This is a genomic window from Prevotella sp. AM42-24 (assembly GCF_003461825.1).
GTDB classification, from domain to species: Bacteria; Bacteroidota; Bacteroidia; order Bacteroidales; family Bacteroidaceae; genus Prevotella; species Prevotella hominis.
In genome coordinates this window covers 1-115,343 of the sequence record NZ_QTXV01000003.1, presented here as the reverse complement: position 1 = coordinate 115,343, position 115,343 = coordinate 1, and the positions used below count along the sequence as shown (strand labels likewise).

Annotated in this window: 88 protein-coding genes, 2 tRNA genes and 1 pseudogene (1 of these 91 running past the window's edge); 62 read left to right on the top strand and 29 right to left on the bottom strand. The window is 42.6% G+C overall.

What is annotated here, in order from left to right; all coding sequences use genetic code 11:
* Together DW917_RS02120 and DW917_RS02115 are read left to right on the top strand one after the other, a co-directional pair.
* Window positions 1–868: the end of a membrane dipeptidase gene (locus DW917_RS02120; RefSeq protein WP_118116037.1), read on the top strand. It extends 878 nt beyond the left edge of the window; 868 of the gene's 1,746 nt are visible here — the last part of the coding sequence; its start codon lies off the left edge, out of view; it ends in the stop codon at window positions 866–868.
* A 94-nt stretch (window positions 869–962) separates the two neighbouring features.
* Complete coding sequence (locus DW917_RS02115) at window positions 963–1,994, top strand: M28 family peptidase (protein WP_118116035.1); 1,032 nt, start codon at window positions 963–965, stop codon at window positions 1,992–1,994.
* A gap of 179 nt (window positions 1,995–2,173) precedes the next feature.
* On the opposite strand, the gene DW917_RS02110 is transcribed toward DW917_RS02115, so the two are convergent.
* A complete protein-coding gene (locus DW917_RS02110; protein ID WP_370453503.1) occupies window positions 2,174–2,779 on the bottom strand; it encodes a DUF4294 domain-containing protein in 606 nt (201 codons plus the stop codon).
* A gap of 454 nt (window positions 2,780–3,233) precedes the next feature.
* Between DW917_RS02110 and DW917_RS02105 the strand changes: the two genes are divergently transcribed.
* The 12 genes and pseudogenes from DW917_RS02105 to DW917_RS02055 all read left to right on the top strand — a co-directional run bounded on the left by DW917_RS02105 (window position 3,234) and on the right by DW917_RS02055 (window position 21,861).
* Complete coding sequence (locus DW917_RS02105) at window positions 3,234–6,170, top strand: TonB-dependent receptor (RefSeq protein WP_118116031.1); 2,937 nt, start codon at window positions 3,234–3,236, stop codon at window positions 6,168–6,170.
* A 22-nt stretch (window positions 6,171–6,192) separates the two neighbouring features.
* Window positions 6,193–7,719: a RagB/SusD family nutrient uptake outer membrane protein gene (locus DW917_RS02100; protein ID WP_118116029.1), complete on the top strand. Its 1,527-nt coding sequence runs from the start codon at window positions 6,193–6,195 to the stop codon at window positions 7,717–7,719.
* Window positions 7,720–7,743: 24 nt separating this feature from the next.
* A complete protein-coding gene (locus DW917_RS02095) occupies window positions 7,744–8,646 on the top strand; it encodes a DUF4984 domain-containing protein (RefSeq protein ID WP_118116027.1) in 903 nt (300 codons plus the stop codon).
* 59 nt (window positions 8,647–8,705) lie between these two features.
* Window positions 8,706–10,310, top strand: a complete 1,605-nt coding sequence (locus tag DW917_RS02090; RefSeq protein WP_118116025.1) for a DUF5003 domain-containing protein — start codon at window positions 8,706–8,708, stop codon at window positions 10,308–10,310.
* Complete coding sequence (locus DW917_RS02085) at window positions 10,310–12,994, top strand: DUF4458 domain-containing protein (protein ID WP_118116023.1); 2,685 nt, start codon at window positions 10,310–10,312, stop codon at window positions 12,992–12,994. Before DW917_RS02090 ends, DW917_RS02085 begins: the two co-directional genes overlap by 1 nt.
* A 21-nt stretch (window positions 12,995–13,015) precedes the next feature.
* A complete protein-coding gene (locus DW917_RS02080; RefSeq protein WP_118116021.1) occupies window positions 13,016–15,070 on the top strand; it encodes a BACON domain-containing protein in 2,055 nt (684 codons plus the stop codon).
* A gap of 24 nt (window positions 15,071–15,094) precedes the next feature.
* A pseudogene (locus DW917_RS18120) lies at window positions 15,095–15,664 on the top strand (subtilase family N-terminal domain-containing protein); the annotation flags it as partial.
* 6 nt (window positions 15,665–15,670) lie between these two features.
* Complete coding sequence (locus tag DW917_RS17655) at window positions 15,671–17,188, top strand: S8 family serine peptidase (RefSeq protein WP_370453502.1); 1,518 nt, start codon at window positions 15,671–15,673, stop codon at window positions 17,186–17,188.
* A 20-nt stretch (window positions 17,189–17,208) separates the two neighbouring features.
* Window positions 17,209–17,946, top strand: coding sequence for a DUF1573 domain-containing protein (locus DW917_RS02070; RefSeq protein WP_118116016.1), 738 nt, complete (start codon window positions 17,209–17,211; stop codon window positions 17,944–17,946).
* Window positions 17,947–17,980: 34 nt separating this feature from the next.
* On the top strand, window positions 17,981–18,472 hold the full coding sequence (locus DW917_RS02065) for a lipocalin family protein (RefSeq protein ID WP_118116014.1): 492 nt from the start codon (window positions 17,981–17,983) through the stop codon (window positions 18,470–18,472).
* 371 nt (window positions 18,473–18,843) lie between these two features.
* Window positions 18,844–20,775 carry a helix-hairpin-helix domain-containing protein gene (locus DW917_RS02060; RefSeq protein WP_158570055.1) on the top strand — a complete coding sequence of 644 codons (1,932 nt, stop codon included), beginning with the start codon at window positions 18,844–18,846 and terminating at the stop codon, window positions 20,773–20,775.
* A gap of 156 nt (window positions 20,776–20,931) precedes the next feature.
* Complete coding sequence (locus tag DW917_RS02055; protein WP_118116010.1) at window positions 20,932–21,861, top strand: glycosyltransferase family 2 protein; 930 nt, start codon at window positions 20,932–20,934, stop codon at window positions 21,859–21,861.
* A gap of 77 nt (window positions 21,862–21,938) precedes the next feature.
* Here DW917_RS02055 and DW917_RS02050 read toward each other — a convergent pair whose 3' ends face one another.
* The 6 genes from DW917_RS02050 to DW917_RS02030 form a co-directional block, all read right to left on the bottom strand.
* Complete coding sequence (locus DW917_RS02050) at window positions 21,939–23,651, bottom strand: glycosyltransferase family 39 protein (RefSeq protein ID WP_118116008.1); 1,713 nt, start codon at window positions 23,649–23,651, stop codon at window positions 21,939–21,941.
* 14 nt (window positions 23,652–23,665) lie between these two features.
* Window positions 23,666–24,331 (bottom strand): sulfatase-like hydrolase/transferase, encoded by a 666-nt coding sequence (locus tag DW917_RS17650; RefSeq protein ID WP_233524601.1) that lies wholly within the window; start codon window positions 24,329–24,331, stop codon window positions 23,666–23,668.
* Entirely contained in the window at window positions 24,292–25,467 is a 1,176-nt protein-coding gene (locus DW917_RS17645) for an LTA synthase family protein (protein WP_233524600.1), read from the bottom strand. The genes DW917_RS17650 and DW917_RS17645 overlap by 40 nt, the downstream gene beginning before the upstream one ends.
* Window positions 25,468–25,613: 146 nt before the next feature.
* Window positions 25,614–26,660, bottom strand: a complete 1,047-nt coding sequence (locus DW917_RS02040; RefSeq protein ID WP_118116005.1) for an ATP-binding protein — start codon at window positions 26,658–26,660, stop codon at window positions 25,614–25,616.
* 165 nt (window positions 26,661–26,825) lie between these two features.
* Window positions 26,826–28,007: a UDP-galactopyranose mutase gene (glf, locus tag DW917_RS02035; protein ID WP_118116003.1), complete on the bottom strand. Its 1,182-nt coding sequence runs from the start codon at window positions 28,005–28,007 to the stop codon at window positions 26,826–26,828.
* Between the two features lie 365 nt (window positions 28,008–28,372).
* Window positions 28,373–29,995, bottom strand: coding sequence for a DUF6056 family protein (locus tag DW917_RS02030; protein WP_118116001.1), 1,623 nt, complete (start codon window positions 29,993–29,995; stop codon window positions 28,373–28,375).
* 216 nt (window positions 29,996–30,211) lie between these two features.
* Between DW917_RS02030 and DW917_RS02025 the strand changes: the two genes are divergently transcribed.
* The gene (locus tag DW917_RS02025) at window positions 30,212–30,919 is read left to right on the top strand and encodes a glycosyltransferase family 32 protein (protein ID WP_118115999.1); all 708 of its coding nucleotides are present in this window, start codon (window positions 30,212–30,214) and stop codon (window positions 30,917–30,919) included.
* 25 nt (window positions 30,920–30,944) lie between these two features.
* Here the strand turns inward: DW917_RS02025 and DW917_RS02020 are convergent, their stop codons facing one another.
* The 4 genes from DW917_RS02020 to DW917_RS02005 form a co-directional block, all read right to left on the bottom strand.
* Window positions 30,945–32,000 (bottom strand): glycosyltransferase family 1 protein, encoded by a 1,056-nt coding sequence (locus tag DW917_RS02020; RefSeq protein ID WP_118115997.1) that lies wholly within the window; start codon window positions 31,998–32,000, stop codon window positions 30,945–30,947.
* A gap of 323 nt (window positions 32,001–32,323) precedes the next feature.
* Entirely contained in the window at window positions 32,324–33,370 is a 1,047-nt protein-coding gene (locus DW917_RS02015) for a galactofuranosyltransferase (protein ID WP_118115995.1), read from the bottom strand.
* Between the two features lie 133 nt (window positions 33,371–33,503).
* Window positions 33,504–34,868, bottom strand: coding sequence for an ATP-binding protein (locus DW917_RS02010; RefSeq protein ID WP_118116083.1), 1,365 nt, complete (start codon window positions 34,866–34,868; stop codon window positions 33,504–33,506).
* Between the two features lie 279 nt (window positions 34,869–35,147).
* Window positions 35,148–36,347, bottom strand: coding sequence for a glycosyltransferase family 1 protein (locus DW917_RS02005; RefSeq protein WP_118115992.1), 1,200 nt, complete (start codon window positions 36,345–36,347; stop codon window positions 35,148–35,150).
* Between the two features lie 188 nt (window positions 36,348–36,535).
* Between DW917_RS02005 and DW917_RS02000 the strand changes: the two genes are divergently transcribed.
* Window positions 36,536–37,711 (top strand): glycosyltransferase family 87 protein, encoded by a 1,176-nt coding sequence (locus DW917_RS02000; RefSeq protein WP_118115990.1) that lies wholly within the window; start codon window positions 36,536–36,538, stop codon window positions 37,709–37,711.
* Window positions 37,712–37,749: 38 nt separating this feature from the next.
* Here the strand turns inward: DW917_RS02000 and DW917_RS01995 are convergent, their stop codons facing one another.
* The 7 genes from DW917_RS01995 to DW917_RS01965 form a co-directional block, all read right to left on the bottom strand.
* Window positions 37,750–38,505 carry a lipopolysaccharide kinase InaA family protein gene (locus DW917_RS01995; RefSeq protein WP_118115988.1) on the bottom strand — a complete coding sequence of 252 codons (756 nt, stop codon included), beginning with the start codon at window positions 38,503–38,505 and terminating at the stop codon, window positions 37,750–37,752.
* Between the two features lie 41 nt (window positions 38,506–38,546).
* Complete coding sequence (locus tag DW917_RS01990) at window positions 38,547–39,470, bottom strand: lysophospholipid acyltransferase family protein (protein WP_118115986.1); 924 nt, start codon at window positions 39,468–39,470, stop codon at window positions 38,547–38,549.
* An 80-nt stretch (window positions 39,471–39,550) separates the two neighbouring features.
* Window positions 39,551–41,404, bottom strand: a complete 1,854-nt coding sequence (locus tag DW917_RS01985; RefSeq protein WP_118115984.1) for an ABC transporter ATP-binding protein — start codon at window positions 41,402–41,404, stop codon at window positions 39,551–39,553.
* A 165-nt stretch (window positions 41,405–41,569) separates the two neighbouring features.
* Window positions 41,570–42,904: a tRNA (N6-isopentenyl adenosine(37)-C2)-methylthiotransferase MiaB gene (gene miaB, locus DW917_RS01980; RefSeq protein ID WP_022110614.1), complete on the bottom strand. Its 1,335-nt coding sequence runs from the start codon at window positions 42,902–42,904 to the stop codon at window positions 41,570–41,572.
* Window positions 42,905–43,007: 103 nt separating this feature from the next.
* Window positions 43,008–43,979 carry a phosphatase PAP2 family protein gene (locus tag DW917_RS01975; RefSeq protein WP_118115982.1) on the bottom strand — a complete coding sequence of 324 codons (972 nt, stop codon included), beginning with the start codon at window positions 43,977–43,979 and terminating at the stop codon, window positions 43,008–43,010.
* A 113-nt stretch (window positions 43,980–44,092) separates the two neighbouring features.
* A complete protein-coding gene (locus DW917_RS01970; protein WP_118115980.1) occupies window positions 44,093–45,088 on the bottom strand; it encodes an NAD(P)-dependent oxidoreductase in 996 nt (331 codons plus the stop codon).
* A 226-nt stretch (window positions 45,089–45,314) separates the two neighbouring features.
* Window positions 45,315–47,024, bottom strand: a complete 1,710-nt coding sequence (locus DW917_RS01965) for a Na/Pi cotransporter family protein (protein ID WP_118115978.1) — start codon at window positions 47,022–47,024, stop codon at window positions 45,315–45,317.
* A gap of 149 nt (window positions 47,025–47,173) precedes the next feature.
* On the opposite strand from DW917_RS01965, the gene DW917_RS01960 reads away from it, so the two are divergent.
* Complete coding sequence (locus DW917_RS01960; protein ID WP_118115976.1) at window positions 47,174–48,838, top strand: nucleoside kinase; 1,665 nt, start codon at window positions 47,174–47,176, stop codon at window positions 48,836–48,838.
* Window positions 48,839–48,966: 128 nt separating this feature from the next.
* Here the strand turns inward: DW917_RS01960 and upp are convergent, their stop codons facing one another.
* Window positions 48,967–49,626 (bottom strand): uracil phosphoribosyltransferase, encoded by a 660-nt coding sequence (gene upp / locus DW917_RS01955; RefSeq protein WP_118115974.1) that lies wholly within the window; start codon window positions 49,624–49,626, stop codon window positions 48,967–48,969.
* 540 nt (window positions 49,627–50,166) lie between these two features.
* Between upp and pckA the strand changes: the two genes are divergently transcribed.
* From pckA to DW917_RS01895, 11 genes are all read left to right on the top strand, one after another.
* Window positions 50,167–51,780 (top strand): phosphoenolpyruvate carboxykinase (ATP), encoded by a 1,614-nt coding sequence (gene pckA / locus DW917_RS01945; RefSeq protein ID WP_022121513.1) that lies wholly within the window; start codon window positions 50,167–50,169, stop codon window positions 51,778–51,780.
* 303 nt (window positions 51,781–52,083) lie between these two features.
* Window positions 52,084–53,502, top strand: coding sequence for a DUF6242 domain-containing protein (locus DW917_RS01940; RefSeq protein WP_118115970.1), 1,419 nt, complete (start codon window positions 52,084–52,086; stop codon window positions 53,500–53,502).
* A 44-nt stretch (window positions 53,503–53,546) separates the two neighbouring features.
* Entirely contained in the window at window positions 53,547–54,230 is a 684-nt protein-coding gene (locus DW917_RS01935; RefSeq protein ID WP_118115968.1) for a DUF6089 family protein, read from the top strand.
* The gene (locus DW917_RS01930) at window positions 54,230–54,982 is read left to right on the top strand and encodes an isoprenyl transferase (protein ID WP_022110605.1); all 753 of its coding nucleotides are present in this window, start codon (window positions 54,230–54,232) and stop codon (window positions 54,980–54,982) included. The genes DW917_RS01935 and DW917_RS01930 overlap by 1 nt, the downstream gene beginning before the upstream one ends.
* A 63-nt stretch (window positions 54,983–55,045) precedes the next feature.
* Window positions 55,046–57,682 (top strand): outer membrane protein assembly factor, encoded by a 2,637-nt coding sequence (locus DW917_RS01925; RefSeq protein WP_118115966.1) that lies wholly within the window; start codon window positions 55,046–55,048, stop codon window positions 57,680–57,682.
* Window positions 57,683–57,766: 84 nt separating this feature from the next.
* Window positions 57,767–58,282 (top strand): OmpH family outer membrane protein, encoded by a 516-nt coding sequence (locus DW917_RS01920; RefSeq protein ID WP_118115964.1) that lies wholly within the window; start codon window positions 57,767–57,769, stop codon window positions 58,280–58,282.
* Window positions 58,283–58,381: 99 nt separating this feature from the next.
* Window positions 58,382–58,867, top strand: a complete 486-nt coding sequence (locus DW917_RS01915; protein ID WP_118115962.1) for an OmpH family outer membrane protein — start codon at window positions 58,382–58,384, stop codon at window positions 58,865–58,867.
* 117 nt (window positions 58,868–58,984) lie between these two features.
* Entirely contained in the window at window positions 58,985–59,560 is a 576-nt protein-coding gene (locus DW917_RS01910; RefSeq protein ID WP_118116081.1) for an OmpH family outer membrane protein, read from the top strand.
* Window positions 59,557–60,393 (top strand): glutamate racemase, encoded by an 837-nt coding sequence (murI, locus tag DW917_RS01905; RefSeq protein WP_022110600.1) that lies wholly within the window; start codon window positions 59,557–59,559, stop codon window positions 60,391–60,393. Before DW917_RS01910 ends, murI begins: the two co-directional genes overlap by 4 nt.
* Before the next feature lie 71 nt (window positions 60,394–60,464).
* Window positions 60,465–60,800, top strand: a complete 336-nt coding sequence (gene rbfA, locus DW917_RS01900) for a 30S ribosome-binding factor RbfA (RefSeq protein WP_022110599.1) — start codon at window positions 60,465–60,467, stop codon at window positions 60,798–60,800.
* Between the two features lie 39 nt (window positions 60,801–60,839).
* The gene (locus DW917_RS01895; protein ID WP_118115960.1) at window positions 60,840–62,069 is read left to right on the top strand and encodes an FtsX-like permease family protein; all 1,230 of its coding nucleotides are present in this window, start codon (window positions 60,840–60,842) and stop codon (window positions 62,067–62,069) included.
* Window positions 62,070–62,206: 137 nt separating this feature from the next.
* Here the strand turns inward: DW917_RS01895 and DW917_RS01890 are convergent, their stop codons facing one another.
* Both DW917_RS01890 and aroQ read right to left on the bottom strand, forming a co-directional pair.
* Window positions 62,207–62,845 carry an O-methyltransferase gene (locus DW917_RS01890; protein ID WP_118115958.1) on the bottom strand — a complete coding sequence of 213 codons (639 nt, stop codon included), beginning with the start codon at window positions 62,843–62,845 and terminating at the stop codon, window positions 62,207–62,209.
* Between the two features lie 4 nt (window positions 62,846–62,849).
* Complete coding sequence (gene aroQ / locus DW917_RS01885) at window positions 62,850–63,272, bottom strand: type II 3-dehydroquinate dehydratase (RefSeq protein WP_118115956.1); 423 nt, start codon at window positions 63,270–63,272, stop codon at window positions 62,850–62,852.
* Window positions 63,273–63,396: 124 nt separating this feature from the next.
* On the opposite strand from aroQ, the gene xerD reads away from it, so the two are divergent.
* The 10 genes from xerD (at window position 63,397) to DW917_RS01835 (ending at window position 71,831) form a co-directional block, all read left to right on the top strand.
* Complete coding sequence (gene xerD, locus DW917_RS01880; protein WP_118115954.1) at window positions 63,397–64,356, top strand: site-specific tyrosine recombinase XerD; 960 nt, start codon at window positions 63,397–63,399, stop codon at window positions 64,354–64,356.
* A 119-nt stretch (window positions 64,357–64,475) separates the two neighbouring features.
* Window positions 64,476–65,750, top strand: coding sequence for a methionine adenosyltransferase (gene metK, locus DW917_RS01875; RefSeq protein ID WP_118115952.1), 1,275 nt, complete (start codon window positions 64,476–64,478; stop codon window positions 65,748–65,750).
* Window positions 65,751–65,833: 83 nt separating this feature from the next.
* The gene (locus DW917_RS01870) at window positions 65,834–66,853 is read left to right on the top strand and encodes a DUF4271 domain-containing protein (RefSeq protein WP_118115950.1); all 1,020 of its coding nucleotides are present in this window, start codon (window positions 65,834–65,836) and stop codon (window positions 66,851–66,853) included.
* Between the two features lie 7 nt (window positions 66,854–66,860).
* Window positions 66,861–67,610, top strand: coding sequence for a uroporphyrinogen-III synthase (locus DW917_RS01865; protein ID WP_022110592.1), 750 nt, complete (start codon window positions 66,861–66,863; stop codon window positions 67,608–67,610).
* Between the two features lie 107 nt (window positions 67,611–67,717).
* Window positions 67,718–68,125 (top strand): ribonuclease P protein component, encoded by a 408-nt coding sequence (locus DW917_RS01860; protein WP_022110591.1) that lies wholly within the window; start codon window positions 67,718–67,720, stop codon window positions 68,123–68,125.
* Window positions 68,122–68,343: a membrane protein insertion efficiency factor YidD gene (gene yidD, locus DW917_RS01855; RefSeq protein WP_118115948.1), complete on the top strand. Its 222-nt coding sequence runs from the start codon at window positions 68,122–68,124 to the stop codon at window positions 68,341–68,343. Before DW917_RS01860 ends, yidD begins: the two co-directional genes overlap by 4 nt.
* A gap of 62 nt (window positions 68,344–68,405) precedes the next feature.
* A complete protein-coding gene (gene tyrS, locus DW917_RS01850; protein ID WP_118115946.1) occupies window positions 68,406–69,707 on the top strand; it encodes a tyrosine--tRNA ligase in 1,302 nt (433 codons plus the stop codon).
* Window positions 69,708–69,772: 65 nt separating this feature from the next.
* Window positions 69,773–69,843, top strand: a tRNA-Gln gene (locus DW917_RS01845).
* 255 nt (window positions 69,844–70,098) lie between these two features.
* Window positions 70,099–70,944: a 5-dehydro-4-deoxy-D-glucuronate isomerase gene (gene kduI, locus DW917_RS01840; protein WP_118115944.1), complete on the top strand. Its 846-nt coding sequence runs from the start codon at window positions 70,099–70,101 to the stop codon at window positions 70,942–70,944.
* An 83-nt stretch (window positions 70,945–71,027) separates the two neighbouring features.
* Window positions 71,028–71,831, top strand: a complete 804-nt coding sequence (locus tag DW917_RS01835) for a gluconate 5-dehydrogenase (RefSeq protein ID WP_118115942.1) — start codon at window positions 71,028–71,030, stop codon at window positions 71,829–71,831.
* Between the two features lie 95 nt (window positions 71,832–71,926).
* Here DW917_RS01835 and DW917_RS01830 read toward each other — a convergent pair whose 3' ends face one another.
* The gene (locus DW917_RS01830; RefSeq protein WP_022110103.1) at window positions 71,927–72,202 is read right to left on the bottom strand and encodes an HU family DNA-binding protein; all 276 of its coding nucleotides are present in this window, start codon (window positions 72,200–72,202) and stop codon (window positions 71,927–71,929) included.
* Between the two features lie 208 nt (window positions 72,203–72,410).
* Between DW917_RS01830 and DW917_RS01825 the strand changes: the two genes are divergently transcribed.
* The 3 genes from DW917_RS01825 (at window position 72,411) to secDF (ending at window position 77,665) form a co-directional block, all read left to right on the top strand.
* Window positions 72,411–73,364 (top strand): rhomboid family intramembrane serine protease, encoded by a 954-nt coding sequence (locus DW917_RS01825; RefSeq protein WP_118115940.1) that lies wholly within the window; start codon window positions 72,411–72,413, stop codon window positions 73,362–73,364.
* Window positions 73,365–73,433: 69 nt separating this feature from the next.
* Window positions 73,434–74,522, top strand: a complete 1,089-nt coding sequence (locus DW917_RS01820) for an endonuclease/exonuclease/phosphatase family protein (RefSeq protein WP_118115938.1) — start codon at window positions 73,434–73,436, stop codon at window positions 74,520–74,522.
* A gap of 119 nt (window positions 74,523–74,641) precedes the next feature.
* The gene (gene secDF, locus DW917_RS01815; RefSeq protein ID WP_118115936.1) at window positions 74,642–77,665 is read left to right on the top strand and encodes a protein translocase subunit SecDF; all 3,024 of its coding nucleotides are present in this window, start codon (window positions 74,642–74,644) and stop codon (window positions 77,663–77,665) included.
* Between the two features lie 249 nt (window positions 77,666–77,914).
* On the opposite strand, the gene DW917_RS01810 is transcribed toward secDF, so the two are convergent.
* A tRNA-Arg gene (locus DW917_RS01810) sits at window positions 77,915–77,986 on the bottom strand.
* Between the two features lie 176 nt (window positions 77,987–78,162).
* On the opposite strand from DW917_RS01810, the gene DW917_RS01805 reads away from it, so the two are divergent.
* The 4 genes from DW917_RS01805 (at window position 78,163) to DW917_RS01790 (ending at window position 85,070) form a co-directional block, all read left to right on the top strand.
* Window positions 78,163–79,176: an endonuclease/exonuclease/phosphatase family protein gene (locus tag DW917_RS01805; RefSeq protein ID WP_118115934.1), complete on the top strand. Its 1,014-nt coding sequence runs from the start codon at window positions 78,163–78,165 to the stop codon at window positions 79,174–79,176.
* A gap of 105 nt (window positions 79,177–79,281) precedes the next feature.
* Entirely contained in the window at window positions 79,282–83,469 is a 4,188-nt protein-coding gene (locus DW917_RS01800; protein WP_118115932.1) for a two-component regulator propeller domain-containing protein, read from the top strand.
* A 300-nt stretch (window positions 83,470–83,769) separates the two neighbouring features.
* Window positions 83,770–84,150 carry a transposase gene (locus DW917_RS01795; protein ID WP_118115930.1) on the top strand — a complete coding sequence of 127 codons (381 nt, stop codon included), beginning with the start codon at window positions 83,770–83,772 and terminating at the stop codon, window positions 84,148–84,150.
* 2 nt (window positions 84,151–84,152) lie between these two features.
* Window positions 84,153–85,070, top strand: coding sequence for an IS3 family transposase (locus DW917_RS01790; protein WP_118115928.1), 918 nt, complete (start codon window positions 84,153–84,155; stop codon window positions 85,068–85,070).
* Window positions 85,071–86,068: 998 nt separating this feature from the next.
* Here the strand turns inward: DW917_RS01790 and nadA are convergent.
* The 3 genes from nadA to DW917_RS01775 all read right to left on the bottom strand — a co-directional run bounded on the left by nadA (window position 86,069) and on the right by DW917_RS01775 (window position 89,408).
* A complete protein-coding gene (gene nadA / locus DW917_RS01785) occupies window positions 86,069–87,061 on the bottom strand; it encodes a quinolinate synthase NadA (protein WP_022109713.1) in 993 nt (330 codons plus the stop codon).
* A gap of 548 nt (window positions 87,062–87,609) precedes the next feature.
* Window positions 87,610–88,683, bottom strand: coding sequence for a glycosyltransferase family 9 protein (locus DW917_RS01780; protein ID WP_118115926.1), 1,074 nt, complete (start codon window positions 88,681–88,683; stop codon window positions 87,610–87,612).
* 119 nt (window positions 88,684–88,802) lie between these two features.
* Window positions 88,803–89,408 (bottom strand): DUF4254 domain-containing protein, encoded by a 606-nt coding sequence (locus tag DW917_RS01775; RefSeq protein WP_118115924.1) that lies wholly within the window; start codon window positions 89,406–89,408, stop codon window positions 88,803–88,805.
* A 226-nt stretch (window positions 89,409–89,634) separates the two neighbouring features.
* Between DW917_RS01775 and DW917_RS01770 the strand changes: the two genes are divergently transcribed.
* The 16 genes from DW917_RS01770 to DW917_RS01695 all read left to right on the top strand — a co-directional run bounded on the left by DW917_RS01770 (window position 89,635) and on the right by DW917_RS01695 (window position 110,024).
* Window positions 89,635–89,871 (top strand): acyl carrier protein, encoded by a 237-nt coding sequence (locus DW917_RS01770; protein WP_006848240.1) that lies wholly within the window; start codon window positions 89,635–89,637, stop codon window positions 89,869–89,871.
* 22 nt (window positions 89,872–89,893) lie between these two features.
* Window positions 89,894–91,156 carry a beta-ketoacyl-ACP synthase II gene (gene fabF, locus DW917_RS01765; protein ID WP_118115922.1) on the top strand — a complete coding sequence of 421 codons (1,263 nt, stop codon included), beginning with the start codon at window positions 89,894–89,896 and terminating at the stop codon, window positions 91,154–91,156.
* On the top strand, window positions 91,146–92,201 hold the full coding sequence (gene rnc / locus DW917_RS01760) for a ribonuclease III (protein WP_118115920.1): 1,056 nt from the start codon (window positions 91,146–91,148) through the stop codon (window positions 92,199–92,201). Before fabF ends, rnc begins: the two co-directional genes overlap by 11 nt.
* Before the next feature lie 104 nt (window positions 92,202–92,305).
* Entirely contained in the window at window positions 92,306–94,045 is a 1,740-nt protein-coding gene (locus DW917_RS01755; protein ID WP_147344100.1) for a hypothetical protein, read from the top strand.
* A 268-nt stretch (window positions 94,046–94,313) separates the two neighbouring features.
* On the top strand, window positions 94,314–94,856 hold the full coding sequence (locus DW917_RS01750) for a hypothetical protein (protein ID WP_118115916.1): 543 nt from the start codon (window positions 94,314–94,316) through the stop codon (window positions 94,854–94,856).
* A gap of 44 nt (window positions 94,857–94,900) precedes the next feature.
* The gene (locus DW917_RS01745; RefSeq protein WP_118115914.1) at window positions 94,901–95,242 is read left to right on the top strand and encodes a hypothetical protein; all 342 of its coding nucleotides are present in this window, start codon (window positions 94,901–94,903) and stop codon (window positions 95,240–95,242) included.
* Window positions 95,243–95,263: 21 nt separating this feature from the next.
* Window positions 95,264–96,139: a hypothetical protein gene (locus DW917_RS01740; RefSeq protein ID WP_147344099.1), complete on the top strand. Its 876-nt coding sequence runs from the start codon at window positions 95,264–95,266 to the stop codon at window positions 96,137–96,139.
* 422 nt (window positions 96,140–96,561) lie between these two features.
* Window positions 96,562–98,070, top strand: coding sequence for a GH3 auxin-responsive promoter family protein (locus tag DW917_RS01735; protein WP_118115910.1), 1,509 nt, complete (start codon window positions 96,562–96,564; stop codon window positions 98,068–98,070).
* A gap of 68 nt (window positions 98,071–98,138) precedes the next feature.
* A complete protein-coding gene (locus tag DW917_RS01730; RefSeq protein ID WP_118115908.1) occupies window positions 98,139–100,115 on the top strand; it encodes an Ig-like domain-containing domain in 1,977 nt (658 codons plus the stop codon).
* A gap of 6 nt (window positions 100,116–100,121) precedes the next feature.
* Window positions 100,122–100,934 (top strand): DUF3108 domain-containing protein, encoded by an 813-nt coding sequence (locus DW917_RS01725; protein ID WP_118115906.1) that lies wholly within the window; start codon window positions 100,122–100,124, stop codon window positions 100,932–100,934.
* Between the two features lie 97 nt (window positions 100,935–101,031).
* Complete coding sequence (locus DW917_RS01720; protein ID WP_118115904.1) at window positions 101,032–101,538, top strand: RNA polymerase sigma factor; 507 nt, start codon at window positions 101,032–101,034, stop codon at window positions 101,536–101,538.
* Window positions 101,539–101,621: 83 nt separating this feature from the next.
* Window positions 101,622–102,683 carry a FecR family protein gene (locus DW917_RS01715; protein ID WP_118115901.1) on the top strand — a complete coding sequence of 354 codons (1,062 nt, stop codon included), beginning with the start codon at window positions 101,622–101,624 and terminating at the stop codon, window positions 102,681–102,683.
* Window positions 102,684–102,954: 271 nt separating this feature from the next.
* Window positions 102,955–106,377: a TonB-dependent receptor gene (locus DW917_RS01710; RefSeq protein WP_118115899.1), complete on the top strand. Its 3,423-nt coding sequence runs from the start codon at window positions 102,955–102,957 to the stop codon at window positions 106,375–106,377.
* Window positions 106,378–106,384: 7 nt separating this feature from the next.
* Window positions 106,385–107,833: a RagB/SusD family nutrient uptake outer membrane protein gene (locus DW917_RS01705; RefSeq protein WP_118115897.1), complete on the top strand. Its 1,449-nt coding sequence runs from the start codon at window positions 106,385–106,387 to the stop codon at window positions 107,831–107,833.
* A 25-nt stretch (window positions 107,834–107,858) separates the two neighbouring features.
* Window positions 107,859–108,677, top strand: a complete 819-nt coding sequence (locus DW917_RS01700) for a DUF4465 domain-containing protein (RefSeq protein ID WP_118115895.1) — start codon at window positions 107,859–107,861, stop codon at window positions 108,675–108,677.
* Window positions 108,678–108,698: 21 nt separating this feature from the next.
* Window positions 108,699–110,024 (top strand): TlpA disulfide reductase family protein, encoded by a 1,326-nt coding sequence (locus tag DW917_RS01695; RefSeq protein WP_118115893.1) that lies wholly within the window; start codon window positions 108,699–108,701, stop codon window positions 110,022–110,024.
* A 172-nt stretch (window positions 110,025–110,196) separates the two neighbouring features.
* Here the strand turns inward: DW917_RS01695 and DW917_RS17145 are convergent, their stop codons facing one another.
* The 3 genes from DW917_RS17145 to DW917_RS01685 form a co-directional block, all read right to left on the bottom strand.
* Window positions 110,197–110,361, bottom strand: coding sequence for a hypothetical protein (locus DW917_RS17145; RefSeq protein WP_158570052.1), 165 nt, complete (start codon window positions 110,359–110,361; stop codon window positions 110,197–110,199).
* Between the two features lie 70 nt (window positions 110,362–110,431).
* The gene (locus DW917_RS01690) at window positions 110,432–111,820 is read right to left on the bottom strand and encodes a hypothetical protein (RefSeq protein WP_147344098.1); all 1,389 of its coding nucleotides are present in this window, start codon (window positions 111,818–111,820) and stop codon (window positions 110,432–110,434) included.
* A gap of 176 nt (window positions 111,821–111,996) precedes the next feature.
* Complete coding sequence (locus tag DW917_RS01685) at window positions 111,997–113,574, bottom strand: ATP-binding protein (RefSeq protein WP_118115889.1); 1,578 nt, start codon at window positions 113,572–113,574, stop codon at window positions 111,997–111,999.
* 419 nt (window positions 113,575–113,993) lie between these two features.
* Here DW917_RS01685 and DW917_RS01680 point away from each other — a divergent pair, with 419 nt between their 5' ends.
* Window positions 113,994–115,298, top strand: a complete 1,305-nt coding sequence (locus DW917_RS01680; protein ID WP_118115887.1) for a VapE domain-containing protein — start codon at window positions 113,994–113,996, stop codon at window positions 115,296–115,298.
* Window positions 115,299–115,343: the final 45 nt, after the last annotated feature.

Here is a 115,343-nt window from a genome sequence, read left to right as displayed (position 1 = left end):
TCATCAGGATGCAACGACGATGGTGGCTTACCTGCCGCAGCCTAAGTTGGGTGAGACCTTCAGCAGCAAGGTAGATTTTGATGTGGCTGGTCCTACCCAGTATGCCGACCTGATCTTTGACAAGATAGAGGCTATTGTGAGCAAGAACAGCAATTACCTGAGTATCGCCCGTACGCCTGCCGACCTCTATAGCGACAAGCGGAAGGGAAGAAAGAGTATCATGCTCGGTATAGAGAACGGACTGGCGATTGGACACGACCTTGCCAACGTGAAGCATTTTGCCCAGCGTGGCATCGTCTATATTACGCTCTGCCATAATGGGGATAATGATATTTGCGATAGTGCCCGTGGCTGCAATACTCACAATGGTGTGAGCAGTTTTGGCGAGAAGGTCATCCAGGAGATGAACCGCCTGGGCATCATGGTAGATTTGAGTCATGCTGGCGAGAAGAGCTTCTATGATGCTTTGGAAATCAGCAAGACGCCTATCGTCTGCAGTCATAGTAGCAGTAAGGCGCTCTGTGATGTGCCTCGCAATCTGACCGACGACCAGATGCGTGCGCTTGCTGCCAGAGGAGGTGTAGCCCATACCACACTTTATCATGGTTTCCTTCGCAAAGAGGGTGAGGCTGACATCATGGATGCTATTGCCCATCTGGAACATGCTATCGACATCATGGGTATCGATTATGTGGGTCTTGGTACAGATTTTGATGGTGATGGCGGAATCCGCGGATTAGCCGACTCTTCTGAACTCATCAACTTTACCATCCAGTTGCTCCGTCGCAGGTATAGCGAACAGGATATCGCCAAGATATGGGGTGGCAACTGGCTCAGAGTAATGGCGCAGGTACAGGCTGTTAGGTAAGTGAAGAATTCAAATATTACCGGTGAGTTGAAAGGTATTTCTATAGAGAAAAGATAATCATAAAGTTCAAATCTGAAAGTTCAAAATAAACAAGATGACGAAGAAAATGAAAATCATATTGGGTGTTGTGGCTGCTGCGGCTATTGTGGCAGGTGCATATACTTACAAATCTACTCATGGCACAAGTTCGCCTGAGGCACAGGAAGTGGAAGAAGCAGAGAAACTGAATCCAGTAGGTCCAGCTTTCAATGCGGATTCAGCCTTTGCTTATTGTCAGGCTCAATGCGACTTCGGTCCTCGCACGATGAATAGCGAGGCGCACGATCTTTGTGGCGAATGGATTGTAAGGAAGTTCAAGCAGTTCGGATGTGAGGTAGAGGAGCAGAAAGCAGACCTCAAGGGATATGATGGCACGATATTGAAGAATACCAATATCATCGCTCATTACAATCCGAAGGCTACCACCCGTATCCTGCTCTGTGCCCATTGGGACAGTCGTCCTTGGGCAGATAATGATCCCGACAGTACCAACTGGCGCAAGCCTGTGATGGCAGCCAATGATGGTGCAAGTGGTGTGGCAGTCATGCTGGAAATTGCCCGCCAGTTGCAGGCTGACAAAAAGTTGAATCCTGCTATCGGAGTAGATTTTGTATGTTTCGATACAGAGGATTGGGGAACTCCTCAATGGGCTGATGTTCAGGATAGTGGAGATACCTGGGCTTTGGGCGCTCAGTATTGGAGTGAGAATAAGCCAGACGGTTATTCCCCTCGTTATGGAATCCTTCTCGACATGGTAGGTGGACAGGGTGCCAAGTTCTATCGTGAGGGAATGTCTATGCAGTATGCTTCTGCCATTGTCAAGAAGGTTTGGGCAGCAGCCCGTCAGGCAGGTTATGGCAGTTTCTTCCCTAAGAGTGATGGCGGTATGATAACAGATGATCATATCCCGGTAAATGAAAAGGCGAAGATTCCTACGATTGATGTGATAGCCTATTATCCTGACTGCCAGCAGAGCAGTTTTGGTCCTACCTGGCATACGGTAAGTGATGATATGGCTCATTTGGATAAAAATGTTCTGAAGGCTGTGGGTCAGACGATGATTCAGGTGCTTTATACAGAGGAATAGATAGGCACCGCATTTGGGTATAAAAGGAAGTGTTCCTAAGGAAAGTTGTTGCTTTCTTTGGGAACACTTCTTTTTTAGCCCTGTTGAAATCTCCGTTCATAGTCGTTGAATGTCCGTTCAACGTCTTTGAACCGACATTCAACGTCTTTGAACCGCGGTTCAACGTCTTTGAACGGAAATTATATCTGCCCAGACTCAACTTGTCTTACCACTCTCTCTGTTAATCTATCTACTCCGTTCGGATCATACTTCTTGGTAAGGCTCGCACCGAAAGCCCAAGCGAAGGCCTGATAGAAGCCAGCTCTCACTGGACCCAGGAAAGCCTGTATCAGTTGGTAAGAGGAAGAATTGCATTCGCGGTAAACTAACTTGATGCAGAGTTTACCCTGTGCGTATGTCAGTTTTTTCATTCTTGGCGTGTATTCCTCCTTGATACCTTTCTCTACCAGTTTCATATGTGCATCCTTTGCTCTCTTGTTAGGCAGAGTCTCCAGATATTCACCGGTTTCGCTGATAATCTTTCTTACCTCTTTAGCAATAGGCAGCACCTTTTTTACATTATATACCAGTCGGTTGTAAGCCATACGCTGCTTGGCATTCTTGAATACCGGTTCGGGATATACATAGACATTGTTGACCTCCACATATTGTATGCTGTCCTTTCCCTGCAATACTTTGCCGACTTTCACCATCGGCTCGAAGGTAGGGCTGTCCATATCCACATCCCTGTTTTCCGGATGGGTCTCATCATCCTGTGCAGCCATTCTCAGAGTCGTACCTAACATCAGGCATATCAAAAAAAGTATTTTGTATTTCATCTTTCTGTCCTCATTTTAGTCTCTAAATTTTTTCTCATTTTAGTCTCTAAATCAATCAGATGGCAAAGTTACACAAATAATTTGTATGCAGATATTTTTTTCGTCTTTTTTATGAAAAAGTGGATTGAAATACTTCAAAATACGGCTCAGATGCCCTGAAATGCGGGAAATGTTAGCCTTTTTATTGTTAAAATAATAATTTTTAAAGCAATAACTTGTAATAAGTGAGAAATTATTAGTAATTTTGCACCGCTTTTAATCAAATAGCTATACTTATGTTTGTTATTTGTGAAAAATTGTATCAGGTGAGAGAACGGTGGGTTTGTCTGGCGTGCAACATATTTAATATATGCAACCGTTTATTCCAACGAGAAAAAAATAATTATTAATAATTTATAAACAACAATTGAAACAAACAAGAATGAGAAGAATTTCCCTATTGCTTGTCTCTCTGATTGTGTTGACTGTCCAAACAACCTTGGCGCAAACCTTTAGCGTCAAGGGAACGGTTATGTCTGCTGATGACAATGAACCGCTGATTGGTGCAACCATCCTTCAAGAGGGTACAACGAATGGTGTAGTGACCGATGTTGACGGAAACTATACCATCGAGGTGAAGGACGCTTCTAAGGCTACGCTGGTGATTTCATACATCGGTATGGTGACTCAGAAACATCCTGTCAATGCACAGACGAAAACGCTGAACATTACGCTTACTTCTGATTCCAAAGTGATGGATGAAGTCGTGGTTGTGGCGTATGGTGTTCGTAAGAAAGGAACCATTGCGGGTTCCGTGTCTGCTGTGAAAGCTGAAAAAATTGAAAATGTCCCTGCGGCAAGCTTCGACCAGGCTTTGCAAGGACAGAGTACTGGTTTGCAGGTCATCAGCTCTTCTGGTGAACCAAGCAAGGCTGCTACCTTCCAGATCCGTGGTACAAACTCTATCAACTCTGGTAAGTCACCACTTTTTATCCTGGATGGTGTGCCAATTTCCAGTTCTGATTTCAATACTTTGAGTCCTAATGACATCGAAAGTATTTCTGTATTGAAAGATGCTTCTTCTACTTCTATCTATGGTGCCCGTGCTGCTAATGGTGTGGTTGTAATCACATCTAAGCGTGGTCTTTCTATGGATAAGGCAAAGGTTACCCTCCGTGCTCAGTATGGTTTCTCACAGTTGGCGCAGACCAACTGGTCTATGATGAATACCGATGAGCGTATCCAGTTTGAGAAAGAAGTAGGACTGGACGCTGGTAAGGATTACAATCTCCTCTCTAAGGTAAATGTCAACTGGCTTGATGAGGTGTTCAATGATGCGGCTCCTTTGCAGAGCTATGAACTTTCCGTGAATCGTGCTACTGACCGTTTGAACTACTATGTTTCTGGTGGTTTCTATGATCAGGATGGTATTGCGCAGAATTCAACCTTCCGCCGTTACAACATCCGTACCAATGCAGATGTGAAGGCGAGCAACTGGTTGAAGATTGGTACCAACACCATGGCAGCTTACGAGGAGGCCCAGCAGGCAGACGATGGTTCTTATAACACCGTTACCCCAATTTCAGCTTGCCGCTTCATGCTTCCATATTGGAATCCATACGCAAAGGATGGCAGTCTTGCTTCTCTTGCAGCAGGCAACTGGGCTGGTACGAGCGAGAACCCTATCGTATATATGGCAAAGAATCCTATCAAGAACAAGAAGTATAAGATTCTCTCTACTATGTATGCAGAGATTTATCCTATTGAGAATTTGACTATCCGCACTCAGTTTGGTGCAGATTTCTCTCACTCTACCGCATTCATGCAGTCTTTCCCAAGTCTCTCTTCTAATAACGGACAGGGTCTTGCGGCTCGCCAGAGCAGCGATATGCTCAATTTGACTGAGACTACAACAGCCAACTATCGTTTCACCCTGAAAGATATCCATTCTTTCAACGTGATGCTGGGTCAGGAGGCTGTCGATTATCATTCAGAGGGATTCAATGTTTATTCCAGAGGACAGAATAATGACTTGCTGACCAATATTTCGTCTGGTACACGTGCCAGCCGCTGGTCTGACTCTTCTTCAGATTATTCTTACTTGTCATTCTTCATGCGTGGCGAGTACAACTATAAGGAACTTTATTATGCAGACTTCTCTCTCCGTACCGATGCTTCTTCCCGATTTGGTAAGGATCATCGCTGGGGTACTTTCTGGTCTGTAGGTTTCATGTGGAATGTGAAGCAGACAGAATGGCTCAAGAAGTATAACTGGCTGAGCAACGCACAGTTGGCAGTCAGCACAGGTACTTCCGGTAACTCAGAGATTCCTAATTATTATCATCTCGCATTGGTGAGCGGTGACGCCAACTATGACGATACAGCTGGTCTCTATCCTTCACAGAGTGGTAATGAGGAATTGGGTTGGGAGTCCACTTGGGCAAGCAACTTTGCTTTGCGTCTTGGTTTCTTCGACCGTATCAACTTCAGTTTTGAGGCTTATTACAAGCGCACTTCCAACATGTTGATGCGTGTGCCAGAGTCTTACACCGTAACAGGTGAGGGTTATCGCTGGAAGAACGTGGGTGTGATGGCTAACAAGGGTATCGAGTTGAGTGCTGACGGTGATGTAATCCGCACCAAGGACTTTACCTGGAATGTAAGTGCCAACGTATCTTACAATCAGAACCGATTGAAGGAACTCTATAACGGTGTAACCGAGTATGTAAACTCAACCACCGGTTTGAAATATGTAGTAGGTCACTCAGTAAGCGAGTTCTTCCTGAACCGTTATGCAGGTGTGAACCCTGCGAATGGTGAACAGCTCTGGTATGACAAGGATGGTAACGTGACCAACGAGTTCCGTGAGAGCGACAAGGTGATGATGGGCAAGACCTACGATGCGCCTTGGATGGGTGGTTTCGGTACCAGCTTGCGCTGGAAGGGCTTGCAGTTGTCTGCTCAGTTCAGCTGGATCGGTACACGTTATGTTATCAATAACGACCGTTTCTTCGAGGAGAGTGGTGTAACCTTCGGTACAGCTTACAACCAGTCTAACCGCTTGTTGTATGACCGCTGGAAAAATCCAGGTGATATTACCGACATCCCTCGCTGGGGTGAGGTTAACCAGTTGGATGACCGTTACTTAGAGAACGCTTCTTTCTTGCGTATGAAGAACCTCAGTTTGTCATACTCTTTGCCACAGAGTCTGTTGAGCAAGACCAAGTTCTTCTCTTTGGTAAGAGTCTATGCTCAGGCACAGAACCTCTTCACCATCACAGGCTTCAATGGTCTTGACCCAGAGGTTTCATCCAATGTTTATCAGGCGCAGTATCCAGCATCACGCCAGTTTACGCTTGGTGTAGAACTGTCATTCTAAACAAAGAAAGGAGATAATAATAATGAAGATTAAACATATTAAGACATATATACTGTCAGCTGTCCTGACCTTGTCTTTTTCTTCCTGTCTTGACAAGTATCCTGAGGATTCTATCCGCATGGATGAGGCTATCAATACAGTGGATGATGTAGATAAGCTGGTCTATGGAATCTATGACAGTTTTAAGAGCAGCGCATTGTACTCGGGCAAGTTGACACTCTTGCCAGACTTGCAGACAGACTTCGTGTATTGTGTGAAGGGCTACTCCAATACCTATGGCGATATCTATCGCTGGAAGGATATCAAGCCTACCAATACCGACATCGAGTCTGTATATGGTGCCCTTTATGGTGTTATCAATAGTGCCAACTTCCTGCTTGACAATGTAGAGAAAGTGAAGCTCAATACCACCAGTGATACAGAACTGGACAGGTTGGAGCAGTATCAGGGTGAGGCTTACTTCGCTCGTGCCTTGGCTTATTCTGAGTTGATCAAGATGTTCTGCAAGGCTTATGATAATGATGAGCAGGCAGAGAAAGACCTGGGTGTGGTACTCACTGAGCATTATTACGGCAATGAGCCACAGAAGCGTGCCAGCTTGAAGGCTTCATACGAGTTCGTATTAAGAGACCTTGATAAGGCTACAGAGTATCTGAAGTTGGAAGATGACTTTACTGGAAGTCTCTACAACGAGATTTACTTCAATGAATATACTTGCCATGCCTTGCGTGCGCGCGTATCCTTATATATGCATCGCTGGGATGATGCCATCAAGTATGCTTCTAAGGTTATCGGCAGCAAATATTATACATTGGAGAAGGCGTCTTCTAATACTTATTCCAGTCAGGTGAACGACTATAAGTACATCTGGACTTATGGTGATTCCCGTGAGGCTATCTGGAAGGTTGGTTTTACAGTAAACAGTTATGGTGGTGCCTTGGGTACTATCTTTGATAACTACAACTATGTAACTTATCGTCCTGACTATGTGCCAGAGACTTGGGTTATCAATTCATACGACAGCAACGACCTTCGTCCTGCAGCCATCTTCACCACCCGTGTGACAGGTTATGAGCACGGATTGCAGTGGCCTTTGCTGAGCAAGTATTTTGGTGATGCAGAATTCCTGAACAGTGACATCCTGCATGTTCACCAGCCAATGGTATTCCGTCTCTCAGAGCAGTATCTGATCCGTGCAGAGGCTTATGCCATGAAGGGTGAATATGGCAAGGCAGGTAAGGACATCTCTACCTTGCGTACAGCCCGTTACTCATCATACGGTGGTAACACATCCTTGAGCGAGAGCAATGCCATGAAGATTATCGAGGCAGAGCGTGTGAAGGAACTCTATATGGAAGGTTTCCGTCTGAACGACCTCAAGCGCTGGCACAAGGGATTCGAGCGTAAGGCTTCTGATCAGCCTGCTGCCAACTTCGTACAGAGCAGCTTGAAGGTAGAGAAGGATGATCCACTCTTTGTCTGGCCAATTCCACAGCATGAGCTGGAAGCACCAGGTTCAGAGATAGAGCCTAATGAAAGTAATAAATAACGGATTATTAATAAAGAGACGATCATGAAGAAAATAATGATGAGATGTTTGGCAGCAGTAGCTGTACTCATCGCTCTTGCGAGCTGTTCGCAGGATTTTACTACCTATTCTGGTCCGAGTCATATCATGTTCTCTGATACGCTCTATCAGTATCCTGTACAGGAAAACAATGAAATCTTCAATGTTCCTGTATCAGCAACCGAAAAAGCTGACTACGACCGCACCTTCGGTGTGGAAGTTGTTGACAAAGAGAGCAATGCCATTGAGGGTAAGCATTATCGTGTGCTCAACAATACTGTCACTATCAAGGCAGGCGAGATGGTAGGAAATGTGCAGGTTCAGGGTATCTATGATAATATCGGAAAGACGGACTCCTTAGGTTTCACGCTGAAACTGGTGATTCCTGAGAAGTACAACTGGACTGAACTCTACAAAGACTATACTCACGTGGTGATGCAGAAGGCTTGTCCTTTCGATATCCACAATTTCTCTGGTTGGTGTATGGTTACTTCTACTTTCTACAGTCAGTATCTGAACAACGTAACCAACCGTCTGATCAAGACTGAGGTGGTCGAAGGTGAGGAAAATACGGTACTCCTGAAGGATGTATATTATAAGGGATATGACCTGAAGTTGAAGTTTAAGACTGGCAACCTTCTGGAGCCAAAGGTAGAGATGGACGACCAGATAGCCGGTGAGACCGGTGAGGCGTTCGGAACTATCTATGGAGATGGCAAGTTGCGCATCAGCCAGCCTTCTCTCTATACCTCTTATTATAATACCTGCCAGAACTATGTATTGCAGTATGTCAACATGAGTGTCGATAAGAAGGACGGTACATCATTTGGTAATGTAGGAACCTTCATCACCATGTTTGAGTGGATAAGCGATGCAGAGGCAGAGAGACTCAAAGAACAAGGTTATTAAGCCTTTCGGGTGCTTATATAACGCAGATATATTCAAGAAAATAATAACAGAATAACAATATGAAAAAGTTAATTTCAAGATATTGGCTCGTACTTGTGGCGCTGGTTTCAGTGACCTTGTTCACCGCTTGTTCCAGCGACGACGATGCCGTAAATCCTGTATTTCCACAGGTACAGACTATCGCAGGTGCTGCTGGCGATGTGAAAGAGTTTTCTTTCGATGCCAACCAGAACTGGAGTCTTTCTTCTAATCAGATCTGGTGTAAGATCTCTAAGGTAGAGGCTCAGAATGAGAATCAGGAAGAGGCGAAGGCTGCTGTAAAGCCTGGTTTCGTGCTCAATGGTGCTGCTGGTAAGCAGACTATCCAGGTAACTATTACTGACGATGATGCCAGCAAGGATATGAGCGTAGCTCAGTTGAACTTGAAGATGGGCGGTCAGGAAGTGACTATTGCTGAGATTCAGCGTTCTGCTGAGGGCTATGATCTCAAGGTTTATGATGCGTTGGGCCACGATATTACTGAGACCGGTATTATTGTAGGTTACAAGAATGTTGCAGGTCAGCCTATCTACAACAAGTTTACTGTTAAGTCAACCTATCGTTTTGCTGTGACCAACACTCCTGCTTGGGTAGAGTTGGAAGGCGGTTTCCTGGTAGGTACCCCAAATAATGAAGTTGTAGGTGGTGCTGCCTTCAAAGAGGGTCAGGGCTTGAATGCTAAGTATGCCATTGCCAAGGAGGCTAACTACACCATTACTTTTGCTTCTGAGGATGGTAAGGCTGCTGTGACCGTACCTGTTGTCTATAATGGTATGACCACTCATACGATGGATATTACTTATCCTACTTCATCACAGTGGGCTGTATGGAATGTTTCTATGGATGGTAAGGTATTCACACAGAATGGTTCAAGTCTTAATGGTGATGCTACCAATGTTTTCACTTTCCACAACTTCGTTCCATTCCAACTCAACACATTAAATGATGATTACCAGCTGGTAGTCTTCGATAAAAAGGAAGATGGTCTGCGCGAGGAAACATCCGGCGCTGTGAAGTTGCAGGGTGAGAAGGGTGACGTTAAGCTCACTATTGATGCCTTGAGCAGCGGAAGCCGTGAGTTCCTGGTCTATGCATTGCCACAGAGCGTATTCGAGAGTCTAGAGAATGGACTCGACGGAATGCTGGAGGAAGACTTCATGACAGTGAAGAGCGATTACGACCGTTACTTCCTGATGGATGTTGTACAGAAGGAAGAAAAGAAGGGTGATTCTGAGGTTACTGCTCCTATTGTTACCAGCATGGGTATGAATGTAGATTGTGCCTTGACAACCAATGATGACTTTAAGTCATATGCTGAGGGCATCTTCAGTTATACTGGTAAAGAAGTATTTGAATCAACAGTTTATGGTGGTTATGTAGCCATTTATCCTCAGATTGACGGATGGGATCCTACAGCTGGAGCAGACGTAGTCATTTACGACGGTACAGGAAACCCTGTTGATGTTAAAAACTACGAGGTAGGACAGGACGATAAGGGTATCTATGTTGGCTTGAATGCCGATAAGCTCACTTATCCTATCCTTGCTGGTTTCAACGACATGCAGAGAGTATGCCAGCGAGTAGTCATTATCAATAATATGGGATTTAGAAGCAAGAGAAAGTAATGAACAGAATGAAAATATTTTCAAAGGCACTCTTGTTGCTCTTGGTCTCTCTCCTGACCTTTGCAGCAACAAGTTGCTCTGATGATGAAACCGAGGGCTGGGACGGTACATACGGATATGTGCAGTTCAAACTCAGCAAGAAGGTTTCTACAAGAGCTACCCGTGCTGCTGCCCTTGACAAACTTGAGAAATTGGATGATGCCAAGAAAATCAAGGTGGTCATGGAGCACAATGGTACGACTGTATCTCAGACTTTGGTGCTCAATTCTTATAATTCAGAGAATGCAGAGTATGGTCTGAGAAGTGAAAAACTGCAACTTGCCTCTGGTACCTACACCGTCATCGGTTTCTATCTCTATGATGCTGTAGATGAGGAGTTGTTGGCTTCTTCTGCCGGCGAGACCTTCACCGTTGTTGGTGGCGGTCTGGAAGTACAGAACCTCATGGTGGAGACTGTGGAGCGCGGTAAGGTGAAGTTCAATCTTGTCAAGGAATGGGAGAAGACCCGTGCCGGTAATACCGAGTATCTCTTCTCTAATATCCGATTGATTGATATCAGCGTAACCAACCTCTTTACCCGTGAGACTTTCACTTTCCCTGGCGTTAAGGTGAAATACAAGGAGGCAAGTGAGGAGCATCAGAATCCTGATGATGAAAACGATAAGTATATGGAGGTGGGTACTGCCTACTGTGATTCTACTGTATGGCTTCCTGCTGGTACTTACCAGGTTACTTCTTATACTACTTACGGTCAGACTGGTGCGGTGAAGACCAAGTACGAAACCCAGCCTGTAAAGGGTGAGGCGTTTATCGTAGAGGATAATCAACTGAATGATAAGGCTCAGGTGCCTATCCTGCTCTCTAAGACCAAGGAATACATCAAGGATTATGAGGCTCTGAAGGCTATCTGGGAATCTCTCCAGGGTAAGGAGTGGAGCTTCTATGGCGATGCTACTTTCAAGGGTGCTAACTGGAACTTCAATAAGGAACTCGATATGTGGGGCGACCAACCTGGTGTCACACTCAACAGTAATGGTCGTGTCATCGGTCTCGTCATCGCTGGTTTCGGTGCCAAGGGTATCGTGCCAGATGCTATCGGACAGCTCACAGAACTTCAGGTACTCAACCTTGGTTCTCATGATGAGAAGATTGGTGCCAACATCTTCAATAATTACGATGCCAACAGTCTGAATGCAGCCAAGAAGAGCACTATGCGTCATGACTATGAGACCAAGTTCTTGAAGTATGACCCACGTGCCAATATGTCGGATATGATTGTAGAAAGCTACAACTCAGACCCTAAGGTAGCTCCTAAGAACAGAATCAAGAAGGATGGCCGTATCAACCTGAAGGATGCTCAGATCGGTACATTGACCAACAAGATTACAGGTGTATCTAAGGCCATCTATCGCCTGACTAAGTTGCAGCAGTTCTATATCGGTAACTCTTCTATCACATCCGACGAGGTTTGTGCGAAGTTCTACAATGCAGACGATGCCGTTTATGGTAAATTTGCTCAGGAGTTCAAGGAAGAGGATTGGGACAACATGACCAACCTTACCGATATCGAGCTTTACAACTGTCCAAAGATCAGTCGAATTCCAGACTTCTACTATAATCTCCCTAATTTGCAGGCGATGAACTTGGCTCGATGCAAGGGCATCTCTGCTAATCAGTTGAGAAATGATTGGACTCGCTTAGCTGAGGAGAAGACAGGTAAGACTCTCCAGATTCTCTATATGAGTTACAATAACCTGGAGGAGTTCCCTGAGTATTCTGCATTGAGAAAGATGGTAAATCTCGGTTTGCTCGACCTGGCTTACAATAATATCAAGAAGGTACATCCGTTTGGTTCTGAGGTAGCTCTCTCTTCTCTCTATCTGAACAACAACCAGATTGAAGAGATTCCTGCTAATCTCTGTGCCTTTACAGATGATGTGGAAAGTCTGACTTTCGCTCATAACAAGTTGAAGAAGATTCCTAATATCTTCGATGCAAGTTCGGTTCGTGAGATGGGTTCTGTGGATTTCTCTTACAATGAGATTACTGGTGTAGATACAAGTCATGGTACCTATAAGGGTATTAATGCAGCTTCAGTCAGTCTGTCAAACAATAAGATAAAGAAGTTCCCTTCTGAGTTGTTTACAGCAGGTTCTCCAATCACAACCATTGATTTGAGCGGTAACGAGTTGCGTACGATTCCTAAGGGTTCTATCAGCGGTAAGAAGGCTTATCTCCTTCAGGTGATTGACCTTCGATTCAACAAACTGACTTCACTCTCAGATGATTTCCGTGCAACTACATTGCCATATATTACCAATATGGACTTGAGTTACAACTGCTTCACAACGGTGCCAACCCAACCATTGAACAGTGCCGTACTCCGTGCATTTGCCATCAATCATCAGCGTGATGAGCAGACCAAACAGCGTTGTCTGCGTACCTGGCCAACAGGTATCACCACCTGTCCAAGTCTGATTCAGTTCCAGATAGGTTCTAATGATATCCGCAAGGTAGATGAAACATTGACTTCTCACCTTTATATTCTGAACATCGCTGACAACCCTAACATCTCTATCGATGTAACCAGCGTCTGCGCATATATCAAGGCAGGTATGTATAAGCTGTTCTACGACAAGAATCAGGACATCCGCGGTTGCGATGCTTTGGATCTCGAAAATTAAACGAAAAGAAAGTAAGATAATATGAAATATATTAATAAACTTACATGGCTCCTCGTTCTGGGTGCTGGTCTGATGACCGCATCCTGCAGCGATAGCGATGATGTAGATATCCCAGGCGGACTCTCCATCGACAAGGAGCAGATAGAAATAGGAACTCAGGGCGGTAGCGAACAGCTTGCCATTGCTGCCTCACAGAATTGGGTGGCTAACGTGGATGAGCCTTGGCTGATGCTCACTCCTGCCAATGGCGTGGGTTCTACTACTGCAACTGTGGTAGCAGATTCTACTCTGATGAACGGACGCCGTACTACCGATATCGCCTTTATCGGCGATAACGGTCAGCGCCGCACCGTTTCCGTGGTACAGTTTGGTTATGGTAAGCAGATTGACATCAAGGAACCAACTGTAGAAATCGAAAATTCAGAATCATACGATAAGCGTGCTTTCGAGAGTTTGATTTCTGCTAATGTGGAATGCAAAATCGGTAAGATAGAGTATTCTTTCGAGGGTGATATGACTGATGCCGAGAAGGCAGAGAATGAGAAAGAACGTGAAGGCTGGCTCCTGAATAGCAAGGATGAGGATAAACTGACTGGTACCAATATAGGAATCGTCCTTGATAGAAAGGCTCGTCCTCGTAGCGTCAAATTCAAGTTCCGCTGGGCGATGAATGTTGTTCCTGCTGTTCGTGTAGCAAAGGTTCACTTAGTACCGGTAAAAGCTGAAGACAAACTGGTGGATGCAGATGGTAATCCTACCGATGATGTCATCCTGACAGTTCGACAGAAGGCAGCCTTGAAAATTGAGGATAATCGTGCTGGAGACTCTTTGTCTATCATCATGATCAATCAGAAATTAGGTTGTATGGCTACCTTCGATACCAGCGACAATATGCGTAACTGGTCGAACGTGACACTTTGGGAGGCTACTGATGCCTTCGTAAAGAGCCATCCTGAGGCTTTGGGCCGTGTGCGCTCTGTGAAGTTCAGCATGTTCAACCTGAAGAGTGGAGAGTCTCTTCCTAAGGAAGTTGGCAATCTGAAATACCTGGAGTCTTTCTCTCTGGCTGCCAATGAGAACAACCAGATTCGTGAGGTAGAGGTTGGTGAGGATATCTGTGAATTGAAGTATCTGAAGAACCTGACTATCCAGGCGTATGGTATGACCCACTTGCCAGCTAACTTCATCAAGTTGGGTAAGTCCTTGGAGTCACTCAATCTGGTAAGTAACAACTTCAATAAGTTGTCTGACATTACGAATGTAGTGAATGAGAAGAACTTCCCTAAGTTGCGTAATCTCATCCTCTATGCTCAGCGTCGTACAGATGTAGCTATCGATCTTTCAAAATTGGAAAAGAACAGTAATAGTGATTACATCTATAATACTTACCCTATCGGTATGTATGGAAAGGTTAGCAAAGGTACCAGCGATCGTCAGGCTCTTCTGAAACTCCTTACATGGGACAAACTGAATTCCCTGGAGTTGTCATACTGCTTCCTGGAGGGTGAACTTCCAACAGATGAAGAGATGACTGAAGCTTTGGAGGCTGCTGGCAAGGCTACCCGCTACAGCCGGGCAGACTTCTCAACCAATAAGGCTGATTATCTCGACAAACTGGTAGGTGATACCTGTAAATGGTTGCTCTCTGGCTGGGATAATCCAGTAACCTGCAAGCACAAGGATGGTTCTGTAGTTTATGAGGATGTTTATCCTCTTCAGGTGCCACGTGTATTGCCTAACTGCCGTCAGTTGTCACTCAACCTCAACTTCCTGACTGGTGCGGTGCCAAAGTGGATTCTTTATCATCCACATCTGGTAGAATGGACTCCTTCTATCATGGTATTCAACCAGCAGTCTAAAGGAAAGAACAGCGATGGCGCTGCCGTTGGTTTCTCTAATATGACAGAGGATAGCTTCAGTTTCGATTACTTCTACGGAACCAGCGACCCTGGTAATAAATGGGAGGTTCCAGGGGTAGCTTATCCGCTCTATTATCGTACTTATGTGGCTGCAGGTGATGTTGATGAGGCTTCCGTGCTTGCCAAGTACAAGAGAAACGTAACTTTGAAAAGATAATTTCTAACAATATAGAAGCAAACAATGAAGAAAAAGTTTTTCTATATAGCAATGGTCGCTTTGGCTTTGACAGGTTGTGCAGACAACCTGTCGGGCATCGACTCTTCTGATGGTAAGACCAACGAGGTTGTCATTCCTGCAGATGCTGAGAATGGTGAATTGTTGATTAAGTTCAGTCCTGAGATGAGCGATATTCTCGACCAAGCACAAAGCACAATGACGCGTGCTGGTGTAGCAGGTACCCGTTCGGGTATTCCTTCTACAGATGAGGTGCTCGATATTCTGGGCAGCTACAGCTTCAAGCGTGTGTTCCCTGTGGATGAAAAGACAGAGGCTCGTACTCGCGAGGCTGGTCTTCACTTGTGGTACACCGTGAAGTTTGACAAGAATACTGATTTGAAGGTTGCTGCAGAGCGATTGAAGCAGCTTGGTGAGATTTCCAAGGTGCAGACCAATGGCCGTATCAAGCGTGCCTACAAGACTGACAGCAAGCGTATCTATCTGAATGAGAATGCACTCAAGGCTAAGGCTGCTACCCGTGCTGTAGCCGATGGTACACCCAATGACCCTGGTTACGCTTTCCAGTGGCACTATAACAACCTGGGTGAAGGTAATTATGCTTTCGAAAACCTGAATGATAATCATGCTGGTGCCAAAGCTGGCTGTGATGTCAATGCTGCAGAGGCTTGGAAAACCTGTACAGGTGATCCTTCCATTATCGTAGCTGTGCTTGATGAAGGCGTGATGTACACTCACCCTGATCTGGCTGCCAATATGTGGTGTAACCCTGGTGAGACTACTCAGGGAGCCAAGACTGATGGCGATGGTAATGGTTATGAGGGCGACCTTCACGGCTACAACTTCGTAACCGAGAGTGGCGATATTACCTGGACTGATGCCAACGATTCAGGTCATGGAACTCACGTAGCAGGTACAATTGCCGCAGTCAATGGTAACGGCATTGGTGTTTGTGGTGTAGCTGGTGGTGATGGTACTCCTAATTCTGGTGTGAAGATTATGTCATGCCAGGTGTTCTCTGGTCAGAATAGTGTAACTTTAGCAGGAGAGGCAAGAGCTATCAAATATGCAGCCGACAATGGTGCGGTGATTCTCCAGTGCAGTTGGGGTTACAACTCTTCTGAGTCAAGTATCATCAATGGTTATACTCCTGGTCCTGCTACCGAAAAGGAGTGGGCTGAGACTTATCCTTTGGAGAAGGAGGCTTTGGATTATTTCATCCATAATGCCGGTTCTCCTAATGGTGTCATCGATGGTGGTATTCCTGTTTTTGCTGCTGGTAATGAGTATGCAGGCAATCCTGCGTTCCCTGGTGCTTATTCCAAGTGTGTATGTGTAGCTTCTGTTGCTGCCGACTATACGCCAGCTTGCTATACCGACTATGGTACGCTCGTTACCTTGAGTGCTCCTGGTGGTGACTTGGAATATTACGGCAAGATAGGTGAGGAAGAGGATGAGTATTGGGCAGAGACTGCTGAACAGAAGGGTGCTGTGCTCTCTACTTTGATTCAGAATGGTAAACCTGCATATGGTTATATGGAGGGAACTTCCATGGCTTGTCCTCATGTTTCTGGTGTGGCTGCTCTCGGTTTGGCATACGCAGTCAAGCAGCATCGTCATTATCGTGCTGCTGATTTCGTGAGTCTGATGAAGAAGGCTGTCAAGGACTTGGATGGCTATTATGGTAATGGTGCTACCAAGATTTATTATATGAACCATACTACAGTGGGTGCTTCTCCTGAAATCGTCAACCTGTCTAAGTATATCGGTAAGATGGGCGCTGGTCTGATTGACGCAGCTCAGCTCTTGAATCTTGTCAAGAACAAGGATTTTAGTTCTGATATGAAGTTGCCTAATATCTATGTAGCACTCGACAAGGTTTCTACCTTGAATCTGCCAAGTTACTTTGAAGGCGTAGAGAGTGGATACACCTGTGCTGTTGGTGATGCCAATGTGGCTTCTGCTACGATAGAAGGTACTACTCTCACCGTAAAGGGACTTGCTGTAGGAAGTACTACTCTGACAGTATCAGTTGGCGGCAAGCAGCAGACTGTGAGCATTATAGTTCGTAAGAATGCCAGCAACAATGGTTGGATGTAATCTAAAAGATAATTACTGAGATGGGAAAGAGATTCACGATGATCTTCATCGCTCTCAGCCTGATGAGCATGAGTCAGGCTTGGGCGCAAATGCTCAAGTTTGACCAGCAGCTCATCGATGCCGGTACGATGACCGAGGATGACGCGCCACGAACCTATTCGTTCGTCGGTAGAAACGTGGGTGGGAAGATGCTGGAAATATCCCGTATTCAGACCACCTGCGGTTGCACCAAGTCGAGTGTCAGTCAGATGAGACTACAGCCAGGTGATAGCTGTAAGATAGAATTGACGTTTACTCCCCATGGTTATCCTGGCACTATAGACACCCGCGCTTTTGTCTATCTGAAGGATTCGGACAGAGAACCGGTCACAAAGATTGGACTGAGGGGCATGGTTCTTCCAAGTGCGGATGTCTGGTATCGTTTCAAGTATAAGATGGGCGATCTGAGACTGAAGCAGGCTAAGGTAACATTCAATGAGGTGACGGCTGGTATGAAGGCTGAGGCTCGCATTCTCTGTGGCAATAGCGGGAAGAAACCGCTGAAGATCAGCAGTCTGGTGCTTCCACAGTATGCACAAGTGAAAACAGAGCCGGAAATCATCCCTGCTGGTGATGAGGCAGACTTGGTGATTACGCTGGATGTGGATAAAATCCCGCCGATGATGAAGCCGAATTTCACTTTCCCGATTATTCTGGAGGGTGTGGACGCCAAGCCGAGTGACCGTACGATTATGGTCGTAGTGAATCGCAATCAGTAATGATAAATCATAAGAAAAGAAAGAATTAAAGAATATGAAACATTTAATCAAACTCTTCACCCTGTTGGTGGTTATGCTCCTTTCTGTGGGTTTCGTATCTTGCAGCAGCGATGATGATGAACCTGCAGAGCAGCCGATAGCTGTGACTCCTGCTAATCTTGATGGAGTATGGAAAATGACTGCCTGGAACAATGGTCAGCCAATGCCTGAGGGCACATATTGCTATGTGGTTTTCCATCGCCGTGATAATACTATGGAGATGTACGACAACATGAACAGTATGTATGCAGTTCATACTACCGGTTCCTTCTTTGTGAAGCAGGATCCATATTTGGGTTATATTGTTGGCGGTACCTACGATAATGGTGTTGGTGATTGGAACCAGCAGTATATCGTGAGCAATCTTTATAAGAGCGGTTCTATGATCTGGACTGCCAAGGATGATGCTAACGATGTTTGCCGCTATGAGCGCTGCAGCGAAGTGCCAGCTGAGATTATCAAAGAGGCAAGTGATTTGAAAGACTAATATAACCAGGCTCTTTAGTTTTTTGAAGACTGATCTTATTTTTTTGAAAAACTATCATAGAGTTTTATATTAGCTCAGCATACCAATAAAAGAGACGTATGGGTGATTTCTTTCACTCGTACGTCTCTTTGTTTTTCCATTTCTCATTTCTCCTTTCCCATTTCTGTTTGTTTTATCTTTTTTGTTTTGCGGTTATGATAGTTTTGTTTAAAAAACTTTTGGTGTTTTGCGATAAATATTGTATTTTTGCGGCAGGATAAGGGTGATGCTTTTATTGCAACATCTTCTATCCTAATCGATATAGTACAAATTATAGGCGAAAACGAATGAGAAATGCAATCTATTATAGGAATACATTATATTATAGGTGTATGTTAGTGGTACTGTTTCTGGTGAATAGTATCCAGGTAAGTGATGCCCAATCTTGGCAGGAATACCTCGAACAACTCAGTGAACAGGAGGAATATGAGGATATGAATTGGGAAAGCTATGAAGATATTTTGGAGGGATATGCTGAAAATCCGATCAATCTCAATACCGCTACCAAGGAAGAGCTGGAACAATTTCCCTTCCTCTCTGCCCAACAGATAGAGGATATCCAGGCCTACATCTATCAATATGGTGAGATGAAAAGTCTGGGTGAACTGGCGATGATAGAAAGTATCAGTTGGTATGAGCGGCAGTTGCTTTGTTGTTTTGTCTATGCCGGGGAAGTGAAGAGGCGTTCTTTCCCTTCTTTTTCCCAAATAGCAAAATATGGAAAGCATGAAATGGTGGCTGCCGTAAAGGTTCCTCTTTATGAGCGAAAGGGAGACAAGGATGGGTATTGGGGTTATCCTTATAAGCATTGGTTGCGTTATCAGTTTCATTATAGTGACTATGTAAAGATGGGATTTGTGGCTTCGCAGGATGCGGGAGAGCCGTTTTTTGGTGGTAAGAACAACTTGGGTTATGATTTTTATTCCTATTATCTGCAGATACGGAAATGGGGCAAGTTGAAAAATCTGACTTTGGGTAAGTATCGCCTTCGGGAGGGTATGGGACTGATATTAAATAATGATTTCGGTTTCGGAAAACTCTCCATGCTCTCGTCATTGGGACGCATGGGAACTTCCATTCGCACACATTCTTCAAGATATGCTGCTAATTATCTGCAAGGAGTTGCAGCCACGCTGAATGTTTGCAAGGGATTGGATGTAAGTGCCTTTCTATCTTACCGCAAAATAGATGCTACGGTAAAGAAAGATTCTATTTCAACGATTGTAACTACAGGAATGCATCGCACGGAGAAGGAAATCGAGAAGCAAGGCATCGCTTCCGCTTTTCTGTTGGGCGGTAATCTGCATTATACTAAGAATGGCTTTCATATCGGTGCTACGGGCATCTGTTATTCTTATACCTTGCCGCTTCATCCCAATAAATCCCAACTCTATAAGCGCTTTGCTCCCGAAGGCAAGAACTTTTGGAATGCAAGTATCGACTATGGTTATATTTCTCATCGGCTCACGCTGCAGGGAGAGGTGGCGACGGGAGATTGTGGAGTAGTGGCTACGGTCAATACGGCGAGTTATCTGCTTTCAGAACAGTTTTCGGTCTTGGCTCTTTATCGTTTTTATCCTTATCGTTATTATGCAATATACAGTAATAGCTATAGCGCTGGCAGCAGCGTGCAGGATGAAAGTGGCTGCTATGTGGGACTGCGATGGTCGCCTTCTTCTAAATGGGTATGTGATATTTATGGGGATGTGGCTTATTTTGCCTGGCCGAAATATCGAATGAAGGCGAGTTCTTATGCGATGGATTATTTGGCGAGCGTCATCTTCCAGCCTTCCCGCTCTCTCCGTCTTGGCGCCCGTTATCAGTTTAAGCAGAAATATGATGTTACTACGCAGCGAGCCCGCCTGTATTGTGGAATCGAAAAAGGAGCATGGAGCAGTAAAACTCAGGTGGATGCCACCTTCCTGTCGCAAAACTACGGAATGATGGTCAATGAATCTATGGAATATCGCTTTCGGTGGTTGAGGTTGAATGCTTTCTTGGGCTATTTCCGTACCAAGGATTATGAGAGTCGTGTCTATGCTTTTGAACCGGGATTGCTTTATACGATGAGTTTCGGTAGTTATTTTGGTGAAGGTATCCGATGTGGACTGCGGGCGAAGGCTGAAATCGGAAAGCATTGGGTGCTGGTTTGCAAGGGAGCCATGACGAAATATTTCGACCGCAATCATATTTCGTCAGGATTACAACAAATCAATGGCTCTGCTCAGACTGATTTGGAAATTCAGGTGAAATGGAAGTTCTGATGAATTACTGGTGAATGATTGTGTTGCGAAAAGCAGTTCTGAAAATCCAATAAATACTCTGTTGGGGAAATAATATCAGGTGGATTTCATAAAAGATGAGGTTTGGGCTTGGTTGTTTAAGATTTTTCTTGTATTTTTGCAGAAAAATAGATTGATATGAAAATAAACATCGTAATACCTTGCTATAATGAGCAGGAGGTTTTGCCTAAGACCCTGGAAGTTTTGGGGAATTTGGTGGCGAAAATCAAGGCAGAGACGGGTGCTGAAACCAATTTGCTATTGGTGGATGACGGCAGTCGCGATACTACCTGGCAACTCATCCGGGAAGGGGCAGAAAAACATTCGTACGTGAGAGGAATCAAACTTTCTCATAACCGAGGGCACCAGAATGCACTCTGGGCAGGTATGGAGGCTTCCATCGACCATTGTGATGCGATGGTGAGCATCGATGCGGATCTGCAGGATGATGAGAATGTAATCATCGATATGGTGCGCCAGGTGCAGGAAGGCAAGGATATCATCTATGGTGTGCGCAAGGAGCGTAAGACAGATACTTTCTTTAAGCGCTTTACCGCCCAGGCTTTTTATAAACTGATGCAGAGTGTGGATAAGGAGACGGTTTACAATCATGCCGACTTCCGTATGATGACGAATCGCACGCTGAAGGCGCTGATGCAGTATCCAGAGCGCAATCTTTTCTTGCGTGCCATTGTTCGCCAACTCGGTTTCCAGGAGGGCTTTGTTTATTACGACCGCAAGGCGCGTGAGGCAGGCGAGAGTAAATATCCGCTTACCAAGATGCTGAGTTTCAGTATCGATGGCATCACTTCATTCTCTGTAGCTCCTTTGCGTTTCATCACCTTTGTAGGATTGCTGATGACATTGGTGTCTTTTATCATGATTATCTTTGCGCTGATAGAACATTTCCAGGGCAAGACGATACAGGGTTGGACTTCCTTGCTTGTTTCCCTCTGGTTCATCGGTGGCATTATCACTACTGGCGTGGGTGTTACAGGTGTCTATATCGGAAAAATCTATACCGAGGTAAAACGCAGACCGAGATATTTTATCGAGGAAAGAGTATAATTCATATTGAAATCATAAAAAATAAGAAGGGGTGTGTCGTGGATTTATGACACACCCCCTCTTTTGAAATATTTTTTTTAGTTGCAAGCCAAATTAGCGCTTGTTTTCACGAAACGGTAGAAACCTACGGGGCAGCGGGTTTCTGCAGTTCTCGGAATCTCCCATACCTTTTCGAAAGTATAATTCCTGCCATATTTCTCCGTGAAAATCTGGATATCATCATTTGATACCATCACGATGCCGTCTTGTGGAAGTGTCTTGTCGAACTGCTGGATCTTGTCGCCTAAATAGAAGTTGAGGCTGAAGAAGTGGAGCATATCGATTGACATGTAGGAATAGAGCTTGGATGTATCAAACTTCTTTTCTATTACTGGTGCCCAGCGCTTGTCGGCCTTGGTGTTGAGTACAGTTGGCTGAAGCGTAGAGTCCAGTATCAGGAAGAGGCTGATGATGGTAATCAACGTATGACCTACGATGCTGCCTGTATGATTCCTGCGGAGTGATTGGAACGTAGCATAGATGCCATAAATGCACAATATGAAGAACAGATATCCTATGCCTTCTGCGATACTCTGAGGTCCTTTTTCCAAAGCATGGAGCATGGCTGCGTTTTCTGCTGCATGTCTGCCGTGGAAGATAGTGTCAGGTATCAATCCGCATGAAACTGCGATTCTTGCTACGATAAGCAGGATGGCGAGCGATGCTATTACCCCTGCATATACCTTGAATGCTCCCATTTTTTCCTTCATCATCCAAACGATGTATTCGGCGATGAGATAAGCCATGAACGGATAGCAAGGCAGCAGGTAAACGCTTCGCTTGCTCTTCGGGATGCAGTAGAAGAAGAGTACCAGGAGGAAAGCAAGCCAGGTGAATACCTGGAGCGGGGTAGCCTTTTTCGCATTCTCTACAAACTTACTCTTGGAGAATTTCTTCCAGGGCAGGATAAAGAGAGAGAACAATAATAATAAGGTATAAGGCAGCCAACCGGTGATGAGTGTAAGCAGATTGTACCAGGCAGGGTTTTCATGCGACTCGTAGGCCATCTTTCCCATAAAGCGGTCAATATTCTCTTCCTTTACCAGTTCCAGGAACTCGTTGCCACCCTGGAGATAGGCGGCATAGTACCAGTAGAATGGGATGATGAGAGAGAGTACGGCAGTTGCTGCCATTCGCCAGACGATGCCCCAGAAATTTTCTCTCTGTGTGAGCATGAAGACACCCATCACAAAACAAGGCAGGATGATGCCTACTGGTCCCTTGGTCAGCGTGGCGCCACTCATGCAGAGGATGGCAAGCCAGGGCAGTTGATGTTTTCCCTTTTCCCACCAACGGTAGAGCAGATACATGGCTCCCACCATGAAGGCGGTGTTCACCATATCCACACGGCAGTTGATTCCTGCACGATGCACTTCGAAAGCTGTCAGCGTGAGGATGGCTGTGATGAGGCTCGTCTGGGTATCCTTGCGCTTGGCAAAGAATATAAAGCCGCCGATGGTCATCAATATCAGCGATACGGCAGACGGCAGACGGGATGTGAATTCGTTTACGTGTCCAGCAAAGAGCGAGAAGAAGGCGATGCACCAGTGGAAGAATGGTGGTTTGTAAGGAATATCGCCTCCATTATTGATAGGCAATATCCAGTTGCCATGCTCCAGCATGGTGTAGGCAACTACAGCCTCGCGCGGCTCTCCCTTGGTATTGAAATCGGTGAGCCCGAGGAAAGGAACCAGCATCACGATAGCAAGGATGGTGACAATCCACAGGGCTTTGTTGTACTTGATGTTCATGTCTTATCGAAGTCTTATTTTATAATTTTGTCGTAGCGAATCAGAAAATCCGAGATGCGATGGGCTTGGGTGAGTCGCTTGATTTCCTTTTCCGGTACATTACTTGTCGTTTCTACGTTCATATTATCTGAACCTACAGCAGCAGGATATTTGCGAGGATCAAAGATGCTCTGTCCCATACCTTTCCATTTGTAGTGATCCAGATGCATCAGGTTGAGGATGGTAGGATATTGGTCAACCTGTCCCATCACCTTATTATATATTCCACCTACAGGAGCGTTTACAACTATGAAAGGAGTAAACTGCTTGTTGCTTACGATGCCTTTGGCGGCTGGCGATTCGCAGATAGGTTTGCGGTCGGCAGCAAGACCTTCGTGGTCGCCAATTATCACAATCATCATATCCTTGTAGTCCGGGCGACTCTTCAGATAGTCGAGGAGGATGCCCAAACCGTGGTCGGTATAGTTGGCCATGATCATGAAGTCGCGCATCTTTTCCGGATAATCGCCTTTAAAATGAATGCGCTTCAGGTTGTCGGGCAGGACGAATGGGTTGTGACCGGAGTAAGTTACAATCTGCAGATAATTACTTTTTCCCTTCTTCATGATTCCGCCTTTCTTGAGCTTTGCCACAATCTGCTTCATGAAGGATACATCGCCCAGTTTCTTGCGGCTGCCCATTTCTCATCGTTCACCCACTGGTCGTTGAAGAACATCTGGCTGATGCCGAAGTTTTCTGCCACCACAGACTGGTTCCAGGTGATAGGCTTGTCCACCGTCATCAGATAAGAACTCAGGTCGGGATGCTCTTCCTTCATCGCCTTAACCAATGAAGGATAGTGGGTAAAAGGAAATTGCATGGCGTAGCATCCGCTCATCAGCGGCAACAGACCTGTGCTTACCAGAAGCTGTCCGTCTATGCTGCGTCCGCCTTTCACCTGAGTGAGAACGTGTGGAGCATAGAGAGTATGACTGTCGGCGATGTAACGGTTCAGGTTTGGAGTGATTTCCTTACCTTCTACCTTACGGTTGATTGCCCAACTTTCTAGCGATTCGCAGAAGATGACTACTAGGGTTTTCTTCCTGGCGATACTGTCAGCGAGTGGCTGATAGGCTGGTTGATGTTTCATCCAGTTATCAATTTCTGCTTTTATCTTAGGGGTAAATACCGTTTTTTGTTGGTTCGCTTCGTGTATCAAATTGCCAAAGATGGTGTACATTGGCACTTTGCAGGTGTACATGTTGGCATTATCCAAGTTATTGAATGCCTTTTCTGGTCCTCCTTTAGCAAAGATTAAAATAACAGAAAGCAGAAATGCTGCAAGTGTGGTTAAGGCGTATTGCTTGATTCGCAGGGCGTAAGCTCCTCGCTCTCTTCCAGACGCTTCTGCTCCTCGGTTCTTTCTCTTATGGAGAGAATAGATGCAGATAAGTGTAGATAGCGGGAGTAGGGCATCTATCCATCTCATCGAGTCAATCACACTCGCCGTAAAATCGCTCAGATTGCTAGCCAGCAGATAACTTTCCAGAGGTATCATCGAGTTGTAGGTACGGCAATACATCAGGTTGCTGATGAGCAGTCCGTCTAGAATAAAGAGCACGAGATATTCTAGCCATTTCTTACCGGTAAGCATAAATGGGAGGATGAACAGCAGAGCTGCCAATAGGGAATTGACATACACCTCTGGCAGGGAAAAAGAGGTGAAAGTAGTCTGCAGGCACCAGATGATATCGAATACGATAAATTTACTGGCTGCACATCCCAACAGAGAAGTTGTATCTCTGTTCCACAAAGTATGTGGAAATAATTTCTTCATAATCTGTTTCATGAGTACAAAGGTATTGATATTTTGTGAGATACTGGCTAATTTGCTTATTAATCTTTGCTAAAAAATAGAAATCTCCCATCACGCTTTGGCTGCGTGATGGGGAGTTAATCGGTTTACATTGTTTCTCCTATATCTTATTGAGGCAAAATGTTGCAGTATTCCCGTTTGAACCACAGCTCGAAGACGGGGTCAACCATCTTGAAGCCATCGCCCGATTTCTCAATGAAGTCTCTTTCTACAAGAGTCTTTTTGTTCTTAGTGATAGTGCGTGGAGCACCGAGTCCATATTCTGCTACTACCTGTTGGGCGTTGAAATGGGTCTCTCCCATGCAGACGGCACGCAGGAATGCAATCTGTGAGGCTGGCATGCCATCAATATCGGTAATGAACATATCGGCATTGGTATCCAGAAGTTTGGTAAGCTGTGACTGGTAGATTTCCTCAGTCACCTCTGTTGCCGTACGTGTCCAGATAAGAAAGCAGAATTGCTGCATATACCAGGAGTGGCATTGCACGGCATTGCAGATTCGCTCTATCATTTCATCGCTGATAGACTTGCCATAATTGTAGAAACTGTCGTGGATGAAAGGCTTCCAGTATTCCTTGGCAATCTTTTTCAAGGTCATCATCTGTCCAAAACGGTAGAACGGATTCTTCGAGTTGCCGAATATATCCATCATCATGTGGCGTTTACTGCCATAGAGACAATAGGTCGTACTATGTTGTCCCTGCCAGACCGAACGCATGGTTCCTTCTAGTCGTTTCCAGCCAGGCAGATTCGCCAATTGTTGGAACTCATCAATGCACACGATGACATGGATGCCTTTTGCCTTGGCAATCTTTTCTGGAAGATTGAGGATTTCCTCGGCACTTTCGGCCCATCTCTTTTCCATCGTGGAAGAAACTCCCTGGAGTACTGCACTTGCAAACTTGTTGTAGAACTCTTCCTCAGAGAAAATCTTGAAGGCATCAAGATAGCACACTCTCACGTCCTTCTGTTCTTGCTTCAGCTCTTCCATCGCGGCTTTGACAAGGGAAGACTTGCCCCATCTTCTTGGAGAAATCAGCATCACGTTGATGCCTCCTCCAAGAAAAGTCTTGAGGTCTCTTCTATCTTCAATTCTATCAATGAAATATTCATTTTCAGCGATAGAACCATATTCGAATGGTATCTTGTTCATATACTTAAAGTCTTGATTCTCTGCAAAGTTACAAAAATATACCCAAAGGTATTATACCCAAGGGTATAATTTAGGAAACTTTATCCTTTTATCTCCATTCTCATCTTTTTATCGAGTACTATTAATTACGAGAAGTTTTACATAAAAAGCGAAAGATATGATGAATTACTTGAACATAGCCAATGCTTTCTCTATGATTGGCGCCATGTCGTAATACTTATATTCGGCAAGGCGACCACCAAAGATAACATCCTTTTCCTGATCTGCCAGGTTCTTATATTGAGCGTATAGTTCGGAATTCTCCTTATCATTTACTGGATAATAAGGCTCCATGCCATCCTTCCATTCTGTAGAATATTCCTTGGAGATGACGGTTTTAGGACAATTGTAAACCTCTGCACCAAACATTTCAAAGTGCTTGTGTTCTATCACTCGGGTATAAGGCACTTCTCGTTCAGTATAGTTTACCACGGCATTTCCCTGATAATTAGGGCAGTCGATGATTTCCTGTTCGAATCGGACGGTGCGATAGTTGAGTTTCCCGAACTGATAGTCGTAGAACTGGTCTATTTTTCCTGTGAAAACCAGTTTCTCGGCGATTTCCTGCCAGCAGTCTTTAATCAGTCCAGCTTTCTGGGAAGCCTCTTTGTTCTCTGCTAATTTTTGGATGTTGTCTCCAAAGAAATCCACGGAAGTCATGGTGTCGATACCTTCGAGCAAGCCGTCAATCAGTTTGTTGTAGCCACCTACTGGGATGCCCTGATACTTGTCATTGAAGTAATTGTTGTCGAAGACGAGTCGTACTGGCAGACGCTTGATGATGAAGGCAGGCAGGTCGGTACACTTACGCCCCCATTGCTTCTCGGTATAACCTTTGATAAGTCGCTCGTAGATATCTTTACCGATGAGTACCTGTGCCTGTTCCTCCAGATTGCGCGGCTCGCTTACGCCGTCTGCCTTCATTTTGGCCACAGCTTCCGCCTTCTGTTCATCTATTTTGGCTTGTGCTTCTTCAGGAGTGGTAACGCCCCACATCTGATAGAAGGTGTTCATATTGAAAGGCAGGTTGTAGAGCTTGCCTTTATAATTGGCCACAGGCGAGTTGGTGTAGCGGTTGAACTCAACGATGGCGTTGACGAAATCCCACACCTCCTTATTGGAAGTATGGAAGATATGCGCACCATACTTATGCACATTGATGCCCTCAATATTCTCGCAATAGATATTTCCGCCCAGATGTGGTCGCTTATCTATTACCAGACAAGTTTTGCCTTGCTTATGGGCAAGGTGGGCGAATGTGGCTCCGAAGAGACCGGAACCAACGATGAGATAATCATACTTCTTCATAAGAGTTTTGCTTGCTTTTTTATTTATGTATCATTTTGCCGCAAAGGTAAGAAAAGATATGCGAATATGCAAACTTTTAGCAGGAAATATTAGGGCGGATATTTGAAGCGCAATTCATCTTTATGCTTATGATAGTAAGTGCAAAATATAAGCCTCTTCTGGAGAGAAGTTATTTTCTTAAATATCAGATGTTTAATTTATAAAAATGCTAAAATACAAAGGTATAAAACAAGTTTATTTGCTAAAACACAGGGACATAAATGGCAAGTTCTTGCTAAAATATAAAGAATTATCCTAAAAGAAACAAAACGAGCATATTCTTCCAGTGAAATAGTGAAGAATATGTTCGTTTTTGTACTTATTGCCTAATAACTTGCTTTTTTAATTCGTTGCGTCAGATAAGTCGGATGAGAGTCCTGATCTATGAATGTCTTGTATTTCAAGTTGTTTGGACCTACATCTTTCTTGTAGTGTTTCATGAGATATGTATTCTCATTATTGATATTGTAACTATTTGTTGTGAAGACTTCTTGCTTGCCGTAATACATAGCAATAGCTTGGTTTACCCAATATCCAGGATCAGGCAAAGCATCGTAATGGGTATCAGAAGGAAGTTTTGTTTTTAAAGGCTTCAATTCGACAATAGAGTTGTTGTAAAGCCTCCCCAATAGTTCTTCCCTTTCTTTCATTTCTTTGTCGCTTGTTTGTATCTTTCCTTTGATAAGAAGGCTGAGTGTGCGATTGGTGGTGGATGGTTTAACGGCTATAGCCAATACAAATATAAGAATTGTATAAATGTATGAATATTTAATGGTATTCTTAAATTTCAATTTTGTAGCAGTCGCTACCTGACAAATGGCAGAACTCAGAGGCGCTTTGTTTTCTTCCTTTCTTGCCAACGCACCTGAAAGGTAATACATGTTGGTCAGAATAAGCCAGAATAGTGCATAGGTATAAACATTTTGCACTCTGAAAGGTCCTTCGTATCCCATGGCGTAGCAATGTGGAAAGAAGAAGCTGCAAAATAAGCCAAACGTGATGGCAATGCATAGCCATGGGTGAGAGAATTTAAAATTTGATTTGCGAGCCAATTTACTTACTGTTGGCACCAAAGTAACAAAGGTGAGTGACATGAAACTAATGATTCTGTCACCGATGAATCCAATACTTTTGCTTATGGTAATGCCAATAGCTTCTATAATGGTCGGGTGATACTCCTTTACGGCTAACTCACGAAAAGTATTACCTGGTGCTAAGATACTAAATGCAAAGGCTGCTAAGTAAACTGTCAAGACACCTGTAAGGAATTTGGGTAATTTCTTTTGCTCGATACAGATGATGGCAATGGTTGTGAATAATATAGCGGCACTTCCAAAGCCAGAGACAAAGTTGCCTCCGCCAAGGAATAGGGCGAGGATGATAGTAAGTGCACCAATAACCCATTTGGGTGTGCTTTGGGATTGGTAATATGCGATGAGTAAAGCCCCCAGACATAAGGAAAGACTAAAGTATAGAGTATAGTACATCGCTCCATTATACCAATAAAAGGCATCGTAGGCAGAACGGACGAATTGTATGTTGATGAGTGCAAAGATGGTAGATACGTATAAAAATTCCATCTTTGTGGTATGCAGTAACTTCCTCATTATCATGAATAATAGCGCATATGTTGATATGACGATACTTGACGCAAGAACAATGGGCACAATCCAATACATGCCAAAAGCTCCAGGCTGCAAAGCCATCAAAAAGCATGCAGAGTAGGTGCCTTGCCAAATATGGTACATGCTAACGGCTACATTCCATGCTCCTTGGAGGCATGCACTTACAGAATGGGTGGCATTCCATGTCTTGTATGCTTCTGCTCCAAAGACATAATCATCAGAAAATGGGTGCAAATATTGTCCGATCCAAAAGATGGGGAGGATGGACAAGATTAAAATCACAATTGCTACGCTTGTTACAATTTTTAATTGCTTTTTATTCATAACTGTTTTAATCCTATATTAATTCTGTGATAATACTAATTCTTTTTGTATTCTATAACATCGTTGCGTCTGTAACTTTGCATGTGAGATAAATAATAAATGTTAAAACTTGTGCCGCTTATGGCTGCAAAGGTACTCAATTTTATTGAATGCCACAAATAATCCTTGCTTTTTTTTGTTTTTTTGATAACTTTTCGTACCTTTGCAGCAAAAATAATGATACCAAAACTCATTCATCTTTGTTGGTTTAGCAATGATCCTTATCCTGTAGAGATAAAGGTCTGCTTGGATTCGTGGAAGCGCATTATCCCCGATTATGAGATAAAATTATGGGGATATAAGGAAGCTAAGGCGATAGGGTGTCCGTTCATAGACGAAGCATTGGAGGCTCACAAATGGGCTTTTGCTGCGGATGCTGTCAGATTCTATGCTGTATATGTTCACGGAGGTGTTTATATGGATAGTGATATCTTCTTGTATAAGCGTTTTGATGAGTTCATGCAGAAGAATGTATTTACTACTTTTATGACAGAAGAAGGCGAAACCAAGACAGGATTGCAGGCAGCTTTCTTTATGGCTCCTCATGGTAATGCTTTCTGTCAAAAAGTTTGGGAGTATTACAAAAATCATCATTTTAAGAATGATGATGGCTCTTTTAATACCACAATCTCTCCAATTATTATGGAACGTATCGCAAAGCAATTACAGTTTGATATGAATATTCGGAGCACACAATTGTTGGAGGGTTTGCACGTATATCCAACTTCATATTTGTTGCCTCGTAAAAAGTATCCTCGTACAGAAAAAACTTTTGCCGAACATCGTATTTATGGGAGTTGGCGTAAGAGAAAGTTAAGCCGTCAGATAGATTTGATGATTTCTCATGTCGTCCATGTGGTAAAGTACGCTCTCTTCAAAAAATAGAAGAGAGCATATTGTTTTATGGACTTTATTTTAAATTAAGTAAATCTTTATATAAGGTAAGATATTGTTTCATGTATTTGTCATAATTGTAACTCATAGAATATTCTTTTGCAGCAAGGGATAATTCCCCATTCTTGTCCCAAACAGCCAGTCCTTCATTTATAGTATTAGCCATTTCTTCTGGCTCAAAAGAGTCAAAGTAGGTTGCGTGGTTCTTGCAGATTTCTGGTAGGCTGGTGTATCGAGAAGAGAAAACTTTGCAATTGTAGCGCATCGCTTCTAAAACAGGAAGTCCAAAACCTTCTAATCGACTTGGGAACAAGAAAGCTTCGCTATGAGCATACATCCAGTTACGTTCTTCATTGGTGATTTCACCAGCTATGATGACGTTGTCTGCATGGCAATATTCTTTTATTTCCAGTAGTTCTTTGAGGTAGCTTGTACATTTTTTCCCACATATAAATAGTTTATATTTAGGAAAGAACTTCATCATAGGTATTAATGTATGAAAATTTTTTTTCTTTCTTGTTTGGCCTATTGTGAAAAAGAATTTGTCGTCTATATTCACAAAGTTTGGTCGCTTTTGTTCTTCTTTGGTTGTGTCTTGTATTCCGTTATAGATAACTCTTAGTGGCTTTTTCTCAAGGTTTACATGTTCGAGTAAATCTCGTTTTACATATTCGGAAATGACAGTAATGCAATCTGAACGTTTAACAAACCATTTGAGTTTCAGTAAGCGTTTGAGACGATGAATGCCTTTTTTCTCAAATAAAAAGTTCAGATCATGTACTGTGAGAAGATTTATCATACCTTTGGCATGTCTGCGTTTGATGAACAGTTGGTCTGTGGTATGCCATAAGTCAATCTTGTGTCCTAAAGCCTTGAGATCTTTGTCCAGATGCTCTATGGTAACGTAATCAACGGCATCTCCTAAGACACCTTTATATTTTTCTAGTACAAGAACAGTAAAGTGAATATCATCAATGATACCGCCTTTGAGATGTTCGCCAACATTGTTGGCGATTTCTCCAAATCCACACTTATCTTGATAGCGTGTTAAGTCAATTAATACGTATTTCATAAATATAATGGTCTTTGAATATAAAACTAATCTTGGTGGTTTGTTAACACTATGATTTAACTTGCCTAACCATTACGGTCGTTTCCTATTCTTTCTATTATGTCATTATCTTTTAGCCATTTAATATTGTTGTCTATAGCTGTAGTACTTATGTCCAATATCTTTGCCGTATCAGCTCTTCTTTTGTCATGCTTGTTTATGATATTTTTGCAAAGGTACTATTTTATATTGAATGTAGCAAATATATATTGTTTATTTTTCGTTCCGTTCTGTTTCAAGTTACTCCAGTAACCTGTTTCGTTAGTTTGAAATGTCCCAAATAGTCAGCGTTGCTGATGGGTAGAGAAATAAATGTCTAATGCTTGGCGAAGGAAGTGCCCATGGTTCAGTCTTTCGGCCAGGCGTTTTGCATTTTGCTTCAGATTTGCGATGTCGTCGAAGGTGAGATTGGCAAGCTTTTCATCCAACTCTTTCAGCGAATTGATGGCAATACCTGCTCCTGCTTCTTCGATGATAGGCGCTACGGCTGCCTCTTTCCAGATGATGAGCGGTAAACCAGCACGGAGATAGAAGGAAACCTTATGTGGAGAATTCCATTTCAGGTATTGACCATATTCGCCCGAACAGGTGTCGAGTGAATCGCCATCCCATACTAACCCGAAGTCGGCATCAATACTCTTGATGAAATCTTCTGAAGGCACAAATCCCTGATAAGTGATGAGCGGATTCTCTTTCAAGCCCTGTAGTCCTTCCTTGTTCCCGCAAACCAGCAGTTGCCAGTTGGTCAGCGTCTTGGAAAGCTCTACCAGAAATGAATTCTTCTTCATGCTTAGCGCACCTGCATAGACTACTTTTGGCTGCTTCCTGTCTGACGCTTTTTCCTGACATGGTGAAGCTGAGTGATAGTCAAATAAGCCGAGGGCACCCACTGGCTTCTGCATTCCGTGCTCCTTGAGCCATTTCTTCATGTTCTCGTTGGAAGCGATGATATAGTCGCTATGGGAGAGACGGCTGATTTCTTTCTCTACGGTCAGCTTCTTTCTGCGGAAAGAACCTAAATCGTGAATGAGGGAAACGGTCTTGGCTCCTTTCATTCTTGCTATTTTGCATAAGAAAGAAAAGTACTTTTTGACAGGATATTGCAAGAAAAGAGTGTCGCCTTTTTGAAGCAATAGGCAGGCACGGAGAATTCCTGCAAGATCAAGGAAAAATGCGATAATCTTGCTGTTTCTTACCGTTCGATGCAGACCCAGGTTGACGGCTCCCATTTCATCGAGTGTATCCTCGTTGTCTGTCTTAGCCTTATTGCCTGCTGATGTAAGATTATAGTAGTTGCGACTTATGTAGCAAAGTCTGTTTTGTTTGTTCATGCTCTTAATGTCTTGATTTTCTGCAAAGTTACGAAATTATACCCAAAGTATTATACTCGAAGGTGTAATTTAGGAAACTTTATCTTTTATCGTAGGTAAACTTCTCCTCTTTCTGTTTTAGTTGGAGCCTTGATTATTTCATTATTACCAAGCTCCTTAATGCATAAAGAGGATAGATGTCTATTTTCCCATTGTCTTTAGTAAAACTCCCAAAGTTTTCTAATGAGGTTCGAATGGCATGATCGATGTGTTTTGTCTCCATAAAAGCATAAAGGCTCTTCATTCCGCCACGCACTTCGGCTTTTACCTCTATCGGAAGAATCTTCATATTTTTTGCCATAACGTAATCTACTTCAGCTAAAGAACTCTTTGCGCTGCGCATCCAAAAGAACAGAGAAGGAATGCTGTCTGGAGGCATGTTTTTGATGATTTCCAGTCCTGCTACCATCTCTGTAATATGTCCCTTGTTTACCAAGTCGGTGGCATTGCCTATGAGTATTTGCTCTGAAAGGGTTGTTATGCTACCTAAGTCCATGCCTAAGATGGATAGAAGAAGCCCGCTATCCAAGAAAAGGTATTTTGCGCAACTTTCATCTGCTTCTGCACCCAGCGGGAAACCATTGGCTGCAGTGTTATAGACTGGTATAAGTAATCCTGCCAAAGTTAGAAGGCTAAGAGCCTCTTTTATTTGGACAGACCTGAAATCGCGTGATACTTGGCTATATACGAACTTACTTCCTATTTGATGAGCTGCACTATGTAAGGTGAGCCGAAGCAATGTGGTGTTGGCGCGTTTCTTGTATTTCGCAAAGTCAACTTCATAGGTATATACTATTTCTTTTTGTACGGATTGGCACTCTTCGTAGCTATGAGCAGAGACCCATGTAGAGACAACTTCAGGCATTCCGCCGACCATCAGATAAGTGCGGAAGAGAGCAACTAATTGGTCGTGTAAGACAGGAAGTAAAGGTTGGGTAGGGTTGGCAATTTCTTTGGCTTGTAATAAGCTTTGCATACCAAGTGCTCCCAAGAATTCATCGAAAGACATTGGGTACATAAACATAGAATGAATCCTGCCCACGCCAAAAGTTGGAATTTCATTTAGTGCAAATTCCAACAGAGAACCTGCTGCAATAACATGTAATTCAGGTAAGTCTTCCCAAAAAAAACGAAGAGCAGAAATGGCCTCTTGGCACATTTGTATTTCGTCCAAGAAAAGTAAAGTTTTTCCTGGAATGATTGCCTCTCCTGTTATTGATTTTAATGTTTCAACTATATGACGGGCACTTAAGTCTCCTTGGAAAATTTGGGCAAACTGTGGCTTTCGCTCAAAGTTAACTTCAACGAAATTCTCGAATTGCTTGCCCAGATGGCGTACGGAGGAGGATTTGCCCACTTGTCTTGCGCCACGTAGTAACAAAGGCTTATGTCGTGGATTGTTTTTCCATGCTATCAAAGCCTTGTCTATTTGTCTGGTAATATATTGTCTTTGCTCCATTTTGTATTTCCTTTTTTTGATTGCAAAGTTACATGTTTTTTGCTTAATATCAAGCATTTAAATTGTAAAAATGCTAAAATGCAAAGATATAAACGTCAACTTTTTGCTAAAATACAAAGAAATAATCGCAGATTTTTTGCTAAAATACAAAGATTTCAGTATTCTTGTTGTAGCTGCTCCTCAAAGTGATTTGTATGCGCCAGATAGATTATAGTAATTCTGGCTTATGTAGCAAAGTCTGTTTTGTTTCATATTTCTTTTTTACAGTTGTTCTGATGATTATATTTTTTTGTATGTTTCATATAGGGAATGAAACAGCTTTTCGTCGGTAAAGCGTTTGGCATATTCTCTGCCCCGCATGATCATATTCTGACGTAATAGAGCGTCGGATGAAACGTTGAGGAGAGTTGCAGCCATGCTCTGAGCATCGTCTGGTGCGACATATATCGAATCGGGACCTCCTGCTTCTTCCAAACAAGAACCGGTACATCCGATAGCTGGAACTCCGCTGCTGATGGCTTCCAGAAGTGGAATTCCGAATCCCTCTATCCGGGAAGGATAAACGAAAATTTGTGCCAATTTGTAGAACGATGGCAAATCTTCGTAAGGTACTTTATGATAGAAATGAAACAGATGCTCTATGCCTTGTTCCTTCAGAAAGCTTTGTATTTCTTCTACATATGGAGTGTGGCGTCCTACTGCTACTACCTGTATTTCCTTTTTCCTCTGATTCTCGGCAAGACATTCTGCTCTGCATTCTCCTTTGGCAAGCAGAGCTATCGCTTTTGCCAACAATAGAAGATTCTTCCGTTCTTCAATGCTTCCTACATAGAGTACAAATTCTTCTGGTAGCGAATATTTTTCTCTTACCTCCTCCAGCTTTTCTTGAGCAATTTCTTGAGAGAATACAGGGTCACAACCCTGATAAACTACATCAATTTTTTCTTTTGGTGTATGGAAATAATCTATAATTTCCTGTTTGGTGTATTCACTGACGGCAATGATGCGGTCTGCGTTTTGGCAAGCCTTGCGAAACTTATATTGATAAATTTTGCGGTCTATCCAATGATAATACTGAGGTGTATGAAGAAAGATCAGGTCGTGGATAGTCACGATGTATTTGCATCGTTTTTCTCCATATTTCTTTTTTCTATCTTCCGGAGTACCAATGTTTAAAGGCAACTCGTTGCTCAAACCATGAAATAAGTCAATACCATTTTTCTGTATATCCCTGCTGATACCCCAGATTCTCCAAAGGGAACTTAGTTCTTTCCATATACCCTTGGATGGAAAATGAAGGAAAAGTTGGTTTAATGTGGGTATTTCCTTCAGATATGGTATGCGATGAGGCTTTGGTGTATATAGATGGTATTCGTTGTCGGGGCGTAGCTCCGACAATATTCTGATTATAAATCTACTATAATTGCCAAGACCAGTACGATTTTGTGCTGCTCTTTTTGCATCAAAGCCTATTTTCATGTTTTGTTATTTTGAAAAATCTTTATTCCATACAAAGTTACAATAAAATTCTGATTTTGCAAAATAATTATAGAAATATTTGTTCATTACATGTTTTTTTTCTATCTTTGTTCGCGATATAGCTGGAAAATGATAAGGAGGAAGATTTATGACCAATATGTATAATGATTAATAAACAGATAAATCAAATGAATGAAACTCTTTCACGCTTGAAGCAGTTCTTGAAGCGTCCTTTTTTTACCGACCCGCGCACATTACTTTGGCTTTGGCTCTTGCTGGCTTTGGGATCTGCGCTTATCAAGTTTCATAAGTGTAACAACTTTTTAATATTCAAATATGTTTTTTGGCATACGTGGAATCAGACGTCTCTTTACGCTCCTTATGCAGAGTATTTTGATACGAATCATTATGGTCCGTTCTTCAGTTTGATTATCGCTCCGTTTGCAGTTGTCCCTCTTCCTGTGGGGCTTATTTTGTGGCATGTGTTGATGGCTTTGCTTCTCTATGTGTGTATCCGAAAACTGCCTCTGAATCAAGGTAAACAAATATTTATCTATTGGTTCTGTGCTCATGAGTTGCTTACGGCTTTATTCATGGACCAGTTTAATATTGTGACGGTTGCTCTTATCGTGGCATCCTTTTATTGTGTGGAGAAACAGAAAGATGTTTTGGCTGCGTGTTTTATCATGATTGGTACGTTTGTCAAACTTTATGGTGTTGTAGGATTGGCTTTCTTCTTCTTCTCCAAGCATAAGGTCAAATTTGTTGCTTCGTTGGTCGGGTGGGCTGTTTTGTTCTTTGTCTTGCCGATGTTGATTAGTAGTCCTGAATATATTATAGGTCAATATCAGGAATGGAAAATGAGTTTAGCAGGTAAGAATATGGAGAATATGTTTTCTACGATGCAAAATCAGTCTTTGTTAGGATTAGTGAGAAAAATATCGCATGTTTCCACTTATTCTGATTTATGGCTGATTGTTCCTGGAATATTGGCTTTTTGCGCTCCTTATCTGCGCTTTTCGCAATATAAGAATCTGTATTTCCGATATGCTTTCCTTGCTTCGGTTCTGATGTTTGTTGTACTTTTCAGTACGGGTAGCGAGTCGAGTACTTATATCATTGCTTTTGTGGGAGTAGCTCTTTGGTTTGTTGCTGTTCCGTGGAAGCGTTCTCGCTGGGACATTGCTTTGATGATTTTTGCTTTTATCCTGACGAGTTTGTCTCCTTCTGATCTTTTCCCGAAGTTTATACGCAAGACTTATGTGCAGCCTTATGCGCTGAAGGCCCTTCCGGTGGTACTGATTTGGTTTAAACTGATTTATGAAATGATGGTTAGAAATTATTCGGACAAATTGAAGGAATAGTCAGATTTCACTGATAAGAAAATACCATTCTTGCTTGATTACAGTTCAAGCAGGAATGGTATTTCATGTTTCTTCTGATAGCGTTTCCAGAATTTTGCCCGTTCTTTCATTACATAGTCAACGGCTTCTTCAGGATTAGCATTTCGTATCAATGCATATTCTGATGCGAGGGTTTTCATGAATTCTTTTGGACCCCAGAATTTACGCAGGTTATATAAACCTTTCTTTATGCTGACTGTGCCAAAGTTCATGCGGTTTATATCTACGATCATGAAATGATAGCCTTCATCATCCTTTTTCCATAGTACGTTGCCTGGTGTGAAGTCTTTGTGCAATACTTTATGTTTATGGATATTTGCTGCAAAATGAGCAAGAGCTTTGGCTATAGAGGTGTGGTCTGTAAAATTCTGGTCACCAGTTTCATACATGGTGTGTCCGTAATCACATTGTATCGTGATGAGGTAGGTGAATCCCAGCATATTCAGAAGACCTCTTTCTTCAATAAGTGCAATGACTTCTGGCGTTCCTATCCCCTTATCTTTTAAAATTCTGGCATATTCGTAAGCGCGTTTGCCTTTAGGTACCCTGATTCCCCATGAATAGATCATCTGATTCAGTCCGTGAGGTATATGGTATCGCTTTACATTGATACTTAGGCCTTCAGGGGTATTCATTACCTTGATGGTATTGCGGCTTTTATAAATCTCACGTCCCTTCTCTTGGAAAACATCAGGAATGCTCTCGATGAAACTTCTCAGGTATTCATATTTTGGATTTATCTTTATCTTTCTCATTTCTTAGAATCGTTTTTGGAAATCGTTTCTTGTAATCCATTCTATTCTTTAGGTACAACTTTCCCCTTCACCACCTCATATCGCTTGTCAAACTCCTCTTTGGTTCGCTTCCATCTGTTATGCGTCCAGAGATAATAAGGAGGGTTCTGGCGGATAGTTTCTTCTAACATCTGGAAGAAGCGACGGGTGATCTCATGCTCCGGCAGGGTGTTCGGCTCGCGGGTGATGAGCTTGTAAGTGGCTGTGTAATAGCCCCTTTTCGGGCGCGACATCTCTACATAGAATACGGCATCGTTCATCTTTCTCATGATTCTTTCGCCTCCTGTAAACACAGGAGTTTCGGGATGGTTGAGGAAAGGAAGCCACAGGTGGATGTTCTCCCATTTAGGCCCCTGGTCGCTGATGTAGCCGAAGATGCTGCGGATATCCCTGCGCTTGTAATCTACCAGATAGCGGAGGATATCTTTCTTAGGAACCGGCACTCCATTTTCTTCGTGAGAACGGATGCGCTTGAAGAGTTCATCGAAGGCCTTGTTGTACAGAGGATGATAGATGAGACCCATCTTGCGGGATTTTGGCAGTTCGATGCCTACACATGAGAGCCACTCCCAGTTGCAGTAATGTCCGAGGATGGCTGCTACATCCTGACCCTCCTGAAAACATTTTTCCACTTCCTCGCTATTGTAAACATGGAAGCGGCGGCGAAGCTCCTTGTCGCTGATACTCAGTAACTTGACTGCTTCAAAGAAATAATCGCAGAACCAGCGAAAGAATTTCTTTTCGATAGCTGCGATTTCTTCGGCAGACTTCTCCGGAAAGGAGGTGGTGAGATTCTTACGCACAATGCCCCGGCGGTACTTGATGACGTGGAACATCATGAAGTACTCGAAATCGGAGATGCAATAGAGCAGCCTGAATGGCAGCAGCGATATTGCATAAAACAGCGCATAAACAATCTTTGTCATAAGTCCTATGATTTACACCTTATTATATATATAAGCAAGAATGAAACTTAATATTTAACATTCAACACTTAACATTGTTATTACACCTGCTGCATATCGTGCAATTTCTTATAATATCCGTCTTTGCCTATCAGTTCATCGTGAGTACCACGCTCCACGATTCTTCCCTCATGCATCACGCAGATTTCGTCTGCATGCTTGATCGTGCTCAGGCGGTGAGCCACGGCTACGGTAGTACGGGTCTTCATCAGTTTCTCCAAAGCATCCTGCACCAGGCGCTCGCTCTCTGTATCAAGAGCAGAAGTAGCCTCGTCGAGAATGAGGATAGGAGGATTCTTGAGGATGGCACGGGCGATGCTTACACGCTGGCGCTGACCACCGGAAAGTCTGCCTCCACGGTCACCGATTCCTGTATCAAATCCATGTTCCGACTTCATGATAAAGTCGTAGGCATTGGCTATCTTTGCTGCATTGGCGATTTCCTCGTCGGTAGCATCGGTTTTGCCGAAACGGATGTTGTCCTTGAAGCTGGCATTGAAGAGGATAGCCTCCTGGTTTACATTGCCTATCAGCTGGCGGAGATCATTTACGGCCAGGTCTTTCACGTTGATGCCATCGATGAGCACCTCGCCTTCCTGCACGTCATAGTAACGTGGAATCAGATCTACCATCGTACTCTTACCGCTACCGCTCTGACCTACGAGTGCCACGGTCTTGCCCTTCGGAATCACGAGGTTGATGTCTTTCAGCACGTATATCAGTTCGTCGCTCTTATTGTCTGTATAGGCGAATGATACGTGGCGGAACTCTATCTGATGTTCGAAGGAAGCGATATGCTCCGGGTTCTCCTTGTCCTTGATTTCCACTTCTGCCTGGAGAATCTTGTCGATACGCTCCATGCTGGCAAGTCCCTTGGGGATATTATAGCTTGCCTTGGAGAATTCCTTCAGCGGATTGATAATGCTGTAGAGCATCACCAGGTAGAAGATGATGGTAGGACCATCGATACGGCCGTAATCCAATACCAGAATGCCACCAAACCACAATACGATTACGATGAGGATGGTGCCTAAGAACTCACTCATAGGATGAGCCATCTGCTGGCGGATGTTCACGCGCATGATGTTGTCGCGATATTCGCTGTTTACCTTGTCAAAGCGCCAGTTCATCTTGCTTTCTGCACAGAAAGCCTTGATGATGCGGAGACCGCCCAAGGTTTCTTCTACCATGCTCATGGTGTCGCTCCAGAGCGACTGTGCCTCTGTACTCTGTGCCTTCAGTTTCTTGCCCACCAAGCCCATGAACCAGCCGAAAGGTGGAACAAAAAGAATAGTGAAGAGAGTGAGCTGCCAACTGATGCAGATAAGGGTGATGAAGTAGAAGAGTATCAGAATCGGGTTCTTGAAAAGCATGTCGAGAGATGACATGATGCTGCTTTCTACTTCCTGTACGTCGCCGCTCATGCGGGCAATGATGTCGCCCTTGCGCTCCTCGCTGAAGAAACTCAGAGAGAGAGAATTAATCTTCTGGTAGAGCTGGTTGCGGATGTCACGCACGATACCAGTACGGATAGGTATGATGGTGGCGGAAGAAAGGAAATAGGCTCCCGTCTTCAGGAATGTCATGAATGCCAGAAACAGACCGATCACCAGAAGGGCGGTCGATGCACTGTATTCCACGATAAATTCCTGGATGTAATAGTACATGTTGTTGGTGGCCACTTCCTTGAGGGTGCCCCAGTCTCCGTTCCAGGTCATATAGTCGTTGGCACGGATGCCGCCATCTACCTGAAACAGGATTTGCAGGATTGGTATCAAGGCTGCGAATGAAAAGATATTCAATACCGCTGATAGGATATTGAATAATATGGATAGTCCCAGATATCTTTTGTATGGAGGGACAAATCGTTTTAAAACTTGCAAGAATTCCTTCATAGACTGCAAATATAGCGCTTTTAGAGAAAACTACAAAATGATTTTGTGTTTTTTCGCTAAAAGTATGAAGAAAAAGGCTACTTTTACCTGTTTTGGGTAGGTAAAAGTGCCATTTTCGGTTTATTTTGGGTTATTCTTTTATTTTGCGTTCTTCTTTGTTGAAAGTTATTCTTTCACTTCTTCGCCGAAGAGGGTAGCAGAGGTGGAACCGGTGATGCGAACCTTTACGAATTCGCCGATATGGTGGTTGCCCTTATCGATGACTACCGCCTTGTTCTGCTCTGTGCGGCCCATCATCTGCTCACGGCTACGCTTGCTGAAGTTCTCGATGAGGATGGTGAATTCCTTGCCCTCGTCCTTCTTGTTCTGCTCGGCGCTCACCTCGGTCTGCAGCTTGATGAGCTCGTTGAGGCGGGCTATCTTGGTTTCCTCAGAAACGTTGTCTGGCAGGTGCTTGGCTGCGTAGGTGCCCGGGCGCTCTGAATACTTGAACATGAAGGCGCTGTCGAAGCCAACTTCCTTCACCAGCGAGAGGGTTTCCTGATGGTCTTCCTCTGTTTCGTCGTGATAACCCACGAAGATGTCGGTAGTGATGCCGCAGCCTGGGATGATGCGCTTGATGTCGGCGATGCGCTGCAGATATTCCTCGCGGGTGTATTTGCGGTTCATCAGCTTCAGTATCTTGTTGCTTCCGCTCTGGGCAGGGAAGTGGATGTGCTTGCAGAGGTTTGGCTCTTCGGCGATGGCATGGAGGATGTCCTCGGTCATATCCTCTGGGTTAGAGGTGGTGAAGCGCACGCGCATATCTGGTACAGCCTGGGCTACCATGTGGAGGAGTTCTGCAAAGGAAAGACTGCCTTCCTCACGCTTTCCTGATGGTGAAAGACCGTAACTGTTTACATTCTGGCCAAGCAGGGTAACTTCCTTGAAACCACGCTGCTGCAAATCGCGAACCTCTCGAAGGATGCTCTCTGCATCACGGCTGCGCTCGCGTCCACGGGTATAAGGCACGATGCAGTAGTGGCAGAAATTGTTGCAGCCACGCATGATGCTTACGAAACCGCTCACTCTGTTGCCACCGATGCGCTGAGGCACGATGTCACGGTAAGTCTCGGTCTTGGAAAGTTCGATGTTGATGGCATTGGTGCCCATTTCGCATTGTGCGATCATATCTGGCAGGTTGAGATAGCTGTCCGGACCGCAAACCAGGTTGGCATAGTGGTTCTGGATGAGGTCATCCTTCACTCGCTCAGCCATACAGCCCAACACACCGAGGATTACTTTTCTGCCCTTTTTCTGTTCAGCATGGAGGGTGTCGAGGCGATGATAAATCTTGTTTTCCGCATTCTCTCGGATACTGCATGTGTTAAGAAAAATAGCATCAGCCTCTTCTTCTTTTTCACAGATTTCATAACCAGCCATCTGCATCACAGAGGCTACTACTTCGCTGTCAGCCACGTTCATCTGGCAGCCGTAAGTTTCAATAAATAGTTTCTTCATTGTTCTAGATGAATTCTACTTTATTATATAATGTTATTGGATAATATACTTGATAATCACCATCTTTCTTGATGGTCATGTCTTTTTGTACTATTGTGAATTTTTATCTTATTCCAACTTTCTCTGTCATTCCTTTGGAAAGATACATCAGCAGGAAGTAGATGACGACGGCAGAAACAAAACCTGCCAGGGCATCGATGAGATAATGTGCCTGGATGTAAACGGTAGCCATGCAGAGGAACACATAGAATGGCAGGAGGATATATACCAACTTGCGATTTTCTGTATGCCATGCCATCAGCATGCAGATGGTGCTGATTCCGACGTGCGAACTTGGGAATGCTGCCGTTGGTCGTTCGCCTGCAGCCTTGGCATCCTCTACCAGATGATAGAATATACCGTCGGTGTAGCCTGGAGACGGCAGACAGTTGGTATGGGTGTTGAAATAATCGCCCATGGCTGGGAATATTCCCTTGGTGATTTCGCGTACGCCTACAGCATCAAAATAGAAGGTAGGACCGGCTACCGGCACGTAGATGAATATCACATAATAGATGAAGAATGAGGCGAGCATTACGAAGGAAATGCGCTCAAACTCCCTGTATCTGCAGAAGAAATAGAAGAATACGACGGCTGCTATCATCGGATAATACATGAAATAGCCCATATCCATCAGTTCGCTTACCACAGCCCAAGGCAGGGCTTTGGAGAAAAGGAGTGAAGGCTGGCAACCGAAAAGTTGCTGTTCCCATCCTGCGAACACGTGGTCGAGGTTGGGGAACATGCGGTTGATCTCGTAAGTATCCGGATACCACCATGCCAGCAGCGCCATCTGAGCCGTTACTCTCACCAGTTTGGTAGCCCTGCAAGGCACCATGCGATATACACCCCATAGCGCTCCCGTCATCACAAGTACTCTGATGCGACCCCAGATCATGGATTCGGGATTCACGAGTTTGGTGTAAGTGAAGAGCATGGTTGCTACCGTCAGAATCATATAGGCGAGCATCACCCATTCCAGCGCCAACAGCCCTTTTTTCGGGTTCTTCTCTATCTTAAAATAATCTTTTATCACGTTTTTTCTTTGAACTTTATGAATATCTATTTCTTTATCTTGTCGGGTTTTCTGCTAAATCCTTTAGGCCTTCCTGTCAAATAATCCTTCTTTTTCGGATCCTTGATCAGAAATCAGAGCCAATGGTTTTCCTTGTACCATTTGATGGCGAGTTTTACGCCACGCTCCAGAGGATAATGTGGATGATAGCCCAACTCGTCCATGGCTGGCTCAATGTCACATCGCCAGTTGCGCTGTTTCAGAATGTTGTATTTGTCATTGTTGAGCGCCGACATCTTTCCGGTTATTCTGCCGATGTATTCGCCGAAGAATGTTACGATGCGCAGAACCCAGATAGGAGCTTTGATACGCAGCATCCAAGGATTGTCAAGTTCCTTTCTGATCAGGTCGCTGAATGCAGTAGATTGATAAACACCTCCGTCGCTGAGGAAGTATTTTCTGCCATTCATACCATGATCGAGAGCGAGGAAGACAGCCTGCACCACGTCCTGTACATATACGAAGGTGATGTCCTGGCGCTTGTATCCCACGGCAAAGTCCACATGCTGCTTGATGCTTTTTACCATCAGGAAATAGTCCTTCTCTCTTGGACCATATACGCCGGTAGGTCGCAGGATGATATAAGGGAACTGGATGCCGAGGCTATCCAGATATTTCTCTGCCTCCCATTTGCTCTTGCCGTAAGCCGTGTTAGGGTGGGGCGTATCATGTTCCGTGATTTCCTGATAAGGCTGTTCTTCTCTGATGGCACCGAAGATGCTGAGCGAGCTGACGAATACAAACCGCTTGATAGGCATCTTGAGGGCGATAAGCGCACCTACGAGATTTTTGGTACCCTCGGTGTTCACACGATAGAAATCTTCTGCATGCAGACACTTGGTAGCGCCTGCCGCATGAACCACATAGTCGAACTCCTGTCCGTCTAACTGGCTGATAAGTTCTTCCTTAGAAGAAAGATTGAGGTTGATGAAATGGATGCGCTCGTCTTGCAGGTATTTTCTGGAACTTGAAGGGCGTACTGCTGCCCATGTTTCCATGCCTTGTCGGAGAGCTTCCTCCACAATGTAGCTCCCGATAAAACCCGAAGCACCTGTTACTAAAATCTTCATTAATGATTATAAAATTGCAATTTCGCCTGCAAAAATACAACAAAAAATCGAGTTGTCGTCTATATTGAGCCAAAAAACTTCTAAATAGTCTCTTTTTCAGCGAAAAAGTAACTAAAAATACATAGTCCCACAGATTTCATAGATTTACATAGATTTTTGAAGTCAAAAACTTAAATCTGTGTAAATCTGTGAAATCTGTGGGACTTTTCTGATATCTTGGATAGTCTTATGCCTCGTGCTGTCTTACACCCATGCGTGCCTCTACTACGTTTACCACGTAGTCGCCGAGCTTCTCGCACTCCTGGATGATATCCATATACATGGTACCGATGGCATAGGTATAGAGATGGTTGTTCACATCGTTGATGTTCTGGCTCTTCAACTGGTTGCGGTAGTTGTTGATCTCATTCTCGATGTTGAAAGAGAGGTTGGCATCGTTGTCTCCCTTATGACCTACGAGGGTGATATTCATCTGGGTGAGGGCATTGTCGGTAAGCTCCATCATCTGATGCATGTGCTCATACTGAGAAGGGATGAAATCCTCCTTGCCACGGATGCGGCGGTTCAGGGTACGGGCAATATTGAAGCAACTGTCACCGATACTCTCTATCTCGGAAATTTCGCGGAGCATGGCGCGAATCTTAGCCTTGGTTTCATCAGAGAGATGGGAATCGCTCACCTGATCAAGGTACTTGGCAATCTCAATCTCCATATTGTCTGAGATACCTTCATACTTCTCAATACGGGTATAGAGCTTGACAAACTTATCATCGTTGGTTTCGCCTAAGAGTTCCTTCACCATACCAAACATGCGCTGGATACGCACGGCGAAGCTGTGAATCTCCTTCTGTGCCTCCAGAACAGAGATTTCCGGAGTCTTCATGATACCGCTCTGGATAAAGCGCAGGCGGAAATCATCCTCATCAGCATTCTTCTTAGGACGGATAATCTTGCATACCAACTTCTCTATCTGGGGGATAAACCATACCAGGATAAAGGTGTTGGAGAGGTTGAAGGTGGTATGGAAGGCGGCAAGCACAAAGGAGAGCTTGGCTGCATTGGCTACGAAATGAGGATCGTTCTTCTCCATCACATCATCATAACCCACCCAACCGCAAACGAGATGAATGAACGGACGGAACACGCAGAGTATCCAGAGTACACCGAAGACATTGAACACCATGTGTCCCATCGCCGCCCTTCGGGCCTGCGTATTGGCTGTAAGCGCAGCCACATTGGAGGTGACGGTAGTACCGATATTCTCGCCCATCACGAGCGCAATACCCTGGTAAATTGGCAATACACCGGTGGAGCAGAGTATCATCGTAATCGCCATGACGGCTGCTGAACTCTGTACGCACATGGTGAGTACGCTACCTATCAGGAGGAAGGTGATGGTAGTGGTAAAACTGTGGGGATCAAAACTTGCAAAAAAATCCAGAACCGGCTGATTGTGAGCCAGATCCATGTCGATACCGGTTTGACGTAAAGTTCCCAAACCGAGGAACATAAAGGATATACCGAAGATGAAGTCGCCGACAATCTTGCGCTTCTTACTATAGATAAGGATGATGGCAAAGAAGAATGCCGGCCATACAAAGTCGGTGATGTTGAATGAGAAACCGGCACTCATGATCCATGCGGTGAGTGTGGTTCCGATGTTGGCACCCATGATGACCGAGATGGCCTGGGCAAGGGTGAGGAGACCTGCGTTGACGAACGATACCGTCATCACCGTCGTGGCTGTAGAAGACTGTACCGCAGCCGTGATGAGCGTACCAGAGAGGATGCCCGTCAAACGGTTGGTAGTCATGGTTCCTAACACATGGCGGAGCTGAGGTCCAGCCATCTTCTGCAAACTGTCGCTCATCGACTTCATACCGAACATCAGTAGGGCGAGTGCACCGATAAGCCTGAAAAATATCCAAATCGACATATTTTAATTTAATTTATGTTTTCAAAATCACCGTAGTTGCTTTTTTATTCGTATCTTTACCGAACATAAGTGATTACTCTTGGGAAGTATGAAAATACCTCCTTGGGAGCAGGATTATTGTCAAACATTGTAACATAAACGTAGCGCAAATGAAACAAGTAATACAAATCCGTTGCAAAAATAACAAAAAAACTCAGAAAGTAGCAATCGGTAGCACACTTTTTGATATTTTTTCTGAAATTGGCCTTGAAATGAGCCATGGACCTATCTCCTGTAAGGTAAATAACAAGGTGGAAGGCATGCATTATCGTGTTTATAACAGCAAGGACCTTGAGTTCCTCGATATGACTTCTTCTTCAGGTTCCCGGGCCTATACCCGTACGCTTTTTTTTGTGCTCTGCAAGGCGGTGAAGGATATTTTTCCTGCCAGTCCTGATGTGATTATCGACATCCCTGTTTCCAATGGATTTTATGTGGATGTGCGTCTGGGTAAGGAACTTACCGAGGAGGAGGTGGGGAAGCTGCGTAATCGTATGCAGGAAATCATCGATGCCCGCATGCCTATCCGCAGATATATGGTGCCTACCGAGGATGCTATTGCACTCTTCCAGGAAAAGGGAGATGTGGAGAAGGTGAAACTCCTGAAGACTTCCGGCTCTATCTATACTACCTATTATAAAATAGGTGATTATGTGGATTATTATTATGGTACACTCCTTACCAATACTTCTGAACTTTATCTTTTCGGGCTGGAGAAGTATTATGACGGTATGCTGCTGCGTATTCCTTCTCTTAAGAATCCGGATCAGTTGGGCGAAATCACCAGACAGGATAAGATGTTTGATATCTTCAAGGAGCATCATCGCTGGCAGGATATCATCGGTATCCGTACGATAGGCGATTTCAATCAGGCTGTTACTGCAGGATTTTCAACCGATATTATCAATATCAGCGAGGCTTTGCAAGAGAAGAAAATAGCCCAGATAGCTGAAGATATAGCCCAGCGTAAGGGGGTAAAGCTTGTTCTACTGGCTGGTCCTTCTTCCTCGGGTAAAACTACTTCCTGCAAGCGCCTGTCTATCCAGCTGGCTGTAAACGGCTTGAAACCTCTGCAGATTTCGCTCGATGATTATTTTGTAGATAGGGAGAAAACTCCGAAGGATGAGAGTGGCGAATATGATTACGAGAGCATCTATGCCCTGGATCTGAAACTCATCAATGAGCAGTTTAATGCCCTCTTCCGTGGCGAGGAGGTGGAATTGCCGAAATATGACTTCCAAAGCGGAAAGAGTAAGAGAAGCGGAAAGAAACTGAAGATGAACGATCATAATGTGCTGGTGGTGGAAGGTATTCATGCCTTGAATCCGGAACTGACATCGCAGATTCCTGATGAGCAGATTTATCGCGTCTATGCTTCGGCTTTAACCACCATTCTGCTTGATAATCACAATTATATTCCTACGACCGACAACCGTTTGCTGCGCCGTATCATCCGCGATAATAAATATAGAGGTGTGAGTGCGCAGGAGACCATCCATCGCTGGCCTTCAGTGCGTGCTGGAGAAAACAAGTGGATTTTCCCGTTCCAGGAAAATGCGGATGCAATGCTCAATACGGCGATGCTCTACGAGTTGGCTGTCATCAAGATGCAGGCAGAACCGCTCTTGCAACTGGTGCCAGAGAATTGTGAAGAATATGCTGAGGCTTACCGCCTCCTGAAATTCCTGAAGTATTTCAAGGGAATACCTTATAATAATCTGCCTCCTACATCGCTGCTACGCGAGTTCTTGGGTGGAAGTTCTTTCCATTATTAAAGAAAATAAGGTTTCATTTTTTTCGTCCCTGTACCCACTTTTATTTTTCCCTGCCCACGGAAAAATTCTTGCGTGGGCAGGGAGAAAAATATACCCGGGCAGAGACGGGAAATTAACAATTCTTGTTTTTATAACTTGTTTCCGTAACACAAGTCGCCAGCATCTCCGAAACCAGGAACGATGTATTTGTGCTCGTTCAATCCCTCGTCGATGGAAGCGCACCAGATGGTGGTCTTTCCTTCTGGGAAGGTGTTCTTGATGTGCTCAATGCCTTCTGGGGCAGCAAGGACACATGCCACGTGGATATGTTTCGGGTTACCCTTGGTGATGAAGGCCTTCATACCCATCTCCATGCTGATGCCGGTAGCGAGCATTGGGTCGGCGATGATGAGCGTCTTGTCTGTCAGGTCTGGAGTAGCAAGATATTCGATGTGGACACCGATCTCGGTATGTTCCTCGTTGGTATATTCGCGGTAAGCACTCACAAAGGCATTGCCAGAGTGGTCGAAGATGTTGAGAAAACCCTCATGGAAAGGGAGACCGGCACGGAAGATGGTTCCGATGACAACCTGGTCGGTAGGGAGGTTGACCCTTGCTACACCGAGCGGTGTAGTCACATCCTTTGCCTCGTAATCAAGTGTCTTTGAGATTTCAAAAGCCTCATACTCACCGATTCTCTTGATATTGTTGCGGAAGAGCAAACGGTTCTTCTGATAATCACAGTCGCGCATCTCAGCCAGGTAACGGTTGATGATGGAATTTTTCTCGCTTAGGTTGATGATTTTCATTGTTGTATATTTTTTTTGTTATTTTATGCTTGTTTTTGCTTCGATTTCAGCTTATTCTTCTGCCTAAATTTTTGCAAAGATAATGTAAATCCGAGAGATTACAAAATGTTTTGGCTGTTTTTTGTTTGTTTGTGTTCTCTTTGTTTCTCTTTTCTATTCTCAACCGTCTCTCCTTAGTCTTCTTCTTTCTCTTCAGTCCTTTCCGACTCTCATTCTCCTCTCTTTTTTCTTTCCCATTTCTTCTTTTCTCGTTTCTCTTCTTCCCACAATTACCTCTTGCTATATATATAAATAGGTGTACTTTCTTTCTCTTCCGTATTGATGTGTCTGTTTTTTGTAAAGTCAATATGGCAAATTATAGATGAATGGTTTGGATTTTAATTTCTTTAACCTAAAAAGCTTTTAAAATGTCTTATTTATAAACAAGAATCTTTGTTATCAAACAGATTTTTCGTAACTTTGCGGCGGTTTTGAAAGAAAATTAGTTTTAAGGATTCAGGTTAGAAGAATTAATTCACAACTTAAATACATTTAAATAAAATGGCAAAGTTTGATAAGTCAGTTTTAGCAAAGTACGGAATCACAGGTACAACTGAGGTTCTCTACAATCCTTCTTATGAGGTATTGTTCAATGAGGAGACTAAGGAAGGTCTCGAGGGTTTTGAGGTTGGTCAGGAGACTGAGCTCGGTGCAGTTAACGTAATGACTGGTATTTACACTGGTCGTTCTCCTAAAGACAAGTTCATCGTTGACGATGCTACATCTCACGACACTGTATGGTGGGATTCTGAGGAATATCACAACGATAACCACAAGGCTACTCCAGAGGCTTGGAATGCCGTTAAGGAGATCGCTAAGAAGGAGCTTTCTAACAAGAAGTTGTTCGTAGTAGATGGTTTCTGCGGTACACACAAGGATACACGTATGAAGGTACGTTTCATCGTTGAGGTAGCATGGCAGGCACACTTCGTAACAAATATGTTCATCCGTCCTCAGAACGAGGCTGAGTTCGATCAGGAGCCAGACTTCATCGTTTACAATGCTTCTAAGGCAAAGGTTGAGAACTGGAAGGAGTTGGGTCTCCACTCAGAGACAGCCGTTGTATTCAACGTAACTTCTAAGGAGCAGGTTATCATCAATACATGGTATGGTGGTGAGATGAAGAAGGGTATGTTCTCTATGATGAACTACTTCTTGCCATTGAAGGGTATGGCTTCTATGCACTGCTCTGCCAACACAGATATGAACGGTGAGAATACAGCTATCTTCTTCGGTCTTTCTGGTACAGGTAAGACTACATTGTCAACAGACCCTAAGCGTAAGTTGATCGGTGACGATGAGCACGGATGGGACGACGAGGGTGTGTTCAACTTCGAAGGTGGTTGCTACGCTAAGGTTATCAACCTCGACAAGGAGTCTGAGCCAGACATCTACGGTGCTATCACACGTGACGCTCTTCTCGAGAACGTAACTGTTGCTAAGGATGGTAAGATTGATTTCGCAGATAAGACTGTTACCGAGAATACTCGTGTATCTTATCCTATCTACCACATCAAGAATATCCAGCGTCCATTCTCTCAGGGTCCAGCTGCTAAGCAGGTTATCTTCCTCTCAGCAGATGCATTCGGTGTATTGCCACCAGTATCTATCTTGAACGCTGAGCAGACTAAGTATTACTTCCTCTCTGGCTTCACAGCTAAATTGGCTGGTACAGAGCGCGGTATCACCGAGCCTACTCCAACATTCTCTGCTTGCTTCGGTCAGGCATTCTTGGAGTTGCACCCAACTAAGTACGCTGAGGAGTTGGTAAAGAAGATGCAGAAGTCTGGTGCTAAGGCATACTTGGTTAACACTGGTTGGAACGGTACAGGCAAGCGTATCTCTATCCGCGACACACGTGGTATCATCGACGCTATCCTCGACCACTCAATCGACGCAGCTCCTACAAAGACTATTCCATTCTTCAACTTCGTAGTTCCTACACAGTTGGAAGGCGTAGATCCTAAGATCCTCGATCCACGTGATACATACGCTGAGGCTTCTCAGTGGGAGGAGAAGGCTAAGGATTTGGCTGCTCGCTTCATCAAGAACTTCAAGAAGTATGAGACAAACGAGGCTGGTAAGGCTCTCGTTGCTGCTGGTCCACAGCTCTAATCATTCGAAACTTCGAATTATTAAGAATTATCATATTAGGGTCCTATCTCTCGAAAGAGGGATGGGACTCTTTTTTTGTTTCCCATTTTTAATTTCTAATTTCTCATTTGTCATTTCTCATTTTAAAGTCTTTCTCATTTTTTTAAAGCTTTTCCTCTCAAAAATGCCTTGATTGTTGGGAATAATCACTAAACAAACTTAAAAATTACCGATAAAATCAATAATTTGCATAATAAACCGACAAAAAGGGGCTTTATTTGAAGAATTCTCTGTAAATTTGCAGCTAAAAATAAATAAATAAGAATGAAAAGGAAGTTTTTTGCTTTCATCCTGCTCCTTTCTGCAGGCCTGTCATTGTCTTCATGTTTGAGCAGTGACGATGATACAAATATTGAATATACCCATGATACTGCCATCACTGCTTTTTCTCTTGGCACGATGAATCGCTATTATCTGGGAAAGACATCGGATGGTACGAAGGATTCAACTTATGCTACCACGATTGCTGGTTCTAATTATAAATTTTATATAGATCAGACCGCTGGTAAGATCTATAATGCAGACTCTTTGCCTGTTGGGACAAAGATCAGTGCTGCCTTGGCTTCTATCACAGCCAAGCAGAGCAGTCCGCTGCTTTGGGTGCTGAAAGGTAAGGATAATAAAGACTCTTTGGCTTATTATTCCAGCTCTGACTCCGTAGATTTCTCTAAACCAAAGGAAATCCGAGTATATAACAACGATTATTCTGCATATCGTACTTATACGATTACCGTAAATGTACACAAAGAAGGTCCTGATTCCTTCGTATGGCATTCTCTTGCAGCCCAGAATGGTGACTTGGCAGCTTTGGCTGGCATGAAAGCCGTTTCTGCGGGCAACTGTGTCTATGTTTTCGGTAAGAGTAATGGTGTTACCAAGATTTTCAAGACTGGTCTGAATGGTGGTGCTTTTGGAAATCCTCTAACTCCTAATGTTGCTTTGGGTGAGGATGCCTATAAGAGCGCAATCGCTAAGAATGGTAAACTCTATATTCTCAATAATGGCAAAGTTCTCAAGTCTGATGATGCTATCAATTGGGAATCCGTTACTACTGACGCCTCTCTTCTACAGTTGATTGGCGCAAGTAGCAACTATCTGTATGCTTATACTGCTGCTGGTATTGCCGTATCTAAGGACAATGGTGCCAGCTGGACTCCTGATGCAATGGATGACAAGGGCGCAGACTTCCTGCCAACAGAAAATCTCAGTTTGGTGGTTAAGCCTGTTCGTTCTGTGAAAGGCGCAGAAAACCTTCTTCTCCTCGGTAATCGAAAGGTTCGTGAGAATGAAGAGAAGGATACGGTTGCAACGATCTGGACTCGCACTTTTGATGCTGGTGAAGCTACAGATTCTTATCAGTGGAACTATGTAGAATATCAGGCTCATCAGGCTGGTATGTTGCCTTATCTCAATACCCTCCAGGTGGCGCTCAACGATAGCGGTTATGTGGCTTTGGCTGCTGGCGACTATAAAGTGGGTAGTGCTACTGTGGAAAAATGTAAGTGGTATGTGAGCAAGACTGGCTTAGACTGGAGAGTGGATACAACGGTTGTGATGCCTGCTGAATTTGCAGTAAGCAGACCAGCTGCTTTCGTGCGTGATGCCAATAACTATTATTGGGTTATCAACAACGGATACGTCTGGAAAGGAAGATATAATAGAGATGGATGGAGAAAGGAATAAACTTATTTCTTTCTCTTGAGTCTATTTATATAATAAGGTGTAAAATGCGCAGAATAGTTCTGACGATAATCGGTTTGGTGGTTGCTCTTGTCCACATCAGCGCCCAGGATGATCCCCAATATCGCATGGAGATAGGTGCGGGGGTAGGAATGGTCAGTTACGAGGGTGATTTCAATGGCAACGTGTTGAAAAACATGCAGCCGATGGCCTCGCTGCTTTGGAGATACAATTTCGACCCTTATAAAGACTTGCGCCTGAGCGCCAGTTATGGAAAACTGAAAGGATCGTCGGCGGATGTCAAGACTTATTATCCGGATTATGCAGAGTCAACCTATGAGTTCAATCATAATGTGGTGGATGTAAGTCTCGTCTTCGAGTATAATTTCTGGCCTTACGGTACAGGAAGAGACTATCGAGGAGCCAAGCGGTTGACACCCTATATTTATGGCGGACTGGGAGCTACTTCCGTGTCTGGAGGCAGCAAAAGTGTCTTTACCGCCAATGTGCCTATCGGTATAGGTGTGAAATATAAAGTCAGAGAACGGCTGAATGTAGGTTTAGACTGGGGATTCCATTTCTCTCTGAATGATGAACTGGATGGAGTGAAAGACCCCTATAGAGTGAAGAGCAGCGGTGCATTCAAGAATACAGACTGCTATTCCATGCTGCAGCTCACAATAACCTATAGTTTCAAGGCAAAATGTAGAACATGTAATAAAGAAGAATAATGGCAACAAACTTAGATATGAGCAGAATACCAGAGCATATTGCCATCATCATGGATGGTAACGGGCGATGGGCGATGGAGCGAGGCAAAGAAAGAAGTTTCGGCCATCAGGCTGGTGTGGATACCGTTCGTCGTATCACTTCAGAATGTACTCGCTTAGGTGTGAAATATCTTACACTCTATACTTTTTCTACGGAAAACTGGAATCGTCCTGCCGACGAGGTGGCTGCTCTGATGGGACTTGTACTCACTTCTCTTGAGGATGAAATCTTCATGAAGAACAATGTACGCTTCCGTGTGATAGGTGATATAGGTCGTTTGCCAAAGCCTGTGCAGGAAAAGTTGCAGGAGACCATGGAACATACGGCTAAGAATGACGCCATGACGATGGTGGTGGCTTTGAGCTACTCTTCTCGTTGGGAAATCATGGAAGCAATGAGACGTTCCCTGAAGGATGCGATGGCTGATGGCAAGAAAAGCTATGATGAGATAGCCGGTGAATTGACTGAAGAGAATTTCGCCAAGCATCTCGAAACCAACTTTATGCCAGATCCTGATCTCCTGATCCGTACGGGCGGTGAATTGCGCATCAGCAATTATCTCTTGTGGCAGATAGCTTATTCTGAGTTGTATTTCTGCGATACCTACTGGCCTGATTTCATGGAGGAAGATCTCCAGAAGGCAATAGCTGACTATCAGAATCGTCAGCGCAGGTTTGGCAAAACTGAGGCTCAGGTGGAAAAAGGAGAGTAATGCTACTATTACTCGGGAGGCATATTAGGAAAGAATACATTTGAAAATATACATAATAAGTAAATGAATAAGATAAGAAAGGTTTTCATCCTGCTGTTCGGTGTAATGGCTTGTTTGCAGGTGACGGCACAAGACAAGATTGTGAATCCTGACATCTCGTATGCAGGAAATCCCCGTAATCTGGTCATTGGAGGCATCAACGTATCAGGAGTGGAAGGATATGAGGATTATGTGCTTACTGGCATCTCTGGCCTGTCGGTCGGTGATAGAATCGATGTGCCGGGAGATGATGTGACCAATGCCGTCAAGCGATATTGGAAGCATGGACTGTTTTCAAAAGTGGCGATTGCTGCCGACTCTATTGTGGGCGAAAAACTTTATCTCCACATCTATCTGGCCGTTCGCCCTCGTATCTCTAACATCAACTATATCGGCCTGAAAAAGAGCGAGCGAGAGGATATGGAGCAGAAATTGGGTATGGTAAAGGGTACACAGGTGACTCCAAACATGCTCGACCGTGCCAAGATTCTTGCCAAGAAATACTTTGATGACAAAGGTTTCAAGAATGCGGATATCCAGATCAACCAGCGTGATGATGTAGCCAACAAGGGACAGGTTATCCTGGATGTAATCGTAGATAAAAAGGAGAAAATCAAGGTTCATCAGATTACCATCGATGGCAATGAGAAACTTTCTGACCGCAAGATTAAGGGTGGCTTATTCTCCAAAGGTGCATTCGCCAAGACTCATGAGGCAGGAAAATTTGCTACTTTCTTCAAATCTAAGAAGTTTACACCTGAACGCTGGAAAGAGGATAAGGCTAAGCTAATAGATAAATACTACGAGTATGGTTATCGTGATGCCCAGATTCTGGAAGATAGCGTCAGCAACTACGATGAGAAGCATGTCAATGTATATGTGAAGGTAGATGAGGGTAAGCAATATTTCATCCGTAATATCACGTGGGTGGGTAATACTGTCTATGATACAGACCGTCTGAATGCTCTGCTCACCATGAAGAAGGGTGATGTATATAATCAGAAACTCTTGCACAAGCGCTTGAATGAGGATGATGATGCGGTGGGAAACCTCTATTATAATAATGGTTATGTGTTCTCTAACATCAATCCTGCCGAAATCAATATCGATGGCGACTCTATCGACCTCGAAATGCGCGTCACTGAGGGCCCTCAGGCTTATCTGAGCCATGTACGCATCAATGGTAATACCCGACTCTATGAGAATGTAGTACGCCGCGAACTCCGTACGAAGCCAGGCGATCTCTTCTCTAAGGATGCTATCATGCGTTCTGCACGTGAGTTGGCTTCTATGGGACACTTTGATGCTGAAAAGGTGAACCCGGATATCAAGCCAAACTATGAGGATGGTACTGTGGATATCAACTGGAACTTGGAGCAGAAGAGTAATGACCAGATTGAGTTCTCACTCGGTTGGGGACAGACTGGTGTCATCGGACGTGTGGGCTTGAAGCTCAACAACTTCTCTATGGCCAACCTCTTCAACAAGAACAAGGAGCATCGTGGTATCATGCCTATCGGTGATGGTGAGGTGCTCAGTATCGGTGCACAGACCAATGGTAACTACTATCAGAGCTACAATGTAAGCTACTCTACCAACTGGTTTGGTGGCAAGCGACCTGTTCAGTTCAGTGTAGGTGCATACTATAGTAAGAGTACTGACGTGTCAAGCAACTATTATAACAGTGCAGCCATGTACAACTATCAGAGTTACTTATATGGCTATGGTACGGGTTACTATAATAACTACGAGAATTATTACGATCCAGACAAGTACATCCAGATGGTGGGTGTGAGCCTCGGTTGGGGTAAGCGCCTCCGTTGGCCGGATGATTACTTCACCTTGTCTGTACAGTTGGCTTACCAGCGCTACATGATGAAGAACTGGAGCTATATGCTGATGACTAACGGTAATGCGAACAACTTGAACTTGACAATTTCGCTGAACCGTACATCAACAGATAATCAGCTCTTCCCACGTACTGGTTCTGAGGTAGAGGCAAGTGTCAACCTTACTCCACCATGGAGTGTGTTCGACAACAAGGACTACAAGAATCTTGCCAACGATTCTAAGTCGCCAACCTATTCTGCAGAGCAGCAGGAGAAGTACAGATGGATTGAATACCATAAGTGGAAGTTCAAGGCAAAGACTTATACTGCACTCACAGAGGGTCAGAAGTGCTTCGTATTGATGACCCGTGTAGAACTCGGTTTGCTCGGTTCTTATAACAAGTATAAGAAGAGTCCGTTCGAGACCTACTATGTGGGTGGTGACGGTATGAGTGGATACTCATCATATTATGGTGAGGAAACAATCGGACTCCGCGGTTATGAGAATGGTTCTGTATCTTACAGTCCTACAACCGGTTACTATGCTTATGCATACGACCGTTTCTCATTGGAACTCCGCTATCCGTTCCTTTTGGGTAATACCACTATTTATGGTTTGACCTTCGTAGAGGCTGGTAATGCATGGTCTGACACCAAGAAGTTCAATCCATTCAGCATGAAGCGTAGTGCCGGTGTCGGTGTACGTATCTTCTTGCCAATGGTAGGCTTGATGGGTATCGACTGGGCTTATGGTTTCGACAAGGTTTGGAACGGAAGCCAGTATAAGAAGGGTGGAAGCCAGTTCCACTTTATCCTCGGTCAGGAGTTCTAAGACAAATGACAAATGAGAAATGACAAATGAGAAATGAGAAATGAGAAATGACAAATAAGAATTGATATAATTGGAGGAATTCTTATGAAGAAGATGATATTGATGCTGATGATGGCTGTAGCAGCCATCACAGCCCATGCGCAGAAATATGCGCTGGTTGATATGGAATATATCCTGAAGAATGTGCCTGCTTACGAGCGTGCCAACGAACAGTTGAATCAGGTGAGCAAGAAATGGCAAGCTGAGGTAGAGGCGCTCAATCTGGAGGCAAGTACTATGTACAAGAACTATCAGAACGAGGTGGTTTTCTTGTCACAGGAACAGAAAAAAGCCAAGCAGGATGCCATCATGCAGAAGGAGAAGGAAGCTAGTGATCTGAAGAAGAAATACTTCGGACCTGAAGGGGAACTCTACAAGAAGCGTGAAGCGCTGATGACTCCTATACAGGAGGAAATCTACAATGCAGTGAAGGAAATCGCTGATTTGCGTGGCTATTCGCTGGTGCTCGACAGAGCCAGCAATGCTGGTATCATATTTGGTTCTCCAAAAATCGATATTAGCAACGAAGTGCTTCAAAAATTAGGTTATTCCAATAATTAGTTGTATATTTGCAGCGAGAGTTATAAAAGTGAGTTGACTGTGGACAATATGTCCATCTGAAAACCTATTTGAAAATTTATAATTAAAAGAATAAAAACAATGAAAAAGCTTATTTTAATGTTGATGCTTTGTGCACCAATGACAATGATGGCACAGAAGTTTGGTAAGGTAAATACCCAGACTATCATGCAGGCTTTGCCTGATGTTGCTAAAGCTAATGGTGAGCTTGAGGCACTCCAGAAGCAGAAGGAGAACGATTTGAAGTCTATGCAGGATGAGTTCCAGCGCAAGGCTGACGAGTATCAGAAGGGTCAGAGCACAATGAACGCTACTGCTAAGCAGCAGAAGGAAACTGAGTTGCAGGGTCTTCAGCAGAAGATTCAGCAGGCTTATCAGGACGGTCAGCAGGAATTGCAGAAGAAGAGCAGCGAGCTGATGCAGCCTATCGTGGCTAAGGTGCGTGCTGCTATCGAGGCTGTTGGTAAGGCTGGCAACTACACTTACATCTTCGAGGAAGGTGCTGCTGTTTACACAGGTACCAATGTAGTTGATGTAACTAAGGAAGTACAGGCTAAGATCAAGTAATTTCGGTTATTTCCAACTAAGATAGTGGGGGCAGGCACAAGTGCTTGCCCTTGTTTCTCTTTTCAGTATTTATATATAATAGGTATGAATATGCCTATTCTAATCCAACACTTCATGATGAAAAGGACATTCCTTTATTTGGTTCTGGCAATGATGCCTGTGCTGGCATCTGCCCAGCAGATGGCTACTTCTGCTCCTAAAGCGAGTGAGGCTACTGCTGCTCCTACTGCGGGTGCAGAGGCTCCGTCTGCAATCCGTTTCGGCTATTTCAGCTTCGAAGAAGTCTTTCGTACAATGCCTGGTTATGCGATAGCCAAGCATCATATGGACGATCTTCGCTTGAAGTATGATGCCGAAACCAAGCGCTCGGAGGACGAGTTTAACAGCAAGTATGAGGAGTTTCTGGATGGTCAGCGTAATTTCGCTCCTTCCATCCTGGAAAAACGACAGGCGGAACTTCGTGAACTGATGGCTAAGAATATGGCTTTCAAAGCTGAGTCGGAACGTCTGCTGAAACAGGCTGAGGAAGATGCTTATGCTCCTCTGAAAAAACAAATCAGAGAGGCTTTGCAGAAGATAGGCAAGGCGAAAGGATATGCTTTTATCCTGAATTCAGACCACGATTCACTTCCATACGTTGATGCTGCGATGGGAGAGGATATTACCGAACTAATCAAGGAGAATTTGAAATGATGTTACCTTCTAATCCTGGCCCTATCGGAATATTTGATTCCGGATATGGTGGGTTGACTATCCTGCATGGACTTCGTCAGCTTCTTCCTCAGTACGACTATATGTACTTGGGTGATAATGCACGTGCGCCGTATGGTTCCCGCTCTTTCGAGGTGGTGTATAAGTTTACGCGCCAGGCAGTACTCAAACTGTTTTCCATGGGTTGCCACCTGGTGATTCTGGGTTGTAATACGGCTTCAGCCAAGGCGCTTCGCTCTATCCAGCAAAGAGATATCCCTGAGTTGGATCCAAGCCGCCGTGTGCTGGGTATTATCCGTCCTACTGCTGAGGTTATAGGCAATATCACCAAGAGTAACCATGTCGGTCTGTTGGCTACGGAAGGTACTATCAAAAGTCAAAGCTATGACTTGGAAATTGCCAAATTCTGGCCTGAAGTCAAGGTTAGCGGTGTTGCTTGTCCGCTATGGGCGGCTATCGTAGAAGCCAATGAGGCTGATAGTCCGGGTGCTGATTATTTCGTCAAGAAGCGCATTGACCAACTGATGCGTAAAGATGCTGACATAGATACGATTATCTTGGGATGTACACATTATCCATTGCTGATGAACAGCATTGTGAAAAACCTTCCCGATGGTGTGCGGGTTGTGCCACAAGGAATGTATGTAGCTGAGAGTCTGAAAAATTACTTGAAGCGGCATCAGGACATGGAGAATATGATTACCAAGAAAGGTACCTGCCAGTATCTGACTACTGAAAGTGAGGAAAAATTCAAGGAGTCTGCTCAGATCTTCCTACATGAAAGTGTGGAGGTGAAGCATGTGGACCTTGAATAGTGTTAAACTGAGTAATGTTTAATTTTTAGTTTTTCATTCTGATTTAGTTAATCATTCTAATTGAAAAGATTATGCAAGAAACAAGACAAAACCGTATATCCAGACTTCTCCAGAAGGAGTTGAGTCTTATTTTCCAGTCACAAACTCGTATGATGCATGGTATCATGGTGAGTGTGACCAAGGTTAAAATCAGTCCAGACCTCAGTATCTGTACTGCTTATCTGAGTGTGTTCCCTTCTGAGAAAGGAGAGGAAATCCTGAAGAATATCACCGCTAATGAGAAAACCATTCGTTATGATTTGGGCAAGAAGGTAAGAAACCAATTGCGTATTATTCCAGAATTACGCTTCTTCCTCGATGATAGTCTGGATTATTTGGAGCGCATAGATGAACTCTTGAAAAAGTAAAAACGTAAGAAAGTAAAAGAGTAAAAAGGTAAAAGACAAATGAATTTTCCATTTTTCATTGCTCGCAGATATCTCTTTTCCAAGAAGAGCACTCATGCCATCAATATCATCAGTGCCATCTCGGCGATTGGTGTAGCTGTGGCTACGATGGCGCTGGTCATCGTGCTGAGTGTGTTCAATGGATTCCATGACTTGGTGGCAACTTTGTTTACCAGCTTTGATCCACAGTTGGAACTTGTTCCTACAAAAGGTAAGACGGCGCCTTGCGATGACCCTATCTTGACCAAAATTCGCCAGTTGCCGCAGGTAGATGTTGCAACAGAGTGTGTGGAAGATCAGGCGCTGGCTGTCTATCAGGACCGTCAGGCTATGGTTACCATCAAGGGTGTAGATGATAATTTCAGCGACCAGTCGCATATCACTGACATCCTCTATGGTGATGGCACATTCTCACTTCATGCTGCCAACTTGGAATATGGAACCTTGGGTATCCGCTTGGCGCAGACCCTTGGTATCGGTGCGCAATGGGATGGTTTTCTGAAGATTTATGCACCGATGAAGGAGGGACAGTTGGATATGTCGAATCCTTCTGAGGGATTTGTAGTTGATTCTCTGGTTAGTCCGGGCGTATTGTTTGCTGTCAAGCAAGCCCGTTATGACAAGAGTTACATTCTGACTTCCGTAACATTTGCCCGTAATCTTTTTGGGCAGCAGGGAATGCTTTCTTCGCTCGAACTCCGACTGAAAGATGGCAGTGATTTAGGTGCCGTGAAGAAGGAGATGCAGCAGATTGCTGGAGATAAGTACCGGGTGCTGGATAGATTTGAACAGCAGGAAGATACTTTCAAGATTATGTCTATTGAGAAGATGATAGCTTATATCTTTCTTACGTTTATCTTGATAGTGGCTTGCTTTAATATCATCGGTTCGTTGTCCATGCTGATCATCGATAAAAAAGATGATGTGCTTACTTTGCGCAACTTGGGAGCCAGCGACAAGCAGATAGCCCGTGTGTTCCTTTTCGAAGGTAGAATGATTTCTGCCATTGGAGCTATCATCGGTATCGGTATTGGTTTGTTGCTCTGTCTCTTACAGCAGGAATTCGGATTTGTGAAACTGGGTGATTCTGCTGGCTCTTTCATCGTTGATGCTTATCCGGTAAGTGTACACTATTCAGATGTTGCCATTATCTTTGTCACGGTGCTGGCAGTCGGTTGGCTTGCCGTCTGGTATCCAGTAAGGGCTCTGAGCAAAAGATTATTGAGCTAAACAATTGAGAAACAGATATAATTCAATTGGTTAGAGAATCCCTGTTCTTAATAGAAAAAAGGGATGCTTCATAAAAACAATAAAGGCTGCGTCATAGAATACGCAGCCTTTATTGTTTTCTATTCTAATATTGTTTTCTATTTCTTTCTTATTAAAGTCAGTCCATCTCTTAATGGGAGGATTACAACTTCTACGCGAGGGTCTTGAGCGATGAAGTCATTAAACTTACGGATACCTTGCGTCTGGTGATCACGGTCGTAGGCAGGATCGATGACGTGCCCATCCCACAAGGTGTTGTCGGCAAGGATATAACCGCCGGGATTCAAGACGCTCATCACCATCTCATAGGTCTCGATGTAGGTGCGCTTGTCGCCATCGACAAAAGCCATGTCGAACATAACTTCCAATTTGGGTGCTTCCACGTTGGCATCACCTATGCGGAAATCTATCTTGTCGGCTACACTGGATCCCTCTATCCATGGTCGGGTGAAATCTTCCATCTCGTCATTGATTTCAAAGGTATAGAGTTTGCCGCCTTCCTGCAAACCCTCGGCCAGACAGATGGCGCTGTAACCGCTGAAGGTTCCTACTTCCAGGATGTTTTGGGGACGAATCATTTCTACCAGCATTTTGAGCAGTCTGCCTTGGATATGACCGCTTGCCATGCGACCGTGAATCGTATGGATATTAGTGGCGCGGTAAAGACGGTAGAGGTAATCGCCTTCTGGCTCCATGTGGTCGCAGATGTACTTGTCGATGCTTTCTGTCTCAGTCATATTCCTATTTGTTTGCAATGATGCCAGCTATGGCAAGGTCGTAGGATGCCAGACCGAAGCCACAGATGACTCCGAGGCAGGCGCAAGAGATATAAGAGTGGTGGCGGAACTCCTCACGCTTATGGACATTGGAGATATGAACCTCTACGCATGGGCACTTCAAGCTGCGGATGCAATCTTGCAAGGCAATGCTCGTGTGGGTATAGGCTCCTGCATTGAGGACTACACCATCGTATGAAAAACCCACTTCCTGCAACTTGTTGATCAGCTCACCTTCGATATTACTCTGGTAATATTCAATTTCTACATCAGAAAATTTTTCCTTCAATTTTGGCAAATAACTTTCGAAGGAGTTGCTGCCATAAATGCCCGGTTCACGGACACCGAGGAGGTTCAAGTTTGGACCATTGATAATTTGTATTTTCATAATCCCTTATTATTTTATCCGTTTATGAATATTTTTTTGTAATTTTGCAGAAGTTAGAGTGTTCTTCCATCATGGAAGATTGAGTCTGTCTCTTTTACTTCTAACTGCAAAGGTAATAATAAAAATGGAAACAAGCAAGAAATCAAGTACGAATATTGTTAAGGATTATGTGAGATACCTCAAATTGGAGCGTAATTACTCACCCAATACGTTGGAAGCTTACCAGCGCGACTTGCGTTATCTCCTTGAATTTGTCAAATCCAAGGAGATTTCCCTCTTGGATGTCAAACTGGAGGATTTAGAGGAGTTTTCTGCGGGCTTGCATGATAAGAATGTTGGTGCTCGTTCCCAATCGCGTATCTTAAGTGGAGTGCGTTCTTTCTATCGTTTCTTGATGATTGAGGATTATTTGAAAAATGATCCTACGGAGCTGCTTCCTTTCCCGCAGATTGGACAGCATTTGCCGGAATATCTGACAGTAGAGGAGGTGGATCTGTTGGAACAGGCTATTGATCTGACGAAATGGGAAGGACAGCGTAACAAGACAATCATAGAAGTCCTGTTCTCCTGTGGGTTACGAGTGTCGGAATTGGTAAATCTCAAATTAAGCGACATCTTCGAGGAGGAAAAATTCATCCGTGTTTTGGGAAAGGGAAGCAAGGAAAGACTTGTTCCGATTTCTGAAACTGCCATCAAACAGTTGCATTATTGGTATATGGACCGCAATCAGATGAAAATCAAGCAGGGAGAGGAGGATTATGTTTTCCTCAATCGACGGGGTGCTCATCTTACCAGAACGATGATTCTTATCATGATTAAGAATGCGGCAAAGGATGCAGGAATCAAGAAAACCATCTCGCCTCATACCCTTCGGCATAGTTTTGCAACAGCCTTGCTCAAGGGTGGTGCCGATTTGCGTGTTATCCAGGCCTTGTTGGGTCATGAAGATCTGGGAACGACAGAAATCTATACACATTTGGAAACTTCCGACTTGAGGCGGGAAATCTTGGAACATCATCCGAGAAATATCATGTATCGCGAGAAGATGAAGCCGGAAAGTGCTTCTGATGACCATCTTGACTGATAAACATTTAAAACTGGAATATTTTTCATTCTAATGTGACTGAATATGAAAATAAATGCGTAACTTTGCAGCCGCAAATAAATGATATATCAATTTTTTAAAGAAGAAAAGGAATAAATATGGCATATTTGTTTACGTCAGAATCAGTTTCTGAAGGACATCCTGATAAAGTTGCAGACCAGATATCCGATGCATTGTTAGACCAGTTCCTGGCTTACGATGAGCATGCTCATTGTGCTATCGAATCTTTCTGTACTACTGGTCAGGTGGTTATCATGGGCGAGGTTCGCTCTAATGAATACGTAGATTTGCAGACTATCGCCCGCAAAACAATTAAGAAAATCGGTTATACCAAATCAGAATACCAGTTTGATGGTGACTCTTGTGGTATTCTTACTGCCATTCATGAGCAGAGTGATGATATCAACCGTGGTGTGAGCCGTGAGGAAGATGAAGACCAGGGTGCTGGTGACCAGGGTATGATGTTCGGCTATGCTACCAATGAGACAGATAATTATATGCCAGTCTCTCTTGACTTGGCACAGCTCATCATGAAGGAACTCGCTGCTATCCGTAAGGAAGGTAAGGTAATGACTTATCTCCGTCCGGATTCCAAGAGTCAGGTAACGGTAGAATACTCTGATGACAATATTCCTCAGCGTATTGATACAATCGTTGTTTCTACTCAGCATGATGATTTTATCAAGGATGCAATGGGTAATGATGATGACGATGCTATGCTGGCAAAGATTCGTGAGGATGTTATCAACATTCTCATCCCACGCGTGAAAGCACAGTTGGGCGACAAGGTATTGTCTCTTTTCAATGATGACATCAAGTATTTCGTCAATCCTACAGGTAAGTTTGTTATCGGTGGTCCTCATGGAGATACCGGTCTGACAGGTCGTAAGATCATCGTGGATACTTATGGTGGTAAGGGTGCACATGGCGGTGGCGCTTTCTCTGGAAAGGATTCAAGTAAGGTGGACCGTTCTGCTGCTTACGCTGCTCGCTATATTGCCAAGAACATGGTAGCTGCAGGTGTGGCTGATGAAATGTTGGTGCAGGTAAGTTATGCTATTGGTGTGGCTGAGCCTGTCAGCATCTATGTGAATACTTATGGACGTAGCCATGTGAATATGAATGATGGTGAAATTGCCCAGAAGATTTCTCAGATGTTTGATCTCCGTCCAAAGGCTATCGAGCGTCAGTTGAAGCTCCGTCAGCCAATGTATCTGGAGACTGCTGCGTATGGTCACATGGGTCGAAAGAATGAGGTAGTGGAAAAAACTTTCACCAGCCGTTATCATGATACCAAGACTATGCAGGTAGAGTTGTTTACTTGGGAAAAACTCGATAAAGTAGAGGAAATTAAGAAAGAGTTTGCCCTTTAAAATGGGATTAGACTCAAGAAAATAGAATTTATTCCCTAGAGAGCCTGGCTTTCTAGGGATAACTTATTATTTATAGTAGAAGGATGGCGCAACAAGCAGATTCAACAATCATAGAAACTCCTGAGTCAGATGTGGCACAGGAGCCTTTAAAGCATACAGGAGAATTGACTCCGAAGCAAGTGCTGAGTTGGTTGCCCAAGAATGCGACACCTGCTCAGCAAGATTCCATGGTGCGAGCGCATATCAAACCATGTGAGATTCATTGGAGCGAAATGCCCGATACCTTGCATCTTCCAGGGCATCAGCCAGGCAAGAGTTTTAGGGACGTCAGCTTACCGCAGTATTATCGTGAGTCTTTCTTCTCGAAAGATTCGCTCTTTCATCCAGAATTGAAGGGCGGAAGATTGGGTGTGGCAGGTGACCCGGTGCCTTATACTGTAGCAGCCGATGATTTTGTCACGATTTTGCTCTTGTTCTGCTTTCTGATAGCATGTGTGGCCTTCACCAAGTCTCGTCAGCTTATCATTCGTCAGGCAAAGACTTTCTTTCGTGTACCACGATTTGGTACCACGGTGATAACCGAGACGTCCAACGAGTTGCGCTTCCAGTTGTTTCTGGGATTACAGACTTGCTTACTGATAGCCATCGGCTATTTTATGTATTCCAGGGCTTCTATCAGTGATACATTTACAATAGACCAATATCAGGTGATTAGCATCTATGCAGGGTATGCTGCAGCTTACTTCCTGTTGAAGGCATTGCTCTATTCGATAACAGGGTGGGTGTTCTTTGATAAGAAAAAAAACGAACAATGGATGAAGGCATATCTCTTCTTAGTGTCGTGTGAAGGTGTACTACTTTTCCCTGCTATCATGCTGATGACATACTTTGGTTTTTCCATACAAGCGGCTGTGATTTATACACTTATTGTAGTCGGAATCATCAAAATATTGTCTTTTTATAAGTGTTTCATCATCTTTTTTCGAAGAAAAGGCGCTTTTTTGCAAATAATTTTGTACTTTTGTGCCCTCGAAGTGGTACCTCTTTTCGCTTTGTCAGGCGGATTGGTATTGATTAGTCATTATTTGAAAATAAACTTTTAGGACAAAAATGATAAAGAAGATTTTAGTTTCTCAGCCAAAACCAGCGAGTGATAAATCTCCGTATTATGAATTAGAGAAGGATTATGGCGTAGAATGCGTGTTCCGCCCATTCTTCAAGGTTGAGGGACTTACAGCGAAGGAGTTTCGTCAGCAGAAAATCAATCTGCTCGACTATACTGCAGTAGTTTTCACCTCTCGTCATGCAGTGGATAACTATTTCAAGTTGGCCAAGGAGATGCGTATTACTATTCCAGAAGATATGAAGTACTTCTGCGTGATTGAGACGATTGCACTTTATATCCAGAAATATGTGCAGTATCGTAAACGAAAGGTGTTCTTTGGTGAAACAGGTAAGATTGATGGTCTCCTCGCACAAATGTCACGACACAAGACAGAGAAGTATCTCGTGCCACTGAGTTGTGTTCATAATGATGATATCAAGAATGCTCTCGACGAGAAAAACCTGAAGCATACAGAATGTGTGATGTATCGTACAGTAAGCAATGATTTCACAGAAGAGGAAATCAAGAGCTTCGATTATGATATGATGATTTTCTTCAGCCCAACTGGTGTGAAGGCTTTAAAGAAGAATTTCCCTGATTTCAAGCAAGGTGATATCGCTGTTGCTGCTTTTGGTCCTGCTACAGCCAAAACTGTAGAGGATGAGAATCTCAGACTCGATCTGGAGGCTCCTTCCAAGAAATTCCCTTCTATGACAGGTGCCTTGAAAGATTATCTCGAGAGAAATAACGAATAATTAAGTTCTGGGAGAAGTACTGAGGGATCTCTAATAAATCCGGAGTGATTTCTATGGTCCTAAGATTTCTATAGAACTGTGTAATTAATATAGCCTAATTGATAGGAATGTCAGAACAGAAGACTTTTACATTACCGAAACAAGAGAGGTTGTGTAGCAGGACGCTCATAGAACAACTCTTTTTGGGTCATTCCCAACATAAGAAAGAATGGCCGGTGAGGGTAGTGTATCAAGTCGTGAAAAGGAAGGATGAGGATGATGCGCAAGCGGAAGTATTGATGAGTGTGTCTAAGCGCTATTTCAAGAGAGCTGTAAAGCGCAACTTGGTGAAGCGCCAACTTCGGGAAAGCTATCGTCTTCATAAGGCAATTTTGACAGATGTACTTGCTTTGCATCCGGATACTAAAATCCTCATTGCCTTTATTTGGCTTTCTGGACAAACCTATGATTCTGTGAAGGTTGAGAAAGCTGTTAAGGCGGCATTGGAAAAGATAGTAGATAGTTTGGAACAATGAAAAAGCTGCTAACTTACCTGCTGGTGATGCCGATACTCTTTTATCAAAGATGTATCACGCCATTTACTCCGCCGTCTTGTCGCTTTACGCCCACTTGTTCTGAGTATGCTCGTCAGGCGATTCTGAAGCATGGACCGTTTAAAGGGCTCGCTTTGGCTATCTGGCGAATATTAAGATGCAATCCATGGGGTGGTTCGGGTTATGACCCCGTGCCGTAAGTTTCCGAAGGTGATTCGGGCCCCTTACACATATTTTATATAATATATAACAATCTCATTCGATGGCAAAAAACTTTGTTGAAGAATTGAAATGGCGTGGTATGCTGGCTCAGATTATGCCAGGTACAGAGGAATACCTCAACACCCACATGGTGTCTGCTTATCTTGGTACTGACCCTACCGCAGACTCTCTTCATATCGGTCACCTTTGTGGAATCATGATGTTGCGTCACTTGCAGCGTTGTGGTCACAAGCCTTATCTGCTTGTTGGCGGTGCTACAGGTATGATTGGCGACCCTTCTGGCAAGAGTCAGGAGCGTAATCTTCTCGACGCAGAGACTCTCTATCATAACCAGGAGGCTATCAAGAAGCAGGTATCTAAGTTCCTTGACTTCGATGGCAATGAGCCAAATAAGGCTGAGTTGGTAAACAACTACGACTGGATGAAGGACTTTACTTTCCTCGATTTCGCTCGTGTGGTAGGTAAGCACATTACCGTTAACTATATGATGGCAAAGGATAGTGTACAGAAGCGTTTGAATGGTGAGGCTCGTGACGGCTTGTCTTTCACAGAGTTTACTTATCAGTTGCTTCAGGGTTACGATTTCCTTTATCAGTATGAGAAGTATGGTGTGCGCCTTCAGCTCGGTGGTAACGACCAGTGGGGTAACATGACTACAGGTACTGAGTTGATTCATCGTACTCTCGGCAATGATGCAGAGTGCTTCTGCCTCACTTGTCCTTTGATTACCAAGGCAGATGGCAAGAAGTTTGGTAAGACAGAGAGCGGTAACATCTGGTTGGACCGTAATCGTACTACTCCTTACGCTTTCTACCAGTTCTGGTTGAACGTAAGTGATGACGATGCTGAGAAATATATCAAGATCTTCACCGACCTCGACAAGGAAACTATTGATGCTCTCGTAGAAGAACATAAGCAGGATCCAGGTCGCCGTGTTCTCCAGAAGCGTTTGGCAGAGGAGGTTACTGTTATGGTTCACTCTCAGGAAGACTTGGATATGGCTATTGCTGCCAGCAACATCCTCTTCGGTAAGGCAACCAAGGAGAATCTTGCACAGCTTGATGAGGCTACCTTGAATGATGTATTCGCTAATGTACCTCATTATGATCTCGACAAGAATTTGCTTGGCGGAGCAGCAGTTGACCTTTTCAATCAGGAAGGTATGCAGATTTTCCCAAGTAAGAGCGAGATGCGTAAGCTCGTTAAGGGCGGTGGTGTTTCACTCAACAAGGAGAAGCTTGCTGCTTTCGATCAGATAGTAACTGCAGACGACCTTATTGATGGTAAGTATCTCTTGGTACAAAAGGGCAAGAAGAATTACTTCTTGATTACCGTGAAATAATCGTTAAAAGTATTGAAAATATTTGGTAGTGGAGAAAAAATCCACTACCTTTGCATCCGATTTATTGTCCTATGGTGTAATGGTAGCACTACAGTTTTTGGTTCTGTCAGTGGTGGTTCGAATCCGCCTGGGACAACAAGTCATAAATAACCCTTCAAGTCTTCACGGATTTGGAGGGTTATTTTTTTGTGATTTATCTAAAATAGAAATCGTAGAGCCTGATTTCTCTGAGAATTTTTACTTTTATCTGTTATTTAGGGATAATAGACGTGAAAAACAGGTTATAAATTAAGAAATAAGTAAAAAGTGATATTCTTTCGTACATATTTAGTAGTGATATTCAAAAATATTTTGTATCTTTGCCCTCAGAACAAACAAATCGAAAGAAGTAATGAAGACGAATTATGAATTGAGATACGCATCCAATCCGGTTGATGCAAAGACGTATGATACCTCCCGATTGAGAAAGGATTTCTTGATCGAGACTCTTTTTGTGGCAGATGAAGTCAATATGGTGTATTCCATGTATGACAGAATGATCGTGGGTGGTGCTATGCCTGTCAAGGAAAAACTGAAGTTGGAGGCCATAGATCCTCTGAAAGCTCCATACTTTACGACCCGTCGTGAAATCGGAATTTTTAATGTAGGCGAAGGTGTAGGTGTCGTTCAGGTAGGAGAAGAGGTCTTTGAGTTGGGGTTCAAAGAGGCTCTTTACATTGGTAGTGGTGAGCGTGATGTATTCTTTGAAAGCAAAGACCCAGCCTGTCCAGCCAAATTTTATTTCAATAGTACAACGGCTCATCAGAGTTATCCATGCAAGAAGGTGACGAAGGCTGATGCAATCAGTGTACACATGGGATCACTGGAAATGAGCAATGAGCGTACCATCAATAAGATGTTGGTTAATCAGGTATTGCCTACTTGCCAGTTGCAGATGGGGATGACAGAACTTGCTACTGGTTCTGTTTGGAATACGATGCCAGCCCATGTTCACAGTCGTCGTATGGAAGCTTATTTCTATTTTGAGGTTCCTGAGAGTCAGGCTGTGTGCCATCTGATGGGTGAACCGCAGGAAACACGCCATATCTGGATGAAGGGCAATCAGGCGGTTCTTTCACCAGAATGGAGCATACATAGTGCTGCTGCCACTCACAATTATACCTTTATCTGGGGTATGGGAGGTGAAAATCTTGACTATGGTGATCAGGACTTTTACGAGATTACTGACTTAAAATAATAAAATATGGATGGTCTGAAGGAGTGTTTCGGAAGACCAGCGTATGAAAGATAATCATAAACAACTATAAATCGAACAAAAACATGGATTTTTCTAAGTTATTCTCTCTTGAGGGTAAGGTAGCCCTCGTAACAGGTGCCGCTTACGGCATTGGTTTCTCAATTGCTGAGGCTTATGCTAAGGCAGGTGCAAAAATCGCTTTCAACTGCCGTAGCCAGCATCACATGGATCAGGCTTTGGCTGACTATAAGGCTAAGGGTATTGATGCTAAGGGTTATATCTGTGATGTAACTGATGAAGAGCAGGTTAAGAATATGGTAGCTGATATTGAGAAGGAACTCGGTGTGATCGATATCTTGGTTAACAATGCTGGTATCATCAAGCGTATTCCTATGACAGAAATGTCTGTAGAGGATTTCAAGCAGGTTATCGACATAGACCTCAATGCTCCTTTTATCGTTTCTAAGGCAGTTCTCCCAGGTATGATCAAGAAGGGTCATGGTAAGATTATCAACATCTGCTCTATGATGAGTGAGTTGGGCCGTGAGACTGTTTCTGCTTATGCTGCAGCTAAGGGTGGTTTGAAGATGTTGACCCGTAACATCTGCTCTGAGTTCGGTGAGTATAATATCCAGTGTAACGGCTTGGGCCCTGGTTATATTGCTACTCCACAGACAGCACCTCTTCGTGAGCGTCAGGCAGACGGTAGCCGTCATCCATTCGATAGCTTCATTTGCGCTAAGACTCCAGCTGGTCGTTGGTTGGAGCCAGAGGAGTTGATGGGTCCTGCAGTATTCTTGGCTTCTGAGGCTTCAAATGCAGTAAATGGTCACATCCTCTATGTAGATGGTGGTATTTTGGCATACATTGGCAAGCAGCCTAAATAAAGAAGCTTTCGTCTTTCCAAAGAGAGACTTATATAAATGAAATAGGGCAGCCCGATATGGGCTGCCCTTTATTTGTCTTAAATAATCTTTACAAATTATTCGTTGATAGCATCAGCAAGTTCTGCACCGGCCTTGAATTTAGCTACCTTCTTAGCTGCAATTTGGATCTTCTCCTTAGTGGCAGGGTTGATACCCTCACGAGCAGGGCGCTCGCTGACACTGAATGTGCCGAAACCTACCAACTGGATTTTATCACCAGCAACGAGAGCCTCTTTGAGAGCGTTAGTTGTAGCGTCAAGAGCCTTCTTTGCATCAGCCTTGCTAATACCAGCACCAGCTGCAATCTTGTCGATCAATTCTGTCTTGTTCATAATTTTTCTTTATTAAATGATTAATATTTTCGTTCCTTATCCAATTTTGCTTACAAATATAGGTTATTCCTTTTAAAAAAACAACAAAAAGAGAAGAAAAATGTAGATTTTATTGAAATTTAAGTGTAATATGCTTATTTTATGGCGCTATAACGGATATTTTTCGTAATTTTGCCCCAAATTTCGTAAAAAGATAAAGTTTTAGATTATGCGTAATATACCTATAGTTACAAAGAACTTGCTGATAGTGAATATCGTGGCTTTCCTGATTACATATATATTGGGAAAGGATGCTTCAGGTGGTTATGTTCTAAATGATCTCTTGGGACTCCATTTCTTTATGGCATCTGATTTTCAGGTCTATCAACTGATTACTTACATGTTTATGCATGGTGGTTTCGAGCATATTATCTTCAATATGTTCGCACTTTGGATGTTCGGTTGTGTCGTGGAAAGGGTGTGGGGACCTAAGAAATTCCTTTTTTATTACATAGCTTGTGGGTTAGGTGCAGGATTGTTTCAGGAGTTGGCTCAGACTATTCAGTTTTATTTTACAGCGTCTGAACAGTTTCCGGATTTGACAATATCCCAATTATGGACCATAGGACATAATAGTGCTGATGTTTTGAATAATTGGACTACCGTTGGAGCTTCTGGTGCTATTTATGGTATTTTGTTGGCTTTTGGTATGATATTTCCAGAGGAACGTATTTTCATTTTCCCATTGCCTATTCCTATCAAGGCTAAGTATTTTGTAATAGGATATGCTGCTATCGAATTGGTTTCTGCCATCGCTACAACAGGTGATGGTGTGGCACATATTGCTCACCTTGGTGGTATGGTTGTTGGATTCTTTATAATTCGTTATTGGAGAAAACAAGTTAATGGATATAGTGGCAGCAGTGCTCGTGATGCTTTTGAGAAACTTCGTGATTCTTTAGGTGGAAAGCGTAACCGTCAGCATTTTAACTATACCCGCAATCATAATCCTCAGTCTGATAATAACTCTTATCAGTCTCATCAGCAGGATTGGGATTATAATGCCCACAAGCGTGCCACCCAGGAGGAGATAGATCGAATCCTGGACAAGATTCGCAAAAGTGGCTATGATAGCTTGACAAAAGATGAGAAGCAGACTCTTTTTGACCAGAGTAAAAAATAAACTGGTCCTTCTGGGTGTCATGTATGATATTGAATGGATGTATGATATAAAGAAATAAGCGGCAAGATTATGTTTAAACAATTGAGGCAGTTTTCTGTCAGGATGATTGCGGGAGCAAATATTGCTACCATAATCATCCTGTTTCTTATAGGTTTTTCAGATCATCTTCATCCGGAAAGATTTGCCATGTTGTCTAATGTTGGTTTGCTTTTCCCTGTTTTTCTCTTCATCAACTTAGGGTTTCTTATCTTTTGGCTGATATTTAAGGTGCGTTATGCGCTGATTCCTTTCATGGGGTTCATTATCTGTTATGTACCTGTGCGAGAATATATTCCCTTCAATATTCCTCAAGAGGCTCCGGAGGGTTCCATCAAGATCCTTTCATATAATACCTGGGCTTTTGCAGAGGGAGAAATGGGGGAAGACGGCATTAATCCTATTGTGAAGTATATCAAGGAACAGAATGCAGACATTGTATGTCTTCAGGAAGCGGGGCATAATGGGGATGTGGAGAATCAGCTGGACTCTCTTCTCTATCCGATGTATGCTTATCGGGATACAACCTGGCATTTGGGAGGCGGTAATGTAGTAGGCATATTGAGCAAATATCCGATTCTTTCTAAGGAACGTATCCCATATGAGTCAGCGGGAAATCTCAGTGTGGCTTATCAGTTGGAAATCAACCATGAAAAGGTGCTCTTGATTAATAATCATCTGGAAACGACGGGGTTGACCTTGGAAGAACGGGCACAGTTTAAGCAACTTATCAAAGGAAAACTGGAGACTGATACTGCTGAAATCACTTCCAAGTTGCTGGTAGTGAAATTGGGAGAGGCCACCCGTAAGCGAGCATCACAGGCAGAAGCAGTCGCAGATTACATCCGTCAGCATCGGGATATGAGTATTATTCTCTGTGGTGATTTCAATGATGGACCGATTTCTTATTCCCATCGAACCATTGCCAAAGGACTTACAGATTGCTATGTAGCAAGTGGCAACGGACCGGGTATCAGTTATCATCATGGGGGATTTTTTGTAAGGATTGACAACATGATGTGCTCAGATGACTGGGAACCCTACGAATGCAAAATAGACCGCAAAATATCGTCATCAGACCATTATCCTATCGTTTGTTACCTAAAAAAGCGGGATAAATAGCAAAAAAGCCTCAAATTATTCTTATAAAAGAAAAAAAATGATTATTTTTGCACGTCATTATGTTGATAATAAAGAAATTAGATGAAGATAAAATAAATAATTAATAATAAATAATAGAAATGCAAAACAAAGGAATTGTAATTTGTGTTGCCGTCTTATTGACGCTTGCAAGCATCTTCTATCTGTCATTCTCAGTAGCAACAAGCTACTATGACAGTGAGGCTGCAAAGATCAAAGACCCTATTGCACAGCAGGACTACAAGGATTCTGTGAAGTACTTGGGTGTTTATTCTTATCAGAATTGCTTGGAAACTCAGATTGGTCTTGGACTTGACCTCAAGGGCGGTATGAATGTAATTCTTGAGATTTCTGTACCTGATGTAATTGAAAACCTCGCTGACCACAAGACAGACGCTGGTTTCACCAATGCCATGAAGGAAGCCAGAACTCAAGAGGAAGCTAACGGTGGTGACTTTGTGTCACTTTTCATTAACGCTTATCACAAGAGCGCACCAGGTCATAAACTCGCAGAGGTTTTTGCTACCCAGCAGTTGCAGGGTAAGGTTTCTCCTCAGAGCAGCGATGCAGAGGTAGAAAAAGCTATCCGCAGTTCTGTACAGGATGCTATCGACAACTCTTTCAATGTTGTACGTACTCGTATTGATAAGTTTGGTGTTGTACAGCCTAACATCCAGAAGTTGGAAGGTCAGCAGGGCCGTATCATGGTAGAAATGCCTGGTATCAGCCAGCCTGAGCGTATGCGTAAGATGCTTCAGGGTAGTGCTAACCTTGAATTCTGGGAGACATATAACTCTGAGGAAATTGCTCCTTATCTCCAGCAGCTTGACACTCGTCTTGCTAATGGCGACCATGAGGTAGAGGCTAAGGATTCTGTTGCTGCTGATTCTGCTAAGAATGAAGTTGCAAAGACAGAACCTGCTAAGGCTGCTCCTAAGTTGAACCTCAAGAAGGGTGATGAGGCTAAGTCTAAGATCAATGCTGAAAAGCAGAGTGCTGCTGCCATCAAGGCTCATCCATTGCTGGCTCGTTTGCAGTTGGTTCCTGGACAGGGTCTGAGCACTGTGGGTTATGCAAGTGTTCGCGATACTGCAGCTATCAATAAGTTGATCTATTCTGCTTTGGCTAAGCAGGTGTTGCCTTCAGACTTGAAGTTGCTCTGGAGTGCTAAACCAGCTGACCATTTGAATGCGAAGAACATCTATGAACTCCATGCCTTGAAGGTGACTACCAGTACAGGTCGCGCTCCATTGGAGGGTGATGTGATTACTGATGCTAAGGACGAGTTTGAACCTACTACTGGTGCTCCATGTGTAAGCATGAAGATGAATACCGAGGGTGCTCGTAAGTGGGCTCAGATGACTAAGGCTAACGTAGGTAAGGCTATTGCCATTGTTTTGGATGGTGTAGTTTATTCTGCTCCTCGTGTAAACGGTGAGATTGCCGGCGGTAGTTCTCAGATTACTGGTAACTTCACTATCGAGGATACGAAGGATTTGGCTAACACATTGAAGTCTGGTCGTATGCCAGCTCCTGCCCGTATCGTTCAGGAAGAGGTTGTTGGTCCTACTCTCGGTGCACAGTCTATCCAGATGGGTATCATCTCATTCGCTGTGGCTTTCGTACTCTTGATGGTTTACATGGTGATGATGTACAACATCATTCCTGGTATGATGGCTAACCTTGCATTGCTTGTCAATGTATTCTTCACATTAGGTATCTTGACGTCATTCCAAGCAGCCTTGACGTTGCCGGGTCTTGCCGGTATGGTCTTGTCTTTGGGTACGGCCGTGGATGCTAACGTGCTTATTTATGAGCGTATCAAGGAAGAACTCCGTTCTGGTAAGGGTATGAAGCAGGCTGTGGCTGCCGGTTATGGTAATGCTTTCTCTGCTATCTTCGACTCTAACTTGACATCTTTGATTACAGGTGTTATCCTGCTTGTTACTGGTACCGGTCCTGTTCGTGGTTTCGCCACAACCTGGATTATCGGTATTGTTGTATCATTCTTTACTGCTGTATTCTTGACTCGTTTGGTTTACGATTATAAGTTGAATCACGACAAGTGGATGCATTGCAAGTTTGATACTCCAGTTTCTCACAACTTGATGCAGGGCAAGAAGTACAAGTTCATGTCTATGTACAAGACTACCTTTACTGTAGCAATTGTAGCAGCTGTCGTATTTATTGGTAGCTTTGTAGTTCGTGGCTTGAGCAAGAGTATTGACTTCACCGGTGGTCGCAACTATGTAGTTCAGTTTGAGAATGCCGTAGAACCAGAGCAGATCCGTACCGTTCTTGGTGATGCATTTGTCAATGCAGATGGAACCAAGGCCAACACAAGTGCTATTGCTATCGGTACAGATGGAAGAACCATCCGTGTATCTACCAACTATATGATTGAGAGCAACAGTCCTACAGTAGATGATGAGGCTGAAACAATCCTCTATAACTCATTGAAGAAGGCTGGTTTGGTTTCTCAGCAGAATGTTGAGGCTTTCAAGAATCCAGATGTACGTCAGGGTGGTTCTATCATCAGTAGTACAAAGGTAGGTCCTTCTGTAGCTAAGGATATTACAATGGGTGCAATCTACAGTGTGCTTTTCGCATTGATAGCAATCTTCCTCTACATTTTGCTCCGTTTCCGCAACGTAGCATTCTCTGTAGGTTCTACTATCGCTCTTGCATTTGATGCTTTGACTGTTGTCGGTTTCTACTCACTCTTGTGGGGTCTTGTACCATTCTCATTGGAGATTGACCAGACCTTCATCGGTGCTATCCTGACCGTGGTTGGTTACTCTATCAATGATAAGGTGGTTGTGTTCGACCGTATCCGTGAGAACATGAAGCTTCATCCTAAGGGTGATCGCCAGCAGCTTTTCAATGCTTCTATCAATGAGACATTGGCACGTACTATCAATACTTCAACTTCTACCTTGATTGTGTTGCTCTGTATCTTCATCCTCGGTGGTGACAGTATCCGCAGCTTCGCATTCGCTATGATTTTGGGTGTTGTATTCGGTACTTTGTCTTCTATCTTCATTGCTTCTCCAATGGCTTACATCGTTCTTGGTCGTAAGATTAAGGAAGAGCCTGCTGAGGCAGAGGTTGTTGCTGTTAAGTAATACTGGGCAGATCAATAACCATATAGAAGCGAATTAACATGAATAATTTCTCCGTCTGGTGAAAACCAGATGGAGAAAATGTTCCAAAGAGAATGTGAATGTTCTAAAGAGGATATTCTATGAAGTGAATATTTTGGATGAAGGACATTTCAATGATTTGAGGAACTGAAAGATATAATAAAAGGTCGCATTCCAGAAAGGAAGCGACCTTTTATCGATTCAGCTTGTATGCTGACAACTATCTCCATGTGATTCCACCGAGAATCGAACTCGGATCAAAGGTTTAGGAAACCTCCGTTCTATCCATTAAACTATGGAACCCTTTGTGGATAGTTTGGATTGCTTGTAAGATGGCATGAACAGCAATCTGTCTGCAAAGATAATGTAAAAATCTGACTTGACAAAGAGAATAGGCAGAAAATCAATGCTATTTTGTTGAGAAACCTTATAAAATTCGTAATTTTCATGTGTGGATACGACTTTAAAATCTCATAATTATGTTTTTATCTCTTCTTTTATCTTCTTTTTTCACGTTTGTAGAGTTGAATTGTGAAAATCTTTTCGATACCGTACATGATTCTCTGAAGAATGATACGGAGTTTCTGCCAGAGAGTGATTATCACTGGACAAGAACCCGATATTGGAAGAAAATCAATCATCTTTCCCAGGAAATAATTGCTTTAGGAGAGTTGGCTACACCTTATTATATATATAATAGCAGTCTAAGCCAGAGCAAGAAAAATCAGTTGCAAGGTAAGGGACGCCAAAATCAATGGCATTTGCCGGACTTCGTGGCTCTCTGTGAAGTAGAAAATGATTCTGCTATGATTGCTTTGACCAAGCGTTCTCTGTTGCGCAAGGCTGGTTATGAATATGTGATGACCTCCTCTCCTGATGAGCGTGGCATAGATGTAGCATTGATGTACCAGCCTTTTTCATTCCGGCTGCTGCACCATCATGCTATACGTATCAAGCGTTTGTCTAATACTCGTCCCACTCGTGATATTCTTTATGCCAAGGGAATTTTGATGGGGAAAGATACGCTTCATGTTTTTGTAGTTCATGCCCCAAGTCGCAGGGGAGGCGAGGCTGCTTCCCGTCCTTATCGTCTGCAGGTAGCCAGTCAGTTATCGCAGGCTGTTGATTCTATTTATTCATTTAATAATGATGCTAAGATTATTGTGACGGGTGATTTCAATGATTATTCTGATTCTCCTGCATTGCTGTTCCTGGAGCATCATCAGTTGGTGAACATCAGTCAGGATGCGCATGGATGGAATGGAGCCAAGGGTACTTATCGTTACCATGGAGAATGGCGCAGTCTTGATCAGATGTTGTGTAGTCAGTCTTTGGTAGGGCAGAAAATCGCTTGTGAGGTGGGAGATTTGCCTTTCCTTTTGCAGGAAGACGATAAATATGGTGGTAAGAAGCCATTTCGTACCTTTCTGGGTCCCAGGTATTTAGGAGGATATAGTGACCATTTGCCACTTGTTGCATGGTTTAAGTTATAGGTTGTTGTGAAATAATCTTGAAAAAAATCTTGATAATAGTTGTTTTTCAATAATTAAAAAATGTTGAAACTCATAGAGTTTTGACAAATAATTACTATCTTTGCAATGACTAACCTAATCAATGATGTAATAAACCGAGGAAAGATGAAGAGATTCTTGATAATTTTTGCTATATATATCCTATGTTTGCCAATATTCGGTAAATATACGGAAAAACCATTGTTCTCACATTTGGGTGTGAATGATGGGCTGCCTCATAATACCATTGTGGATTTTGTACAGGACAACCAGGGGGTGATTTGGATTGCCACTAAGGGTGGGCTTGCGAAATTTGATAGCTACGATGTCAAAACGTATCATCATTTTTCTAAAAAACCGCAAAGTCTTGGCAGCGATTTCATCAATTCTCTTTATAAGGACAGTCAGGGGAGATTATGGGTGTGTACCGATAAAGGTTTGTCGCTCTATCATTTCGGAGCAGATCATTTCAAAAATTTCATTTACCAGCACCGTGCCATCTATAGTGTTGTAGAGCTTGATTCTGTTCATCTTTTGGTGAATGCGGGGCATGAGTTGGTTGTGTTTAATACGACTGATTTGAAATTCCGTAAGTTAGGCATCGCCAAGCTTCCCATCAAGGGAGTTTCGACTTTATTCAAGTATGCTGATGAAATCATGATTGGTTGTAACGAGGGAATCTATCGATACAATCTCTTGACTAAGAAAATGAGTAGGCTTCATATTCCTGCTGTTGATGGAAATCAGATTCAGTGCTTGTATCGTACAGCGGATACCCATTTGTATATAGGTACAGAAGGCTCTGGTCTCTTTGTCTATCATCTTGTGACTCATCAGGTGAAGCATTATACAACCCTTAACTCACAACTCTCTTCTGATTATATCCGTGCATTGTCAGTCAATGAGGATGGAGATTTGTGGGTGGGTACGGTATTGGGCCTGAACGTGCTGAAGAAGAATGGAGTATTGACTCATTTGGATCGTGATGATAAATATTTAGGAAAAGGCACACAACCTTCTATAAGATGTATTAAGAATGATTCTCAAGGCGGTATTTGGTTGGGAACTTACTACAATGGTGTCTGCTATTATAATCCTCGCAAGAACTATTTTGTCAATATGCAGAAGATTCCGGGCGTCAACTCCCTGAGCAATAATATCATTGGCTGCATCGTGGAGGATAAGGAGCATCATCTCTGGATAGGAACGAATGGCGGACTTCAGCGATATAATCCGATTACCGAGCATTATGAACTGTTTACTACTGCCAATGGTTTACGTTCCAACGATATCAAAGCACTCTATGTTGACCCTGTTCGCCATCTTCTTTATATTGGTTCGCAGCTGGGTGGCTTGAGCATCATGAATATAGCCACCAAGCAGATACAGACCCTATTGTTGCCAACTTCCAATATGGATGATAATAGCATCTATGCCATTCATCCATTGGAGGGAGGAAATAAATTGCTGATAGGTTCACTTCGTGGACTTAAACTATATGATACAACCACCGGCATTTTCAGGTCTTTGCCAAAGGAAATGAAAGGTGACTGTAATTTCCCTCTCCATATCCGCGCTATCTTTCAGGATGCTTCTGGTCTTATTTGGCTTGGAGGAGAGGATGGATTGGCTGCTTACCGCTTGCAGCAGGGCAAATTGCAAAAGCAAAAGAAGCCAGAAATAGATAGTGAACTCGCCAGTGCCTGTGTCTTTTCTATCTACCAGGATTACTCTAAAAATATCTGGATAGCCAGTCAGCAGGGATTGTATCAGATTTCTGCCAAGACAGGTAAGACCAGGGGGTATGGAATGGCTGATGGCTTGCCAAGTAATGTAATCTTCAGTATTACACAGGATTCTATGGGCAAGTTCTGGATTGGTACGGGACATGGATTATGCTCATTCCTCACCAAGACTCACCATTTCAAGAATTATCGTCTCAAGGATGGAATCCAGGGCTATCAGTTTATGCCGAATGCAGTTTGCAAGGCAAGTAATGGCTATATTCTGTTTGGTGGAATCAATGGAATCACTTCCTTTAAGCCGGAGTCTTTCACAGATAACCCTTTTGCACCACCGGTTCTGATAACCGAGTTGAAACTCTTTGATAAGATCGTAAAGCCGGGGGATGAAACCGGGCTTCTTACCTCACAGATTTCGCAGACTCAGCGCATTGTATTGCGCCACGACCAGTCTATGATTTCCCTGAAGTTAGCAGTAGCCAATTTCGTTTCTGGTTCGCACAATACCTTTGCCTATAAGTTGGAAGGATATGATAATAAGTGGCATCATCTTACTGATGACCAGAACGTTATCTATTCCTATCTTCCACCAGGAACCTACCGCTTCTTGGTGAAGGCTGCCAATAATGATGATAAATGGAATGAAAAGCCTACCATGTTGGAAATCAAGGTTTTGTCACCTTGGTATGCTACATGGTTTGCCAAATTTATCTATTTCCTGGCTTTTGCGGGTTTACTTTACGCCATATTCCGCTTCTTCCAGGATCGTGAAAGAGAAAAGCAGATCAGAATACAGGAGCATAATGAGCAGATACGCAAGCAGGAGATGTATGAGATGCGCCAGCGCTTCTTCATAGACATCTCTCATGAGTTGCGTACGCCGTTGACTTTGATTTCTTCGCCATTGGAAGAGGTGATGATGCGCCCAGAAGACAGTTGGACCAAGAGCAGACTTCATTTGATACAGAAGAATGTCAACAGGTTGATTCATCTCGTAAACCAGTTGATGGACTATCGTCGTGCGGAATTGGGAGTATTCAAACTCAAGGTGCGTCCTTTGGATCTGGAGGCTATCATCAAGAAAAACTATTCCATGTTTGTGGATAGTGCTGCAAAGCGCAACATTGATTACCAGTATCATTGTGATCTGGAAGATAAGATGGTTCTTTGTGATCCTAATTATCTGGAGTTGATGCTTACCAATCTGTTGTCGAATGCCTTCAAATATACACCAGACGGCAAGTCGATTATGGTCAGCGCAAAAGTAGAAAATGGATTCCTGCAGCTATGTGTAGCTGATACGGGAAAGGGTATTCCTAATGAGCAGAAGAACAAGATTTTCGAACGGTTCTATCAGATCAAGGGCCAGCAGACGGGTGGCTGGGGCATTGGACTTTCCATTATTACCCGTCTTGTACAGCTTTATCATGGAAAGTTGTCTGTAGAGAGTCAGGTAGGTGAGGGAAGTACCTTTACCATTAGCTTGCCAATCCGTCCGGATGCTTTCACTCAGGAGGAGATTGCTACAGAGGAGGAAATCAAGGCAAGAGATATAGACAGCTTCTATGGTTCTCATACATTGGAAGAGTTGAAGGATATGGAAGCTTCCCAGAAAGAGGTTTCTGCAGCTTCTGACAATACTTCTTCAAACGCTTCTTCCGTAAGAGAAGAGGCTGTAGCAGGAAATACCTTGGGAGAAACTGAAGATGAAACCTCTGAAGCAACTGGGGATGAGGCTTCTGTAGATAAGGTATTGGTTGTAGAAGATAACCGGGAAATCAGGCATTATCTGAGTCAATCGCTTTCTGAAAATTATCAGGTCTATGAGGCTTCTAATGGTAAGGAGGCTTTGGCGATATTGTCAGAGAATGAGGTGAATCTGATTCTTACCGATGTCATGATGCCTGAGATGGATGGTATTCAGCTCTGCAATGCAGTCAAGAGCCATCTGCAGACGAGCCATATTCCTGTTATCATCTTGTCTGCCAAGGTGGATGTGGAAGAACAGTTGGCAGGATTGAAGATGGGAGCAGACGATTATATTCCGAAGCCGTTCTCGCTGGCCATTGTCAAGGCTAAAATCTTCAATATCCTGCGTACTCACAAGCAGATGATAGAGCGTTACCGCCATTCCAAGAAGATTGAGCCGCCGAAGATCACGGTCAACTCTCTCGATAAGGAATGGATGGAGAATGCACTTGCTGTCGTCAAGAAGCACTTGAGCGATGATAAGTTCTCCACCGATATCTTTGCCCGTGAGATGCTGATGAGCCGTACGAGTCTCTACACCAAGATGAAGGCTCTTACTGGAGAAAGCGTCAAGGAGTTTATCCGTCGCATCCGACTCAATACTGCCGCAGAAATGATTCTGCGCAATGAACATAGCATTGCCGAAATCAGCTTCCTGGTAGGTTTTGCCACTCCTTCCTATTTCACCACAAGTTTCAAGAAATATTTCGGATGTCTGCCTACTGAATACATCAAGAAACAGACTGAAGGGGAAACAGAGGAAGAAGAGCGGGAGGAAAACTGATTTTTAAGTTGGAAAAACTAATTTTCAGTTGAGGAAATCCGAAATTTGGATGCGCATCGTTAGGTGTTAATGATGCGCATCGTTAAGTTGCAAAAAAGTGCTTCTTCATCCGTCTGTAATTTTCGAGAAATTAGGTGTCATTGTTACCGTCCCTGTACCCACTTTGATTTTTCCTTGCCCACGGAAAAATTCTTGCGTGGGCAGGGAGAAAAAATACCTGGGTAGAGAAGGGAAATTTTAAGTGACTTATACTGATATAGATAGACACATTTATGGTTAATTAATAAAATGTGTTTAGTAATGAGTAAAAAGTACAAAAGTTACAGTAAGGAAGACAAATTGTCTTTACTTTGCGACTATTATCAGTCAGGACTCAGCAAATACAGTTTCTGTAAGAGTCGTGGAATTGCAGCAGTCAAGTCATTAAATACTTGGCTGAAAGTATTTGCTAATGAAAAAGATTTGTTATCTTTGCAGTCTGAACAAGCAAATATAACAGATATGTCAAACCGTAGTAAAGAAAGCTATCAAGAAGAGAATGGTCGATTGAAGCAACGCATCAAAGAGTTAGAGAAAGCCTTGGCCTTCTCTAAGTTGGAAACAGAAGCACGTGATCTGATGATTACACGCGCAGAAGAGTACTTTGATATTCCGATACGAAAAAAATCTGGGGCCAAGTAGTCATGGAACTGGTCGAGCAGCGCAACATGAAAGTTGCGACTGCTTGCCGCCTATTTGGCCATTGTCGTCAAGCCTTCTACCAGTCGAAGGCTGATATTGAAGCTGAGGTAAATCGTGATAAGATTATCTTGGATAATGTTCGTGAAATCCGAGATGAGGATCCAGGTATTGGTGGCTATAAACTTTGGCTCATGCTGACAGAACTTTATGGTAGAGAACTCATACCTGGTCGTGACAGCTTTTTCACACTGCTGCGCCGTCATCAGTTAATGCTCCCTCCTCGTAAGGCGCGTCATACAACCAATTCAAACCACCGTTATCACAAATGGAAGAATCTGGTAAAAGATATTGTTCTCACTTCGGCTAATCAGCTGTGGGTAAGCGATATTACTTATATCCAACTGGCAAATGGGGATGTTGCGTACCTCCATCTGGTAACGGATGCGTATTCTCGTAAAATTGTAGGATGGGTACTTGCTGATACATTGCGTGCAGCTTTGTCCATTCAGGCTCTTCAGATGGCTATTGACCAGGCCATAGAAATGAATGGAGGAGAATGTCTCAAGGGGCTTATCCACCATTCCGATCGCGGTGTACAATACTGTTGTGACGCTTATGTTCAGAAGCTACAGGAATATGATATCAGTATCAGCATGACAGAAGACTATAAGCCAACTGACAATGCCATTGCCGAACGCGTGAATGGAATTATCAAGATGGAAAAGGTCTATCGCATGCATGTGTTCAAGGACATCGAATGTGCTCGTGTTACCATCGGTCGTTACATACAATTCTATAATAACCGCAGACCACACATGAGTATAGGCTATAAAACTCCGGCAAAGGCGCATCTGGAGCAAGGAATCCAACAAAAGATGTGGAAAAAGAGAATTTATACTTCGAAAAAGAAGAATTCTTAATAAAGATTGTGTATCTTTGCAGAACCAAAAGACAAGTTCGGGTGATGGTACATGCCAGTAATCCGAAAAAGTAGGAAGCCCCATCGAGGGGCTCCCTACTTTACCAAAAGAGCAAGTCCGGGTTCGGTAAGTCCAGTGGAAGGGTAGTGACTACAAATATAGTACGATTTTTTTTATTGTGTCTATAAAATTAGGAACAAAAAATAAGGAGTGTCTACTATTTCAGTTTTATGAAATTGATAGTGTCTACCTTTTTAGTTTATAAAGTAAAAAAGTGTCTACAGAAATCAGGAAAAGTCAACCTGGCGAACTAATTGACATAACAGAATATTGCCCAAATTATAGTCCTTAGTTTGGGCACTTGTTGCCCACCTCGTGAGCAACGGTTGCTCGTCTCATGTTCACCGGTTCCCCATCACGTGGTCCCCGAGGGACCGCTTGAAGGTCATAGCAGGAACTTCTGGATCTATCTTATTCCTGATTAGTATTTACATACTTCCTAATAGAAAATGTTCTTGCGTCTAATAGAAATCTTCGTTCAGCGTCGTTGAACGGCGGTTCAGTGACGTTGAATGTCCGTTCAACGTCTTTGAATAGACATTCAACGTCACTGAATGCACATTTTATCTAAGAAAGCTTTTTTTCTTATAGACAAGATACTTTTTTATATAAGAGATAAAACATCTTTTCTATAAGTTCATATCCATTAAAAAGGCACAAAAAAAATGAGCTCTCATCACTATGAGAGCTCAATTTTTGCTTAATTTTCCTAATATATTTTGTATAAGTAAAAGATGATGATAACGCTTCTCAACGTCTGTTTGATTTAACTGATGCAAAGATACAGCCTTTTTCATGTAAGCAGTCGCAAATATCAATTTTTATAGGGTAAAATCTGATTTTACACCTAATTCAAACAGTTTTTACCACCCTTTTACTCTTTTTATCCACCTTTTTATTGTGATTTCACAAATATCCTATATGAATTTACACGTATTTTATGATAAAGAAAGCATTTTCTCAATCGGCTTTACAGCCTCTTTTGCAATATTTTCTTCCACTTCAACAGTAGGCCAACCATATTTCAAGGCGTTATAAATCTTCTGGAGTGTATTCATCTTCATATATTCACACTCATTGCAGCTACACCCTACTCCACCTTCACTTACCTCAGGAGGAACAGGATAGAATGTAACCTGAGGACAGTTGCGCTCCAGTTCGTGCAGAATACCAGCCTCTGTAGCGATGATATATTCCTTGATTTCAGGATGCTCCTTGGCATAGTTGAGCATAGTAGCCGTAGAACCCTTCACATCAGCCACAGCCAATACCGGAGCCTTACACTCCAGGTGAGCCATCACCACAGCCTCAGGATGCTCTTTCTTGAGCTTTACGATGGCCTCAACAGAGAATTTCTCATGCACATGGCATCCACCATTCCAGAGGAGCATATTTCTGCCCGTCACGCTGTTGATATAGTTGCCGAGATTATAATCTGGTCCAAAGATGATTTTTTCGTCCTGTGGGAAGCTGTCAATCACCTTCTTGGCATTACCGCTGGTAACCACACAATCGGTCAGAGCTTTCACAGCAGCAGTCGTATTCACATAACTTACCACCTTGTATCCAGGATGCTCTTCCTTATACTTTTTCAAATCCTCAGCCTTGCAGCTGTCGGCAAGTGAACAACCCGCATTCAGATCAGGACACAAAACCGTCTTGTCAGGACTCAGGAGTTTGCAAGTCTCAGCCATGAAGTGTACACCACACATCACCATCACCTTGGCATCCGTTTCAGCAGCCTTGCGAGCCAAGGCCAAACTGTCGCCCACAAAGTCTGCGATATCCTGGATATCCCCCACCGTATAGTAGTGAGCCAGAATAATAGCATCCTTCTCTTTGCAAAGCTGTCTGATTTCAGCTTTCAAATCCAAGGTCTCGTCAACAGGTTCGTCAACGTATCCTTTTTCAATCCATTCTTTTTTCACCATAACATTAATATTATATTTCTATTTTTAAATTTAAAAGAAAAGAATATAGGGATTATGATATGCCGTGGATAAGTGGATAAAAAATGCTCAGAAAGTTTGCATATTTAGTTATCCAAGTCTTTTCCCTACTTATTAAAAACTTATTCTCCTACGTTCTTGTTGGCTCATAATGTTTTAAATGACTTATTAACATTTCCCCAATTCGGTGCAAAGTTAATAAGTTTATATCTTTTTTCGGTCAAAAATCGTGAAAAACTTCCTAAAAACTAAATAATAACCCTGTGGATATCCGCATTTCATAAGTCTGAGACGGGTATGTGTGGATTTCCACAAAGTTATTACAGAGTTATTAAGATGGTTATACATACACTTTTCCACGGATTTGTGGAAAACGGAGAGAAGTCTAAAAACAGATAGTCCCACAGATTTCACTGATTTACACAGATCTATTTGAAACCATGTGTAATTCTGTAATATCTGTGGGACTTTACAGGGTGTAGAGTGTGTGACTTATGGCACATCCTCTATATATTTTTATAGTTTATCAGTTACTTTAGCAACTTTTTGATGCGTTCTACAATCATCTCTGGCTCAATATTGTTCAAGCAGGCATAGTCACCTCTCATGCAAGGCTTGTTGCCATAGATGCTGCAAGGGCGGCAAGGCAGGTCGATTTGCACGGCATGGAGGATATTCTGATTCCATCCCATAAAGCCTGCGTAAGGATGTGTAGCACCCCAAACGCTGACTACAGGTGTGTGGACCAAGGAAGCCAAGTGCATATTTCCACTATCCATGCTGAGCATGACATCCAGATGGCTCATCAGGTTGAGTTCCTGTGATAAACCGCTGAGTTGTGCAGAAGCATTGATAACTTGTGGATATTTCCCAGCCCACTCATTCATGATAGGAGTTTCGTCTTTTCCGCCTCCGAAAAGATATAAACGGGCTTGTGGATAACTGTGGATAAGTTGCTGGATAACTGTTTCCATCTTTTCCATAGGATAAATCTTTCCCTTGTGCGCAGCAAAAGGAGCGATACCGATCCATGGTGCCGCATTTTCCCCAGGTTTGTGGATAATTCCTTCCTGGTCTGTGAATATCTGTTCGGGAAGAGAAGTCAAATCCCCTTTTCCTTCTCCATAGATGGAAGTGAAGTCCAGATCTACAGGATAACCTAAGCGTGCAAAGACATCAGCATAGTTTTGGAAAGAAGTAGGTTGCTGCACAAACTGTTTGTTGTTGGCAGCTATGAGTTTTCTCTTTCCCTTGCGATGCTTGTCGATATGGGCAACTTTAAAGTTATCCAGATTGAATCTCATGCGTAAGTAATCCGAACGAAGAACACTATGCAGGTCGGCAATAGCCGTAAACTGTTTAGCGACGAGACGTCGATAGAGAGCATTCAAGCCTTTGATACCTTTATATTCCCCTTTGATGTCAGCCTCCATAAATCCTATGTTGGGTGCAAGATCTGTGAAGAATGGTCTGGCAAAGGGGCGACTGAGTACGGTGATTCTTACGTGAGGATATTGTTTGGCCAAAGAATAGACTACTGGTACAGTCATGGCAACATCTCCCATGGCTGAGAATCTGATGACAAGGATATGCTCAGTTTTCATTCTTTTACTTCTATATATAATAATGTATAGGAAAGGATATGAGAAGAATGAACATCATAGAAACTTTCATCTCATATTCTTTCCGGTTAGGCTTATTTGTGTTGTCTTTGAAAGAAAGACTATTTCTGGTTGTAAAGTACAGGGTTTGTAGAAGGGTCGTTGTACATCTTCATCTGTCGATACACCTTCATGTACTTACGTCCAGCCTCGATATCTTCCAAAAGCTGGTCGATAGCTGTGCTCAGATCCACCTGCTGTTCCAGGAGTACATCAAGTTTAGCCTGGCACTTAGCCTTATGCTCTGCAGAAGCCTCAGGGCGCTCCACCTGCTCCTTCATGTGATAGATTTTGAGGGCAAGGATGCTCAGTCGGTCAACAGCCCATGCAGGACTTTCCGTATTGATGCGAGCATCATCCTGTACCTTTACGTCTTTATAGATTTCACGGAAATAAGAGTCGATTTGTTCCACGAGATCAGTACGATCCTGGTTACTCTTGTCGATGCGGCGCTTCAAGAGCAGCGCTTCAGCAGGGTCAATCTGTGGATCGCGGATGATATCTTCGAAATGCCACTGAACGGTATCTATCCAACATTTCAAGTAAAGTCGGTTCTCAATACTACCCTCTTCAAAAGGGTTATTGATAGGAGTATCAATATTATCTTTCACGTGATAATCGTTAATAGCCTGATTGAAAATCTTATTTGCTTTTTCTGTAAATGCCATATCGCTTTAATTATTAGTTCAACTTGTGCACAAAAGTAACTAAAATATTGCAAATAACCAACTAAAAATCAGAAAAAAGCAGATTTTCATGCACAAATTAGGGGTATTTGTGCACCAATATGCACTTTTTTCCTTAAAAAGTTTGCTTATATCAAAAAAAAAGTGTTCCTTTGCACTCGAATTTTTAATTAGAAATCGATTTATAAACATTTTAAAAGTTAAAATTATGTCAGAAATTGAAAGCAAAGTAAAGGCAATTATCGTTGATAAACTCGGTGTTGATGAGGCAGAAGTTAAGCCAGAGGCAAGCTTCACAAACGATCTCGGTGCAGATTCTTTGGATACAGTAGAGTTGATTATGGAGTTCGAGAAGGAGTTCTCTATCTCTATCCCAGACGATAAGGCTGAGAAGATTGCTACTGTAGGTGACGCTATCTCTTACATCGAGGAGAACGCTAAGTAATTTAGCAACTAATTTATACTAAATGGAATTAAAGAGAGTTGTTGTAACAGGTCTCGGTGCTGTGACTCCAGTTGGTAATACTCCTGAGGAGACTTGGGAGAGCCTTTTAGCTGGTAAGAGCGGTGCTGCACCTATTACTCATTTCGATACAACCCTTTTCAAGACCAAGTTTGCTTGCGAGGTTAAAAACCTGAACATCAATGATTGGATTGACCGTAAGGAGGCTCGCAAGCTTGACCGTTATACTCAGTTGGCTATGATTGCAGCTATGCAGGGTGTAAAGGATGCTAATATCGATCTTGAGAAGGAAGACTTAAACAATGTTGGTGTTGTATTCGGTGTAGGTATCGGTGGTATCAAGACATTCGAGGATGAGGTGAAGTACTTTGGTACTCATGAGGAGAACGGTCCTAAGTTCAATCCATTCTTCATCCCTAAGATGATTGCAGATATCGCTTCTGGTCAGATTTCAATCCACTTCGGATTCCACGGACCAAACTACACTACTACATCTGCATGTGCATCTTCAAGCAATGCTTTGGCTGATGCCTTCAACCTGATTCGTTTGGGCAAGGCAAACATCATCGTGAGCGGTGGTGCCGAGGCTGCTATCTGTGCATGTGGTGTAGGCGGTTTCAATGCTATGCACGCATTGTCAACACGTAATGATGACCCAGAGCATGCTTCACGTCCATTCAGCGCAAGCCGTGATGGATTTATCATGGGCGAGGGTGCTGGTTGCTTGATTCTCGAGGAACTGGAGCACGCTAAGGCTCGTGGTGCGAAGATTTATGCTGAGATGGTGGGTGAGGGCGAGAGTGCTGATGCTTATCACATCACAGCTTCTCATCCAGAAGGTCTTGGTGCTAAGCTCGTTATGGAGCGTGCACTTGCTGATGCCAATCTGAAGCCAGTGGATATTGATTATATCAATGTTCACGGTACATCTACTCACGTAGGTGATATCTCAGAGGCTAAGGCTATCAAGGCTGTCTTCGGTGCTGCTGCTTACAAGCTCAACATCAGTTCTACCAAATCAATGACTGGTCACCTCCTCGGTGCTGCTGGTGCAGTAGAGGCTATGGCTTGTGTTCTTAGTGTGAAGAACGATATCGTTCCTCCTACTATCAACCACGAAGAGGGTGATAATGATCCTGAGCTCGACTACAACTTGAATTTCACCTTCAACAAAGCTCAGAAGCGTGAGGTTCGTGCTGCATTGAGCAATACATTCGGATTCGGTGGTCACAACTGTTGTGTAGTATTCAAGAAGTATGCTGAATAATTTAATAGATAGAATAAAGCTCTCTTTCCGCAAGGACAAAGAGCTTTATTTTTCTTTGTACCAGATTCTTGGTTTCTATCCTCACAATATCAGTTATTATAAGATGGCGCTGATGCATAAGAGCATTATGCACCGCAATTCCAAGGGAAAGCCTGTCAACAATGAGCGATTGGAATTCTTGGGAGATGCCGTGCTGGATGCTGTTGTGGGCGATATCGTATATCAACATTTCCCTGGAAAGCGTGAGGGATTCCTTACCAATACAAGAAGTAAATTGGTGCAGCGTGATACGCTCAATAAATTAGCCCAGGAGATGGGAATCAACCAGCTTGTTTTATCTAACGGACACAGTTCTTCTCATAACAGCTATATGGGAGGAAATGCTTTCGAAGCTTTGGTGGGTGCCATCTATTTGGACCGTGGTTATGATGCCTGCATGAAATTCATGAAGCAGCGCATTCTGGCAAAAATGATCAACATCGATAAGGTGGCTTATAAGGAGGTCAACTTCAAGAGCAAGCTGATCGAATGGAGCCAGAAGAACCGCGTGAACATTGAGTTTGTATTATGCGACCAGAAGAAGGATGGTAATGGAAACCCTATGTTTACTTTCCTGGTGACGATAGAAGGCATAGAGGGTGACAAGGGCACTGGATATTCCAAGAAGGAAAGCCAGCAGGCTGCTTGTAAGCTTACCCTGGAGCGATTGCGCAAGGAACCGCAGTTTATAGATGCTGTATTCTCTGCCAAGGCCAACAGAACCAAGATGGAAGAGGAACCTGTGGAGAATGTTCCTGATACTGAGGTGAAGGATGACTTCATTATCTCTCAGAATACGGAAACTAAAGAACCGGAGAAGCATGAGAATGTCTTCAAGGAAGAGGTTTTCGAGGATAGGGCTGTCAAGAAGGTAAATACTGTCGAGACAACCGATTCACAGGAAGAAGATGAATTTGATTTGAGCGATATTTCCGCACAGCCTAAGATACAGAGCCGTGAGGACATCATCGCTGCAGCCGAAGCCGCTGCATTTGCAGAGGAGTAGGGCAGGAATGAAGAATATATTGATAAAGCCTCGGATGAAAATGGAAGCATTGTATCCGAGGCTTTATATTACATGTATCTTTGGTGCAGAAATATATAAATGTTATGGAAAAAAGTATTATTTTTATTTTATTATCAATGCTACTGTCATGTACTGGTAATAAAGCCTATGATCAACAGCTGAGTAAGGCTGATAGTATCATGGATATAGCAGATGATTCTGCCCAGATAACTATAAAAATGCTGGATGCTTTAAAACCTGAATGGTCTAAATTTACTAAAGCTCAAAGAATGCGTTATGATTTACTTTATCATAAGGCAATGAATAAGGCATATATAGATTTTACTTCAGATAGTACTATGCTGGCTGTTGTAGATTATTATGAGCATCATGGAACTGCTAATGACAAGATGTTGGCATATTATATTTTGGGGTGTGTATATAGGGATATGCATGAGACACCCATGGCATTAGAATATTATAATAAAGCGACGGAGCAGGCTGATACTACAGCCCAGGATTGCGATTATGCAACGCTATGTAGAGTGTATAGTCAAATGGGGGTATTGTTTTCAAAGCAATATTTACCATATCAAGAGTTATTTTCATTTGAAAAAGCTACCCATTATGCTTATAAAGCTCATGATACTTTAAATGCCATTCGATATTATTATAATAAAACTGGTGCTTATACGTATTTAGATAATGAAGATTCTGCTATAATTGTAAATACAAGAGCTGCAGAATTATTTAGAAAGCATGGGTATGATAGAGATGCGGATATTGCTTTTGGATGTAACTATGTTTACTATTTAAAAAGGAATAATATAGATAAAGCTAAGAAAGCTTTTGAAGCGTATAATAGAGTAAATTTTGCAGGAAATCAAAATTATGAAGATTCTTATGCTTTTTTGCTTTATGAGAAAGGTTTGTTTTTTTTACAGACAAACCAGTTAGATTCTGTTTATTGTAAACTCAATGAAAGTTTAAAATTATCAAAATCATTTAGTAATAAGGCAATAACTACAAAAACTTTGGCTCAATACTACTTAAAAAGAAATAATCCAATCTTGGCAGCAATGTATGCTATGAAAAGTACAGAATATAATGATTCTGATTTAGTTCGAGTAAGAAAAACACAATTGCATCAGCTACAAGCTATGTATGATTATAGCAGAAACAAAAGACTTGCTATGGTAGCAGAACAGAAATCCGAGAAAAGAATTATGGTCATTTATGTTGTTATATTGTGTAGTATCATTCTGTTTTGTCTCTCTATTTTTATCTATAAATTGCAGATGAATAAAAAAAATCATAGAATATCTCTTATTCAGCAATTATATAATGATAGTTTGTTAAAACTTCAATCAAATCAAAGAGAATTGCAGCGAGTTAAAGACCTTAATGAATTAGAAGTAATACAACAAAAGGAAGAAATTATAATGAACTTAAAAAATACAATAAAAGATATTCGTGAAAAATTCTCTGGTTCATTACTTACTGATACGGATATTATTTTACAAAATTCAGCAATATTTAGAAAAATACAATTTATAATATTACATCCAAAAGAGAAATTATCAAATGAGGATTGGATAGAGTTAAGTGACTTAATAGAGCAATTAATACCGTCTTTTCCACAAATGCTTAAAAATCGTCTAACGGAAAAAGAATATCATATTTGTTTATTAATAAGACTTCATATTTCACCATCTTCTATAAGTAATCTTGTAGGATTATCAAATTCTGGAGTTTCACTTTCCAGAAAAAGGATGTTGGAAAAAGTGTGTGGAAAAGATGGAACGGCTAAAGATTTCGATAAATTTATTCTTTCTTTGGTCTAAATTATCATTTTAAAATTTCAGTAAAATATTTCAAAACTACCTGAGTATCAGTAACTTTTAATTATTTGTAAATTTTCAGTAAATTATTATTTTTGATTGTTGAGTATTGTTTGCAAAAAGTTTTATATATTTGCACTCGAATTATAAACAATATAAAAATGAATAAAATCAATCGACTTTTATTTGGTGGGGTATTTCTATTCTGTACTTTGCCAATCATGTCTAAGACATACTATTAGAAGATTATTCAATAATAAAAGTTAAGTATATGAGACAGTTAATAAAAAAGTTATTACTACTACTTATGTTAGTTTATCCACTAACAGGTGTTGCTCAAACAGAAGTTATTTCAGAAAAGTATAAACTGGAGAAAAAATGTTTGAATAAAGAAATCGTAAAGAGTAAGCGATATTCTTATCATCATATAGGTGAGTTTTATAAGTTGAAAGATTTGGAACTTACTAATAAAATAAAACAAAAGTCTGTTGACTTTTCTGCTTTTAGAAATAGGGTTGATGAAATAAAATTCCGTAATGAGGTTTTAAATACAGTAAATAAGCTTCTCTCTCAGCATGAGAAAAAACTCTTATCTGAAAATCAATGCAATTTACTTTTTGCTTTCTATATAGATGAAAGTTATAAGACTATTATGGTAGAAATTGTCAGTTATAAAGAAGTTGATAATATTCTTTCTGTAAGAAAAATAGTTAAAATTATAGATAAAATAAAAAAGAAAAGGTTGAAAGGTATTATACCTATACCTAAAGGGAATTATATCAAACTAACAATAGTGAGGAGATATAATGCATAGTTTATAGTTTTGTTCGTTATAAAAATATTGCTAAAAAATAGAATATGAAAAAGTTATTGCTGGTATGTTTTGCTTGTTTCTTTTATTTGTTTTCTTTTGCTCAAAAAGAAAATTCGAAAGATTCAGTTTCTTTTAATATTCCTGTCTATTTGGTTGATGGGGTGGAAGTTCTATCTTTGGATAGCATTTCAAAAGATGATATAGAGTCTGTTGATATAGTAAAAGATCCGAAAATATTGAAGTATTTCTATCCTCGTATGGGTGGTTTAATGCTTATTAAAACAAAATCCCAAAAACAACTTCGCTCTATTATACAGAAGTATAAAGAAGAATTGAAAAAAAATAAAAAACATCCAACAAAGAAAGGGGAAATTAGGATAAGATAACTAATTAAAATCATATCAACTATGCGTAGTATTATATTATTGTTAGTCTGTTTGTTCAGCATATGCCTGAAGGCACAGACAGAGTTTAGAGTGTATCAGAAAGAATCTAAGAAAAGCTGGTATTATATAAGTGCGCCAATCAATGGCACGAAACTTAATGATATTTTGATAACTACTGGAGATGCTGGTTTTTATATCAAGGAGCATGACTTCAATGAACTGTTTCCTGACCACTCTTTTGCAAAGTCCAAGTTGAAGGTGCGGTCTATAGAATGTTTTAGAAAAAAGTATCTTGTGAAGAATATTTTTGTGGGAAAATTCAATGTGGGGAATGTTTGCTTTGTTGGAAATATCTTCGTGCTGGAAAATTCTTATCCGTTTACTGCAAAACTTGATGTGCAAAACCTCTGCAACTTTTCCGACTCTACCAAAAACGTTATCAATCTTAATTTTGCTGAGCAAAAGTTGGCTTTTGTGGATATGAATGCCGTGGATACTACAAAGTTAAGCAAGTTTGACATCCTTTCTGTCTATCCTTCAATTGTAATAAAGGTGCCAATAACTATCCGACAGGATGGAAAAATGTGGAACCTGGAAGGAAACATGAGGCTGTATCTGAGTAATGCAGAGTTGATAGAGTTTTATCCAAGTAAGTATCTGGATGAGTTTTGCAAACAAACGAAGGTGAAACTGATAGATGTTTATAATGACTATTTGGATAGCTATAAAGCTATCAGATATGATAAGTTAAAGATAGGTACTAAGTATTTTCCTAATCATTTTATTCCTATCATGAAAAATTTCTCTATTAAAAATAGCTTTGGCAGTATCAATGGTTCGTTCTTTAAGGGGAATTTTTATATTGACTTGAAGAAAAATAAGCTATATTACGAATAAAAAGTGCTGCTAATGAAGACTGCGCATTTGCAGAGGAATAAAAGCAGACAATAAAGGCTTTAGTGATTGGTTATTTCACTAAAGCCTTTATTGGTATTATCATATTTTTTGCGCAAAGATACAAAAAAGTGGCCATTAGCGCAAATTATTCACGGATAATCTGCGCTAATGTATGTAAAAATGTATGTTAGCGCAAATTATCTGTTGAATCTTTTATCGTGTCCGCTTTGGGGAACTGCTATCATTTTTATATTGACTTGAAGAAAAATAAGCTATATTACGAATAAAAAGTGCGAATTCCGAGCCTTAGTCATTCTTCTTTTCTTTTTAAAGTCATATATTTAATATTAAAAATAGTAAAAACTTTCTCTATATGAAAAGTTTAGGTTAATTTTGCAACTCAAAAGATATTAATATCATATATGAGTTTAACAAGTATAGTAAGCAACGTCTTCAAACCTCGCCAAAAGGAGTTGGAGAAGTACCTTTATGATGCAGAACATATGCAGCATAAAGTACTCATGCACCTTATCAATAAGGGCAAAAATACAGAATATGGCGTTAAGCATCTACTAAATACGACTGATAGTTACGAGAAATTCGCAAAAAATGTACCTGTCAATTCCTATGAGGAACTGAAAGGGGATATCGACCGTATGCGCCACGGAGAGCAGGATGTTCTCTGGCCTGGAACCGTGAAATGGTATGCTAAGTCGTCTGGTACTACCAATGACAAGAGTAAGTTTATCCCTGTTTCACGAGACGGATTGCATGGCATCCACTATGCCGGTGGCTTTGATGCTGTGGCATATTATCTCCGTAATAATCCGAAAAGTAAACTGTTTGATGGCAAGAGTCTGATTCTCGGCGGCAGCCATTCACCTAATTATAATGTAGAGGGAAGTCTGGTGGGAGACCTGAGTGCCATCCTCATCGAAAATATCAATCCACTTGCCAATCTGGTGCGTGTTCCTAAGAAGCAGACTGCTCTTCTGAGCGATTTCGAGGTGAAACGCGACCGCATTGCCCGTGAAACGATGAATAAGAACGTAACCAATATCTCGGGTGTTCCAAGTTGGATGCTCAGCGTATTGGTTCGTGTGATGGAACTTTCCGGCAAGAAGCATCTGGAGGAGGTATGGCCTAATCTGGAGGTCTTCTTCCATGGCGGTATCGCTTTTACTCCTTATCGCCAGCAGTATGAGCAGCTCATTACTTCTCCTAACATGCATTATATGGAAACCTATAATGCCAGCGAGGGATTCTTCGGTTTGCAGGATGATCCGTCAGACCCTTCCATGTCGCTCATGGTGGATTATGATGTCTTCTATGAATTTATCCCGATGGATGAATTTGGTACCGACAATCCTACCGTAGTGCCATTGCAGGGAGTGGAGATAGGCAAGAACTATGCGATGGTTATTACTACTTCCTGTGGATTGTGGCGCTATCTCATTGGTGATACAGTCATGTTTACCAGCAAGAATCCATATAAGTTTGTCATCACGGGTCGTACCAAGTATTTCATCAATGCCTTTGGCGAAGAACTGATTATGGACAATGCCGAGAAGGGACTGAAGTATGCTTGTGATAAGACAGGAGCCCAGGTGGCAGAATATACGGCAGCACCTGTGTTTATGGACAGTAATGCGAAGTGCCGCCATCAGTGGCTGATAGAGTTCTCTAAGGAACCGGCAAGTCTCGATGAGTTTGCCACATTGCTGGATCAGCATCTGCAGGAAATCAACAGTGATTATGAGGCAAAGCGCTTCCACGATGTTACTCTCCAGCATCTGGAGATTGTGAAGGCCCGTCCTAATCTCTTCAACAACTGGCTCAAGAGCAAGGGCAAGTTGGGTGGACAGCATAAGATACCTCGTCTGAGCAACAGCCGTAAGAATATCGACGAGATGCTCCAGATGAATCAGTAGATCATGGCTTCATCCGGAAGTTTATGATATATTAAAGGATAAGAATAATTAGCAGAAAGGTAAGAATAATGAAGAAGATATTAGATTTTTTAGTTGGAAACAGCCAGAAGGAAAAAACTCTGTTTTTGCCTCTCTATCTGCTTGCTTTTCTGCTTTTGGTTTCCTGTGCCAAGATGGGACAGCCAGACGGAGGATGGTATGATGAAACTCCACCTAAGGTGATAGGTGCCGACCCGGCAGATGGCGGAATAGGGGTGAAGAGCAAGAAAGTAAGCATCTACTTCGATGAGTTTATCAAGCTCGACAATCCTTCTGAGAAAGTCATCGTGTCTCCACCTCAGTTGGAGGCTCCAGAAATCAAGGCTGCGGGTAAGAAAATCACCGTCTCTCTGGTCGATTCCCTGAAGCCGAATACGACTTATACCATTGATTTCTCTGATGCTATCAGTGATAACAATGAGAACAATCCGATGGGTAACTTCACCTATAGTTTTTCTACGGGCGAGGCTATCGACACCATGGAAGTATCCGGATATGTGCTCGAAGCAGAAAATCTGGAACCGATCAAGGGTATTTTAGTGGGTCTGTATAGCGATCAGGCTGATTCTGCATTCAAGACCAAGCCGATGCTCCGAGTGAGCCGTACGGATAGCCGTGGCCGCTTCGTAGTGAAGGGTATTGCACCAGGCTCTTATCGCATCTATGCCTTGCAGGATATGGATGGCAACTATATGTTCAATCAGAAAAGCGAGAAATTAGCTTTCTCTCATGACATCATCGTACCTTCCTGCAAGCCGGACGTCAGACAGGATACCACTTGGATTGATACGCTTCATATCAAATCTATCGCCCAGGTGGATTACACCCATTTCTATCCAGACGATATTGTGCTGAGAGCATTCACCGAAACGCTTACCGACCGCTATTTTCTGAAGTCAGAGCGCAAGGAACCCAACAATTTCTCTCTCTTCTTCAGTTATGGAGATAGCATCCTGCCTACCATCAAGGGTCTGAATTTCAATGAGAAAGATGCTTTCCTGCTGGAGGCAGCAGAGAAGAAGGATACCCTTACTTACTGGTTGAAAGATACTGCGTTGGTCAATCAGGACACGCTGCGGATGGAATTGGCTTATCGTATGACCGACAGTACCGGCGTATTGGTGGATAAGCTTGATACATTGGAGATATTGGCAAAGACTCCATACGCCAAGCGGCAGAAACAGCTCAACAAGGAACTGGAAGACTGGACCAAGAAACAGGAAAAACTCAAGAAGAAAGGGGAGCCTTATGATTCCATCATGCCTCTCAAGCCATTGGAAGTGCAGGTGGGCGTCTCATCCCAGTTGGATCCGGATAAGAACATCCGATTTACGTTCCCTACGCCTCTCTCAAAGGCAGATACGGCAGGCATTCATCTTTATGCCAAGCATGATACGCTCTGGTATCGGGCACCTTTCGAGTTTAAACCGGTTCCTAATAAGTTGAGGGAATATGAGTTGCGAGGCGAATGGCGTCCGAATATCGAATATAGTCTGGAAGTGGATTCTGCGGCATTCGAAGACATCTACGGATTGGCTACCAAGGCTATCAAACAGGGATTCAAGGTATCTTCGCTGGATGAGTATGGTACTCTTCTGGTCAATATCACCAGTTTGACTGACGAACCGCTGCTTGTACAGTTGCTCAATGGTCAGGATCAGGTAGTCAAGGAAGTGAAGGCCATCAATGGTGTGGCAGAATTTTATTATCTGAAGCCACAGAAATATTACTTGCGCCTGATAGTGGACCGCAACAATAACGGCAAGTGGGATACGGGCTGTTATGATGAAGACCAGCAGGCAGAAGAAGTATATTACTATCCTGGAGCTATCGAATGTAAGGCGAAGTGGGATGTCACGGAATCTTGGGATCCTAAGGAGAAACCATTGTCACACCAGAAGCCAGGTGCCATCACCAAGCAGAAGCCAGACAAGGAGAAGAAAGTAAAGAACCAGAATGTAGAGCGTGCCAAGAAACTTGGCATACAATACATTCCTAAAATATGATGAACTATGAAAAGAATGAAGTCATTGTGGATAGCAGTATTACTGCTGATGGTCAGCACTACAGTGTCTGCCCAGTGTACTTTCCGTAATACAGCCTTCAAGTCGGGTGAGTTTCTCACTTACAATTTGTATTACAACTGGAAGTTTGTGTGGGTGAAGGCTGGTACAGCCAGCATGTCTATTGTGCAGAGTACCAAGAATGGCAAGCCCGCTTATCGCACCTCATTGGTGACGAGAGGAAATCACAAGGTAGATGATTTCTTTGTCCTTCGTGATACGCTTTTGAGCTATACGGGTACCGATATGTCTCCGATGTATTTCCGCAAGGGAGCTCGTGAGGGCAAGCGATATACGGTAGATGAGGATTTCTACAGCTATTCTGGCGGCAAGTGTCATGTCAAGATGCATCGTAAGCACAATGACGGTTCTCATTCCTGGAAGAAAGTCAGCTATGATGATTGCGTATTTGACATGCTGAACATCTTCCTCCGTGCCCGTAGTTTCGATCCTGCCAACTGGAAGAAGGGTTATGTAGTCAAGTTCCCGATTGTGGATGGCGATGGCCGTACTCCTGCCCAGATTAAGTTTGCGGGCAGAGAAACCATCAAGGCCGACAATGGTGTGAAGTATCGTTGTTTGCGTCTGGCTTATCAGGAGTATGAGAAGGGCAAGTATAAGCGCATCGTCGATTTCTACATTACTGATGATGAAAATCATGTACCTGTACGTCTGGACATGTTCCTGAAGTTTGGTAGTGCCAAGGCCTTCCTCATTGGTATGAAGGGCGTTAGAAATCCTGTTACTTCTATTGTGAAGTAAGAAGAGGAGAAAATATAAAAAAATACAGTCTTACTCAATAGTCTTGGGTAAAACTGTATTTTCTTTATTTGTAAGGGAGATAAATTATTGAGAGAGAATGGATAGACAGAGCTTTGAAAAATTATTTAAGGACAATTATTCCAAAGCCTACTACCTTGCCTTGCGCATCTTGCATGATAACGAGGTAAGCAAGGATGTTGTATCCGATGCTTTCGAACTGGTTTGGAAAAGAGTCCGGTATCAAGATGTTGATAATATTTCTTCCTATCTGTTGACTACAGTAAAGAATGTCAGCTTAGACTATATTCGTAGGCAGGATATTCGTTCTCGTTATGTATTGGCGAGTATGAAGGAAACAGAAATGGTGGTCAATTCTGTTTATGACCATTGGGATGTTCATGAAGAGAAAATAAAGGCGATAATGGGTGCTTTAACTGAGTTGACTCCGCGAACCCAACAGATTGTACAGCTCTGTTATGTGGAGCATAAGAAATACAGAGAGGTCGCGGCGGAGTTGGATATCAGCGAGAGTGCCGTGAAAAAACATATCATGCAGGCACTCAGTTATATGCGGCAAAAATTCAAAGGTGCTGAGTTTTACTAAACTTAACTTATTCTAACGAAATATTAAGACGTTAAAGGTACCATATTTTCTCGAAACTTCGTTTTAAAAGAAAAAAGATTCCAATGAAAGAAGAAAAAGATATAAAACAGCAAGTCTTAGATGCAATGGACGATTCTGTAGAGGATATGCTTCAGCATTCAGATGCACAACTCGAATCCGAGGTGGGCATGGAGACCTTGTGCGATATACTGGATTTGGACGAAGCCGCTAATCGCCAATTTGGACCTGTTCCTGATGTGAATGCTGCATGGGATAAGTTCAGTAAAGATAAGATGGAAGAAGAATATGAGGAGGAAGAATCTGAGAGCCATCCGATATTCAAGACTTTGTTACGTTATATTGCAGCCAGTGCTGCAGCTATTCTGCTGATTGTAGTCTTGATGACCTGGAATCATCAGCAGCTGGGTCAAAAACCGATGGCGGAAGTCAAGGATTCAGTAGAAAATCAAATTGCTAAGATAGAATCTCCACAATCTCATGAAGTATCTGCATCAGAATCAGTAAAAACGATTGAGATTAAAGCAGGAGAGCAGAAGACTGTTACTTTGCCTGATGGCACAGAAGTATGTCTTAATTCAAAGAGTATCCTGAAATATCCAGAGAATTTTGGTAAAGACAATCGTAATGTAGAGTTTTATGGTGAGGGATATTTCAAAGTACACCATGATGCTAATCTTCCTTTTATTATCAAGACTCATTCCGTTTCAACCAAGGTATTAGGTACAGAATTTAATCTTCGTTGTTATAACAATGAGGATGTACACGTCACTTTGGTACAAGGTTCTGTGGAGGTATCTCTTGACCAGAGCAAGGTGAGAATTTCCCCAAAACAAGATGCTTATATAGAAAATGGCAAGGTCATGGTTCAGAATGTCAACCCTAAAGACTTTACGAGTTGGAAGGATGGCGTCTTGTATTTCGACAATGCTTCTTTGCGTACCATTTTACAGCAGTTGGGACGAGTATATGATGTGAATATAGTTTGTCGTGACGAGCAATTGCTCAACAAGCATTTCCATTATATGTGCAATATAAAGGATAGTTTAGAGAATGCTCTTAAGTTGCTCAATGAGAGTTCTGAGGTTAATGTCAAGCTTCAGGATAATGTGATAGTTATAGAGTAATTACCGTTTCTATAGTCTTGTCCGTCTCTTAAATTCGCTTCTAAAGTAGTGATAAAGGAAGATGTCTTCTGAGACATGTTTTATATTGCATAGTTATTCAAATTTTACCATTTGTATCATTGAAATAATTAAGAATCTCGCCTAAAAAGTTACAAAATAGAACTTTTTAGGCGAATTTTCTTTCAATTAGGGTGCCTTGTTTCGATAATGGCACGTCATAATGGCATATAAAAGAGAAATAATATTCATTAATTAATAATAAAATGCTGTTATGAGAAAGAAGAGAATTCTGTTTTCTACATGCTTGGCATTGCTGGTGTCTGGTTATACAGGTAGTTACGCTGTAGCCCAGACTAAGGGTGTGAAGTATGAGCAAATGATCAGTTCCAAGCCTTTGACTTCGGTATTGAAAGAGTTGGAAGAGAGATTTAGTACCAAGATTATTTTCTCTTATGAGGATCTTGATGCCTACAAAGTGAATGCTAATGTGAAAGCCAATAGCATTGAGAGTGCATTGAAGCAAGTGTTAGCTGGTCTCCCTGTGACCTATACGCAAAACAATGGTGTCATTTCTGTCAAAGTTATCTCTCCGAATTCTACTGTAGGACAGGCTGCAAAGGTTACGATTTCTGGTCGTGTGCTTGATGATAAGGGTGATCCGATTCCTGCTGCAACTGTTACGTTGCAAGGCAAGAAGGGTATAGGTACAGTTACTGATTTCAACGGTAATTTTACGATGAATCTTGACCAAGGTAAGGGTGAGACCTTGTTGGTTTCGTTTCTTGGTATGAAAACTTCTTCTTATTTTGTTAATTGTCGTAAGAACGTTAGCAATATAACAGTTACATTGAGCGATGATAAACAGTTGCTTGATGAGGTTGTAGTTATTGGTTATGGAACAGCTAAGGCTAAAGATTTAACAGGTTCTGTATCTCGTCTTTCTGAGAAAGATGTGGAGATGGCTCCAATGACTTCTAATATTGCCAGTATGATTCAAGGTAAGGCTGCTGGTGTCAATGTCATGATTTCCAATGCTTCTCCTACTTCTCCTGTTTCTTTGGTTATCCGTGGACAGTCTTCTCTTTCTGGTGATGGTCAGCCTTTGTGGGTGATTGATGGTGTGCCACAGTATTCAGCCAGTATTTCAGGTGATGTAAGCAATACTTTGTATAATTTGGATTTGAATGATGTGCAGAGTATTGATATTTTGAAGGATGCTTCTGCTACAGCTATTTATGGTTCTCGTGCAGCTAATGGTGTTGTTATTGTTACTACGAAAACGGGTTCTGAAGGTATGAAACCTACCATCGAGTTCAATGCTCGTTATGGTTGGCAGGAACTTAATTCCAACGATATGAAGACTTTGAATGCCGAGGAGTATAAGACTTATTCAAAGAAAGCAAATTTGTTGGAGGCTTTTCGTAATGGTGGCATGACCTATTTTAATAGAAAATACATGGATTTGGATAAGTTCAACCTGATTAATACCAGTCAATGGGATATGACTGATATAGATAACTTATGGTTGCCAAATGCTTATTATAATGGTCATGATAACTATTGGGATATGATGACCCAAAGTGCTGCTGTCCAAAACTATAATGTTTCTATTCGTGGTGGTTCTCCTAAGACCTCTTACTATGCATCTGTTAGTTATAAGGATCAGGATGGTATTGTCAAGGGTAGTAATTCACGAACCTTTGGTGGACGTTTCAACTTTGAGTCAATGGTTTCTGACAAGTTGAAATTTGGTATGAATATGGATGCTTCTTCCCGTAGTGCTAATCAGAAGGATAATATGATTTATCGCCTGATTAAAATGCGTCCTGATTATCCAGCTTACAACGAAGATGGTACTATCAATACGATTGACTACTATACAAAGAATCCTCTTGTAGAATTGAAGGACTTGAATTATAGTGTTTCCAGAAATATCAATGCATCTGGTTTCTTGGAGTATAACATCTTCAAATTTTTGAAATTCCGTACCACTTTGAATGCCCAGTATGGCAATGCCAAGTCAGAGAGTTTCACACGCCGTTATTATGATTCTGGCACAAACTCAGGATCTCAGAGTGATACACAAAATTATACGATAGTATGGGATAACTTGTTGACTTTCTATAAAACTATGGGCAAGCATGACTTGCAAGCTATGTTGGGTCATTCCGTAGAACATATATCTACTGATTATATGTCAGCTTCTGGTACTAACTACCCTGATGATGACATTTTGACCAACTTAGGTAGTGCTGCCAATAGAAGTAAGATGAATAGTAACAAGAGTGCTGCTTCTTTGGTTTCAGTCTTTGCTCGTGCTCAATATAAATATAACGACAGATATTTATTAACAGGTACTTTCCGTACTGATGGTTCTTCTCGCTTTGGTAAGGATAACCGTTGGGGGTATTTCCCTTCAGTAGCTGCAGGTTGGATTATTACAGAAGAGGAGTTTATGAAACCTCTGAAAGATGTCGTAAGTTATTTGAAGTTGAGAGCTTCTTATGGTTTGACAGGTTCTCAGAACTTAGGCTATTATGACTTTACCAGTTATATGGGTTCTAATATGTTCAATAAGCAGCCTGGAACTTATCCATCAACTTTGGGTAATAACACTTTGCAGTGGGAATCTCAGACACAGACGGATATAGGTCTTGACTATGGTTTCTTGGATGACCGTATCCGTGGTTCGTTTGGTTGGTATCGTAAGTATGTTGATAACTTGATAACAAATCGTCCTGTTCCGATTTCTTCAGGTTTCTCCTCTGCTAACCAGAATATAGGTGCCATTAGTAATACTGGTATTGAATTCGATATTACTGCAGATATCATCAAGAATCATGATATGACTTGGGAGGTCAACTTCAATGCAGCTCATAACCGTGGAATCTTGGAGAAATTGAATGGAGTTAACAAGTACTTGGGTGGTACAGCCTATGACAACTACAAGATAGAGGAAGGCGGCAAGTTAGGTCGTTTTTATGGATATGTAGATGCAGGTCGTTTGTATGAAAATGGCGAGGAAGTTTGGGCATGTAAACCAATTGATCCTTCTACAGGAAAACCAACCAACTATCGTGTTACTTCATGGACAGAAAATGTAGGTGATGTTTATGTTGTCGATCTTGATGGTGACGGAAAGATTACTGCTGATGGTGACCGTACTTATATAGGTGATGCCATTCCTGATATGTTTGGAGGTTTTGGCACTACTTTGTATTGGAAAGGCTTGATGTGTAATTTGACATTTACCTATTCTATAGGTGGTCAGCGTTATTGGAGTGATGAAGCTTCTACATTTGGCGGTACCAATGCGTATAATACATTGAATATAGTGAAAGATAGCTATACAATGGTTGGCAATAACAATCCAAAGTATCCTGTAGTAACTCACTATGGTATGGGTCAGAATAGTGTATTTACAAACCGCTGGTTGCATGATGCTTCTTATATGCGTCTGAGTGCCTTAAACCTTTCTTACAAGTTCCCTGTGGAATGGTTCCGTAAGTCTGTGGTTAAAGGAATAGAGTTGACATTCCAGGCAACCAACTTGTTTACCATAACGAAGTATCCAGGCATGGATCCTCAGGGTAACTTCAATGCTGGTGCGGGATTGTATGGATATGGTACAGATTATAGTACTTATCCTTCTGCAAAGACATTTAATGTAGGCGTGAAAGTAACGATTAAATAAAGAAACAATGAAGAAAATTAAAATATTCAGTTTGTTGCTGGCTGGAAGTTTGTGCTTTACAGCTTGTGATGACTATCTTACAGAAACTCCAAAGCATTCCTTGACTACTGATAATGCAGTTTTGGATTATTCTGGTGCAAAAAATGCTGTAAACGGCATTTATGGTGTATATGAGACTGGCGGTTCTAATCTGGGAGGATATTTGTATTCTTACCTTCAGTGCATGGCTGGATTTTGGACATATAGCAATGAGATGTATTCTATGAGCTATAAGCAGAGTTCAAGTGCTACTGCCAGTCAATGGTCTCAGTTATATGATATTATTAATACTTGTAATGCTGCCATCAATGGTATAAACAAGTTGGATGATAGTAGTTTTCCTTCTGTAGCTGACAAAAACTCACTCTTAGGCGAGGCTCGTTGTTTTCGTGGCTATTGTAATTTGGAATTATTGTGGCTCTATGGACATTGGTTTGACAAGGCTGATTCTCCATACGGTATCATCTATCGTGACCAGACTTCTGAATTGTCTAACTTGATGGTAGGCAGAAGTACAGTAGGTGAGAGTTATCAATATATTCTTGATGATTTAGAGTTTGCAGAACAGAATGCTCCTGATTATACTACAGCATATCGTATGAATAAACTCTTTGCCAAGGCCATGCATGCAAAGTTGTTGCTGGTTCGTGGATGGGAAGGAGATTATGCTAAAGCTTTGACATTGGTCAACGAATTATTGGCAAACAATTCTGGTTGGCAGATGGAAACCGATTTGGCTAAACTTTACGAAAATGGCTGGAATTCCAAGGAAAACTGTTTCTCACATTATTTGGGTGATAATACGGATTCTTATTATGGTATTTCTGGTTATGAATTTATGTACTCATACGGCTTCTATTATAGCAATAAGTTTACGGATTTGGTTCAGGAATGGCTTGATAATGATGCACGCCATGATGTAACTTTTGGTACTGCTCGTGCTCCAGAAACATGGGATACCAGTACTAAAGACAATATCTTGACCAAGCTTTATCATTGCGGCCGCTATGCAGGAAAGAATGATATGTATGCTACTTATCCTATGCGTTATGCCGAGTTATATTTGATGAAAGCTGAATTGTTGGCTCGAACTAATCCTTCTGATATTCAGGGTGCTTTGGCTCCTCTGAATGAGATGAGAGCCAAATACACCAATCCTGTAATGGAACCTGTCACAGGTATCAGTACACATCAGGAATTGATGGATGCGATTTTCAAGGAATACGTAGTGGCTTTGTTCATGGAGAATGAAACCCCTTGGTTTGCATCTTTACGTTTCGAGCATGATGGAAAACCATGGATTTATACATTAAAGCCAGAAGTCAATTTCAGTGAGAATCAGTATTGCTGGCCTATTCCTGATGATGAGATTCATGCTCATAGCAATGTTATAGAGCAAAATCCTGGACTTGAATAATAAAAATAAGTAATAAGATAAGACAATGAAGAAGATTATATTTAGTATGTTAGTTCTCTTTGGAGGATTGATGGCGTCATGTAGTGATGATATGGATTTGGTCATTCCTCATGCCGATAATATCACTTTTTCGGAATTAGAGATTCCAACTCGTTTCTCTCATGTCATTCCTGACAATGGGTTCTCTGTTGCGGGTATGAATTTCAATACAGTGAAGGCTGGTAAACAATTGGCAGGTGGTTTCTGTTATAGTAATCGTTCTTTGCGCTCTTTCACGTGGGGAGGTGACGAGACTGCTGTTGACTCTATGCGCTATAGTGTTTGGTCAACCAAGCCTAATAATACAGGTACATATTTGGTTTGCCATATCAATGGTGATGATGCTTACTTTACTTTGGACAAGCCAAAGAAGATTGAGTACATTCTTGTATCTAATACAACATGGGATTATCTTGCTATGACTTATGGTGATACATACGGAACAGCGGAAAAGCCTATGCAAAATCCTAATATTCCCAGCAAACCAAAGGGAATTTGGCATACATACGTTGAAGGCGGTGTAAAGAAGTTTGGGGAAAATGACTATTTCATAGTTACAGCTAAGGGTTACCTTGCTGGTAGTGAGACAGGAAGTGTTAGTTTCGACTTGGCTTGCAAGAAAGGACATAACGCAGACCATCCTACTTGGGATTATGTAGTAGCTGATTGGATGAAGATGGATCTTACGGCTTTGGGTACTGTTGATAAGGTAGTATTCTATTTAGATTCCTCTGATAAGGATGAAAATGGTAAAATGCGTACACCTGCTTGGTTCTGTCTTGATGGTTTTCAATTTGCAAAGTAATACAACTAATAATATCAATAAATGATTAGCAAAAGAATATTTAGTATTGCATTGACATGGCTTGCCGCTATGTCAATGCACGCAGGAACTTATACTTTTAAAATTGTTCATCCAGAGGAAGGAGCAAAGTTGAAGTTGACTTGGTGTGCATCCAATGAAATAATGGATGTAGATGTAGTGAATGGTGTAGTTACTGTAAAAAAGGATGGTTTCACTCCACAGTACGTACAGGTACGTTATGGTAAATCTTTCAGTCGTAATTTATATCTGGAGTCTGATAAAGATCTGACTGTAGATTATGATACAGAATCTCGTGTTTTCAATTGTACTGGTGATTTGGCATCTGTCAATAACTATTTGTTGAAAACTCGCTTTGCATTTCTTGGCTTTGATGATTCTGGCAAGGATGAGGCTGCTTTTATCAAGAGCAATGATAGTGTATATGAGGCTAACTTGGCCTTATTGAAAAAGGCGGGTTTACCTGCTAAATTCACTAAGAAAGAACAAGAGCATTTGAAATTGCAGTCTTATTCTAAGTTCCCTTTATATAAGTCATATTATCAGTATATTCATAAATTAGAGTCATTTGAACCTTCTGATGTATATTATGCCAAGTTGAAGGAATTGGCTGTTATGGATGGTAGTTTGTTTGAATATCCTGAATACGGAGAGTTTATCACGAATTCTATTTTGTGTCAGGTTTTTAAGGGTGGTGATAGAAAACAAGAATTTATGAACTTCATGGATGCTCATGTTGCAGATGCTCAAGTGAAATCTTATGTAACTAATGCTTATCTTTATGGTGTGGTTTCTGGTTCTGGATTGGATGGAAATGATGAAGTAATTGCATACTTCCACAAGAATGTAACAGATGCCAAGAATATAGAGAAGTTTGACAATATGTGCAAGCAATGGGAAGCTTTGAGAGCTGGTAATCCTTCACCTTCTTTTAATTGTCCTGATATCAATGGTAAGATGGTTTCCTTGGAGTCTCTGAAGGGTAAATATGTTTATATCGATGTTTGGGCAACATGGTGTGGTCCTTGTCGTGGTGAACTTCCTTATATGACCAAGTTGGAGGAGGCATACGTTGGTAAGGACATCTACTTCGTCGGTTTGTCCTGCGACCAAAACAAGCAGGCTTGGGAAAAGCGCATCCAAAAGGGTGATATGAAGGGTATTCAGTTACACATGGGTAATAAGGATGAGTTTATGAATAAATATCTCATCAATGGCATCCCTCGTTTCATCTTGCTTGATCGTGAAGGAAAGATTATCAAGGCTGATGCACCTCGCCCATCAAGTCCAGAGACTTCTAAGCTTATTGATGAATTATTGAAGAAATAAATACAATCTCTCTCTTGCAAAACAGTGGTTTTGAAAAATATTATTGGCACGGCTATCTGAGAAGATGGTCGTGCTTTTGGCTTTTATAGAGCTGCGCGAACACTTAATCTTTCTGGCTGCTTACTGGTACACAATTCTTCTGTTTCTGCTAAAGTGAATGGATGGAGAGGCATCACATCATTTCCTTCTTAAACCAGAGTTCAAATACACTGTCGGCAAGAAAAACACCCTGCTTCTCGATGTAGATGATCTCTTTATCAATCAGAGATTTCTTGATGCGGTCTTGCAGACATTCTTCATTTACTTTAGTCTTGATTTCTGATGCAAAAGTACGCAAAAAAAATAAAGTTCACAAGTTTGTGGACCACAAACTTGTGAACTTTAATATTATTTTGGAAATCAAGAGGTTATAAGTATTTCCACCCCACGATGGCTTGCTCCATCTCCTGGCATAGCTTCTGAAATTTCTGGCAGAGAGAGTTCGACCATTTGGTCATGCCGAACAGCTGCTTCTGCTCCAGAAAATCATCATTATCCCATTGTGTGTAGTCGTAGTCGGAGAAGTAACGCTTGTATTCACGCAAGGTATCGCCAGAAAAACGCTTGTAGTCTTCTACGTCGCCAAACCAGTAGCTGCTCATCATCTGACGGGCAAAAGCCTCATGAGAATAATTGCCTAAAAGATTGTGATGCTTCAATACGCTCCATACGCAGAACCATTGGTTCTTCCTGTTTACCAACTTCACCATCAGCGAAATCGTTTTTCTCAATTCTTCCATTTTTACCGGTCTTCCGTTGAGTACCGTTACAAAAACCTCATTGTCGAACTGCGGTTTTATTTCATTCGGATTCTGACATTCGTAAATTCGCTGTTCCAGAAGCTGCCATTTGGCAGTAGCAGAGAGCAGGCTGATGTATTCTTCAGCAGTAAATGTCAGTTGGTTTACTTCCTTTCCCATCTCATAGGCATCGTTTACATGGTGTAGGAACGGCAGGAGCAGACTGTCAGGCACTTCGTTTTGCAGTTTGCGCTGTTCGGAGCGCATCTGGTCTATGTTGAGTGTCAGCCGGTCGTTATTATATTCCAGAGTAGAGATATACAGATCGATGTCCATCTTGCCTTTCGGGTCTGTAGTATATTTCTGTACCCCCATTTCGGTGAGTCGTCCAGCCTCGTCGTCCGTAATATATCTTCCGCAAACATCGTTTACCCGTCGGAAATGATAGACCAGATAGCATGAGTAGCCATATAGTTGGAAGATATTCCAGAATCTTTCTTCGGGTTTTACTCCAGGATATTTCGCAAATTTGTTTTTCTTGAGAAAAGTTTTTTCCACGATATTGATGTCAGTTAAGAAATTGGCAATGGAGTTTTCCGACATGCCATCCTCTATGAGCAGTTCATGCAGTTTGGGAAACAGGATGCTCATCTGTGCAGAAAACATGCCGCTCTTATGACCTTCCAGTATTTTGGTGGCCTGATAATTTTCTATTATTTTTTTTAAGAAAGGGCTCATCTCATTGATGACGATCTGGCTGATGTTGTCGATATGGGTCTGATTGATGAACTTGCGCTGGTGGGTCAGGTCGTTGTGCTGCAAAGCGAAATCCTGGTCTGCCATGTAGCAGAGCCTTGAAGCCTTGGTGCATAGAGAGCGGATGTCAAAGTTCATCTCCTGGGTACTGTAGTCTTCCCAGCCTTGCATGAGAACCTGGCACATCATATAAAAAGTGTTCAGTTGTCGGTCGAAAACTTCATAGCTGAACGGTGATTGTTGTTCGTCTTTATCTGTCATGGTTGTATAAATAGCCTGTTATTACCTGTTTGTATGGGTAATGACTTGCATGATTTGAATGAATATTATATTGGTGTAAATCTAGATAAAATTTCTGAATTATAAGCCAGTAAGATAAAAAACTTGAATGATTTCCCTCGAATTGTGCGAGAAAAGACTCGGAGAGAGAACCATTCTTATTCCACTCTCTTCCAATCCAAGAGACCTTTTCCATTTTCGTCGAGTTCTATTCCCAATCCGATAATCTGACGATTGTCAGCCTTGAATGGTTCCATGTATTGTCGGTCGAGGATTTGTTGGGTGGCAGCGTCCTTGCCACCGTTGTTTCTTAATTTGAGTTCGATGACATATATGTAACGAGAGGTTTGCACAATCATATCGATTCTGCCTGTAGCAATCATTTTTTCTACTTCGACTTTCAAGCCGATTGCATTGAGGATGCTGCTGATGATAAGGCGGTAACGTTCCTCCATGTTCATCGAGGCAAGTTTCTTGTTGCTATAAGGTACATCGGCGATGAGTGCCTTTAGCGACTTCATCGCTTCGTCTATCTGTCCTGTGCCTAATTGGGCATACAGATTAGCTTGTAAGGACTGGATGTAGCTTTCTTCTCGCAGAGTCAATGCAGGGAGCACTATTTCATAGAGAGCTTGCTTCACTTCTTCGTTAGGGAAATCTAAAATATAGCCAAACTCATCGCTGTCCTTGATAGTGAGATAGCCTGACTGATATAGAAATAAGGAAGCACCACCTCCTGTTACATCTGATAATTCCAAGGTATTTCGCATGATGCGGCAATTCTCGAAGCTTTTTAGGCGTAGCTCCATGTTGTCAACAAACTTTAGGAGAAGTGAGGTTGCACCCGATGCTGCCCAATAATTTCTGATTTTGGATTGTTCCAAGGCATTTATCAGACTGTATGGATTATAAATGTCAATCATATTGTCCTCGCTAAAGTGATAACCATCATAATACTCTTTGAGGTGGTCATGTGTCTCTTGTGCTGTCCACTTGTTACGAATGTTCATTCTTTCCAACTCTGGCTTGAAGTTTTCGCTGATTTCCTCCTCAGTGATACCACAGATGGCGGCGTATTCAGGCAAGAAACTGATGTTGGTCAGGTTGTTTAAAACGGAGAATAGAGAAATCTGAGTGAACTTGGTGATACCTGTGATGAACACCAGTCGCTCGTATTCGTCATCGGCTTTCAAAATGGCAAAGACCTCACGGTAAACTTCTGTGCATTTCTCGTGTTCAGGAGTTTTCCATGAGTGCTGTAGGGGAGAGTCATATTCATCAATAAGAATAGCAACCTTCAAGCCTGTTTGTTTGTATGCGGTGGTAATGATGGCGTCAAAACGGTCGGCAAGATGGGCTGTAGATGGGAGGGTGATGGCATATTTCTTTTCATATTCCTTGAAACGTAAGTCAAGGTATGAGCGCAAAGTTTCTGCATTCGCACCGCCACGGCTAAGGTCAAGACGAATAACAGGATATTGCTTCCATTCTTTTTCCAACTGCATGATTTTCAGTCCCTCGAAGAGTTCTTTTCTTCCTTCGAAGTACATCTGTAGTGTATCGACAAGGATAGACTTGCCGAATCTACGAGGGCGGCTCAAGTAATTGAACAGTTTGCCACAGTTTGCTAAATACCAAACGATGTCGCTCTTATCTACATAGACATAGCCTTCTTCTCTGATCATTTTGAATGACTGAATGCCTGCTGGTAATTTTCTGATGTTGATGTCTGCCATGTCTGAATCTCCTATTTTTTTGCAAAGATAAAGAAAAAGAGTGAGAAAACCAATGAATGTATAAGGAAAATTTATTTTTCCCTGCTGTTTTCCCCGTTACCCTTTATTTTTTCCCCGTTTTTCCCTGCTGTGTTTCCGGGTTGCAGGGAAAAGTTGGAAAAGGGGGCTTCCGTTTTGTATCTTTGCATTGTCGATAAGAAATCGTACTGCGATGTGGTAAAATCCCTTCACCCTTCATCAGTTGCTTGTAAGTTACTGTGTGATAGGATGTTACGTGATAAATTACTCAAAATCACCCTTCACCACCCTTCACCGCCCTTCATCTTAAAAAAGGAGCAAGTTGGAAGGCGAGACTTGCAGAATGATATGACAATAGCTAATTAATTAATTAATTAATCATTAATATAAAAAAATAAATTATGAACAAACAACTAAATGAGATGTCATTATTGATGACAGGTAGCGGATCTTCTATCTATATGGTAGAGAGTTTTATGGAAGAGCATTATGCCTTCCGTCGTAATTTGCTTAGCGGAAAGACGGAAATGGCTGTTCTGAAGGACATAGAAGGGGATTCCCCTGATGATGGAGCATCTCCTGATGTTGAGGTATCTTCTGTTGATGAGGCTTCTTCTGTTGATGAGAAAGAAGAGACCACTCTTCAGAATAGCAATCTGAAATGGGAGGTGATGACCAAGGAGAAGGTCAACTCCATAGTCAGAGCTGCCAAAAAAATGGGAGTGGGAGGCAAGAAGTCGCCCCGACAGGACATCGAGGAATACATCTGCTCTGATGTCGTTCCTGACTTTGATCCTATCAGAGCTTATCTCATGGGATTGCCCAAGTGGGACGGCAAGAACCATGTTGCCGAACTGTTCAGCAGAATACCGGGACTGACAAGTGAGCAACTGTCATGGTGCGCCATCTGGCTCCGTTCTGCGGTGGCTCATTGGCTGCAGATGGATACGCTGCATGGCAACGAGGTGGTGCCTGTATTGATTGGTTCACAGGGTTGCGGAAAGAGTACCTTTGCCAATCGTCTCTTGCCTGAGCACCTGCGCCAGTATTTCCTCGACCACATCAACTTCGGCAATAAGTTTGATGCAGAGATGGCGCTCACTCACAACCTCTATGTCAATATAGACGAGTTTGCCAACATGGGACCTAACCAGCAGGGCAAGCTGAAACAGACCCTCTCCAAGGTAAAGGTGAACGGACGTCCTATCTTCGGCAAGGCGCAGGCAGATCGTCCCCGCTATGCTTCCTTCCTGGCCACCACCAATGATGAGCATCCGCTCTGCGACCCAACGGGAAGTCGTCGATTCATCTGTATTCACATCCCTTCTGGTTATCATATAGACAACGTCTCGGTCGTCTATTACGACCAGCTCTATGCGCAAGTAATGTATGAATTGAGGGATAAGAAGATACCTTATTGGTTCTCCAATGAGGAGGTGATTCGCTTGCAGGAACGTAATTTAGCTTTCTTCAAAACTGATGATTTGGAGACGATGCTCAAGACTTGTTTCCGAGTGCCGGGGGAAGAAGAGAAGGCGAAGTGGATGAATTGTTCAGAGGTGTATAATGTGCTCCATGAGCAGTATCCTATGTTGCTGCCAAGCATGAGCCTGAAAGTGAAAATTGGCCAGACGCTCAGACTGATGGGATGCTCCAATAAGCATACTAAGAGGGGGCAGGCTTATCTGCTTGTTTCTGCTGCTTGATTGGGTAAGCGGCTCCGCGTTTATACCTTGCATAATTGAAAAAAG

Excerpts from the sequence above, each read along its gene's own strand:
- DW917_RS02115 (WP_118116035.1), top strand. The coding sequence starts at position 963 with ATGACGAAGAAAATGAAAATCATATTGGGTGTTGTGGCTGCTGCGGCT.
- DW917_RS02110 (WP_370453503.1), bottom strand. The coding sequence starts at position 2,779 with ATGTTAGGTACGACTCTGAGAATGGCTGCACAGGATGATGAGACCCAT.
- DW917_RS02105 (WP_118116031.1), top strand. The coding sequence starts at position 3,234 with ATGAGAAGAATTTCCCTATTGCTTGTCTCTCTGATTGTGTTGACTGTC.
- DW917_RS02100 (WP_118116029.1), top strand. The coding sequence starts at position 6,193 with ATGAAGATTAAACATATTAAGACATATATACTGTCAGCTGTCCTGACC.
- DW917_RS02095 (WP_118116027.1), top strand. The coding sequence starts at position 7,744 with ATGAAGAAAATAATGATGAGATGTTTGGCAGCAGTAGCTGTACTCATC.
- DW917_RS02090 (WP_118116025.1), top strand. The coding sequence starts at position 8,706 with ATGAAAAAGTTAATTTCAAGATATTGGCTCGTACTTGTGGCGCTGGTT.
- DW917_RS02085 (WP_118116023.1), top strand. The coding sequence starts at position 10,310 with ATGAACAGAATGAAAATATTTTCAAAGGCACTCTTGTTGCTCTTGGTC.
- DW917_RS02080 (WP_118116021.1), top strand. The coding sequence starts at position 13,016 with ATGAAATATATTAATAAACTTACATGGCTCCTCGTTCTGGGTGCTGGT.
- DW917_RS02070 (WP_118116016.1), top strand. The coding sequence starts at position 17,209 with ATGGGAAAGAGATTCACGATGATCTTCATCGCTCTCAGCCTGATGAGC.
- DW917_RS02065 (WP_118116014.1), top strand. The coding sequence starts at position 17,981 with ATGAAACATTTAATCAAACTCTTCACCCTGTTGGTGGTTATGCTCCTT.
- DW917_RS02060 (WP_158570055.1), top strand. The coding sequence starts at position 18,844 with ATGTTAGTGGTACTGTTTCTGGTGAATAGTATCCAGGTAAGTGATGCC.
- DW917_RS02055 (WP_118116010.1), top strand. The coding sequence starts at position 20,932 with ATGAAAATAAACATCGTAATACCTTGCTATAATGAGCAGGAGGTTTTG.
- DW917_RS02050 (WP_118116008.1), bottom strand. The coding sequence starts at position 23,651 with ATGAACATCAAGTACAACAAAGCCCTGTGGATTGTCACCATCCTTGCT.
- DW917_RS17650 (WP_233524601.1), bottom strand. The coding sequence starts at position 24,331 with ATGGGCAGCCGCAAGAAACTGGGCGATGTATCCTTCATGAAGCAGATT.
- DW917_RS17645 (WP_233524600.1), bottom strand. The coding sequence starts at position 25,467 with ATGAAGAAATTATTTCCACATACTTTGTGGAACAGAGATACAACTTCT.
- DW917_RS02040 (WP_118116005.1), bottom strand. The coding sequence starts at position 26,660 with ATGAACAAGATACCATTCGAATATGGTTCTATCGCTGAAAATGAATAT.
- glf (WP_118116003.1), bottom strand. The coding sequence starts at position 28,007 with ATGAAGAAGTATGATTATCTCATCGTTGGTTCCGGTCTCTTCGGAGCC.
- DW917_RS02030 (WP_118116001.1), bottom strand. The coding sequence starts at position 29,995 with ATGAATAAAAAGCAATTAAAAATTGTAACAAGCGTAGCAATTGTGATT.
- DW917_RS02025 (WP_118115999.1), top strand. The coding sequence starts at position 30,212 with ATGATACCAAAACTCATTCATCTTTGTTGGTTTAGCAATGATCCTTAT.
- DW917_RS02020 (WP_118115997.1), bottom strand. The coding sequence starts at position 32,000 with ATGAAATACGTATTAATTGACTTAACACGCTATCAAGATAAGTGTGGA.
- DW917_RS02015 (WP_118115995.1), bottom strand. The coding sequence starts at position 33,370 with ATGAACAAACAAAACAGACTTTGCTACATAAGTCGCAACTACTATAAT.
- DW917_RS02010 (WP_118116083.1), bottom strand. The coding sequence starts at position 34,868 with ATGGAGCAAAGACAATATATTACCAGACAAATAGACAAGGCTTTGATA.
- DW917_RS02005 (WP_118115992.1), bottom strand. The coding sequence starts at position 36,347 with ATGAAAATAGGCTTTGATGCAAAAAGAGCAGCACAAAATCGTACTGGT.
- DW917_RS02000 (WP_118115990.1), top strand. The coding sequence starts at position 36,536 with ATGAATGAAACTCTTTCACGCTTGAAGCAGTTCTTGAAGCGTCCTTTT.
- DW917_RS01995 (WP_118115988.1), bottom strand. The coding sequence starts at position 38,505 with ATGAGAAAGATAAAGATAAATCCAAAATATGAATACCTGAGAAGTTTC.
- DW917_RS01990 (WP_118115986.1), bottom strand. The coding sequence starts at position 39,470 with ATGACAAAGATTGTTTATGCGCTGTTTTATGCAATATCGCTGCTGCCA.
- DW917_RS01985 (WP_118115984.1), bottom strand. The coding sequence starts at position 41,404 with ATGAAGGAATTCTTGCAAGTTTTAAAACGATTTGTCCCTCCATACAAA.
- miaB (WP_022110614.1), bottom strand. The coding sequence starts at position 42,904 with ATGAAGAAACTATTTATTGAAACTTACGGCTGCCAGATGAACGTGGCT.
- DW917_RS01970 (WP_118115980.1), bottom strand. The coding sequence starts at position 45,088 with ATGAAGATTTTAGTAACAGGTGCTTCGGGTTTTATCGGGAGCTACATT.
- DW917_RS01965 (WP_118115978.1), bottom strand. The coding sequence starts at position 47,024 with ATGTCGATTTGGATATTTTTCAGGCTTATCGGTGCACTCGCCCTACTG.
- DW917_RS01960 (WP_118115976.1), top strand. The coding sequence starts at position 47,174 with ATGAAACAAGTAATACAAATCCGTTGCAAAAATAACAAAAAAACTCAG.
- upp (WP_118115974.1), bottom strand. The coding sequence starts at position 49,626 with ATGAAAATCATCAACCTAAGCGAGAAAAATTCCATCATCAACCGTTAC.
- pckA (WP_022121513.1), top strand. The coding sequence starts at position 50,167 with ATGGCAAAGTTTGATAAGTCAGTTTTAGCAAAGTACGGAATCACAGGT.
- DW917_RS01940 (WP_118115970.1), top strand. The coding sequence starts at position 52,084 with ATGAAAAGGAAGTTTTTTGCTTTCATCCTGCTCCTTTCTGCAGGCCTG.
- DW917_RS01935 (WP_118115968.1), top strand. The coding sequence starts at position 53,547 with ATGCGCAGAATAGTTCTGACGATAATCGGTTTGGTGGTTGCTCTTGTC.
- DW917_RS01930 (WP_022110605.1), top strand. The coding sequence starts at position 54,230 with ATGGCAACAAACTTAGATATGAGCAGAATACCAGAGCATATTGCCATC.
- DW917_RS01925 (WP_118115966.1), top strand. The coding sequence starts at position 55,046 with ATGAATAAGATAAGAAAGGTTTTCATCCTGCTGTTCGGTGTAATGGCT.
- DW917_RS01920 (WP_118115964.1), top strand. The coding sequence starts at position 57,767 with ATGAAGAAGATGATATTGATGCTGATGATGGCTGTAGCAGCCATCACA.
- DW917_RS01915 (WP_118115962.1), top strand. The coding sequence starts at position 58,382 with ATGAAAAAGCTTATTTTAATGTTGATGCTTTGTGCACCAATGACAATG.
- DW917_RS01910 (WP_118116081.1), top strand. The coding sequence starts at position 58,985 with ATGAAAAGGACATTCCTTTATTTGGTTCTGGCAATGATGCCTGTGCTG.
- murI (WP_022110600.1), top strand. The coding sequence starts at position 59,557 with ATGATGTTACCTTCTAATCCTGGCCCTATCGGAATATTTGATTCCGGA.
- rbfA (WP_022110599.1), top strand. The coding sequence starts at position 60,465 with ATGCAAGAAACAAGACAAAACCGTATATCCAGACTTCTCCAGAAGGAG.
- DW917_RS01895 (WP_118115960.1), top strand. The coding sequence starts at position 60,840 with ATGAATTTTCCATTTTTCATTGCTCGCAGATATCTCTTTTCCAAGAAG.
- DW917_RS01890 (WP_118115958.1), bottom strand. The coding sequence starts at position 62,845 with ATGACTGAGACAGAAAGCATCGACAAGTACATCTGCGACCACATGGAG.
- aroQ (WP_118115956.1), bottom strand. The coding sequence starts at position 63,272 with ATGAAAATACAAATTATCAATGGTCCAAACTTGAACCTCCTCGGTGTC.
- xerD (WP_118115954.1), top strand. The coding sequence starts at position 63,397 with ATGGAAACAAGCAAGAAATCAAGTACGAATATTGTTAAGGATTATGTG.
- metK (WP_118115952.1), top strand. The coding sequence starts at position 64,476 with ATGGCATATTTGTTTACGTCAGAATCAGTTTCTGAAGGACATCCTGAT.
- DW917_RS01870 (WP_118115950.1), top strand. The coding sequence starts at position 65,834 with ATGGCGCAACAAGCAGATTCAACAATCATAGAAACTCCTGAGTCAGAT.
- DW917_RS01865 (WP_022110592.1), top strand. The coding sequence starts at position 66,861 with ATGATAAAGAAGATTTTAGTTTCTCAGCCAAAACCAGCGAGTGATAAA.
- DW917_RS01860 (WP_022110591.1), top strand. The coding sequence starts at position 67,718 with ATGTCAGAACAGAAGACTTTTACATTACCGAAACAAGAGAGGTTGTGT.
- yidD (WP_118115948.1), top strand. The coding sequence starts at position 68,122 with ATGAAAAAGCTGCTAACTTACCTGCTGGTGATGCCGATACTCTTTTAT.
- tyrS (WP_118115946.1), top strand. The coding sequence starts at position 68,406 with ATGGCAAAAAACTTTGTTGAAGAATTGAAATGGCGTGGTATGCTGGCT.
- kduI (WP_118115944.1), top strand. The coding sequence starts at position 70,099 with ATGAAGACGAATTATGAATTGAGATACGCATCCAATCCGGTTGATGCA.
- DW917_RS01835 (WP_118115942.1), top strand. The coding sequence starts at position 71,028 with ATGGATTTTTCTAAGTTATTCTCTCTTGAGGGTAAGGTAGCCCTCGTA.
- DW917_RS01830 (WP_022110103.1), bottom strand. The coding sequence starts at position 72,202 with ATGAACAAGACAGAATTGATCGACAAGATTGCAGCTGGTGCTGGTATT.
- DW917_RS01825 (WP_118115940.1), top strand. The coding sequence starts at position 72,411 with ATGCGTAATATACCTATAGTTACAAAGAACTTGCTGATAGTGAATATC.
- DW917_RS01820 (WP_118115938.1), top strand. The coding sequence starts at position 73,434 with ATGTTTAAACAATTGAGGCAGTTTTCTGTCAGGATGATTGCGGGAGCA.
- secDF (WP_118115936.1), top strand. The coding sequence starts at position 74,642 with ATGCAAAACAAAGGAATTGTAATTTGTGTTGCCGTCTTATTGACGCTT.
- DW917_RS01805 (WP_118115934.1), top strand. The coding sequence starts at position 78,163 with ATGTTTTTATCTCTTCTTTTATCTTCTTTTTTCACGTTTGTAGAGTTG.
- DW917_RS01800 (WP_118115932.1), top strand. The coding sequence starts at position 79,282 with ATGACTAACCTAATCAATGATGTAATAAACCGAGGAAAGATGAAGAGA.
- DW917_RS01795 (WP_118115930.1), top strand. The coding sequence starts at position 83,770 with ATGAGTAAAAAGTACAAAAGTTACAGTAAGGAAGACAAATTGTCTTTA.
- DW917_RS01790 (WP_118115928.1), top strand. The coding sequence starts at position 84,153 with ATGGAACTGGTCGAGCAGCGCAACATGAAAGTTGCGACTGCTTGCCGC.
- nadA (WP_022109713.1), bottom strand. The coding sequence starts at position 87,061 with ATGGTGAAAAAAGAATGGATTGAAAAAGGATACGTTGACGAACCTGTT.
- DW917_RS01780 (WP_118115926.1), bottom strand. The coding sequence starts at position 88,683 with ATGAAAACTGAGCATATCCTTGTCATCAGATTCTCAGCCATGGGAGAT.
- DW917_RS01775 (WP_118115924.1), bottom strand. The coding sequence starts at position 89,408 with ATGGCATTTACAGAAAAAGCAAATAAGATTTTCAATCAGGCTATTAAC.
- DW917_RS01770 (WP_006848240.1), top strand. The coding sequence starts at position 89,635 with ATGTCAGAAATTGAAAGCAAAGTAAAGGCAATTATCGTTGATAAACTC.
- fabF (WP_118115922.1), top strand. The coding sequence starts at position 89,894 with ATGGAATTAAAGAGAGTTGTTGTAACAGGTCTCGGTGCTGTGACTCCA.
- rnc (WP_118115920.1), top strand. The coding sequence starts at position 91,146 with ATGCTGAATAATTTAATAGATAGAATAAAGCTCTCTTTCCGCAAGGAC.
- DW917_RS01755 (WP_147344100.1), top strand. The coding sequence starts at position 92,306 with ATGGAAAAAAGTATTATTTTTATTTTATTATCAATGCTACTGTCATGT.
- DW917_RS01750 (WP_118115916.1), top strand. The coding sequence starts at position 94,314 with ATGAGACAGTTAATAAAAAAGTTATTACTACTACTTATGTTAGTTTAT.
- DW917_RS01745 (WP_118115914.1), top strand. The coding sequence starts at position 94,901 with ATGAAAAAGTTATTGCTGGTATGTTTTGCTTGTTTCTTTTATTTGTTT.
- DW917_RS01740 (WP_147344099.1), top strand. The coding sequence starts at position 95,264 with ATGCGTAGTATTATATTATTGTTAGTCTGTTTGTTCAGCATATGCCTG.
- DW917_RS01735 (WP_118115910.1), top strand. The coding sequence starts at position 96,562 with ATGAGTTTAACAAGTATAGTAAGCAACGTCTTCAAACCTCGCCAAAAG.
- DW917_RS01730 (WP_118115908.1), top strand. The coding sequence starts at position 98,139 with ATGAAGAAGATATTAGATTTTTTAGTTGGAAACAGCCAGAAGGAAAAA.
- DW917_RS01725 (WP_118115906.1), top strand. The coding sequence starts at position 100,122 with ATGAAAAGAATGAAGTCATTGTGGATAGCAGTATTACTGCTGATGGTC.
- DW917_RS01720 (WP_118115904.1), top strand. The coding sequence starts at position 101,032 with ATGGATAGACAGAGCTTTGAAAAATTATTTAAGGACAATTATTCCAAA.
- DW917_RS01715 (WP_118115901.1), top strand. The coding sequence starts at position 101,622 with ATGAAAGAAGAAAAAGATATAAAACAGCAAGTCTTAGATGCAATGGAC.
- DW917_RS01710 (WP_118115899.1), top strand. The coding sequence starts at position 102,955 with ATGAGAAAGAAGAGAATTCTGTTTTCTACATGCTTGGCATTGCTGGTG.
- DW917_RS01705 (WP_118115897.1), top strand. The coding sequence starts at position 106,385 with ATGAAGAAAATTAAAATATTCAGTTTGTTGCTGGCTGGAAGTTTGTGC.
- DW917_RS01700 (WP_118115895.1), top strand. The coding sequence starts at position 107,859 with ATGAAGAAGATTATATTTAGTATGTTAGTTCTCTTTGGAGGATTGATG.
- DW917_RS01695 (WP_118115893.1), top strand. The coding sequence starts at position 108,699 with ATGATTAGCAAAAGAATATTTAGTATTGCATTGACATGGCTTGCCGCT.
- DW917_RS01690 (WP_147344098.1), bottom strand. The coding sequence starts at position 111,820 with ATGACAGATAAAGACGAACAACAATCACCGTTCAGCTATGAAGTTTTC.
- DW917_RS01685 (WP_118115889.1), bottom strand. The coding sequence starts at position 113,574 with ATGGCAGACATCAACATCAGAAAATTACCAGCAGGCATTCAGTCATTC.
- DW917_RS01680 (WP_118115887.1), top strand. The coding sequence starts at position 113,994 with ATGAACAAACAACTAAATGAGATGTCATTATTGATGACAGGTAGCGGA.